This is a genomic window from Stenotrophomonas sp. FR012, assembly GCF_047520565.2.
GTDB lineage: Bacteria > Pseudomonadota > Gammaproteobacteria > Xanthomonadales > Xanthomonadaceae > Stenotrophomonas > Stenotrophomonas sepilia.
In genome coordinates this window covers 86735-202077 of record NZ_JAXBQL020000001.1, presented here as the reverse complement: position 1 = coordinate 202077, position 115343 = coordinate 86735, and the positions used below count along the sequence as shown (strand labels likewise).

Annotated in this window: 100 protein-coding genes and 5 tRNA genes (1 of these 105 cut by a window edge); 29 read left to right on the top strand and 76 right to left on the bottom strand. The window is 65.8% G+C overall.

The window, feature by feature from the left end; genetic code table 11:
- From phoR to lpxH, 7 genes are all read left to right on the top strand, one after another.
- Positions 1–474: the final stretch of a phosphate regulon sensor histidine kinase PhoR gene (phoR, locus tag ACM0O9_RS00940; protein ID WP_235649462.1), read on the top strand. It extends 858 nt beyond the left edge of the window; only the last 474 of its 1332 coding nucleotides appear in the window; its start codon lies beyond the left edge, outside the window; its stop codon occupies positions 472–474.
- Positions 475–478: 4 nt separating this feature from the next.
- Positions 479–2566, top strand: a complete 2088-nt coding sequence (gene ppk1 / locus ACM0O9_RS00935; RefSeq protein WP_032953971.1) for a polyphosphate kinase 1 — start codon at positions 479–481, stop codon at positions 2564–2566.
- Positions 2567–2735: 169 nt separating this feature from the next.
- Positions 2736–4262, top strand: a complete 1527-nt coding sequence (gene ppx / locus ACM0O9_RS00930) for an exopolyphosphatase (RefSeq protein WP_005415458.1) — start codon at positions 2736–2738, stop codon at positions 4260–4262.
- Positions 4263–4579: 317 nt separating this feature from the next.
- Positions 4580–7504, top strand: a complete 2925-nt coding sequence (locus tag ACM0O9_RS00925; RefSeq protein WP_005415457.1) for a TonB-dependent receptor domain-containing protein — start codon at positions 4580–4582, stop codon at positions 7502–7504.
- A gap of 170 nt (positions 7505–7674) precedes the next feature.
- Positions 7675–8820: a glycosyltransferase family 4 protein gene (locus ACM0O9_RS00920; protein WP_235649461.1), complete on the top strand. Its 1146-nt coding sequence runs from the start codon at positions 7675–7677 to the stop codon at positions 8818–8820.
- Positions 8801–9340, top strand: a complete 540-nt coding sequence (locus ACM0O9_RS00915) for a phosphatase PAP2 family protein (protein ID WP_005415455.1) — start codon at positions 8801–8803, stop codon at positions 9338–9340. Before ACM0O9_RS00920 ends, ACM0O9_RS00915 begins: the two co-directional genes overlap by 20 nt.
- Positions 9341–9433: 93 nt before the next feature.
- Positions 9434–10180: a UDP-2,3-diacylglucosamine diphosphatase gene (lpxH, locus tag ACM0O9_RS00910; protein WP_095377045.1), complete on the top strand. Its 747-nt coding sequence runs from the start codon at positions 9434–9436 to the stop codon at positions 10178–10180.
- A gap of 88 nt (positions 10181–10268) precedes the next feature.
- On the opposite strand, the gene ACM0O9_RS00905 is transcribed toward lpxH, so the two are convergent.
- Positions 10269–11522: a M12 family metallo-peptidase gene (locus ACM0O9_RS00905; RefSeq protein ID WP_197598408.1), complete on the bottom strand. Its 1254-nt coding sequence runs from the start codon at positions 11520–11522 to the stop codon at positions 10269–10271.
- Positions 11523–11747: 225 nt separating this feature from the next.
- Between ACM0O9_RS00905 and ACM0O9_RS00900 the strand changes: the two genes are divergently transcribed.
- Entirely contained in the window at positions 11748–13205 is a 1458-nt protein-coding gene (locus ACM0O9_RS00900; protein ID WP_414604115.1) for a T6SS phospholipase effector Tle1-like catalytic domain-containing protein, read from the top strand.
- 64 nt (positions 13206–13269) lie between these two features.
- Here ACM0O9_RS00900 and ACM0O9_RS00895 read toward each other — a convergent pair whose 3' ends face one another.
- The 7 genes from ACM0O9_RS00895 to ACM0O9_RS00865 form a co-directional block, all read right to left on the bottom strand.
- Positions 13270–14094, bottom strand: a complete 825-nt coding sequence (locus ACM0O9_RS00895) for a ferritin-like domain-containing protein (protein WP_065179519.1) — start codon at positions 14092–14094, stop codon at positions 13270–13272.
- A 9-nt stretch (positions 14095–14103) separates the two neighbouring features.
- The gene (purF, locus tag ACM0O9_RS00890; protein WP_065185785.1) at positions 14104–15570 is read right to left on the bottom strand and encodes an amidophosphoribosyltransferase; all 1467 of its coding nucleotides are present in this window, start codon (positions 15568–15570) and stop codon (positions 14104–14106) included.
- A gap of 30 nt (positions 15571–15600) precedes the next feature.
- Positions 15601–16380, bottom strand: a complete 780-nt coding sequence (locus ACM0O9_RS00885) for a CvpA family protein (protein ID WP_065179521.1) — start codon at positions 16378–16380, stop codon at positions 15601–15603.
- Between the two features lie 46 nt (positions 16381–16426).
- Complete coding sequence (locus ACM0O9_RS00880) at positions 16427–17470, bottom strand: SPOR domain-containing protein (protein ID WP_414604114.1); 1044 nt, start codon at positions 17468–17470, stop codon at positions 16427–16429.
- Positions 17471–17550: 80 nt separating this feature from the next.
- Positions 17551–18822, bottom strand: coding sequence for a bifunctional tetrahydrofolate synthase/dihydrofolate synthase (folC, locus tag ACM0O9_RS00875; RefSeq protein WP_065179523.1), 1272 nt, complete (start codon positions 18820–18822; stop codon positions 17551–17553).
- A gap of 41 nt (positions 18823–18863) precedes the next feature.
- Entirely contained in the window at positions 18864–19508 is a 645-nt protein-coding gene (locus ACM0O9_RS00870) for a histidine phosphatase family protein (protein ID WP_008268389.1), read from the bottom strand.
- Positions 19509–19708: 200 nt separating this feature from the next.
- Complete coding sequence (locus ACM0O9_RS00865) at positions 19709–21871, bottom strand: S46 family peptidase (RefSeq protein ID WP_053500141.1); 2163 nt, start codon at positions 21869–21871, stop codon at positions 19709–19711.
- A gap of 398 nt (positions 21872–22269) precedes the next feature.
- Here ACM0O9_RS00865 and tdh point away from each other — a divergent pair, with 398 nt between their 5' ends.
- Complete coding sequence (gene tdh, locus ACM0O9_RS00860; protein ID WP_005415442.1) at positions 22270–23292, top strand: L-threonine 3-dehydrogenase; 1023 nt, start codon at positions 22270–22272, stop codon at positions 23290–23292.
- Between the two features lie 194 nt (positions 23293–23486).
- On the opposite strand, the gene ACM0O9_RS00855 is transcribed toward tdh, so the two are convergent.
- Positions 23487–24182 carry a TorF family putative porin gene (locus tag ACM0O9_RS00855; RefSeq protein ID WP_111176494.1) on the bottom strand — a complete coding sequence of 232 codons (696 nt, stop codon included), beginning with the start codon at positions 24180–24182 and terminating at the stop codon, positions 23487–23489.
- Between the two features lie 205 nt (positions 24183–24387).
- Between ACM0O9_RS00855 and kbl the strand changes: the two genes are divergently transcribed.
- A complete protein-coding gene (gene kbl / locus ACM0O9_RS00850) occupies positions 24388–25596 on the top strand; it encodes a glycine C-acetyltransferase (protein WP_414604113.1) in 1209 nt (402 codons plus the stop codon).
- 89 nt (positions 25597–25685) lie between these two features.
- On the opposite strand, the gene ACM0O9_RS00845 is transcribed toward kbl, so the two are convergent.
- The 4 genes from ACM0O9_RS00845 to ACM0O9_RS00830 all read right to left on the bottom strand — a co-directional run bounded on the left by ACM0O9_RS00845 (position 25686) and on the right by ACM0O9_RS00830 (position 28749).
- The gene (locus tag ACM0O9_RS00845) at positions 25686–26021 is read right to left on the bottom strand and encodes a hypothetical protein (protein WP_005415439.1); all 336 of its coding nucleotides are present in this window, start codon (positions 26019–26021) and stop codon (positions 25686–25688) included.
- An 84-nt stretch (positions 26022–26105) separates the two neighbouring features.
- Entirely contained in the window at positions 26106–26912 is an 807-nt protein-coding gene (locus ACM0O9_RS00840) for a pseudouridine synthase (protein WP_065179528.1), read from the bottom strand.
- Between the two features lie 20 nt (positions 26913–26932).
- The gene (locus ACM0O9_RS00835) at positions 26933–27439 is read right to left on the bottom strand and encodes a hypothetical protein (protein WP_005408235.1); all 507 of its coding nucleotides are present in this window, start codon (positions 27437–27439) and stop codon (positions 26933–26935) included.
- 218 nt (positions 27440–27657) lie between these two features.
- Entirely contained in the window at positions 27658–28749 is a 1092-nt protein-coding gene (locus ACM0O9_RS00830; RefSeq protein WP_049416163.1) for an OmpA family protein, read from the bottom strand.
- A 357-nt stretch (positions 28750–29106) separates the two neighbouring features.
- On the opposite strand from ACM0O9_RS00830, the gene ACM0O9_RS00825 reads away from it, so the two are divergent.
- The 5 genes from ACM0O9_RS00825 to ACM0O9_RS00805 all read left to right on the top strand — a co-directional run bounded on the left by ACM0O9_RS00825 (position 29107) and on the right by ACM0O9_RS00805 (position 34669).
- The gene (locus ACM0O9_RS00825) at positions 29107–30126 is read left to right on the top strand and encodes a zinc-binding alcohol dehydrogenase family protein (RefSeq protein WP_053501218.1); all 1020 of its coding nucleotides are present in this window, start codon (positions 29107–29109) and stop codon (positions 30124–30126) included.
- A gap of 157 nt (positions 30127–30283) precedes the next feature.
- Positions 30284–30916, top strand: coding sequence for a membrane protein YczE (gene yczE, locus ACM0O9_RS00820; RefSeq protein ID WP_005415435.1), 633 nt, complete (start codon positions 30284–30286; stop codon positions 30914–30916).
- A 270-nt stretch (positions 30917–31186) separates the two neighbouring features.
- Positions 31187–33217, top strand: coding sequence for an NADPH-dependent 2,4-dienoyl-CoA reductase (locus ACM0O9_RS00815; RefSeq protein ID WP_005415434.1), 2031 nt, complete (start codon positions 31187–31189; stop codon positions 33215–33217).
- Positions 33218–33514: 297 nt separating this feature from the next.
- On the top strand, positions 33515–33973 hold the full coding sequence (locus tag ACM0O9_RS00810) for a cell wall hydrolase (protein ID WP_004154513.1): 459 nt from the start codon (positions 33515–33517) through the stop codon (positions 33971–33973).
- 84 nt (positions 33974–34057) lie between these two features.
- The gene (locus ACM0O9_RS00805; RefSeq protein ID WP_053501065.1) at positions 34058–34669 is read left to right on the top strand and encodes a glutathione S-transferase N-terminal domain-containing protein; all 612 of its coding nucleotides are present in this window, start codon (positions 34058–34060) and stop codon (positions 34667–34669) included.
- Positions 34670–34762: 93 nt separating this feature from the next.
- On the opposite strand, the gene ACM0O9_RS00800 is transcribed toward ACM0O9_RS00805, so the two are convergent.
- The 6 genes from ACM0O9_RS00800 to ACM0O9_RS00775 all read right to left on the bottom strand — a co-directional run bounded on the left by ACM0O9_RS00800 (position 34763) and on the right by ACM0O9_RS00775 (position 41394).
- Positions 34763–35818, bottom strand: a complete 1056-nt coding sequence (locus tag ACM0O9_RS00800) for a suppressor of fused domain protein (protein ID WP_171955819.1) — start codon at positions 35816–35818, stop codon at positions 34763–34765.
- 46 nt (positions 35819–35864) lie between these two features.
- Complete coding sequence (locus ACM0O9_RS00795) at positions 35865–36368, bottom strand: hypothetical protein (RefSeq protein ID WP_005415431.1); 504 nt, start codon at positions 36366–36368, stop codon at positions 35865–35867.
- Positions 36369–36582: 214 nt separating this feature from the next.
- Entirely contained in the window at positions 36583–38463 is a 1881-nt protein-coding gene (prpE, locus tag ACM0O9_RS00790; protein WP_005415430.1) for a propionate--CoA ligase, read from the bottom strand.
- A gap of 635 nt (positions 38464–39098) precedes the next feature.
- Entirely contained in the window at positions 39099–39713 is a 615-nt protein-coding gene (locus ACM0O9_RS00785; RefSeq protein WP_065178952.1) for an RluA family pseudouridine synthase, read from the bottom strand.
- Positions 39714–39798: 85 nt separating this feature from the next.
- Positions 39799–40785 carry a malate dehydrogenase gene (locus tag ACM0O9_RS00780; protein WP_065178953.1) on the bottom strand — a complete coding sequence of 329 codons (987 nt, stop codon included), beginning with the start codon at positions 40783–40785 and terminating at the stop codon, positions 39799–39801.
- A gap of 117 nt (positions 40786–40902) precedes the next feature.
- A complete protein-coding gene (locus tag ACM0O9_RS00775) occupies positions 40903–41394 on the bottom strand; it encodes a peptidylprolyl isomerase (RefSeq protein ID WP_005408225.1) in 492 nt (163 codons plus the stop codon).
- Positions 41395–41666: 272 nt separating this feature from the next.
- Here ACM0O9_RS00775 and typA point away from each other — a divergent pair, with 272 nt between their 5' ends.
- From typA to ACM0O9_RS00760, 3 genes are read left to right on the top strand one after another with little or no spacing between them, the layout of a single operon-like run.
- Positions 41667–43514 carry a translational GTPase TypA gene (gene typA, locus ACM0O9_RS00770; RefSeq protein WP_005415427.1) on the top strand — a complete coding sequence of 616 codons (1848 nt, stop codon included), beginning with the start codon at positions 41667–41669 and terminating at the stop codon, positions 43512–43514.
- An 11-nt stretch (positions 43515–43525) separates the two neighbouring features.
- Positions 43526–43993: a DUF2127 domain-containing protein gene (locus ACM0O9_RS00765; protein WP_049414692.1), complete on the top strand. Its 468-nt coding sequence runs from the start codon at positions 43526–43528 to the stop codon at positions 43991–43993.
- Between the two features lie 41 nt (positions 43994–44034).
- Positions 44035–45657, top strand: a complete 1623-nt coding sequence (locus ACM0O9_RS00760) for an amidase (RefSeq protein WP_069138926.1) — start codon at positions 44035–44037, stop codon at positions 45655–45657.
- A gap of 27 nt (positions 45658–45684) precedes the next feature.
- Here ACM0O9_RS00760 and ACM0O9_RS00755 read toward each other — a convergent pair whose 3' ends face one another.
- Both ACM0O9_RS00755 and ACM0O9_RS00750 read right to left on the bottom strand, forming a co-directional pair.
- Complete coding sequence (locus tag ACM0O9_RS00755) at positions 45685–46872, bottom strand: mechanosensitive ion channel family protein (RefSeq protein ID WP_216653255.1); 1188 nt, start codon at positions 46870–46872, stop codon at positions 45685–45687.
- A 594-nt stretch (positions 46873–47466) separates the two neighbouring features.
- Complete coding sequence (locus tag ACM0O9_RS00750) at positions 47467–48858, bottom strand: class II 3-deoxy-7-phosphoheptulonate synthase (RefSeq protein WP_053500150.1); 1392 nt, start codon at positions 48856–48858, stop codon at positions 47467–47469.
- A gap of 221 nt (positions 48859–49079) precedes the next feature.
- On the opposite strand from ACM0O9_RS00750, the gene ACM0O9_RS00745 reads away from it, so the two are divergent.
- On the top strand, positions 49080–51206 hold the full coding sequence (locus ACM0O9_RS00745) for a TonB-dependent receptor (RefSeq protein ID WP_235649453.1): 2127 nt from the start codon (positions 49080–49082) through the stop codon (positions 51204–51206).
- Between the two features lie 96 nt (positions 51207–51302).
- Here ACM0O9_RS00745 and ACM0O9_RS00740 read toward each other — a convergent pair whose 3' ends face one another.
- From ACM0O9_RS00740 to ACM0O9_RS00510, 47 genes are all read right to left on the bottom strand, one after another.
- A complete protein-coding gene (locus ACM0O9_RS00740) occupies positions 51303–51809 on the bottom strand; it encodes a disulfide bond formation protein B (RefSeq protein ID WP_005415421.1) in 507 nt (168 codons plus the stop codon).
- A 161-nt stretch (positions 51810–51970) separates the two neighbouring features.
- A complete protein-coding gene (rplQ, locus tag ACM0O9_RS00735; RefSeq protein ID WP_005408217.1) occupies positions 51971–52354 on the bottom strand; it encodes a 50S ribosomal protein L17 in 384 nt (127 codons plus the stop codon).
- 190 nt (positions 52355–52544) lie between these two features.
- Positions 52545–53543 (bottom strand): DNA-directed RNA polymerase subunit alpha, encoded by a 999-nt coding sequence (locus tag ACM0O9_RS00730; protein ID WP_005408216.1) that lies wholly within the window; start codon positions 53541–53543, stop codon positions 52545–52547.
- Between the two features lie 55 nt (positions 53544–53598).
- A complete protein-coding gene (rpsD, locus tag ACM0O9_RS00725; protein ID WP_004145446.1) occupies positions 53599–54228 on the bottom strand; it encodes a 30S ribosomal protein S4 in 630 nt (209 codons plus the stop codon).
- A gap of 15 nt (positions 54229–54243) precedes the next feature.
- Positions 54244–54633 (bottom strand): 30S ribosomal protein S11, encoded by a 390-nt coding sequence (rpsK, locus tag ACM0O9_RS00720; RefSeq protein WP_004145443.1) that lies wholly within the window; start codon positions 54631–54633, stop codon positions 54244–54246.
- A gap of 11 nt (positions 54634–54644) precedes the next feature.
- The gene (gene rpsM, locus ACM0O9_RS00715; RefSeq protein WP_004154500.1) at positions 54645–55001 is read right to left on the bottom strand and encodes a 30S ribosomal protein S13; all 357 of its coding nucleotides are present in this window, start codon (positions 54999–55001) and stop codon (positions 54645–54647) included.
- Between the two features lie 347 nt (positions 55002–55348).
- Positions 55349–56716: a preprotein translocase subunit SecY gene (gene secY, locus ACM0O9_RS00710; protein WP_005415420.1), complete on the bottom strand. Its 1368-nt coding sequence runs from the start codon at positions 56714–56716 to the stop codon at positions 55349–55351.
- Positions 56717–56723: 7 nt separating this feature from the next.
- Positions 56724–57167, bottom strand: coding sequence for a 50S ribosomal protein L15 (rplO, locus tag ACM0O9_RS00705; protein WP_004154498.1), 444 nt, complete (start codon positions 57165–57167; stop codon positions 56724–56726).
- 6 nt (positions 57168–57173) lie between these two features.
- Positions 57174–57365, bottom strand: coding sequence for a 50S ribosomal protein L30 (gene rpmD / locus ACM0O9_RS00700; protein ID WP_005408214.1), 192 nt, complete (start codon positions 57363–57365; stop codon positions 57174–57176).
- Positions 57358–57900, bottom strand: coding sequence for a 30S ribosomal protein S5 (gene rpsE / locus ACM0O9_RS00695; RefSeq protein ID WP_005415419.1), 543 nt, complete (start codon positions 57898–57900; stop codon positions 57358–57360). Before rpsE ends, rpmD begins: the two co-directional genes overlap by 8 nt.
- Before the next feature lie 161 nt (positions 57901–58061).
- The gene (rplR, locus tag ACM0O9_RS00690) at positions 58062–58415 is read right to left on the bottom strand and encodes a 50S ribosomal protein L18 (protein WP_004154495.1); all 354 of its coding nucleotides are present in this window, start codon (positions 58413–58415) and stop codon (positions 58062–58064) included.
- A 32-nt stretch (positions 58416–58447) separates the two neighbouring features.
- Positions 58448–58972 (bottom strand): 50S ribosomal protein L6, encoded by a 525-nt coding sequence (gene rplF / locus ACM0O9_RS00685; RefSeq protein WP_005415418.1) that lies wholly within the window; start codon positions 58970–58972, stop codon positions 58448–58450.
- Positions 58973–58990: 18 nt separating this feature from the next.
- The gene (gene rpsH, locus ACM0O9_RS00680; RefSeq protein ID WP_005415417.1) at positions 58991–59389 is read right to left on the bottom strand and encodes a 30S ribosomal protein S8; all 399 of its coding nucleotides are present in this window, start codon (positions 59387–59389) and stop codon (positions 58991–58993) included.
- A 258-nt stretch (positions 59390–59647) separates the two neighbouring features.
- Positions 59648–59953: a 30S ribosomal protein S14 gene (rpsN, locus tag ACM0O9_RS00675; RefSeq protein ID WP_005408209.1), complete on the bottom strand. Its 306-nt coding sequence runs from the start codon at positions 59951–59953 to the stop codon at positions 59648–59650.
- An 18-nt stretch (positions 59954–59971) separates the two neighbouring features.
- Positions 59972–60514, bottom strand: a complete 543-nt coding sequence (gene rplE, locus ACM0O9_RS00670; RefSeq protein ID WP_005415416.1) for a 50S ribosomal protein L5 — start codon at positions 60512–60514, stop codon at positions 59972–59974.
- An 11-nt stretch (positions 60515–60525) separates the two neighbouring features.
- Positions 60526–60843 (bottom strand): 50S ribosomal protein L24, encoded by a 318-nt coding sequence (gene rplX / locus ACM0O9_RS00665; RefSeq protein WP_004154490.1) that lies wholly within the window; start codon positions 60841–60843, stop codon positions 60526–60528.
- A 16-nt stretch (positions 60844–60859) separates the two neighbouring features.
- On the bottom strand, positions 60860–61228 hold the full coding sequence (rplN, locus tag ACM0O9_RS00660) for a 50S ribosomal protein L14 (RefSeq protein WP_010483978.1): 369 nt from the start codon (positions 61226–61228) through the stop codon (positions 60860–60862).
- A 12-nt stretch (positions 61229–61240) separates the two neighbouring features.
- Positions 61241–61510 carry a 30S ribosomal protein S17 gene (gene rpsQ, locus ACM0O9_RS00655; protein ID WP_004154489.1) on the bottom strand — a complete coding sequence of 90 codons (270 nt, stop codon included), beginning with the start codon at positions 61508–61510 and terminating at the stop codon, positions 61241–61243.
- An 11-nt stretch (positions 61511–61521) separates the two neighbouring features.
- Positions 61522–61707 (bottom strand): 50S ribosomal protein L29, encoded by a 186-nt coding sequence (rpmC, locus tag ACM0O9_RS00650; RefSeq protein ID WP_004154487.1) that lies wholly within the window; start codon positions 61705–61707, stop codon positions 61522–61524.
- Entirely contained in the window at positions 61707–62120 is a 414-nt protein-coding gene (gene rplP, locus ACM0O9_RS00645) for a 50S ribosomal protein L16 (RefSeq protein WP_004154486.1), read from the bottom strand. The genes rpmC and rplP overlap by 1 nt, the downstream gene beginning before the upstream one ends.
- 5 nt (positions 62121–62125) lie before the next feature.
- A complete protein-coding gene (gene rpsC / locus ACM0O9_RS00640) occupies positions 62126–62860 on the bottom strand; it encodes a 30S ribosomal protein S3 (RefSeq protein WP_414604072.1) in 735 nt (244 codons plus the stop codon).
- Positions 62861–62878: 18 nt separating this feature from the next.
- On the bottom strand, positions 62879–63214 hold the full coding sequence (rplV, locus tag ACM0O9_RS00635; RefSeq protein WP_004145348.1) for a 50S ribosomal protein L22: 336 nt from the start codon (positions 63212–63214) through the stop codon (positions 62879–62881).
- Positions 63215–63226: 12 nt separating this feature from the next.
- Positions 63227–63496, bottom strand: coding sequence for a 30S ribosomal protein S19 (rpsS, locus tag ACM0O9_RS00630; RefSeq protein WP_005415413.1), 270 nt, complete (start codon positions 63494–63496; stop codon positions 63227–63229).
- Positions 63497–63502: 6 nt separating this feature from the next.
- Positions 63503–64330: a 50S ribosomal protein L2 gene (gene rplB, locus ACM0O9_RS00625; RefSeq protein WP_004145339.1), complete on the bottom strand. Its 828-nt coding sequence runs from the start codon at positions 64328–64330 to the stop codon at positions 63503–63505.
- A gap of 10 nt (positions 64331–64340) precedes the next feature.
- On the bottom strand, positions 64341–64640 hold the full coding sequence (gene rplW, locus ACM0O9_RS00620; protein ID WP_004145338.1) for a 50S ribosomal protein L23: 300 nt from the start codon (positions 64638–64640) through the stop codon (positions 64341–64343).
- Positions 64637–65242: a 50S ribosomal protein L4 gene (rplD, locus tag ACM0O9_RS00615; protein ID WP_005415412.1), complete on the bottom strand. Its 606-nt coding sequence runs from the start codon at positions 65240–65242 to the stop codon at positions 64637–64639. The genes rplW and rplD overlap by 4 nt, the downstream gene beginning before the upstream one ends.
- Positions 65243–65254: 12 nt before the next feature.
- Positions 65255–65905: a 50S ribosomal protein L3 gene (gene rplC, locus ACM0O9_RS00610; protein ID WP_004145336.1), complete on the bottom strand. Its 651-nt coding sequence runs from the start codon at positions 65903–65905 to the stop codon at positions 65255–65257.
- An 11-nt stretch (positions 65906–65916) separates the two neighbouring features.
- Complete coding sequence (rpsJ, locus tag ACM0O9_RS00605) at positions 65917–66228, bottom strand: 30S ribosomal protein S10 (RefSeq protein ID WP_005408208.1); 312 nt, start codon at positions 66226–66228, stop codon at positions 65917–65919.
- A 332-nt stretch (positions 66229–66560) separates the two neighbouring features.
- Positions 66561–67751 carry an elongation factor Tu gene (tuf, locus tag ACM0O9_RS00600; protein ID WP_065178958.1) on the bottom strand — a complete coding sequence of 397 codons (1191 nt, stop codon included), beginning with the start codon at positions 67749–67751 and terminating at the stop codon, positions 66561–66563.
- Between the two features lie 52 nt (positions 67752–67803).
- Positions 67804–69945 carry an elongation factor G gene (gene fusA, locus ACM0O9_RS00595; protein ID WP_049414677.1) on the bottom strand — a complete coding sequence of 714 codons (2142 nt, stop codon included), beginning with the start codon at positions 69943–69945 and terminating at the stop codon, positions 67804–67806.
- Positions 69946–70086: 141 nt separating this feature from the next.
- The gene (rpsG, locus tag ACM0O9_RS00590; RefSeq protein WP_004145321.1) at positions 70087–70560 is read right to left on the bottom strand and encodes a 30S ribosomal protein S7; all 474 of its coding nucleotides are present in this window, start codon (positions 70558–70560) and stop codon (positions 70087–70089) included.
- Between the two features lie 12 nt (positions 70561–70572).
- Positions 70573–70947 (bottom strand): 30S ribosomal protein S12, encoded by a 375-nt coding sequence (rpsL, locus tag ACM0O9_RS00585; protein WP_004145320.1) that lies wholly within the window; start codon positions 70945–70947, stop codon positions 70573–70575.
- Positions 70948–71231: 284 nt separating this feature from the next.
- A complete protein-coding gene (rpoC, locus tag ACM0O9_RS00580) occupies positions 71232–75455 on the bottom strand; it encodes a DNA-directed RNA polymerase subunit beta' (RefSeq protein ID WP_061480645.1) in 4224 nt (1407 codons plus the stop codon).
- Positions 75456–75542: 87 nt separating this feature from the next.
- Complete coding sequence (gene rpoB, locus ACM0O9_RS00575) at positions 75543–79697, bottom strand: DNA-directed RNA polymerase subunit beta (RefSeq protein WP_005415409.1); 4155 nt, start codon at positions 79695–79697, stop codon at positions 75543–75545.
- A 330-nt stretch (positions 79698–80027) separates the two neighbouring features.
- Positions 80028–80396 carry a 50S ribosomal protein L7/L12 gene (rplL, locus tag ACM0O9_RS00570; protein ID WP_005415408.1) on the bottom strand — a complete coding sequence of 123 codons (369 nt, stop codon included), beginning with the start codon at positions 80394–80396 and terminating at the stop codon, positions 80028–80030.
- 63 nt (positions 80397–80459) lie between these two features.
- Positions 80460–80996 carry a 50S ribosomal protein L10 gene (gene rplJ, locus ACM0O9_RS00565; RefSeq protein WP_005408203.1) on the bottom strand — a complete coding sequence of 179 codons (537 nt, stop codon included), beginning with the start codon at positions 80994–80996 and terminating at the stop codon, positions 80460–80462.
- 386 nt (positions 80997–81382) lie between these two features.
- A complete protein-coding gene (rplA, locus tag ACM0O9_RS00560) occupies positions 81383–82081 on the bottom strand; it encodes a 50S ribosomal protein L1 (RefSeq protein WP_005415407.1) in 699 nt (232 codons plus the stop codon).
- A gap of 4 nt (positions 82082–82085) precedes the next feature.
- Positions 82086–82514: a 50S ribosomal protein L11 gene (gene rplK, locus ACM0O9_RS00555; RefSeq protein ID WP_004145248.1), complete on the bottom strand. Its 429-nt coding sequence runs from the start codon at positions 82512–82514 to the stop codon at positions 82086–82088.
- A gap of 299 nt (positions 82515–82813) precedes the next feature.
- Positions 82814–83374, bottom strand: coding sequence for a transcription termination/antitermination protein NusG (nusG, locus tag ACM0O9_RS00550; RefSeq protein ID WP_004154362.1), 561 nt, complete (start codon positions 83372–83374; stop codon positions 82814–82816).
- Between the two features lie 10 nt (positions 83375–83384).
- Positions 83385–83798 (bottom strand): preprotein translocase subunit SecE, encoded by a 414-nt coding sequence (gene secE / locus ACM0O9_RS00545; protein ID WP_004145202.1) that lies wholly within the window; start codon positions 83796–83798, stop codon positions 83385–83387.
- A gap of 49 nt (positions 83799–83847) precedes the next feature.
- Positions 83848–83923, bottom strand: a tRNA-Trp gene (locus tag ACM0O9_RS00540).
- Positions 83924–84025: 102 nt separating this feature from the next.
- Positions 84026–85216 carry an elongation factor Tu gene (gene tuf, locus ACM0O9_RS00535; protein WP_065178958.1) on the bottom strand — a complete coding sequence of 397 codons (1191 nt, stop codon included), beginning with the start codon at positions 85214–85216 and terminating at the stop codon, positions 84026–84028.
- Positions 85217–85257: 41 nt separating this feature from the next.
- Positions 85258–85333, bottom strand: a tRNA-Thr gene (locus ACM0O9_RS00530).
- A gap of 49 nt (positions 85334–85382) precedes the next feature.
- Positions 85383–85456: transfer RNA gene (locus ACM0O9_RS00525), tRNA-Gly, on the bottom strand.
- A 24-nt stretch (positions 85457–85480) separates the two neighbouring features.
- A tRNA-Tyr gene (locus ACM0O9_RS00520) sits at positions 85481–85566 on the bottom strand.
- Between the two features lie 137 nt (positions 85567–85703).
- A complete protein-coding gene (locus tag ACM0O9_RS00515) occupies positions 85704–86720 on the bottom strand; it encodes an isoaspartyl peptidase/L-asparaginase family protein (protein WP_139726761.1) in 1017 nt (338 codons plus the stop codon).
- Between the two features lie 105 nt (positions 86721–86825).
- On the bottom strand, positions 86826–87845 hold the full coding sequence (locus ACM0O9_RS00510; protein WP_095377075.1) for a cyanophycinase: 1020 nt from the start codon (positions 87843–87845) through the stop codon (positions 86826–86828).
- Positions 87846–88015: 170 nt separating this feature from the next.
- Here ACM0O9_RS00510 and ACM0O9_RS00505 point away from each other — a divergent pair, with 170 nt between their 5' ends.
- The 6 genes from ACM0O9_RS00505 (at position 88016) to ACM0O9_RS00480 (ending at position 102407) form a co-directional block, all read left to right on the top strand.
- Positions 88016–90754, top strand: a complete 2739-nt coding sequence (locus tag ACM0O9_RS00505; protein ID WP_414604071.1) for a TonB-dependent receptor plug domain-containing protein — start codon at positions 88016–88018, stop codon at positions 90752–90754.
- Positions 90755–90916: 162 nt separating this feature from the next.
- Positions 90917–93688 carry a response regulator gene (locus ACM0O9_RS00500; protein ID WP_414604070.1) on the top strand — a complete coding sequence of 924 codons (2772 nt, stop codon included), beginning with the start codon at positions 90917–90919 and terminating at the stop codon, positions 93686–93688.
- Positions 93685–94908, top strand: coding sequence for an EAL domain-containing response regulator (locus ACM0O9_RS00495; RefSeq protein ID WP_065186358.1), 1224 nt, complete (start codon positions 93685–93687; stop codon positions 94906–94908). Before ACM0O9_RS00500 ends, ACM0O9_RS00495 begins: the two co-directional genes overlap by 4 nt.
- Positions 94909–95029: 121 nt before the next feature.
- A complete protein-coding gene (locus ACM0O9_RS00490; RefSeq protein WP_065186357.1) occupies positions 95030–98257 on the top strand; it encodes a hybrid sensor histidine kinase/response regulator in 3228 nt (1075 codons plus the stop codon).
- Positions 98254–98895: a response regulator gene (locus ACM0O9_RS00485; RefSeq protein WP_049416983.1), complete on the top strand. Its 642-nt coding sequence runs from the start codon at positions 98254–98256 to the stop codon at positions 98893–98895. The genes ACM0O9_RS00490 and ACM0O9_RS00485 overlap by 4 nt, the downstream gene beginning before the upstream one ends.
- Before the next feature lie 263 nt (positions 98896–99158).
- Positions 99159–102407: an autotransporter family protein gene (locus tag ACM0O9_RS00480; protein ID WP_414604069.1), complete on the top strand. Its 3249-nt coding sequence runs from the start codon at positions 99159–99161 to the stop codon at positions 102405–102407.
- A 504-nt stretch (positions 102408–102911) separates the two neighbouring features.
- Here the strand turns inward: ACM0O9_RS00480 and ychF are convergent.
- The 8 genes from ychF to ACM0O9_RS00440 form a co-directional block, all read right to left on the bottom strand.
- Positions 102912–104003: a redox-regulated ATPase YchF gene (gene ychF, locus ACM0O9_RS00475; RefSeq protein WP_005415403.1), complete on the bottom strand. Its 1092-nt coding sequence runs from the start codon at positions 104001–104003 to the stop codon at positions 102912–102914.
- Positions 104004–104144: 141 nt separating this feature from the next.
- On the bottom strand, positions 104145–104723 hold the full coding sequence (gene pth / locus ACM0O9_RS00470) for an aminoacyl-tRNA hydrolase (RefSeq protein WP_065178965.1): 579 nt from the start codon (positions 104721–104723) through the stop codon (positions 104145–104147).
- 48 nt (positions 104724–104771) lie between these two features.
- A complete protein-coding gene (locus tag ACM0O9_RS00465; protein WP_005415401.1) occupies positions 104772–105389 on the bottom strand; it encodes a 50S ribosomal protein L25/general stress protein Ctc in 618 nt (205 codons plus the stop codon).
- 110 nt (positions 105390–105499) lie between these two features.
- Positions 105500–106459, bottom strand: coding sequence for a ribose-phosphate diphosphokinase (locus tag ACM0O9_RS00460; RefSeq protein ID WP_005415400.1), 960 nt, complete (start codon positions 106457–106459; stop codon positions 105500–105502).
- Positions 106460–106599: 140 nt separating this feature from the next.
- Positions 106600–106676, bottom strand: a tRNA-Gln gene (locus tag ACM0O9_RS00455).
- Between the two features lie 11 nt (positions 106677–106687).
- Entirely contained in the window at positions 106688–107557 is an 870-nt protein-coding gene (gene ispE, locus ACM0O9_RS00450; protein ID WP_065178967.1) for a 4-(cytidine 5'-diphospho)-2-C-methyl-D-erythritol kinase, read from the bottom strand.
- Positions 107554–108213, bottom strand: a complete 660-nt coding sequence (lolB, locus tag ACM0O9_RS00445; protein WP_414604068.1) for a lipoprotein insertase outer membrane protein LolB — start codon at positions 108211–108213, stop codon at positions 107554–107556. Before lolB ends, ispE begins: the two co-directional genes overlap by 4 nt.
- On the bottom strand, positions 108210–109895 hold the full coding sequence (locus ACM0O9_RS00440; RefSeq protein ID WP_171956431.1) for a tetratricopeptide repeat protein: 1686 nt from the start codon (positions 109893–109895) through the stop codon (positions 108210–108212). The genes lolB and ACM0O9_RS00440 overlap by 4 nt, the downstream gene beginning before the upstream one ends.
- 63 nt (positions 109896–109958) lie before the next feature.
- Here ACM0O9_RS00440 and hemA point away from each other — a divergent pair, with 63 nt between their 5' ends.
- Genes hemA through ppk2 form a run of 4 tightly spaced genes read left to right on the top strand, consistent with a single transcriptional unit; the run spans position 109959 to position 114843 of the window.
- Positions 109959–111242 carry a glutamyl-tRNA reductase gene (hemA, locus tag ACM0O9_RS00435; protein ID WP_005415395.1) on the top strand — a complete coding sequence of 428 codons (1284 nt, stop codon included), beginning with the start codon at positions 109959–109961 and terminating at the stop codon, positions 111240–111242.
- Positions 111220–112302, top strand: a complete 1083-nt coding sequence (prfA, locus tag ACM0O9_RS00430) for a peptide chain release factor 1 (protein WP_014036080.1) — start codon at positions 111220–111222, stop codon at positions 112300–112302. Before hemA ends, prfA begins: the two co-directional genes overlap by 23 nt.
- Before the next feature lie 5 nt (positions 112303–112307).
- Positions 112308–114014 carry an O-linked N-acetylglucosamine transferase, SPINDLY family protein gene (locus ACM0O9_RS00425; protein WP_235649811.1) on the top strand — a complete coding sequence of 569 codons (1707 nt, stop codon included), beginning with the start codon at positions 112308–112310 and terminating at the stop codon, positions 114012–114014.
- Between the two features lie 46 nt (positions 114015–114060).
- Entirely contained in the window at positions 114061–114843 is a 783-nt protein-coding gene (ppk2, locus tag ACM0O9_RS00420; protein ID WP_235649812.1) for a polyphosphate kinase 2, read from the top strand.
- The last annotated feature ends 500 nt before the right edge of the window (positions 114844–115343 follow it).

Sequence of the window (115343 nt, the reverse complement as noted above, 5' to 3'; positions counted from 1 at the left end):
ATGCTGGCCACCCTGCGCCGCGAAGCCGAAGCGCACAGCCAGGGCCGCCACCAGATCAGCATCGACGACCTCGCCGGCGTTGACCTTCAGGGCTCGACTAAGGAACTGCACAGCGCATTCTCCAACCTGGTCACCAATGCGGTGCGCTATACGCCGGCCGGTGGCCGCATCGCGGTGGAGTTCCGCCGCGAGGGCGACGGTGCGGTGCTGGCGGTGCGCGATTCCGGCTACGGCATCCCGGCCACCCACCTGCCGCGCCTGACCGAACGCTTCTACCGTGTCTCCAGCAGCCGCTCGCGCGAAAGCGGTGGTACCGGCCTGGGCCTGTCCATCGTCAAGCACATCCTCGGCCTGCACCACGCGCGGCTGGAGATTGAAAGCGAAGTCGGCAAGGGCTCGGTGTTCTCCTGCCATTTCGATGCCGACCACGTGCGCCCGCGCGAGTCCGCCCCCCTGACCTCCCTCGAAGAATGACGCCATGAGCAGCCTCGGATCCCTCCCCCTCCCCGTGAGCCCGGACAACGATCCGTTGCGTGACCCGGCGCTGTACATCAACCGCGAGCTGTCGCAGCTGGATTTCAACTTCCGCGTGCTGGCCCAGGCGATGGACCCGCAGGTACCGCTGCTGGAGCGCCTGCGCTTCATGTGCATCTCCTGCACCAACCTCGACGAGTTCTTCGAGATCCGTGCCGCCGCCGTGCGCCACGCGCAGGAGTACGGCCTGCCACCCGCACCGGACGGGATGAGCCCGCAGGCCATCCTGAGCGCCATCCATGACCGCGCCGCCGAACTGGTGGACCAGCAGTACCGCTGCTGGAACGAGACGCTGCGGCCGGCGCTGATGGAGGCCGGCATCGGCGTGCTCGGCCGCCACTCCTGGACCGACCGCCAGAAGCGCTGGCTGCGCGCCTACTTCCGCAACGAGATCATGCCGGTGCTGTCGCCGCTGGGCCTTGACCCGGTGCACCCGTTCCCGAAGATCCTCAACAAGTCGCTGAACATCGTGGTGGTACTGAAGGGCACCGACGCGTTCGGCCGTGCCGGCCACCTGGCCATCGTGCGTGCGCCGCGCTCGCTGCCGCGCATCATCCAGCTGCCGGAAAAGCTCGGCGGGCCCCAGAACTTCGTGTTCCTGTCGTCGGTGCTGTCGACCTTCGTCGATGAGCTGTTCCCGGGCATGGAAGTCCAGGGCGCCTACCAGTTCCGCGTCACCCGCAATTCCGAGCTGGTGGTGGACGAGGAGGAAGTGGAAAACCTGGCGCTGGCGCTGCGTGACGAGCTGGTCGACCGCGGCTACCGGCCAGCGGTGCGGCTGGAGATCGCGCACGACATGCCGCGCGAGATCGTGCGGACCCTGCTGCAGAATTTCGGCCTGACCGAGAACGCGGTGTACCGCATCGATGGCCCGGTCAACCTCAACCGCATCATCCAGCTGTACGATCTGATCGCGCAACCGGACCTGAAATACCCGCCGATGACCGCGCGCACGCTGCGCGACAGTGACGGCATCTTCGAGACGGTGGCGCGCCAGGACCTGCTGCTGCACCATCCGTTCGACGCCTTCACCGCAGTGCTGGACCTGATCCGGCAGGCGGCAATCGATCCGAACGTGCTGGCGATCAAGCAGACCCTGTACCGCACCGGCAAGGACTCACTGATCGTCGATGCGCTGATCCAGGCCGCGCGCAACGGCAAGGACGTGACCGTGGTGGTCGAACTGCGCGCCCGCTTCGACGAAGAAGCCAACCTCGGCCTGGCCGATCGCCTGCAGGAAGCCGGCGTGCAGGTGGTGTACGGCGTGGTCGGCTACAAGACCCACGCCAAGATGCTGCTGATCGTGCGCCGCGAGGGCCGCAAGCTGCGCCGCTACGTGCACCTGGGTACCGGCAACTACCACAGCGGCACCGCCCGCGCGTATACCGACATCAGCCTGATCACCGCCGATGCGGACATCGGCAATGACGTGCACCTGCTGTTCCAGCAGCTGTCCGGGCTGGCGTCGAAGATGAAGCTCAAGCGCCTGCTGCAGTCGCCCTTCACCCTGCACACCGGCATCCTCGGCCGCATCGAGCGCGAGACGCGCATCGCCGCCGCCGGCCGCCCGGCGCGGATCATCGCCAAGATGAACGCACTGAACGAACCGCAGGTGGTGCGCGCGCTGTACGCCGCGTCGCAGGCCGGCGTGCAGATCGACCTGATCATCCGCGGCGCCTGCACGCTGCGACCGGGCGTACCGGGCATCTCGGACAACATCCGCGTGCGCTCGATCGTCGGCCGCTTCCTGGAGCACAGCCGCGTCTACTGGTTCGGCAACGACGGCGCACCGGAAATGTACTGCGCCAGCGCCGACTGGCTGGAACGCAACCTGCTGCGCCGGGTCGAGACCTGCTTCCCGATCCTCGATCCGGAACTGGCCAAGCGGGTCTACCGCGAAGTCCTGCAGAACTACCTTGACGACAACCTCAACGCCTGGGAACTGGACGCGCACGGCATCTACCACAAGCGTGCCCCAGCCCACGACGAAGCCCCGCATTCGGCGCAGATGGCGTTGATGCAGGGGCTCTGACCCTGCCCCGGTAGATCCCGACCGCTGGTCGGGATTCGATCGCCACGGGGTCAGATCCCTTTCCTGCGGGAAAGGGATCTGACCCCTTGCAGTCCTGCGGCACGCCCTCTTCCAAAATGTGAAGGCCGCGCGGTGACGAGCACACCGCCCCTTCGGCTAACATTCGTCCATGCCGCATACCACCACGACTCCGCCCGCATTGCAGGATGGCGACCTGCTGGCCGCCATCGACCTTGGCTCCAACAGTTTCCACATGGTCATCGCGCGCTATACGCTCGGCCAGCTGCGGGTGATCGACCGCCTGCGCGAGACGGTGCGCATGGCCGATGGCCTGGATGGCAAGGGTGGTCTCTCTTCCGCTGCACGCCAACGTGCACTGGAATGCCTGGCCCGCTTCGGCCAGCGCATCCGCAATGTGCCGCCGCACCGGGTGCGCGCGCTGGCCACCAACACCGTGCGCCAGCTGCGCTCGCCGCAGTCGTTCCTGGTACCGGCCGAGACCGCACTGGGGCATGCCATCGAAGTGGTCAGCGGGCGCGAAGAAGCGCGCCTGATCTACCTGGGCGTGGCCCACGCGCAACCGCCCAAGCCCGGGCAGCGCCGGCTGGTGATCGACATCGGCGGTGGCTCCACCGAGTTCATCATCGGCATGGGCATGCAGACCCTGGAGCGCGAAAGCCTGCAGGCCGGCTGCATCGCCAGCACCCGGCGCTTTTTCCCCGGCGGCAAGCTGAGCAAGAAGCGCTGGAAGGACGCGCTGGCCGAGATTGGCCGCGAGTTCCAGCCTTTCGCCAGCAAGTACCGCGCGCTGGGCTGGCAGGAAGCGTTGGGCTCTTCCGGCACGCACAAGGCGATCAGCGAGATCTGCGCGACGATGAAGCTGAGCAAGGGCGCCATCACCGCCGAGGCCCTGCCGCAGCTGCGCGATGAACTGCTGAAGGCCAAGAAGATCGACGACATCCAGCTGCCGGGGCTGTCCAGCGACCGCCGCCCGATCATCGCCGGCGGCATCCTGGTGCTGGAAGCGGCCTTCCAGGCGCTGGGCCTGCAGAAGCTGCTGGTCAGCAAGGCGGCGATGCGCGAAGGCATCCTGTATGACATCGTCGGCCGCGCCGGCGAGAACGACCTGCGTGACGAATCGGTGGCTGCTCTCAGCCAGCGCTACGGTATCGATACCGTCCAGGCCGAGCGCGTGCAGGACACCGCGCTGTCCCTGCTGGAACAGGTGCAGGAGCGCTGGAGGCTCGATGCCGACGATGCGCGCATGCTCGGCTGGGCCGCGCGCCTCCACGAGCTGGGCCTGATGATCGCGCACAGCGGCTACCACGTGCATGGCAGCTATGTGCTGGAACACTCGGATATCGCCGGCTTCTCGCGCCAGGAGCAGCAGATGCTGGCGGCCCTGGTGCGTAGCCACCGCCGCAGCGTGACCAAGACCGCCTTCGACGCCTTGCCCGAGCGACTGCTGCTGACCGCACGCCGGCTGGCGGCCCTGCTGCGGCTGGCGGTGCTGCTCAATCGCGCCCACGAAGACGATCCGCTGCCGGCACTGGAACTGACCGCCGACGACAACCGGCTGTCGCTGATCGTGCCGCAGGCCTTCATCGATGCCCGCCCGCTGCTGCGCGCGGACCTGATCGGCGAGACCGATGGCATCGCCGGGCTGGGCATCCAGTTCCGTCCGTTCGTGGCCTGAATACGCTGTCCGCTGTTGTCCACAGGACAACCGGGGTGACGCATTTCCCACTCCCACTTTGCGCAGTCTGGCGGTTTTTTGTGCTGCTCCGCACCACAACGGCGCGCTGTGGGCAATCGCTGCCATCACGTAAGCGCCTGCTTTTGTTCACGTTTTGTGAAGGCTGGCGCGGCCGCGTGACATAAATGGATACGAACCCTTTACAGAGCATTAACTAACGAGACTACTATCGGGTCACCGGCTCGGTCATCGACCCTGCTGGTTCCTTCGACGCCCACTTTGGCGTCCTGTGCACGACCTGAGAGAGAGAGCTCGCCATGACTTCACGCACCACCGCACTGGGGCAGGCCATCCGCTACGCCCTGGCTACCACTGCAGCGCTGGCAGCGCTGCCCGCGTTTGCCCAGGAAGGCAGCAACGCCAACCCGACCAACCTCGACCGCATCGAGATCACCGGCTCGCGCATCCGCCAGGTGGACGTGGAGACCGCCCAGCCGGTGTTCGCGATCAGCCGCAACGACATCGAAAAGCAGGGGTTCAGCTCGGTTGCCGACATCCTGCAGAACGTCACCGCGATGGGCAGCCCGACCATCAGCCGCGCCAATGCGCTGACCGCAGGCGAAAACGCGGGCGGCACCTACATCGACATGCGCAACCTGGGCACCCAGCGCACCCTGGTGCTGGTCAACGGCAAGCGCCTGGGCATCAGCACGTCCGGCTACCAGGACATCTCCACGCTGCCGGTGTCCGCCGTGGAACGCATCGAGGTGCTGAAGGACGGCGCCTCTGCGATCTATGGCTCCGACGCCATGGCCGGTGTGGTGAACATCATCACCCGCTCCAATGTCACCGGTGTGACTGCCAACGTCTACCACGGCCAGTACAGCCAGGGCGACGGTGCACGCGACCGCTTCGACGTTGTCGCCGGCTGGAGCAATGAGCGCGTGTCGTTGACCCTCTCGGCCGAGCATGCCGAAGAGAAGGGCGTGTGGGCGCGCGATCGCGGCTTCAGCAAGTACGGCATGACCGATCGCCATCCGTACGACAGCAGCAACTGGACCACCATCAGCCAGTACGGCCAGTTCACGGGTCTGCGCGGCCCGGGCTGTACCGCCACTGCGGGTTGCGGCTATTCCCTCAACCGCGGCGCGGATCCCACCAACCCGGCCAATTACCACCTCACCGATACCACGCCTTTCACCGGTGACGTGAGCAACGCCAACGACCAGATGCATGTGATGTATCCGGTCAAGCGCGACTCGGTCTATTTCGACGGCCGCTTCAAGATCACCGACAACGTCAACTTCCGCACCGAGCTGGGCTACAACAAGCGTGAGTCCACCCGCCAGATCGCGGGCTATCCGCTGCAGTCGAGCACCGCCGGTGTCGGCTCGATGTCGATCAACAGCTACTTCAACCCGTTCGGCCGCCAGCACGGTTACGCCAACCCGACCGCCGTGGCCTGGAACCGCCGTACCTGGGAAGTGCCGCGCGTGACCACCAGCGAGCTGAAGACCTACCGCGCGGTGGCGTCGTTCGACGGTTCGTTCGAGATCGGCAGCCGCTACTTCGACTGGGAAGTGGGCTACCAGTACAACCGCAATGAACTGGAATCGGTGGCCACCGGCAACCTGCACAAGGGTCGCGTCGCCGGCGGCGTCGGCCCGTCGTTCTACAACGCCGCCACTGGCAAGGTGCAGTGCGGTACCGCAGCTGCACCGATCTCCTACGACGTGTGCAAGCCGTGGAACCCGTTGGTTCCGTACGGCACGACGGCTGCCGATGGCCTGTACGGCAACGAAGAACTGCAGGCGTGGCTGTTCCCGGAAGAGATCACCAAGGGCCGCACCACCTCCAAGAACTTCTTTGCCAACATCGCTGGCAGCATCGTCACCCTGCCGGCTGGCGATCTCGGCTTCGCCTTCGGCGTGGAAAGCCGCAAGGAAGAAGGCAAGTACACCCCGGATGCCCTGGCCCAGACCGGCGCTACCACCAACCTGGCCGCAGGCCCGACCGGCGGTGACTACACCGTCAACGAGGCCTACCTGGAAGTGAACGTTCCGGTGCTGGCCGACCTGCCGGGCGCGAAGGAACTGACCTTCAATGGCGCAACCCGCTTCTCGGACTACAACACCTTCGGCAACACGCTCAACAGCAAGTTCGGTTTCAAGTGGAAGCCGATCGACTCGCTGATGGTGCGTGGCACCTGGGCCGAAGGCTTCCGCGCACCGACCATCAGCGACCTGTTCGGTGGTGGTTCGGAGACCTTCGCGCAGTTCAGCGATCCGTGCGACACCCGTTTCGGTTCCTCGGCCTCCAGCGCCGAAGTCCGTGCACGTTGCGCACGCGACATCGCCAATGCGAATACCTTCCGCCAGCTCCGCCAGGGCGGCACCCCGGTGAACACGTCGACGGACGCGACGCCGGTGCCGTTCACCTCCGGGTCCAACCCGCTGCTGACGCCGGAAACCTCGACCAGCAAGACGCTGGGCCTGGTCTGGAGCCCGAGCTTCATCCAGGGCTTCAACGCCTCGCTGGACTGGTGGAAGATCCGCATCGACAACACCATCATCGCCGACACGCCGACCCAGATCCTGCAGGACTGCTATGAGTCGGGCATCGAAGCGCGCTGCTCGCGCTTCCAGCGTGACCCGGTGACCGGCATCGTGACCAACCTGAAGTTCGGCAACCGCAACGCGGGCTTCATGGAAACCGAAGGCTACGACCTGGACGTGAGCTACCGTCTGGACACCCGGTTCGGCAAGTTCAACGTGAACTCGGCCACCACCTACGTGTCCAGTGCGACCTACCGCACCTCCAACGACAACTCGATCGTTCCGATCGTCACCAACGGCATCGGCAGCGCCTTCCGCGTCCGTTCCAACCTGGTGCTGGGCTACGAGCGGGGCAACTTCGGCGCGAGCTGGACCGCGCGTTACTACTCGGGCGTGAAGGAAACCTGCTCGAACATCGCGCTGTACCCGGACGAATGCTCGGATCCGGGTGTGTATGCACCGTGGTACAAGGGCGCCCGCAACTACAACGAGCGTGGTGCGGTCACCTTCCACGACGTGCAGGTGCGTTACTCGCTGCCGTGGGATGCCACCGTGTCGGTCGGTGCCAACAACGTGTTCGAAAAGACCGGCCCGATCATGTACAGCAAGCCGAACTCGGCCTTCTCGTACTACGGTGGCTACGACATCGGCCGCTTCGTCTACATGAAGTACCAGCAGCGCTTCTGATCCATCGCGCTGTGACATGAAGCACCAGGACCACGGCCCTTCGGGGCCGTGGTTTTTTGTTGGCCGCAGCGCCCCTGCGGTGGCCGGCGCCCCCGTCATCTGACGGTCGCAAAGTGGTCATGTCGGCTACATCGCCAGGGCCGAGCATGCCGGAAACCGGGAGGCCCGCCATGCGCTATGCCATCGTCACCGAGACCTATCCGCCGGAAGTCAACGGCGTCGCCCTCACCGTACAGGGCCTGGAGCAGGGTCTGCGTGCAGCCGGACACGAGATCGACCTCGTCCGCCCCCGCCAGTCCACCGAAGCGCTGGATTCGGCACCCGGCACCTTGCTGGTTCCCGGCGCTGCCCTGCCCCGCTACCCCGGCCTGCGCTTCGGCCTGCCAGCCCCGATCCGGCTGGGCCGCCATTGGCAGAATCAGCGTCCGGATGCGGTCTACATCGCCACAGAAGGTCCACTCGGCTGGTCGGCACTGCGTACCGCACGTCGCCTCGGCATTCCGGTCGCCAGCGGCTTCCACACCCGCTTCGACGAGTACCTGCCCGACTATGGCGTGGCATGGCTGCAGGCCGCGGCCATGCGCTGGATGCGCCGCTTCCACAACCAGGCGGACGCTACCCTGGTGCCGACCCGCGAACTACAGCAGTTCCTCGGCGAACAGGGCTTCGAACGCGTGCGCCTGCTGGCCCGTGCGGTGGACAGCCAGCAGTTCGATCCAGGCCGGCGCGACCCTGCACTGCGCGAGGAATGGGGCGTGGATGGCAACGGCCTGGTGGCGATCTATGTCGGCCGCATTGCTGCCGAAAAGAACCTCGGCCTGGCGGTGAAGGCATTCCGCGGCCTGCAGCAGATCCGGCCCAAGGCACGCTTTGTATGGGTGGGTGACGGCCCGGCCCGCGAGAAGCTGGCACATGAAAATCCCGATTTCATCTTCTGTGGCATCCAGCGCGGCGATGCGCTGGCCCGCCACTTCGCCAGCGGCGATCTGTTCCTGTTCCCCAGCCGCAGTGAGACGTTCGGCAACGTGACTCTGGAAAGCATGGCCAGCGGTGTGGCCACCGTGGCCTTCGACTACGGCGCCGCGCGTGAGTACCTGCGCAACGGCGAGAACGGCGCAGCGGTGGACAGCGACGAGCAGTTCATCGAGGCCGCCGTGCAACTGGCCGCCGATGACGCGAAACGCCACGAACTGGGCGGCAATGCCTCACGCGCGATGAAGCGATTGCATCCACAGCAGGTGGTGGCCGAGTTCGATGCGTTGCTGGCCGAGCTTGCGCAGTCGCGGAGGAGCGGCCATGCGCACCACGCCGCTTGAACTGCTGGCAGGGCGCGAGGCGCGCTTGTGCCGGCGGGCGAACCACTACTGCCGGCGCCGCCGCGTGCGCCGCCTGTTCTCGGTCATCAGCCGTCTCGGCGATGGCGTGTTCTGGTATGTGCTGATGGCTGCGCTGGTGGTGCTGGATGGCTTCGATGGCCTGCGCGCCTCGGTGCACATGGCCGCCACCGGCCTGGCCGCATTGCTGCTGTACAAGGGCCTCAAGCGCTGGACGCGGCGTCCGCGGCCTTACGCGGCCGATCTTCGCATCCGCGCCTGGGTGGCACCGTTGGACGAATTCAGCTTCCCCTCCGGACACACCCTGCACGCAGTGTCGTTCACCATCGTCGCACTGGCCTATTACCCCTGGCTGGCACCCTTGCTGGTACCGTTCACCCTCGGTGTCGCGCTGTCGCGGGTGGTGCTGGGCCTGCACTATCCTTCCGACGTGCTCGCTGCCACGGGCATCGCCGTCCTGCTGGCTTCGGCCAGCCTGACCTGGCTGCCGCTGCCGGTGTAGCCCCGGGGTCAGATCCTTTTCCTTCGGAAAAGAGATCTGACCCCCACAATACCGGCGGCGCTACCATCATCATTGATGGCCTAGAATGCAGGCATGACCACGTTGTTCATATCCGACCTGCACCTGGACCCCAGCCGTCCGGAGATCACCGACCTGTTCCTGCGCTTCCTGCGCGAGCAGGCGCCCGGCGCCGATGCGCTGTACATTCTCGGCGACCTGTTCGAGGCCTGGATCGGCGACGACACGCCCTCTCCGGCCGCCGATGCGGTGGCCGATGCGTTGAAGGTGCTGTCCGACAGCGGCGTGCCCGTGTACTTCATCCGCGGCAACCGCGACTTCCTGCTTGGCGAGGACTATGCGCGCCGTGCCGGCCTGCGCATCCTGCCCGACCCGTGCATGATCGAGCTGTACGGCCGCCCGGTGCTGCTGCAGCATGGTGACCTGCTGTGCACCGATGACATCCCCTACCAGCAGTTCCGTGCGCAGACCCGCGACCCGGTGTTCCAGGCGCAGTTCCTGTCGCAGCCGCTGGCCGCACGCATCGCCTTCGCGCAGAAGGCGCGCGAGGCGAGCCAGGCCCGCCAGTCGGAAATGAAGCAGGGCGATCGTGCGCAGTTTGAGACCGTCACCGACGTGGCCCCGTCCGAAGTCGATGCTACCTTCGTCCGCCACGGCGTGGACACCATGATCCACGGTCACACGCACCGTCCGGCCATCCACGCACTGCAGGCCGGTGGACGCGATTGCATCCGTATCGTGCTGGGTGACTGGTACGAACAGGGTTCGGTGCTGCGTGTGGATGCCAACGGCTGGTCGCTGGATACGCTCGCCCGCGATTGATGGATCGCAGGATGCCAACCAGGGTTGGCATCTACCCGAGCCGGTGAACGCGCCCGGGTAGACGCCGCCGCTTGGTCGGCGCTTGGCCTCAGCGGAAGGCCGCGATGGTGGCCTTGGTGTTGACCAGCACGCGCTGGTTGTCAGCGGTACTGGCATTGCCCATCGGGATGCCGTTGTAGCTGATGTTCGGGTTGGACCAGTAGTTCAGGCGCGGGCAGCTGCGGGTGCAGTTATAGGCCATGATCGTGCGCCAGCCGGTGCCGCTGGACGGCTCATAGCGGTAGCCGTGGCCATAGGCGTAGGGTGATGTGCTCGGGTCGGTGGCGATGTCATGCCGCGCGCTCTGCAGGTGGCCGATCTCATGCGCGAATGAGTAGTAGCCGGTCGCGCAATCCCAGTACACCGCCGCAAACGCCGTCGACGCGGTCGAGCCAATCCCCGAGGCCAGGCCGCAGTAGGCACTGTTGTTGATCAGCAGCACGCCGACATCGGCCGCGGTGGTGTTGCGGCTGGTGTGGATGCTGTCCATGTAGCCGTCGCTGGTGCCACGGAAACGCGACAGGTCGGTGGTGAAGTTGCCAGACTCGCTGTAGCTGGTGGTCTCGTAACCGGCCAGTTGCAGCGTCAGGCCGACGTTGCTGTTGCCGTAGCCCTGGTTGGATTCGGCCACCGCCAGCTGCACCAGCGACTGCATGTTGCCGCCATAGGCGGCGACGGCGGCATTGGTCGCCACCACCAGCACACGGATGGTCGCCGGCGTACCGGACGATGCCTGCGCGATGCCGATGCGATCGTTGTTGCCCATCGGGATCTTCGGCAGCTGGTTGTAGTCGGCCGGATGGTCGGCCGGCATCCGCGATTCATCCACTTCCACCAGTACGTGGCGGTTGCCCAAAGGGCGCAGGCGATACAGCTTTCCATCCTTGCGGATCGAGCCGGTGACGGTGTCGCCCGAGCGCACCAGGATCAGCGAATTGCCGGGGTCGTCCTGGCCGTTGGAAGTGGCCGCAGTCAGCTTGTCCGAGGGCGAACGGAACTGGCCGTACCAGATGCTGCCGCCATCGGGCAGTGCTTCGACCTTGCTGCGCAACGCCTGCACCCGCTGGCCGAGCAGTTCGAATTCCAGCTGCGGTTGTGCAGTGGCTGCTGCATCGACACGCACTTCCTGTACCGTCGCCGTGGACGGGGTGGCCAGCAGCTTGCCCAGTGCGGGCTCGCTGTTTGCCGATGCGCGGCTGATGACCGTCACCGGCTCGAACAACGGTGCCGCATGCGCGGCCGCTGCCACCGACAAACCCAACACCAGGCCACCTGCCGCTTTGCCAATCGATCTGGACAACATTGCGTCGCTCCTTGAATGATGTGAACAGCGTTGATGCAGCACGACCCGGTTTGCCGGGTCTGGTCATATGGCCTGCGCGGGTCGTGTGAATTCAATAGGCGAGAGAAGTGAAAATCAGGATTTGTGATCGACCGCATCTGGATTAAGTAAGGTCAAAAGCGTTGCTACACGTCGCGAATACACCGCTTTCGCGCTACCGTGACGCGGCCACGACGGGGAATGCACATGGCACCATCGCAGGACACGGACGAAGATGTCGGCTTGCTGCGGATCGGGCTGTTCTTCGATGGCACCCGCAACAACGCACACAACCTGGCCCGTGGCAGGCCCCAGCTGCCGCAGCCGCGCCCGGCGCAGCTGCGTGCGGATGACGATTCGACCTACCAGAGCCGGTTGACCAGCAGCTACGACAATGGCCTGACCAACATCGCCCGCCTGCAGCAGCTGTACCCGGACAGCCGCAGCGGGACATCGGCGGCCCCCTCGCTGTCGATCTACGTGGAAGGTGTCGGTACCCGCGATGACGCCGACGACGACCTGATCGGACTGGCGTTCGGCATTGGCGCCAGCGGTGTGCGCGCCAAAGTGCAGCGTGCGCTGCAGGTGCTGCTGCCGGCGGCACTGGGTGCACTCGCTGCACGCTGGCAGCGACCACTGCGTGGCGTGCAGCTGGATCTGTTCGGCTTTTCACGGGGTGCGGCCGCCGCGCGCGATGTGGCCAACCAGTTGCAGGCCTGGGATCGCACCCGCTGGCGGCAGCTGTTGCAGGCCGCTGGCCTGTCCTGCACAACGGACTTCGCCCCGGCCGATCCGCCGCTGCGCTTCATCGGCCTGTTCGACACGGTGGTTGCGGTCAGCGGTGGCCGCACCGACGAACAACCTCACCTCGCGCTGCATGCAGGCGTTGCCAGGCAGGTGCTGCAACTGAGCGCGCGTGACGAGCATCGCCAGCACTATCCATTGACCAGCGTGGCGCCAGCGTTCACCGAGATCGCACTGCCCGGCGTGCACGCCAACATCGGCGGCGGCTACAACCAGCTCGAAGAAGGGCCCAAGCTGCTCAGTCGCCCGCGCCGGCAGCTGCTGCGCCGCCCGAGCGTGGCCGAGTACCAGACGCCACCGCTGGCGATCCTGCAGGCGACCACGGCCTACGCCGAGGCACAGGCCGATGCCGAGCGCTGGCGGCAGCAGCTGGGCCTGGACGAAAAGGAAGTCTGGGTGGATGTCTGGCACCAGTGGCAGCAACAGCGTCGCGCCGGCAGCCGCAGCGTAGTGCTGTCACCGGTGCTGTACGTGACGGCGGCCGTGGTGTTGCGCCGGCGCATCGACTGGCGCTACCAGCTGATCGCGCTTCAGGTGATGCAGCAGCATGCCATTGATGCCGGCGTGCGATGGACGGCCAATGCCAACGCAGTCCCCGGCTGGGAGCTGCCGTCCGCCCTGCAACCCATCGCACGACGACTGGTGGCCGGACAGCCACTGACGCAAACCCAGGAGGCGCTGTTGCGGCGGCGTTACCTGATGCAGTCGGCGCACTGGAACTTCGACGCGCTGGGCGACACCGCACTGACCTACGCCGCCGATGCCGGCGTCAGCGAGCTGCCGTACCGGCCGGGCCCCGGCCTGTTCTACATCAACCGGCCAACGGTGGATGGCAAGCGCGTGGTACTGCCGAACGCATGAAAAAGGGGACGGAGGGATCAAGTCGTTTTGGCACAAACGACTTGATCCCTCCGTCCCCTTTTCTTCAACCGGCCTGCTCGACCAGGTTGGCGAGTTCGTCCGCATCGAATCCGGCCAGCAGGCGCGCTTCCATGTTGAACGGCCCGTGCAGGTAGCCGCCGGCGTACTCCACCAGCAGCTCCTTGAAACGCGTGCGCGGCTCGGCACCGGCGCGGTCGCAGTACCAGCGATACCAGCGCGAACCGGCGGCAACATGCGCCACTTCCTCACGCAGGATCACCTCCAGCACATCGGCGGTTTCGCCATCGCCGACATTGCGCAGCTTCTCGATCATGCCCGGGGTGACGTCCAGGCCACGCGCTTCCAGCACGCGCGGCACCAGCGCCATGCGCGCCAGGCCGTCATGCGCGGTCTTTTCGCACATTTCCCACAGACCGTTGTGTGCGGGGAAATCCGCATAGTCGTGGCCATGCACCTGCAGGCGCTCGCGCAGCAGCATGAAATGCCGCGATTCGTCATCGGCACAGCTGACCCAATCAGCATGGAACGCCGACGGCAGGCCCCGGAACCGGTACACCGCGTCCCAGGCCAGGTCGATCGCGTTGAGCTCGATATGGGCGATGGCGTGGATGAAGGCAGCCCGCCCTTCCACGCCGCCCAGTCCACGCCGTGGCACCTCGCGCGGATGCACCAGCACCAGTCGTCCCGGACGACCCGGCATGCAGATCGGATCCGGCGGCGGCGCATCTGCGGCCACCTTCAGGCGACCGGCACGGAACGCGGCCGCATACGCCTGGGTCAATGCGACCTTGCGCAGCGGATCGGCTTCAGCCAGGCACTGCTGCGCAGCGCGCAGCAGGTCGCCACCAACGTCGGGCACATCCACCACGCCTGATCCTCAGGCGCGGCGCTTGTGCTTGGCATCGTCCGAACGCAACTGCTGGATGCGCTCGAAGTAGCCCGGCTCGATACCGGTCGGGTAGTGGCCGTTGAAGCAGGACGAATCGAAGCTGCGCAGCGCCGGGTTGCCTTCGCTCACCGCCGCTTCCATGTCTTCCAGGTCCTGGTAGATCAGCCAGTCGCAGCCCAGGTGGGCCTCGATCTCTTCCACCGTGCGGTTGTGCGCGACCAGCTCTTCGGCCGCCGGCATGTCGATGCCGTAGATGTTCGGGTAGCGCACCGGCGGCGCGGCGCTGGCCAGGTAGACCTTGCGCGCGCCGGCATCACGGGCCATCTGCACGATCTGCTGGCTGGTGGTGCCACGCACGATCGAATCGTCCACCAGCAGCACCACGCGGTTGCGGAACTCCAGGTGGATCGGGTTGAGCTTGCGGCGCACCGACTTCACGCGTTCCCCCTGCCCCGGCATGATGAAGGTGCGGCCGATGTAGCGGTTCTTGATGAAGCCTTCGCGGTACTTCACCCCGAGCACATTGGAGATCTCCAGCGCGGCATCGCGCGAGGTATCCGGGATCGGGATGATGGTGTCGATGTCGTGGTCCGGGCGCAGGCGCAGGATCTTCTCGCCCAGCTTGATGCCCATGCGCATGCGTGCCTTGTGCACCGAGACGTTGTCGATCATCGAATCCGGTCGCGCGAAGTACACGTATTCGAAGATGCACGGGGTGTGCTCGGCCGGCTCGGCGCAGATTTCCGAGAACAGCTCGCCGCGCGCGGTGATCACCAGCGCTTCGCCCGGCTGCACGTCACGCACGCGCTGGAAACCCAGCACGTCCAGCGCGGCCGACTCGGACGCCACGATGTACTCCTCGCCTTCTGCGTGGCTGCGCTTGCCCAGCACCAGCGGGCGGATGCCATGCGGGTCGCGGAAGGCCACCAGGCCCAGGCCCAGCACCACGCTGACCACTGCATAGCCGCCCTTGCAGCGGCGATGCACGCCGGCCACCGCGCGGATCGCGGCTTCCGGGCTGAGCTGGCGCTGCTGCTCCAGTTCGTAGGCAAACACGTTCAACAGCACTTCGCTGTCCGAATCGGTGTTGACGTTGCGCCGGTCCTGTTCGAACACCTGCTGGCGCAGCGCCTCGGTGTTGATCAGGTTGCCGTTGTGGGCCAGCGCGATGCCGTACGGTGAATTCACGTAGAACGGCTGTGCCTCGTCCATGCCTTCCGAACCTGCCGTCGGATAGCGCACGTGCGCGATGCCGACGCTGCCTTCCAGCGTGGACATGGTGCGAGCGTCGAACACATCGCGGACCAGGCCGGTGGCCTTCTGCACCCGCAGGCGGCTGCCATTGGCGGTGGCGATACCTGCCGCGTCCTGGCCGCGGTGCTGGAGAACGGTCAAGCCGTCATACAACTGCCCGGCGACGTTCTGGTTGCCGACGATTCCGACGATGCCACACATGGTGCGAGGTCTCCGCTGGGCTGTGCCCAGTTACAAGGAAGGTGGCCGTACCTGGCCGCGGTGATCGCCGCGCCTGCGGTCGACATTGGCCGGATCGTCCGGCTCGATACTGTCCGGCAGTGCTGGGGCGTCCGGGCGCACTTCGGCCGGATCGTATGCATCGCCCTGTTCCGCTTTCGCAGGCCGCAGCCATCCGCTGCCTGCCACTACCTGGTTGAGGATGCCATTATCGCCTGCCGCGCCCGGCTTTCCCAACCCGGCGCCTGCGTTCTTCCCCAATTCCATCAATGCAGATGGGGACAGCATGTCGGTCGGCAAGGCCTTGGGCAGCATATCGGCGCCCGGTACCTGCCAGCGCGGCAGCTTCCCGTTCATCCAGGTCACGGCCGGATTCAGCACCGGGCGAACCGCCGAGCGCTTCCAGGAGGGCTCGGCAGCCAGCGGGGTGAAGCCGGCCAGCAGCACCAGGATCGCCGCGATCAGGCCACCACGCACGGCACCCAGTACACCGCCCAGCAACCGGTCCAGGCTGGTCAGCATGCTGCGGTGGATCATCGCCTTGATGACCATGCCGATCACCGCGACCACGATCATCACGCCAATGCCCACGCCCAGGTAGCCGCCGACGAAATGTTCGCCGCCAGGTGCGGCGGGCGCCGCCCACCAGCGCGCGGCATCGCTGCCGAAGGCGAAGGCCGCCCACGCGGCCAGCAGCCACGACAACGTGCCGATGACGATTCCCACGAAGCCACGCAGCATCCCGAGCAGGGTCGAGGCGGCGATCACGATCAGCAGCACCACGTCGATCATGGCGCCCCGCTCCTTCGGCGGCGCTGGCAACGGGCCTGCGCGTCGGTCATGGGTGCGGTCGGACCATGCCGGCGACGCCAACCTTGGCGGCGACCTGCGCCTTCAGCTGCTCGGCGTCAGCCCGGTTGGCCACCGGTCCGACACGGACGCGATGCAGGGTGCCCTTTTCGGTACGCACCTGCTCGACGAAGGCGCTGAAGCCGGCAGCACGGGCCTTGTCACGCAGCGCATTGGCATCGCTGGCCTGACCGAACGCGCCCAGCTGCACGGCGAAGCCGACGCCGCTGGCCGCCGGTGCAGCCGGCGTGGTCGGTGCCGTCGCCGGCTTGCTGGCGGTGGCCTCCGGCTTCGGCTCGGGCTTCGGGGTTTCGGGCTTCGGCGCCGGCTTCGGCGGCTCGGGCTTGGCCGCCGGAGTGGCCGTCGCAGTCGGCGTACTCGGCGGCAGGCTTTCGCTGCGCACCGGGTTGCTGCTGGCGGACGGCGAGGTGGCTGCGGACGGGGAACTGGCGCTTGGCGTAGCCGGTGCCGGGGTAGCTGCCACCGGGGCGCTGCTGCCCGTTGCGGCATCCAGGGTGATCACTTCGGCCTTCACATCGGCGCGGATCTTCACCGCCTGCAGCCGGGCCGCCTCGGCCTGTGCACGGTCGGCATACGGCCCCACGCGCACACGCCATGCCTGACGGCCGTTGATGGTAGTCGCTTCTGCGAAGCCCGGCAGCTGCGAGCGCTGCAGGTAGGCGATCACGGCATCGGCGTCGGCCTTGCTGCCGTAGGCGCCAAAAGTGACGGCGTAGTTGCCGGCGGCAACCGCCGGGGACGTGTCCACGGTCGGCGGCGTGGCCGGCGTGGCGGCCTCCTGCAGCGGCTTGGCCTGCCCGGTCTGCAGGCCGGTAGCCCCACCGGCCGGGGCCACCAGCGGCAGTTCACGGGTTTCGAACTGGCCATCGGCCGGTGCATCCGGCGCGGCGATCGGCACCGAGGTCACGCCGCTGTCCGGTGCAGGCCCCTTGACCAGCATCGGCAGGAAAATCACGGCCAGTGCAACCAGCACGATGGCACCAATCAGACGCTGTTTCAGAGGCGTATCCACGTGAGGCGGCAACTGTCCGGAGGTTGCGGTCGATTATACGGGTGCCGGACCGGACGGCGTCGGGATTGGCTGAACGTGGCTCAGGCGCTGCCCTGCAACCACTGCAACGCGGCGGCAGCGGTATGGAAGGAGCCAAACACCAGTACGCGGTCACCGCGCTCGGCCCGGGCCAGTACCTGCGCCAGCGCCTGTTCGACCGAAGCGGCCAGCTGCGCGCTGCCAGCAGCGGTCTCGGCCAGGCGCGCCTGCAACTGGGCGGCACTCTGGCCGCGCGGGCCGTCCAGGCCGGCAAGGGTCCACTCGGCAACCACGCCCTGCAATGCCTGCACCACGCCCGCCGCGTCCTTGTCCTGCAATGCGGCATACACCGCCAAGGTGCGCCCGGCCGACGCCTCGGCCTTCAGCGCGCGCGCCAGCTGGCCCGCCGCCTGCGGGTTGTGCCCGACGTCGACGCGGATCTGCACACCGCAACGCTCGAACGCCTGCAGGCGGCCCGGAATGCGCGCCGCCGCGATACCGGCGGCCCACGCCGCGCGCGGCACCGGCTTGTCCAGCGCGCGCAGCGCGGCGATGGCCGCACCGGCATTGGCCAGCTGGATCGGGCCGGCCAGCGCCGGGGTCGGCAATTCCATGCGCAGGCCGACATCGCGCCAGCGCCAGCGCTGGGCGTCGATCGGCTCGTAGAAGTAATCGCTGCCGCCGCGGATCGCGTTGGCACCGACCAGGTAGGCACGCGCGAGCACGCTCGAGGGCGGGTCGGTCTCGCCCAGGATCACCGGCTTCCAGCCGCGGATGATGCCGGCCTTCTCGGTGCCGATCGCCTCGCGGTCCTCGCCCAGCCACTCGGCGTGGTCAATGTCCACGGTGGTGATCACCGCCACATCGGCATCGACGATGTTGACCGCATCCAGGCGGCCGCCCAGGCCCACTTCCAGCACCGCCAGGTCCAGCCCGGCGTCGGCGAACAGCTGCAGCGCAGCCAGCGTGCCGTACTCGAAATAGGTCAGCGTGGTCTCGCCACGCGCGGCCTCGACCGCACTGAACGCAGCGACCAGCGCGGCATCGTCCACGTCCTGGCCGTCGATGCGCACGCGCTCGTTGTAGCGCAGCAGGTGTGGCGAGGTGTACGCGCCCACCTTCCAGCCGGCGGCACGTGCAATGGCTTCGATGAAGGCCACGGTGGAGCCCTTGCCGTTGGTGCCACCGACCACGATGGTGCGCTTGGCCGGCGCCCCCAGGCCCATCGCCGTGGCCACGGCGCGCACGCGCTCCAGGCCCATGTCGATGCTCGCCGGGTGCTGGCGTTCAATGTAGTCCAGCCAGTCGGCCAGGGTGGTCGGGGTGTTCGTCACGGCAGCGGTTCCAGCAGAAGCAGTTGGTGCGAGGGGATCGATCAGAGTGCGCGGTGCTTGGCTTCGCCGAAGAACGGCGTGTGGTGGGCGCAGTCGTTCAGGCGCACCACTTCCAGGCTGTCAAGGTCGGCGCCTTCGAGCAGGTTGAGCGTGGTCGGTGCCTGGCGGAAGGTCCACAGGCGGGAGATCGGCAGGCCCAGCACCTTGCACAGGATCACGCGGTTCACCGCGTCATGGGCGACCACCAGCAGGGTGTCGTGCTCGCCGAGGCCCTCGGTGGCGCGGGCCAGGCCGCGCCAGCTGCGCTCCAGCACCAGGCGCAGCGATTCGCCGCCGGGCATCAGCACGGTATCCGGCTCCTCGCGCCAGGCCTGCAGGCGCGACGGATCCTTCTCGTGGATCTCGCTGGCCAGCAGCCCTTCCCATTCGCCGTGGGCGATTTCCTGCAGTTCCGGCTCGGTCAGCAGCATGTCGGCACGGGCGGCGCCAAGCGCCAGCTGCGCGGTGCGCTGCGCGCGCGACAGCGGCGAGGCGACGGCACGGGTGATGTCGACCGAGGCCAGGCGGGCACCCAGTGCCTGGGCCTGGGCTTCGCCGATCGGCGACAGCGGGATGTCGATCTGGCCCTGATAGCGGCCTTCGGCGTTCCACGGCGTTTCACCGTGGCGGGCAAGCAGGATGCGCATGCGTGCAAGGGGTCCTGGGGGGAGGAGGTTCCCGCGTTTCGTTCACATCCTGTGAAGTGCGCGGAACACGGATGATACCTGTTCGGCGCGCCGGGTCGGGGCGGGCATGAAAAAACCCCGCGACGTGGGTCGCGGGGTTTCTGAATTCCCGGCCATCGGGTCGGGTTTGCCGGCCAGCGGCCGGCACTACCGCAACCGGTTTATTTCGCCAGGTTCAGTTCCTTCAGCAGCTGCGGCGCCGGCGCCACTTCCTGCATGATCCACTGCATGTAGCGGCTGTCGACGGCGATCATGCGGGTCATCACCGGGTCGAACACCCAGTTGGAGCTGACCGATTCCCAGTTGCCATCGAATGCCAGGCCGACCAGCTTGCCGTTGGCGTCCAGCACCGGCGAACCCGAGTTGCCGCCGGTGATGTCCAGGTTGGACAGGAAGTTCACCGGCACCGAGCCGATGCGCTTGTCTTCCAGGCCGCCATAACGCTTGGCCTTGACCGCATCGAGCAGCGCCTTCGGCGAATCGAACGGATCTTCACCGGTTTCCTTCGCCGCCACGCCTTCCAGGGTGGTGAACGGGGTGTACTTCACGCCGTCCTTGCCGTAGCCCATGACGTTGCCGAAGGTGATGCGCAGCGACAGGTTGGCGTCCGGGTAGACGAACTCGCCCTGGCTCTTCTTGTAGTCGGCCACGGCCTGCAGGTACAGCGGACGTGCGGTCAGCGATTCACCTTCGCGGATCTTCTTCTGCTCTTCCTGCTTCAGCAGTGCCGGCATGACAGCCACGGCGTACTGGATGGCCGGATCGCTGCTGGCTTCGAATGCGGCACGGTCGGCCTTGAACCACTTCAGGCGTGCGTCCAGGCTGCCGAGCTCGGTGCCCGACAGCTTGCCCACCAGCGCCTTGACTGCGTTGGCATCGCTACCGGCCAGCCACTTGTTCAGCACTTCATTGTCGCGCTGCGCGGCCGGCAGGGCCACGTACTGCTCCAGCCAGTAGGCCTGCAGCTGCTGGTCCATCTTCGCCACATAGCGGCGGTCCATCTGCTTGAGGCCACCTTCGATGGTGGTCAGGTCGCGTTCCTGGTAACCGGCTTCGCGCTCGGCATCCGGCTTGCTGCGCTCGATCGACAGGCGGTACAGGGTGATTGCCGCACCAACGGCCGAGGTGTTGTTGAACTGCCCGACGAACAGGTCGCGCTCGCGGGTCGCCTTGCTGGTATCCAGGTGCTTGACCAGCTGCGCGTGCGCCGCCAGGGCCGGCTTGCCGGCGGCACCCTGCTTCTTCAGCCAGGCCAGCACGGCAGCTTCTTCAGCCTGCTTCTGGCCGGCGGCGTCGATGCGCTTGAAGCCTTCCAGCTGGCCCAGGTAGTTCTTGGCCACGTTGTTCATGCTGGCGGCGGTGGCTGCGTACTTCACCTTGACGTCGGCGTCGGCCTTGCCGGCGTCGGCGATCATCTTCAGCACGGCGTTGTAGTGCTTGGCGATGGTCGGGTAGGTGAAGCTGGCGGTTTCGTTGAACTCACCGGCCAGCGCGTAGCGGTTGGTGCGGCCCGGGTAGCCGGCCACCATCACGAAGTCGTCGGCGCCCAGCGGCTGGTCGGCGAACTTCAGGAAGTGCTTGGGCTGGTACGGCACGTTATCGGCGGCGAAGGCGGCCGGCTTGCCGTCCTTGCCGACGTAGGCGCGGTAGAACGAGAAATCGCCGGTGTGGCGCGGCCACATCCAGTTGTCGACGTCGCCGCCGAACTTGCCGACGCTGCCCGGGGGCGCGTAGACCAGGCGCACGTCCTTGATTTCCATGTTGCGGAACAGGCGATAGGTGTTGCCGCCGGAGAAGCTGTACAGGCGGCAGCGGAAGCCGGCATCGGCTTCACAGGCGGCAACCTGGGCCTTGTCGAAGGCGTCCAGCGCGCGACTGCGGGCCAGCGGGTCGTTGCCGGCGGCGGCGATGGCGGCCTTGGCCTGGGCGGTGACGTCGGTGATCTGGTCGAGCACGAACACGCGGGCGTTCGGGCCGGCGCTCAGTTCGTCCTTCAGGGTCGGCGCGTTGAAGCCGTCCTTGATCAGGTTCTTCTGCGCGGTCGAATTCAGCTGGATGGCGCCATACGCGCAGTGGTGGTTGGTGACCACCAGGCCCTGCGGCGAGACGAAGCTGGCGGTGCAGCCCCCCAGCGCAACCACCGCACCCATCGGGTCACCGGTCAGGTCGGCCAGCTGCTCCGGGGACAGCTTCAGGCCGGCCTTCTGCAGCGGCCCGGCGATTTCCGGCAGCTGCTGCGGCACCCACATGCCTTCTGCGGCGTGGGCGACCTGGACCAGCCCAAGGCTGGCGACGATGGAGAATGCAAGCAGGTTCGAGCGCATGGAGCGGCCCCTGGTAGTGGAACCCTCGATTGTAGCCCGCTGCCCTGCCCCGGCCCGAACCCCGGAAGTCATGGGCCTGCTTCTTGCTCTGCCATGCGCACGTCGGCCGCGCACATGGAATCGTCCAGAGGGGCGTGGTCACCCTGGCCGGGACCGTTGGCGCCATGGATGGCGCCATCGAGCACCATGGATGGGCTTTTGCGTGTCCCGGCCAGGGTGACCACGCCCCCTCCCCCGGAATCAAGGAGGCGCTGCTGTTTGCAGCACGTTCGAAACGCCCGCCGGCGCACGCCTTTCGTTCCGCCACTGCACCCGCAGCGCAACATGGGAAATCCGCGCGGCACCCTATAATCCGCGCTTTCCCCCTGATGAGTTCCACCCCGATGGCGCAGCAAACGATGAAGGCCCTGGTCAAGCGCGAAGCAGCCAAGGGCATCTGGATGGAAGAGGTTCCGGTGCCGACTCCGGGCCCCAACCAGGTGTTGATCAAGCTCGAGAAGACCGCGATCTGCGGTACCGACCTGCACATCTACCTGTGGGACGAGTGGAGCCAGCGCACGATCAAGCCGGGCCTGACCATCGGCCATGAATTTGTCGGCCGCATTGCCGAAATCGGCCCGGGCGTGACCGGCTACGAGATCGGCCAGCGCGTCTCGGCCGAAGGCCACATCGTCTGCGGCCACTGCCGTAACTGCCGCGGCGGCCGCCCGCACCTGTGCCCGAACACCGTCGGCATCGGCGTCAACGTCAATGGTGCCTTTGCCGAATACATGGTGATGCCGGCCAGCAACCTGTGGCCGATCCCGGACCAGATCCCGTCGGAGCTGGCCGCGTTCTTCGACCCGTACGGCAACGCAGCGCACTGCGCACTGGAATTCGACGTGATCGGTGAGGACGTGCTGATCACCGGCGCGGGCCCGATCGGCATCATCGCTGCCGGCATCTGCAAGCACATCGGTGCGCGCAACGTGGTGGTGACCGACGTCAACGACTTCCGCCTGAAGCTGGCCGCCGACATGGGCGCCACCCGGGTGGTCAACGTCGCCAACCAGTCGCTGAAGGACGTGATGAAGGAACTGCACATGGAGGGCTTCGACGTGGGCCTGGAAATGAGCGGCAACCCGCGTGCGTTCAACGACATGCTCGACTGCATGTACCACGGCGGCAAGATCGCCATGCTCGGCATCATGCCCAAGGGCGCCGGCTGCGACTGGGACAAGATCATCTTCAAGGGCCTGACCGTGCAGGGCATCTACGGCCGCAAGATGTACGAGACCTGGTACAAGATGACCCAGCTGGTGCTGTCCGGCTTCCCGCTCGGCAAGGTGATGACCCACCAGCTGCCGATCGACGACTTCCAGAAGGGTTTCGACCTGATGGAAGAAGGCAAGGCCGGCAAGGTCGTGCTCAGCTGGAACTGATTCACCGTGCCCTCGGCACGTTGAATCAGTCCGCGCATGTTTCCTTATCCCCGCGCCATTGGCGCGCCCCCTTGAACAACAAGGGGGCTCTCCCCCGGATGGGATCAAGAACACTGCGGAATTGAAAAAGGCGCCCGATGGGCGCCTTTTTCGTAAAGCATGCCAGGCAAGCCTGGCACCTACCGAAGCAAGGGTTACTTGCCGACGGCCACGGTCAGCAGCACGCGGCTGTGTGCCAGCTTGCCCGAGTTGTCACGGCCATTGCCGTCGGTACCGTAGTAGCCCAGGCCGACGTTGAACAGGCCGAACTGGCGGCTGACGCCGACGTTCCAGTCGGTGTAGTCCTTGGCCAGGCCCTTCTCGAAGCTGCTGCGGCCGACATTGGCGTTGAGGGTGAAGTCACGCGGCAGGCCCCACTGGCCGCCGACACCGTAGTACCAACCGTCGGTGCCGCTGTTCCACTGGTCATTGGTGTAGGCCACCGTCAGCTTGTAGGTCTCATCCAGCGTGGTGGTGGTCACCAGCTCGTTGTAGTTCTGGTTGCTGGCACCGATGTAGGTATAGCGGTTCAGCAGCACATCGAAGTTGACGCGCGGGGTGACGTCCACGCCGTAACCGATCTGGTAGTCGACCTCGGTGTTCGGGTCGCCCGGACCAAAGTCCACGCCCGACCCCCAGACACCGGCATACAGGCCTACCGGCGAGGTGTAGGTGAAACCGGCCTGCAGGGTCGGCTTTTCGTCGGTCTGCGAGACACCACGGAACAGGTAGTCCGACACGGCGGTGACGTTCCAGCTGTACGGCGATTCGTTTTCCTGGGCACTGGCGGCGAACGGGGCAGCCAGGGTCAAGGCAGCGGCAATGGCGAGGCAGGCACGGGCGTGCTTCATGAGCGTCTCCGGTGGGGGCGGTGGCGTGGAAGGCCGAGGGCGGGCGTATCGGCCGGAACGGGACAGCTCCGGTTCACGAATTTTTAACCACTTTGCTATTGCGATGCAACATGTGCCGGCCGTGGCGATGCCCCGCCCGGGCCGGTCGGCAAGCGGCGATGCCCGTTAGAATCAGCGGTTTCCCGTTCAGAGCCGTGCCCACGCCATGACCGACGCCTCCTCCGCCCTGACCCGCCACTACGCCGAGGAACTGGACGCCATCCGCGCCCAGGGCCTGTTCAAGTCCGAGCGGATCATCACCAGCCCGCAGTCTGCGGAGATCACCCTCGACGACGGCCGCAAGGTGCTGAATTTCTGTGCCAACAACTACCTGGGACTGGCCGACCATCCGGACCTGATCCAGGCCGCCAAGGACGCACTCGATACCCACGGCTTCGGCATGGCCTCGGTGCGCTTCATCTGCGGCACGCAGGACCTGCACAAGCAGCTGGAAAAGCAGATCGCCGACTTCTTCGGCAAGCAGGACACCATCCTGTACGCGGCCTGCTTCGACGCCAACGGCGGCCTGTTCGAGCCGCTGCTTGGCGAGAACGACGCGATCATTTCCGATGCACTGAACCATGCTTCGATCATCGACGGCGTGCGCCTGTGCAAGGCCAAGCGCTTCCGCTACGCCAACTGTGACATGGCCGATCTGGAAGCCCAGCTGCAGGCCGCCGATGCCGCCGGCTGCAAGACCAAGCTGATCACCACCGACGGCGTTTTCTCGATGGATGGCTTCATCGCGCCGCTGAACGAGATCACCGCGCTGGCAAAGAAGTACAACGCCCTGGTGCACATCGACGAATGCCACGCCACCGGCTTCCTTGGCGCCACCGGCCGCGGCTCGGCCGAAGTGAAGGGGGTGCTGGAGAAGATCGACATCATCACCGGCACTCTGGGCAAGGCCATGGGCGGCGCACTGGGCGGCTTCACCTGCGCCAGCGCCGAGGTGATCGAACTGCTGCGCCAGCGCTCGCGCCCGTACCTGTTCTCCAACTCGCTGCCGCCGCACGTGGTGGCCGCCGGCATCAAGGCGTTCGAAATGCTGGCTGCCGCTGACGACCTGCGCAGCACCCTGGCCGAGAACACCGCCTACTTCCGCGAGAAGATGACCGCCGCCGGTTTCGACGTGAAGCCGGGCGTGCATCCGATCAGCCCGGTGATGCTGTATGACGCACCGTTGGCGCAGAAGTTCGCCGAGCGCCTGCTGGAAGAAGGCATCTACGCGATCGGCTTCTTCTTCCCGGTGGTGCCCAAGGGCCAGGCCCGCATCCGTACCCAGATCAGCGCCGCGCACAGCCGCGAGCACCTGGACCGGGCGATTGATGCGTTCACCCGCATCGGTGTCGAACTGGGCGTGGTCAAGGGCTGATCACGGCCGGGGTCGGATCCCTTTCCGCAGGAAAGGGTTCTGACCCCGCACGGTCAAAGCGTGCCGACCGAGGTCGGCACCCACTGGCGTCACTTCTTTTTCTTCTTGCCCTTCGGCTCTTCCTTGCTGGCCACCACTACCGGCTTGGCGGCAGCGTCCTGGCCATTGCCCTTGGCAACGCGGATGCCGTTGGCCTTCATCCAGGCATCGAACTCATCGGCGGTCATCTTCTTGTCACCGTTACTCATCAGGAAGCGGTAACTGCCGCGACCATCCAGCTCCGGGGTCTTCACTTCCACCACCGGGGTCTCGGCAGGCGTTTCCGCCTTGGCCACCTTCTTGTGGCCGCCGCAGGCGGCCAGCAGCACCATCGGCAGCAGCAGGCCTGCACAGCGCAGGGTTTGATTGAGGGTCGGGTGGTACATGGCAGGCTCCGTTCGGGAATGTCGACAGCCAGGCGCCCCCTACGCCTGGAACGGCGGCCGGCAACTGCCGGCCACGGGCGATGATCAGCCCGGTGCAGCGGCCCCCAGCCGCTGCTGGTCGCTGACCTGCAGAACCCGCCACTGGCCCTTGCCGAGATCGCCGAGCACCAGCCCACCGATCGCGACCCGGACCAGGCGCAGCACCTGCAGGTCGAAGGCCGCCAACAGGCGGCGGATATGGCGGTTGCGGCCCTCGTCGAGGACCACCTCCAGCCATGCGGTCTTGTCGCCACTGCGCAGTACGCGCACGGCACGGGCGGCGAGGAGCTCGCCCGCGTCTTCGACACCGGCGCGCAGCGCGGCCAGGGTGTCCTCATCGGGCAGACGATCCACCTGCACGTGATAGGTTTTCTGCGGGCCGGTCTCCGGATCGGTCAGGTGCGCCGCCCACTGCGGATCATTGCTGAACAACAGCAAGCCTTCGCTGGCCTTGTCCAGGCGCCCGACCGGCGCGATCCACGGCAGGCCGGCACCATCGAAGCAGCGATACACGGTGTCGCGACCACGCTCGTCCTGCGCCGTGGTGACCACCCCGCGCGGCTTGTTGAGCATCAGGTACAGGCGCTGCGGCGCCCCCATCGGCTGGCCGTCGACCTCGATCGGCGGGGGCGGACTGGCAATCGGGAACTCGGGATCACGAACGATGCGGCCGGACACGCGTACGCGGCCCTCGGCAATCCAGCGCGCGGCCTCGCTGCGCGAGCACACACCCGCCTTGGACAGCACGCGCGCCAGGCCATGGCGCACGCCACTGGAGACATTCGGAGTCGCACGCCCACGCGGTGCGCGGGAGCGGGAGGCGGGGGCGGCAGGTGGGCGGCGCGTGCGCAAGCCTCTGCTCCCCGCGGCGCTTACTTCTTGTCGACCGGCTTGGTCTCAGCCGGTGCTTCGGCCGGGGCCGGAGTGGCGGCCGGAGCCGGACGCGCCTTGACCACGCGAACGCCGCGCGCCTTCATCCAGGCGTCGAACTCTTCGGCGGTCATGCGCTTGCCGTTCTGGCTCATGTCGAAGCGCCAGGGCGTGTTGTCGAATTCGGTCTGCGGCTTGTAGGCCGCCGGATCGTTCGGCTTCACCGCCGGTGCGCTCGGAATGGCCTTGGCGATGTTCTGGCAGCCGTCGATGCGCAGGCGCTGCAGCACCTGGTCCAGCGACTGCGACGGATCGTAGTTGCTGCTCAGCACACCGGCCGGCATGCCCAGCTGGTTGCCACGGATGTACAGCTCGTCGGCCACTGGCGCGATGGTCGTGGCCGGCAACGGCAGCGGCGAGGCGCTGGTGTTGACCGAGCAATCGACCGCAGCGTGGGCGGCGGGAACCAGGGCCAGCGCCAGGACGGCGGCCGATGCAGAGCGCAGCATGAGGGGCATCCACGGAAGGAAGTGACGCGGCGAGTTTAGCAATGCCGCGTCAGCTTTCAAGCACCACTTTCAATGAATACGACAACTTATTGGTTTTACGGACAAAAGACCGACGAACGGTTGCCTTGCCGCGTCACAGGCGAGCGTCCTGCCCGCAGAAACAACAAGACCCGGCCGAAGCCGGGTCCTGCTGTGTCCTACGGGCAGAGCGTCAGAACTTAGTTCTGGACGTTCAGCTCGGTACGACGGTTCTTGGCGCGACCTTCCGGGTTGTCCGAACCATCCGGGTTGGTGTTCGGAGCAATCGGACGGCTCTCGCCGTAGCCGATCGGGCCGACCAGGCGACCGGCGTCAACGCCGTTCTTGGTCAGGTAGTTGTACACGGCGGTAGCACGACGCTCCGACAGCTTCTGGTTGTAAGCGTCGGTACCCTTCGAGTCGGTGTGACCGGCAACTTCAACGCGCAGATCCGGGTAACGCTTCAGGATCTCGGTGGCTTCGCTCAGGATCGCCACGGCGTCCGGACGCAGGTTCGACTTGTCGAAGTCGAAGTTGACGCCCTTCAGGTCGATGGAGACCGGAACCGGGCAACCGTCCGGACCGATGGTCTGACCCGGCTGCGAGTTCGGGCACTTGTCGTCGCAGTTGTTGACGCCGTCACCGTCGTCGTCCAGGTCGGCGCAGCTCGGGGCAACCGGAGCCGGAGCCGGAGCAGCCGCGACCGGAGCCGGGCCCAGCGGGATCACGACGCCGACCGAAGCCAGCACGTCGCCGAACCAGCTTTCGTCACGTGCGGCGATGCTCTGGTCGTCGAAGTCAGCGCGGTAGGCCACTTCGGCGCGGACAGCAACACGCTTCTCGAAGGTGGTCTGCAGGCCGACGCCCAGCTTGGCAGCAACATTGCCGTCCTTACGCTGGCGCGGGCCGTTGTTGTCGAGCGCAGCGTACTCTTCTTCCGACTTCTGGTAGCCCAGGCCACCGACGATGTACGGGTTCCAGCCGCGGCCTTCCTTGATGAAGTGGCGACGCAGGTCCAGCGAGACGCCGTACTGCGACCAGTTCAGGTCCTGGTTGCTGTCGAAGTTCGGGTTCTGGTAGTTCAGCTCACCGTCCAGCGACCAGTTCGGGCTGATGAACTTACCCAGGCCCAGGGTCACGAACGGAGCGTCATTGGTCAGACGGTCGCTGTCCTGGAAGTTGAAGCCGGCCGAACCGGTCAGGTACCAGCGGTCATCGAACTCCTGCGCAGAAGCTGCCTGGGCGAAAGCCAGGCCGCCCAGCAGCGCGGCAGTAAGGATCTTCTTGTTCATTGAGTACAGCTCCTATTTCGGGGGTATGAAACCGGTAGAGGCATGGGCCAGCACTAGTGCGTCGATGTTCGACAGCCGATTCAGCACGCCACCGCCGCGAACATTATGCTCAGGCGGGTGAAGGCCATGTTAACAGTCCCGTAACATGTGAAGTGTTGCGCCCGACCGTCCACCGGTCCGACGTTGAAACCCTATACAGGATGATGAAAATCCGCAAGACCCACACGCTGCAAGGGTTTGACGGGGTTTAGGCGCGGGAAGCGACATATTGCGCAACGTGCTGCATCACACGGTTCAGCGCGTCTGAGGAAACGTGAGGAACCTTATGATGGGATCACGAACCCAGCCGGAGCCGTGATGAAAGCCGTCGCCCTGAGTCGTGAATACGCGCCCGCCCTGCGTGATGTTCTGCTGCCACCGCCGCTGCCTCCTCGCGGCCGCGATCTGCTGGTGCGGATCGAAGCGGTTTCGGTCAACCCCGTCGATGGCAAGCAGCGGGCCGCCACCGATCCAGCCACCCTTGAGGTTCCCCGGGTGCTCGGCTGGGACGCAGCCGGCGTGGTCGAAGCCATCGGTGACGAGGCCAGCCTGTTCGCCTCCGGTGACGAGGTCTACTTCGCCGGTGACGTGACCCGACCGGGCTGCAACGCCCAGTACCAGTGGGTTGATGAGCGCCTGGTCGCGCGCAAGCCGACCACGCTCGATTTCGCTGAAGCGGCCGCGCTGCCGCTGACCACTCTCACAGCCTGGGAACTGCTGTTCCAGCGCATGCCGCTGCAGCTCGATGGCCGCCGTCACGTGGGCCAGCACCTGCTGGTGATCGGCGGCGCCGGCGGCGTCGGCTCGATGGCGATCCAGCTGGCGCGCCATGCCGGTTTCGAGGTGATCGCCACCGCCTCACGCGAGGCCTCGATCGACTGGTGCCGACAGATGGGGGCCGCGCATGTGATCGACCATCGGCAGCCACTGCAGCCCCAGTTGCAGGCGCTGGGCATCGATGCGGTGCAGGTCGCGCTCAATCTGGCCGACACCGACCACTACTGGGATGAACTAGGCCAGCTGCTGGCACCGCAGGGCCACGTCGGCCTGATCGTCGAGCCGCGGGGTGCACTGCGCATCGGCGATCCCTACAAGGCCAAATGCATCGGCATCCACTGGGAATTCATGTTCGCGCGTTCGCGCTTCGCCACCGCCGACTGCATCGAACAGCACCGCATCCTCAGCCGTGCGGCCAGCATGATCGATGCCGGCCAGCTGCGCGGTACGCTCAATGAGACGCTGGGCACGATCAATGCGGCCAACCTGGACATCGCGCATCAGCGCCTGGCCAGCGGGCGCACGGTGGGCAAGCTGGCGCTGGTCGGCTGGGACGACTGACGCCGCGGTGCGGAGCCGATCAGGGGCTCGGCTCTACACCACAGCCTCTACGCGGGATCGACGCTACCTGTAGCGGCGGATTGGCCGGCATCTGTATCTATGGATGACGCAGAAACGGCGATACGGTGGAAACAGATCCCCGCCCCCCCGGACCGCCATGCCCACCGCCCTGCCCTTGCGCCTGCTGCAATTGATCACCGGCCTGTTCCTGTACGGCTTCGGCGCCTCGCTGATGATCCGCGCCGCCATCGGCGTGGCACCCTGGGATGTTCTGTCGCAGGGCATCGCCGCGCAGACGCCGCTGTCATTCGGCCTGGCAACCAATGCCATCGGTGCATTGGTGCTCCTGCTGTGGTGGCCCCTGCGGCAGAAGCCGGGCCTCGGCACCGTGCTCAACGTGATGCTGATCGGCCCCTCCGCACAGTTCGGGCTGTGGCTGCTGCCGCCGGCCGTCGGCCTTGGCTGGCAGGTGGCGATGTTCTGTGCCGGCATGCTGCTGGTGGCGCTGGCCACCGGCCTGTACATCGGTGCCCGCCTTGGCCCGGGGCCACGCGATGGCCTGATGACCGGTCTGCATGCCCGTACCGGCTGGCCGATCTGGAAGGTGCGCAGCCTGATCGAAGGCAGCGTACTGCTGCTGGGCTGGTGCCTGGGCGGCAATGTCGGCCTCGGCACCCTCGCCTTCGCCCTGCTGATCGGGCCGCTGTGCGGAGTGACGCTGGGCTGGTTCGGGATCGGTCGGCCTGCTCCGGTAGTGCCGGCCGCTGGCCGGCAACCGCAATCGCCCTGAGTTGACCGGAATGCCGGCCAGCGGCCGGCACTACCGCCCCCGGAGTTCGGGGGCAGCGCCGCAGGCGCGGGGGGTTGGAGGCCGGTGAGTGGGGCCCGCGATTCGCGCAGCGAAACGCGGGAGCGACAGCACGCATGTGCCGAGCGCACCCGGCCAGCGGCCGGCACTACCAAACCGTCAGACAGCGGCCAGCCCTCCCAAAGAAGCGGCCCTTGCCCCGGCCGCCGTTTCGCGGCACGCTTCGCGCTTCCGTACGCAAGCGTATCGACCATGTCGCCAGCCAACGAAAGCGCCTATCCCCACCTGTTCGCCCCGCTGGATCTGGGCTTCACCCAGCTGCGCAACCGCGTCCTGATGGGTTCGATGCACACCGGCCTGGAAGATCGCGCCCGCGACTTCCCACGGCTGGCGGCCTACTTCGCCGAGCGCGCCGAGGGCGGCGTCGGCCTGATCGTCACCGGCGGCTTCGCGCCCAATGTGGTCGGTTGGCTGAAGCCATTCGGTGGCAAGCTGTCCTGGCCCTGGGAAGTGCGGCCGCACCGCCAGCTCACCGCCGCCGCGCACCAGCACGGCGCGAAGATCTGCCTGCAGTTGCTGCATGCCGGCCGCTATGCCTACCACCCGTTGTCGGTGGCACCGTCGAAGCTGAAGGCACCGATCAACCCGTTCACCCCGCGCGCATTGTCGGCCAGCGGCGTAGAGCGCCATATCGCCGACTACGCTCGCAGCGCGAAGCTGGCCCGCGAGGCCGGCTACGACGGCGTGGAAGTGATGGGCTCGGAGGGCTACCTCATCAACGAGTTCATCGCCCCGCGCACCAACAAGCGCGCCGATGCCTGGGGCGGCGACGCGCGCCAGCGCATGCGCTTCGCGGTCGAGATCGTGCGCCGCATACGCGAGGCCTGTGGCCCGGACTTCATCATCATCTACCGCCTGTCACTGGTGGATCTGGTCGACGACGGCAGCGACTGGGACGAGATCGTTCAACAGGCGCAGGCGATCGAGGCGGCTGGCGCAACGATCATCAATTCCGGCATCGGCTGGCACGAAGCGCGCATTCCGACCATCGCCACCTCGGTGCCGCGCGCGGCCTTTGCCGGCGTCACCGCCAAGCTCAAGCCGCATGTGAAGGTACCGCTGGTGGCGACCAACCGCATCAACATGCCCGACGTTGCCGAACGCATCCTGGCCGGTGGCGGCGCCGACATGGTGTCGCTGGCACGCCCGCTGCTGGCCGACCCGCAGTGGCCGAACAAGGCCCGTGCCGGCCGCGCGGAGGCGATCAACACCTGCATCGCCTGCAACCAGGCCTGCCTGGACCACGTGTTCGAGAACAAGCTGGCCAGCTGCCTGGTCAATCCGCGCGCCGCCCACGAGACCGAGCTGGTCTATCGTCCCACTGCTACGCCGAAGACGGTTGCGGTGGTCGGCGCCGGCCCCGCCGGCCTGGCCTGCGCCACTGTCGCTGCCCAGCGTGGCCACCAGGTCACCCTGTTCGATGCCAATGATGAGATCGGCGGCCAGTTCAACGTGGCCAAGCGCATCCCCGGCAAGGAAGAGTTCCACGAGACCCTGCGCTACTTCCGCCACGCGCTGCAGGAGACCGGCGTACAGCTGCGCCTGGGCACCCGCGTCGACGCTTCCCAACTGGCTGGCTTCGACGAGGTGGTGCTGGCCACCGGCATCACCCCGCGCAAGGTCGATTTCCCCGGTGCCGATCACGCCAAGGTGGTGAGCTACCTGGACGTGCTGCTGGGACGGGTCGAAGTGGGCGCCAATGCGGCGATCATCGGCGCCGGCGGCATCGGCTTCGATGTCGGCGAATTCCTCAGCCACGCCGGTGAATCCCCCTCGCTGGATCCGCAGCGCTGGATGGCCGAATGGGGCGTGGACCCCAGCTTCGAGGCACGCGGCTCGCTGGGTCGGCCCGAGGTCGAGCCGTCACCGCGACGCTTGTGGCTGCTGCAGCGCAGCCCGGGCAAGCCGGGCGCGCGGCTGGGCAAGACCACCGGCTGGATCCATCGCGCCACGCTGAAGGCCAAGGGCGTGCGCATGCTCGGTGGCGTCGAGTACCTAGGGGTGGACGACGAGGGCCTGCGCATCCGCGTGGACGGCAGCGAACAGCTGCTGCCGGTCGACCATGTGGTGATCTGCGCCGGGCAGGAACCGAACCGCACGCTGCAGGCCGAACTGCAGGCGGCCGGCATCAACGCGCAGCTGATCGGCGGTGCCGACGTGGCCGCCGAACTCGATGCGAAACGCGCCATCGACCAGGGCAGCCGGGTCGCCGCCGCGCTCTGATGAGCGCCTGAATGGGGGACGGAATGTGATTTCCGTCACCCCGGTTGAACCTGAATGTCAAGCCGAGCGGTTCACGATGCGTTCGGCTATGCCCCCCTACCTTGCGCCATCTTTCCGCTCACCAGCCAGTTTCCGGTGAGCCGGCGCAGTCCCCACGATCGGTACTGATCGTTTCTTTTGGGGCTGCCCACGGGGCGGCCCCGATGGCCGCCTCCCCATGACGCCAAGTCGTCCCCCACCTCCTGTCGCCCCGCGGCCGGAACCGGAGGGTGCGGCCCATACGGAGCAAGGAGTTATATGAAACTGGCCTGGATTCTCTGGCTGTCGCAGTTGTTGCCTCAGCCGGCCGCTGATTCACTGTGTTTGAGCACCACCGTCTACCTGGAAGCCCGCGACCAGACCCTGCGCGGCCAGCAGGCTGTTGCCGAGGTCGCCCTGCGCCGTCTCGACAGTGGCCTGTGGGGCGACTCGATGTGCCAGGTGGTCACCGCGCGCAAGCAGTTCGCACCGACCATCGTCTCCCCCGGCACCCAGCTGGGCAATGACGCGGCGTGGAGCGAAGCGATGAACGTGGCCTTCGACGCCGAGCGCAACTGGGCGCTGCCGGCCGGCGAACGCCGCGAGATCGTGCCCGGTGCCAGCCACTTCGCCGCGCTGTCCATCGCCAGCCCGAACTGGCGCAACGCCTACCAGGTGGCGACCATCGGCGATCACACCTTCTACAAGGTGCAGAACCTCAAGCCACGGCAATCGTAACGATCCGTGCTGGCGGCAGCGTTGCCGGCCGCCGCCGGGCTCTGGGATAGTGGGCGTTTCCCGCCCGCATCACCTGGAGTTCCCATGAAGCTGTACAGCAAGCCCGGTGCCTGTTCCACCGCCGACCACATCGCCCTGCAGTGGACCGGCCAGCCGTTCGAGGTTGAACTGCTGAACAAGGACACCCTGAAGGGTCCGGAATTCCTGAAGATCAATCCGGCCGGTGCCGTTCCCGCACTGGTCGACGGCGACTTCGTGCTGCTGCAGAACGCCGCGATCATGGGCTACATCGCCGACAGCTTCCCGCAGGCCGGCCTCGCCGGTGATGGCAGCCCGCGCCAGCGCGCCGAAGCCACCCGCTGGCTGGCCTTCGTCAATTCCGACGTGCACCCGGCCTTCTCGCCGCTGTTCGCGCCGGGCAAGTTCATCGCCGACGAGAGCCAGTACGACGCGATCCGCGCCGCCGCGCACAAGCGCCTGCGTGGCCTGTTCGAGACCGCTGACAAGCAGCTGGCCGACAAGCCCTGGCTGGCCGGCTTCCGCAGCTTCGCCGACCCGTACTTCTACATCACCCTGCGCTGGGCCGCCGGTACCAAGGTTGATCTGTCCGGCCTGGACAACCTGGCCGCCTACAAGGCACGCATGGACGCCGATGCCGGCGTGCAGGCCGCGCTGAAGGCCGAAGGCCTGGCCTGACCTTGGTCAGGGGTCAGATCCGTTCGCGTGGCGAACGGATCTGACCCCATCGGCTACCAGGCGGCTCCGCCCCACTCGATTTCATTGGCGCGATCAGCCGATCTGGCGGATCACTTCCCCCTTGGCATCGCGCAGGTAGGTCGGCACCACCTCGATACGCAACCTTCCTGCCAGCGGGTAGACCCCGCGCTCGGCGTGCACCCCTGCCAGGGCCTGCAGGCCCGCCTCGTCCAGTGACCAGCGCGCGCTGTCGGCGGATACGTCCGCCACTTCACCGCCCCCGTCGGCGATGAACTCCCACTGCCGCTCGCGGCTGACCAGTTCCAGCGATCTGCCGTGGCGCAGGCGCAGCGGCAGCAGTTCGCACACGCTCGCCACCTGGCCGGCGCCAAGCACCAGCGTGATCATGCCCGCCTCCTGGCGCCAGTCCAGTGTCTCGATGAACAACATGCCGGTGCTGGAGCCTTCGCGCTCGCTGCCGGCCCGCACCTCTGCCGCCAGCGCAGGGTCCTCCAGCAGGTTGCCGCGGTGCAGGTCGCTGATCCACAGCGGCATTGCCGGCTGCAGCGCCTGCAGCACGCCGCGCGTAGACCAGCGCTTGACTGCCTCCATTTCCTCATCGGTCAATCCGACCAGCTGCAGGAACTGCAGGTGGCCATTGGCGGTGTCGCGTGCCGGCAACTGCGGGTCGGCAATGAAGGCCAGGTGGCACAACCGCGTGTCGGTCTCCAGTGCGATCGGGCCGTTGGCATTCAGATGGTGGCCATCCTCGAACACGTTGCCGCTGCCGAACACATAGCGCGCCAGGTTCTGCAGCAGGTTCATCGGCCACACCGGCGGCGTGCTGTCGGCGTTCTCAGCGGCTTCGGCAGCGAGACGGAACGTCAGCTCGAAACCATAGCCGCTGGCGGCAGCATCACTGCTCTCCTTGGCATACAGCTCGGAGAAACCGTAGGTGATGTAGTGCCAATGCGGAACCGGCGCATCCGCCCAGTACACGCTGATGCCATCCAGCGGATCCTGGCCGCCGAGCGTGTAGGGAAGCGCGGTGCCGTAGTGTCGCGGCTCCTGCCCGGCATACAGCGGCGAAAGCGCCGCATTGATCGCGTCCCAGCCGGGGGTGTCGGTGTCATCGTGGTCGTCCTGCACGCGGAACTCCTTGTGGGGAAGTGAACCGATCACTTTACGCGGTGGCTCAGGCCTGCACGACCTCTTTGCCAGCGTTTACTACGGCGGACTGGGTTTCCTGCCACCAGCGCTGGGCCAGCGCCGGGCTGCGCGCCTTGCCCACCGCCGCCAGCAGTTCCGGGCAAAGGCGTTCCAACGCCAGCGCATCGGTGCAGCGTTCGATCTTCAACTGCATGAAGTAGCCCTTCAGCCCCAGATGGCGCCGCACCGCCTCGCTCATCGCGTCGTACAACTGCTGGTACAGCGCCGGGTCCTGTTCGCGGCCGGTGCTGATGCCACGCGCCGGAGCGGCCTCTACGCTCCCGCCGATCACCTCGATCAGTCCCTGTGCGGCCAGCTGCTCCAGTGCATCCGGAGGTGCGCGCAGGCCATCGAACAAGCCGCGCAGCTCGGTGTCATCGCGATGGCCATCGACCATCAGCAGGATTGAACGCAGTGCCGCCGGCAGGCGCCGGCCACGGTCTTCGATTTCCTGACGGCCAGCAGCCGTCTTGGCGTGCAGCAATGCCATTGCATCCCCCTCCCTTGATGCGCCATGCCGGCGCACCCTCACGGGCACGCCCCCCTGTGTGCCACCCCTGGGCGGCGCGCGCATTCCCCGGCGCGCACCGCGTGTTGCAGGTCGATGACAGGGCGAGCGTAGCGCAAGTGCAGCGGGTAGTGCCGGCCGCTGGCCGGCAACCTCGGGATTGATGGGGGGCCGGCCAGCGGCCGGCACCACCGGATCAACGGCCCAGCGCGCGGCGGATCTCCTCCAGCGCGCTGGGGTCGTCCAGCGTCGACAGGTCGCCCGGGTCACGCTGCTCGGCCAACGCCTGCAATGAGCGCCGCAGCAGCTTGCCCGAACGGGTCTTGGGCAGCGCGTTGACCACGTGCACATGCGCCGGGCGCGCGACCGCACCAAGCGAAGTCGTCACCGTCGCCATCATCTCGGCCACCACCGGCGCCGGATCCTCGCCTTCAAGCCCCTGCTTGAGGGTGACGAACACCAGCGGCACCTGCCCCTTCAGCTCGTCCTTGACCCCGATCACGGCAGCCTCGGCCACGCGCGGATGGCTGGAGATGGCCTCCTCGATCTCGCGCGTGCCCAGACGATGCCCGGCCACGTTGATCACATCGTCGGTACGGCCGAGGATGAAGGTATAGCCATCGTCATCGCGGATCGCCCAGTCCAGCGAGCTGTACAGCAGTTCCTTGAAGTGGCTGAAGTAGCTCTGCAGGAAACGGCTGTCGTCGTTCCACACCGTGCTCATGCAACCCGGCGGCAAGGGCGGCGACACCACCAGCACGCCCTTCTGCCCCGGTGCCACTTCCTCGCCGGTGTTCTCGTCGATCACCTTCATCCGGTAGCCGAGATTGGGGAAGCCCGGTGAACCGAAGCGCACCGGCTTCATCTCCAGGCCCGGCAGCAGGGTCAGTGCCGGCCAGCCGGTTTCGGTCTGCCAGTAGTTGTCGATGATCGGCTTCCCCAGCGCTTCGCTGATCCAGTGCGCGGTGGGCTCGTCCAGCGGCTCTCCGGCCAGGAACAGATACTTCAGGGCGCGCAGGTCGTGGCGATGGATGAAGTCCGCGTCATGCTTCTTCAGCACGCGGATGGCGGTGGGTGAGGAGAACATGGTGCGCACGTTGTACTGTTCGCACAGCGCCCACCAGATACCCGGGTCCGGATTCGTCGGCAGCCCCTCGTACAGCAACGAGGTGCAGCCACCGATCAGCGGGCCGTACACGTTGTACGAGTGGCCTACCGCCCAGCCGACGTCGGAAGTGGAGAACATCACCTGGCCCGGCTTGCAGTCGAACACGGTCTCCATCGACTGCGCCATCGCCACCGCGTAACCACCGACATCGCGCTGCACGCCCTTCGGCTTGCCGGTAGTACCGGAGGTGTACAGCAGGTAGCTCGGCTCGCTCGCTTCCAGCCACTGTACCGGCACATCGACCTCACCAACCTGTGCACGCAGCGCGGCGTAGTCCACGTCGCGACCCGGCACGCGGGGTTCGGCGGCATCCAGCCCGCGCGACACGATCAGCACGTGCGGTGGCGGCGACGCCGCTTCGGCGCAGGCCGCGTCGACCATCGGCTTGTACGGAATCAGCTTGCCACCGCGCATGCCGGCGTCCGCTGCGATCAGCAACTTCGGCTTCGCATCGTCGATGCGCAGCGCCAGGTTGTGCGCGGCGAAGCCACCGAACACCACCGAGTGCACCGCACCGATGCGCGCGCAGGCCAGCATCGCGAACACGGCTTCGGCCATGTTCGGCATGTAGATCACCACGCGGTCACCGTGGCCGACGCCGAGATGCTTGAGCACGGCGGCGAAGTCGTTCACTTCGCGATACAGCTGGCGATAGGTGATCTCGCGGGTGCTGTTGGTTTCGGTGGAAATCGCAACCAGCGCGAGCTGGTCGGCGCGCGTTGCCAGGTGGCGGTCGACGGCGTTGTAGCAGAGATTGGTTTCGCCGCCGACGAACCAGCGCCGGAACGGCGGGTTGCTGTAGTCGAGCACCTGCTGCGGCGGTTTGTGCCAATGGATGCGCTTGGCTTCCTCGCCCCAGAAGGCCTCCGGCTCGTCGATCGAGCGACGGTAGGTTTCCTCGTAGTTCATGACGCAGCCCTCCCAGACAAAGTCATGGGTTCGAGGATAGTCCGGCGCTGGCGCGCGGGCCGCCCTACCTTGGTAGGGGGTGGGTTTTTCATGCAGGGCTGCGCCCTGCACCTGCAGAAGCCGAAGCCGAAGCAACAGCAGAAGCTGGCTTACTTGGGGATGGCGGGGTGGGTCCGGTGGCGGGAGACGCCGTAAACCCGTCCATGGGGGCTTGGCCGCGGCATCCATGCCGCGGACACTCCCGCCACCGGACCCACCCCGCCTTCGACAGATTCCGCGATCTGTCGGAACGGCATATTGTTCTGGTAGGTGTCGACCTTGGTCGACACGATAGATCCACGCCATGCGTGAATGATTCATTCGATATCTGACAGAAAAAGCGTGTCGACCAAGGTCGACACCTACCAACAGCTGCGCGGAACAACGGCCACCGTTACCAACAGCCGAGTGAACCTGTCGAAGGTGGGGCGGTGTCGGAGTGCGGGGTGTCAGCCGCATGGATGCGGCTGCCAAGCCTACACGGACGTACTTGCGGCGGCCCCGCACTCCGACACCGTCCCGCCAACCCACGTATAGCCGGCTTTTGACATTGACGTTGATTCTGCGGGTGCAGGGCTGCAAGCCCTGCCGAATCCCTAGAACGGAGTCGCGGACTCGAACGCGAGCGCCTCGCCCGTCAGCGGATGCGTGAACCGCAGGCTGCGTGCATGCAGATGCACGCGGTGCGCCGGTGCCGCGTCATACAGCACGTCGCCAACAATCGGATGGCCAATACTGGCCATGTGCAACCGCAACTGATGGCTGCGGCCGGTGATCGGTTCCAACGCCACGCGCGTGCGCCGCGCTTCAACATCGCGCACCAGCACGCGCCAACGCGTCAGCGCCGGCTTGCCGCGCTCATGGTCGATCATCTGCTTCGGCCGGTTCGGCCAGTCCACGATCAGCGGCAGATCCACGTCGCCGGCATCGCCTTCAAGCAGCCCCTCGACGACCGCTTCATAGCGCTTGCCAACCCGGCGCTGCTCGAACTGCATCGACAACGCCGCCTGCATGTCCTTGCCACGCGCATGCAGCAGCAGCCCGGAAGTCACCTGGTCCAGGCGGTGCACGGTCAACGCATCCGGGTACAGCGCCTGCAGGCGCGCGACGACGCAGTCCTGGTTCTCGGCGCTGCGGCCGGGCACGGACAGCAGGCCGGGGGGCTTTTCAGCCACCAGCAGCGCGTCGTCGATGTAGTGCAGATGGATCATCCGGCTCTGTATCCGTCCAAACAGAAACGGGGAAGCCGAAGCTTCCCCGCTTTCTGCGTACCGACCGGAGCCGGTACCGCCTGCATCAGCCCAGCAGGTGGGCGACGCCGGCGCGCTCTTCTTCCAGCTCGGCCAGGGTCTTGTCGATGTACTTCTGGCTGAAGTCGTCGATCGGCAGATCCTTGACCAGGGTGTACTTGCCGTTCTCGGTGGTCACCGCGAAACCGAAGATCACGCCTTCCGGAATGCCGTAGGAACCGTCGGACGGCACGCCCATCGTGACCCACTTGCCGTTGCTGCCCAGCACCCAGTCACGCACGTGGTCGATGGCGGCATTGGCGGCCGAAGCGGCCGAGGACGAGCCACGGGCTTCGATGATCGCCGCGCCGCGCTTGCCGACGGTCGGGATGAACGTGTTGGCGTTCCACTCCTGGTCGTTGATCGCATCGGCGATCGAGGCGCCGTCGACGGTGGCGAAACGGTAGTCCGGGTACATGGTCGGGCTGTGGTTGCCCCACACGACCAGCTTCTCCATGCCACCGACCGGCTTGCCGAGCTTGGCCGACAGCTGGCTCAGCGCGCGGTTGTGGTCCAGGCGCAGCATGGCGGTGAAGTTTTCCGGCTTCAGGTCCGGGGCCGACTTCATCGCGATGTAGGCGTTGGTGTTGGCCGGGTTGCCGACCACCAGCACCTTCACGTCGCGGCTGGCGACCTTGTTCAGCGCCGCGCCCTGGGCGGTGAAGATCTTGGCGTTTTCCAGCAGCAGGTCCTTGCGCTCCATGCCCGGGCCACGCGGACGTGCGCCGACCAGCAGAGCGATGTCGGCGTCCTTGAACGCGACTTCGGCGTCATCGGTGCCAACCATGCCGGCCAGCAGCGGGAACGCGCAGTCTTCCAGCTCCATCATCACGCCCTTCAGGGCGGCCTGGGCCTTGTCGACCGGCAGTTCCAGCAGCTGCAGGATGACCGGCTGGTCCTTGCCCAGCATTTCGCCGGAGGCGATGCGGAACAGCAGGGCATAACCGATCTGGCCGGCGGCGCCGGTCACGGCAACACGAACGGGTGCTTTCATGGGGGTTTCCTCTTGCTTGCAAGCGTTTGATGGGACGCCGCGGGCATGGCCACGCAGGCCGGGCAGGCGGCGGGGAACAGGGAAACGGCCACCCGTGGGTGGCCGTTTCGAAGGGGGTCAGGCGGCGAGGTGCTTGTTCCACTCCGCGACGCGGTCGGCCTGGGCGGCCAGCACAGCGTCGACGTCGCCTTCAAGGGTGATCGAATGGATCACGTCGCCCTGCTTGACCGAATCGACGATGGCCTGGCCTTCCAGGACCTTGCCGAAGACGGTGTGGCGGCCGTCCAGCCAATCGGTCTTGATGTGGGTGATGAAGAACTGGCTGCCGTTGGTGTTCGGGCCGGCGTTGGCCATCGACAGCGAGCCGACCTCGTGCTTCACGCCATTCTTCTCGTCTTCGAACTTGTAGCCCGGGCCGCCGGTGCCACGACCCTGCGGGCAGCCGCCCTGGATCATGAAGTCGGCGATCACGCGGTGGAAGATCAGGCCGTCATAGAAGCCGTGCTTGACCAGGTTCACGAAGTTGGCCACGGTCAGCGGCGCCTTGTCGGCGAACAGCTCGACCTTGATCGGGCCCTGGGTGGTGTCGAAAGTGGCGATGAGGGACATGAAGATCCTTGGTGCAAAGGGGAATGCGTCTAGCCACCTAGTTTACACCTGCCTCGTGGCGGCGGTGCCTTCGACCATCGGTGGAGCCCCCGCCTTCAGCCAGCGGCAGGTGAGCCGGGGGCCCCGTCCTGGCGACCTCGGTCGAAGCGGCGGACAGCCAGCTGAATGGGCCGCTGGGCCGGTGTGAAATCCACCTTTTCGCGAATCGTCAAGTTCGACGTATAATGTTGGACTTCTTTTTCCAAATCCGGCGCCGACTGGCCCCCTTTCGTATGTCCATCGAAAATCTTCGCAACATCGCCATCGTCGCCCACGTCGACCATGGCAAGACCACCCTGGTCGACCAGCTGCTGAAGCAGTCCGGCACCCTGTCCGAGCGCACCGTCCTCGCCGAGCGCGTGATGGACAGCAACGACCAGGAAAAGGAACGCGGCATCACCATCCTGGCCAAGAACACCGCCATCACCTGGGAAGACAAGAAGACCGGCATCAAGAACCGGATTAACATCGTCGATACCCCCGGCCACGCCGACTTCGGCGGTGAGGTCGAGCGCGTGCTGTCGATGGTCGACACCGTGCTGATCCTGGTTGATGCGATGGACGGCCCGATGCCGCAGACCCGCTTCGTGACCCAGAAGGCCTTCGCGATGGGCTTCAAGCCGATCGTCGTGGTCAACAAGGTCGACCGTCCGGGCGCCCGTCCGGAGTGGGTGATCGACCAGGTCTTCGACCTGTTCGACAAGCTCGGTGCCACCAACGAGCAGCTGGATTTCCCGATCGTCTACGCCTCGGGCCTGAACGGCTACGCGGGCCTGGAAGACACCGTGCGCGACGGCGACATGACCCCGCTGTACGAAGCGATCATGCAGCACGCGCCGAAGCCGGAAGTGGACCCGGAAGGCCCGTTCCAGATGCGCATCAGCCAGCTGGACTACAACAACTTCGTGGGCGTGATCGGCATCGGCCGCATCCAGCGCGGCACCCTGAAGAAGAACATGCAGGTCGCGGTCATTGACCGTGAAGGCAAGAAGCGCAACGGCAAGGTGCTGCAGGTGCTGGGCTTCATGGGCCTGGAGCGCATCGAGCAGGATTCGGCCGAGGCCGGCGACATCGTGGCCATCTCCGGCATCCAGGAGCTGACCATCTCCGACACCATCTGCGCACCGGACTTCCCGGAAGCTCTGCCTGCGCTGACCGTCGACGAGCCGACCATCTCGATGACCTTCCAGGTGAACAATTCGCCGTTCGCCGGCAACAAGGACCTGTCCGGTGGCAAGTTCCTGACCAGCCGCCAGATCAAGGACCGCCTGGACCGTGAAAAGGTCCACAACGTGGCCCTGAAGGTCGAGCAGCTGGAAGACGCCGACAAGTTCCTGGTCTCCGGCCGTGGCGAACTGCACCTGTCGGTGCTGATCGAGAACATGCGCCGTGAAGGCTACGAGCTGGCTGTGTCGCGCCCGGAAGTGATCATCAAGGAAATCGACGGCCAGCTGATGGAGCCGATCGAGCAGCTGGTGGTGGACATCGAAGAAATCCACCAGGGCGGCGTGATGGAAAAGCTGGGCACCCGCAAGGGCCAGTTGAAGAACATGGAATCGGACGGCAAGGGCCGCGTGCGCCTGGAGTACCAGATCCCGGCCCGTGGCCTGATCGGCTTCCAGAACGAGTTCAAGACCCTGACCCAGGGTTCGGGCCTGCTGTTCCACGTGTTCGACCACTACGGCCCGAAGGAACAGGGCGCCATCGCCAAGCGCATCAACGGCGTGATGATCGCCAATGCGCCGGGCGTCACCCCGGCCTACTCGCTGGGTCCGCTGCAGGAACGCGGCAAGCTCTTCGCTGCCGAAGGCGACAACGTGTATGAAGGTCAGCTGGTCGGCATCCACTCCAAGGACAACGACCTGACCGTCAACGCGATCAAGACCAAGCCGCTGACCAACATGCGCGCTTCGGGCAAGGACGATGCGATCCAGCTGACCCCGGCGATCAAGTACTCGCTGGAACAGGCCCTGGACTTCATCGAAGACGATGAGCTGGTCGAGATCACCCCGAAGGAGATCCGCCTGCGCAAGAAGTTCCTGACCGAAAGCGATCGCAAGAAGGCTTCGCGCGGCGGCTGAGCCTGCACCCCGTGAACCAGAGCGGCTACAACCCGGATCCACACCGGCATCCGGGCCTGCACGTCATCGCCCTGCTCGAAGCGAGCAAGGCGTTACTGGCGCTGTTGGCCGCCACCGGGCTGGAAGTGCTCGGACCGCAGCCGCTTCGGCACGGCATCATGGTCCTGATCCGGCGTTTCAGCCTGGATCCGGACCATGGCACCCTGCCCTCGCTGCTGCATATGATCAGCCCCGACGCGGTCCACCTGGCCGCGGCGGGGATGATCGGCTACGGCCTGCTGCACCTGGTCGAAGCCTGGGGCCTGTGGCGGGCCAAGGCCTGGGCCTCCTGGCTGGGCTGCCTGACTGCCTCGCTGTACCTGCCCTTCGACATCTTTGCGATCATCCGCCACCCCGGCTGGCCGTCGTGGACGATCCTGGCGATCAACCTGATCGTGGTCTACGTCCTCGCCCGCGATCTGCGCAAGCGCCACCGCTGAGCAGCGGCTACACTGGGGATTGGAGCCGACCAAGCCGCCCCATGCGCCCGTCCTTGCCGCCTCTGCTGACCTGCCTGCTTGCCACGCTGCCTGTGCTGCTTTCGGCTGGCTGCAGCCCGGCCACGCCCAGCGCGCATGCGGCCGAACCCGCGAGCCGCAACGTGCCCTTCCCGTACGCCGAAACCGATGTCACCGACCTGCAGGCGCAGATGACCGCCGGCGAGCTGGACAGCGCCACCCTGGTCCAGGCCTACCTGCAGCGGATCGCCGCCCTGGATCGGGCCGGCCCCCGCCTGCGCGCGGTGATCGAGCTCAACCCCGATGCCCTGAAGGAAGCCGCCGAACGTGACCGCGAGCGCCGCGATGGGCACCTGCGCGGACCGCTCCATGGCATCCCGGTACTGCTGAAGGACAACATCAACGCCGCACCGATGGCCACCAGTGCCGGCTCGCTGGCCCTGCAGGGGTTCCGCCCTGACGATGCGTATCTGGTGCGGCGCCTGCGCGAGGCCGGGGCCGTGGTGCTGGGCAAGACCAATCTCAGCGAATGGGCCAATTTCCGCGGCAACGATTCGGTGTCCGGCTGGAGCGCGCGCGGTGGCCAGACCCGCAATCCCTATCGCCTCAGCCACTCGCCTTGCGGCTCCAGCAGCGGCAGCGCGGTAGCGGTGGCCGCCAACCTGGCCAGCGTGGCGATCGGCACCGAAACCGACGGCAGCATCGTCTGCCCTGCGGCGATCAATGGCATCGTCGGCCTCAAGCCGACCGTCGGCCTGGTCAGCCGCGATGGCATCATCCCGATTTCCTTCAGCCAGGACACTGCGGGACCGATGACACGCAGCGTCGCCGACGCTGCGGCCGTACTGACCGCAATTGCCGGCCGCGATGATGCCGACCCGGCCACCGCAACCATGCCCGGCCGTGCGGTGTACGACTACACCGCGCGGCTGGATCCGCAGGGACTGCGTGGCAAGCGCATCGGCCTGCTGCAGACGCCGCTGCTGAAGTACCGCGGCATGCCGCCACTGATCGAACACGCCGCCACCGAGCTGCGTCGGGCCGGTGCCGTCGTGGTGCCGGTGGAGCTGCCCAACCAGGGCGCCTGGGCCGACGCCGAACGCAAGGTACTGTTGTACGAGTTCAAGGCCGGGCTGGAGCGTTACTTCAGCACCCACCGCGCTCCCCTGCACAGCCTGGCCGAATTGATCGCCTTCAACCAGGCGCACAGCAAGCAGGAGCTTGGCCTGTTCGGCCAGGAACTGCTGGTAGAGGCCGACGCCACCGCCGGCCTGGCTGACCCCGCCTACATCCGCGCACGCAGCGATGCGCGCCGGTTGGCGGGCCCGGAAGGCATCGATGCGGCCCTCGCCGCCCACCAGCTCGACGCCCTGGTCGCGCCGACCACCGGCGTTGCGTGGCCGATCCGCAGCGAAGGCGACGACTTCCCCGGCGAGAGCTACAGTGCCGCCGCCGTCGCCGGCTATCCCAGCCTCAGCGTGCCGATGGGCCAGATCGATGGCCTGCCGGTCGGCCTGCTGTTCATGGGCACCGCCTGGAGCGAACCGAAGCTGATCGAAATGGCGTACGCCTACGAACAGCGCACCCGCGCGCGGCGGCCACCGCACTTCGGCACCGACACGCTGATCGACGCCGGCGAGCCTTGATCCGGTAGTGCCGGCCGCTGGCCGGCGCTACCGTTCGGGTTCCGGCTCCATCGGCACGATTGCCGCCTCACCGTCTTCAGCCCCCGGCGAACGCACATCTGCAGTACGTGCGCGTGGACCACGCGGCATGTCCAGCTCGTCAGCATGCTGCAGCCGCGCACGCAGCTGCGGCAGCGAGTGCGGATGCTCACGCGCGAGGAAATCGAGCATGCGCTCGCGTACCAGGCAACGCAGGTCGAACGCGTCGCCGGAGCTGCGCGCACTCACCAGCAGGCGCACCTGGATCGCGCGCTCGCTGGTTTCGGTCACCTGGGTCACGCAGACCCGGCCATCCCACAACGCTTCGCCCCGGCAGATGCGCTCCAGTTCAGCACGGATCGCCGCAATCGGGGCACGATAATCCAGCCACAGGAAGGCTGTGCCGAGCAGGTCAGCGCTACGCCGCGTCCAGTTCTGGAAGGGGTTCTCGATGAACCAGGTCAACGGCACCACCATCCTCCGCTCGTCCCAGATGCGTACCACCACGTAGCTGCTGCCGATCTCCTCGATGCGTCCCCACTCGCCCTCGACGATCACCACATCGTCCAGCCGGATCGGCTGGGTCACTGCAATCTGCAGGCCAGCGATCAGGTTGCCGAACACTGGCTTTGCGGCGATACCGGCCACCAGGCCGATGAGGCCCGCCGAGGCCAGCAGCGCGGTGCCGATCTTCTGCACCATGGGGAAGGTCAGCAGCACCAGCGAAGTGCCCAGCACGATGATGCCGCCCATCAGCACGCGGCTGAGTACCCGCGTCTGGGTCTGGATGCGGCGCGCTTCCAGATTATCGGAGACATCGATGGGATGGCTGCGCAGGATGGCCCGCTCACCCGCTGCCACTGCGCGTACCAGCAACCAGATGAAGCAGGCGGTCAGTGCGATATGCAGCACCCGTTGCAGGTTGCCCAGAAGGGGATCCTGCAGCGGCGTGGCCTGCAATGCAGGGATCAACAGCAGCAGCGGCCATGCGGTGGCCATTGGCAGCCCGAGCACACGCCCGATGCGCGCGCGCCGCCGATCACGCCCTTTCAGCCGATGATAGATCCACAGGATCAGCCACGCGCCGATACCGCCCACCACCACGGCCAATCCCAACGGCCATGCGTAGGCCTGTGCGCTCTGCCAGTGCACCCTTGTCACCTCCAGTCGAACCGCCAAGTGGACAGCCTCGCGCATGGCACATGAGCGTCACGTCAGCCGTTCGTAAGAAGGGTGTTGGTCGGCAGGGCTTGCAGCCTGCACCTGCGGTAGTGCCGGCCGCTGGCCGGCAACCTCAACAGCAACAGCCGAAGCAGAAGCGGGTTTGCTGTGGGATGGCGGGGTGGGTCCGGTTGCGGGGGGCGCTGCAAGTACGTCCATGTAAGCTCGGTCGCCGCATCCATGCGGCTCACGCCCCCGCAACCGGACCCACCCCGCCTACGACAGATCTCCGCGATCTGCAGTAGATCCACGCCATGCGTGGATGAATCTCCATCGGAATCGAATATTTCGAATTGGATTCCAAAAGCATCCACGCATGGCGTGGATCTACCGTGTCGACCAAGGTCGACACCTACCAGCAGCCGAGTGAACCTGTCGAAGGTGGGGCGGTGTCGGGGTGCGGGGTGTCAGCCGCATGGATGCGGCTGCCAAGCCTACAAGGACGTACTTGCGGCGTCCCCGCACTCCGACACCGTCCCGCCAACCCACGGATAGCCCGCTTTTGACGTTGACGTTGACGTTGCTCTGGCTCGTAGCAGGTGCAGGGCTGCAAGCCCTGCCGAACAATCCTTACCGCACTTGCTCCTGCTTGCGCACGATCGCCATCGCGATCTCCAGCGACTGCTCGTAGTTCAACCGCGGGTCCACCGTCGAACGATACGCACGCTCCAGGTCGCGCTCGGTCAGTTCGCGCGCGCCGCCGATGCACTCGGTCACGTCCTCGCCGGTCAGTTCCAGGTGCACACCGCCCAGGCGCGTACCGGCGGCCGCATGCAGATCGAACGACATCTCCACCTCGCCACGCACGTTGTCGAAGCGGCGTGTCTTGAAACCGTTGGCGGTGCTTTCGGTATTGCCATGCATCGCATCGCACACCCACAGCACGCGGCGACCATCACGCTTGACCGCGTCCAGCAGCGGCGGCAGTTTCTCGGCGATCTGCGTCGCGCCCATCCGATGGATGAAGCTCAGGCGGCCCGGCTCGTCATGTGGGTTGAGCACATCGATCAGGCGCAGCAGCTGGTCCGGCGTCACCGACGGGCCCACCTTGATCGCAATCGGATTGCGCACGCCACGCAGGTACTCCACGTGCGCGCCATCGAGCGCGGCCGTGCGCATGCCGATCCACGGGTAATGCGTGCTCAGGTTCAACCAGCCCTGCTGGCGCGGCACCTGGCGGGTCAACGCCTGCTCGTAGGGCAGCAGCAGGGCTTCGTGCGAAGTGTAGAAGTCGATGCGGTTGAGGTTGTGCACGCGGGCCCCGGCCAGGGTCTCCATGAAGTGCACCGCATCGCCGATCGAGGCCACCATCTTCTGGTACTCGGCCGCCAGCGGCGAGTGGCTTACCCACTCCAGGTTCCAGTATTCGGGGTGGTGCAGGTCGGCGAAACCGCCGTCGATCAGCGCACGCACGAAGTTCATCGTCATCGCCGAATGCGCGTGGGCCTGCAGCATCCGCTTCGGGTCCGGCAGGCGTGCTGCCTCGGTGAAGGCCGGCGCGTTGATCACATCGCCGCGGTAGCTGGGCAGGGTCACGCCGTCGCGGGTCTCGGTGTCGGCCGAGCGCGGCTTGGCGTACTGGCCGGCGAAGCGGCCCACGCGGATCACCGGCTGGCGCAGGCCGTGCACCAGCACCAGGCTCATCTGCAGCAACACCTTCAATCGGTTGGAAATGGTGCCCGATTCGCAGTCGCTGAAATTCTCGGCACAGTCGCCGCCCTGCAGCAGGAAGCGCTTGCCTTCCTGGGCCTCGGCCAGCTGCTGCTTCAACGCCAGGATCTCCCACGAGGTGACCAGCGGCGGCAGCCGCTTCAGCTCGTGCAGAGCGGCGTCCAACGCCACCGGGTCCGGGTAGGTCGGCATCTGCAGCGCGGTCTTGCCACGCCAGCTCTCCGGCGACCAGGCAGCGCCAGCGGTGGTCGCGTCGGAATCGGAGGCGGGCGGAACGGCGGACAGGCTCATTGCAGACTTCCGGGGTGGGGGGCGGCCATGGTCGCAGAGCCAGCCGCTGACGCAAAGGCCCACCCCCACCGCCCCGGCCACCTGAACGGCAGGGAAAGGCCAACGCCAGCAGCCAGATCCGGCATGGCCAGCCGCACGGGACAGGCGCATGATTTGTTACGGAGTAACACTTCCACGTCATGGACCGGCCCCTTCCACGCCCAGCCGCCCCCTCTCTCACCATGAAGCCCTCACCCCTCGCTACCGGCATTGCCTTCGCCCTGGCCTTGGCCAGCCTGCCCGCCTTCGCCGCAACGACCGACGACACCTCTTCCTCCGTCAAGGATCTGGACGCAGTCACCGTCCACGCCCAGCTCGACCAGGCCCGCAACGCGCTGTCGCCGGACATCGGCAGCAGCCAGTACCAGATCACCGCCGAGGACATCCAGAAGCAGCCGCTGGGTGCCTCCGCGCCGCTCAGCCAGGTACTGCTGCAGGCCCCGGGCGTGGTCCAGGATTCCTATGGCGGCGTGCACGTGCGCGGCGACCACGCCAATCTGCAGTACCGCATCAATGGCGTGCTGTTGCCCGAATCGATCTCCGGCTTCGGCCAGACACTGGATGCCCGCACCATCAAGAGCATCCGCCTGATGGATGGCGCGCTGCCGGCGCAGTTCGGCGAGCGCACCGCTGCAGTGGTCGACATCACCACCCGCAATGGCGCCGAGCTCGGCAATGGCGGCAGCGCCGGTCTGACCGCAGGCTCGTTCGGCAAGATCAATCCGAATGCCTCGTGGTGGGGCAACCAGGGGCGATGGAGCTGGTTCCTGACTGGCAACTACGACCAGAACGAGGTTGGCCTGGAGAACCCGACCCGCTCGCGCAAGCCGCTGCACGACGACACCCACCAGGGCAAAGCGTTCGCTGACCTCACCTACCTGGTCAACGAGAACACGCGCCTGAGCGTGTTCGCCGGCTTCGCCAACAATCGCTTCCAGATCCCGGTCAACCCCGGGCAGACCCCGCAGTTCGGTTACCTGGACACCACCACCTTCGACTCCAGCCAGCTGGATGAAACCCAGCGCGAGACCACCCGCTTCGGCATGCTGGTGCTGCAGGGCGCGCTGGGCAGCACCGCCTACCAGCTGTCAGCCGGGCAGCGCTACAGCGATGTGGCGTTCAACCCGGATGTCATCGGCGATCTGGTATTCAGTGGCGTCGCCTCGCAGGTGCAGCGCAGCAACCGCTCCAACACGCTGCAGGCCGATTTCTCCACCCCGCTGGGCAGCGACCACACGCTGCGCTATGGCCTGTACGGCAATTACGAGAACGCGCGTGCGAACAACAGCAGCTGGGTGTTTCCGGTCGATGACGCCGGCCAGCAATCCAGCACAACGCCGCTGCTGATACCTGACCACAGTGCCTTCCATGCCAGCACGCAGGCGTTGTACGTGCAGGATGAATGGAAGATCGGCGACGACTGGACCGTCAACTACGGCCTGCGCGGAGATCGCTACAAGGCCTTTGGCCACACCGAGGGCCAGCTCAGCCCCCGCGTGGGCGTGGCCTGGAATGCCAGCGACAGCACCACCGTGCATGCCGGCTATTCGCGTTACTTCACGCCACCGGCCAGTGAGCTGATCGCCAGCAGCGACATCGCGCTGTACGACGGCACCACCAACCAGCAACCCAGCGGCGGCAACAACACGCCACTGGCCGAGCGCAGCGACTACTACGACATCGGCGTGTCGCAGCAGGTGGGCGAACACCTGACCCTGGGCCTGGATGCCTATGACCGACGCGTCGCGCGCCTGCAGGACGAAGGCCAGTTTGGTGCCGCCTACATCTATTCGACGTTCAACTACCGCCGCGGCCATATCCGTGGCCTGGAGTTCAGTGCCGACTACAGCAACGGTCCGTTCAGCGCTTACGTCAACGCGGCGTACAACAAGGCCATCGGCACCCAGGTCATCACCAGCCAGTACAACCTCGATCCAGAAGCGCTGGCCTATGTGGCCAACCACTGGATCCACCTCGACCACGACCAGAAGCTGACCTCATCGGGCGGCTTCAGCTACGCCTTCGCCGGCCACAACCGGGTCGGCGCCAACTACGTGTTCGGTAGCGGCCTGCGTTCGGACATCGAGGGTGTGCCCAACGGCGGCGAGCTGCCATCCTACCTGCAGGTGAACCTCAGCGCCGGGCATGACTTCAATGCCGACAGTGGCCATCCGCTGCATGTGCAGCTGGCCGTGATCAACGCATTGGATCGCAGCTACCAGCTGCGCGATGGCGGCGGTGTTGGCGTGTTCGCGCCGCAGTGGGGGCCGCGCCGTGGCGCCTACCTGAGCCTGCAGCAGGATTTCTGAGAACGGACCGTGGTAGTGCCGGCCGCTGGCCGGCATCTACGGGAACGCTGCCATCGTTCATGCGGTTGCCGGCCAGCGGCCGGCACTACCCTGCGTTCAGCGCTTGACCTTGCGCAGCGACACCACCAGCGCCCACAGCGCCAGCAGCACGAACCACACGCCCGACCACATCGGCATTGTCAGGCCCAGGAACGTCCAGTCGATATTGCCGCAGTTGCCGGTACCGGTCAGCACCGTGCGGAACACTTCCAGCGGCCCCATGGTCTCGCGCAGGAAGCTCAGCGGCGGGCCGCAGGTCGCCCCCATCTCCGGTGGCAGCATCTGCACGTAGACGTGGCGCGCAGCGATGCCTACGCCGACCGCGGCGGCAATGAAGGCGAGCACGCCGTAGGTTGCCCGGCCAGGACGGTTGGAGGGCCCGTGCAGTGCACCGATCAGGAACAGCAGGCCCAGCGCGGCGAACGCCAGCCGCTGGAAGATGCACAGCGGGCACGGCTCCAGGCCCATCTTCAGCTGCAGGAAGATCGCGTAGCCCAGCAGGCCGGCGCAGATCAGGAAGCCCAGGAAGAACTGGGCGCGGAAGGGCCAGCGCAGTGGATTCATCGTCAACGCTCGAATGGATCAGGCGCCAAGCGTAACCGAGAGTGCATGCCATTCGAACCGCCACAGGTGACGCCTGTCGGAACGGTGCGGGTCAAATCCCGCAGAAACGCAAAAGCCCGGCAGAGGCCGGGCTTTCGCTGTGTCGCATTGGAGCGGTCCGATTACTCGGCCACTTCCTCGGCCACGACCGGACGGTCAACCAGCTCGACGTAGGCCATCGGCGCGTTGTCGCCAGCGCGGAAGCCGCACTTCAGCAGGCGCAGGTAGCCGCCCGGACGGTTCGCGTAGCGCGGGCCCAGGATGGTGAACAGGTTGCCCACGGCTTCGTTGTCGCGCAGGCGGGCGAAAGCCAGACGGCGGTTGGCGACGGAGTCGACCTTGGCCAGGGTGATCAGCGGCTCGGCAACGCGGCGCAGTTCCTTGGCCTTCGGCAGGGTGGTCTTGATCAGCTCGTGCTTGAACAGCGAGGCGGCCATGTTCTTGAACATCGCTTCGCGGTGGGCGCTGGTACGGCTGAACTTACGGCCAGACTTCTGGTGACGCATGGTGATATTCCTTGGTTAATGATGAGGCTGTGCGGATCGTTGTCGCCATCCTGGCGTTGCTGCGCGGACTGCGGATGGTCCTGGCCGCCCGTCCTGGACGACCTGCCCGCGAACCTGCGGTTCGTCGTGGCATGGTGTGGTGCGTTGAAGGCCCCACCGCGAACGGTGGAGCCTTCAGGTATTACCGATATCAGCCCAGCATGCCGTGGCTGGCGACGCCGGCCGGCGGCCAGTTCTCCAGCTTCATGCCGAGCGACAGGCCGCGCTGAGCCAGCACTTCCTTGATCTCGGTGAGCGACTTCTTGCCCAGGTTCGGGGTCTTCAGCAGCTCCACTTCGGTCTTCTGGATCAGATCGCCGATGTAGTAGATGCTTTCAGCCTTCAGGCAGTTGGCCGAACGCACGGTCAGCTCCAGATCGTCGATCGGGCGCAGCAGCACCGGATCCACGCCGTTGTTGGCCGGCTTGGCCGCACCGCGGTCGCGGTGGGTGAAGTCACCGAACACCGACAGCTGGTCGCTGAGGATGTCGGCGGCGGTGCGGACGGCTTCCTCGGCATCGATGGTGCCGTTGGTCTCGATATCGATGACCAGCTTGTCCAGGTCGGTGCGCTGTTCGACACGCGCCGCTTCCACGGCATAGGCGACACGGCGGACCGGCGAGAACGAGGCATCCAGGACCAGGCGGCCGATGGCACGGGTTTCTTCGTCCGGACGACGACGCGCGGCAGCCGGCTGGTAGCCGAAACCACGTTCGATCTTCAGACGCATGTTGATTGCCGTGTCCTTGGTCAGGTGGCAGATCACATGGTCGCCGTTCAGGATCTCCACATTGTGGTCGACCTTGATGTCGGCAGCGGTGACAACGCCCGGGCCCTGCTTGGACAGGGACAGGGTGGCGCTGTCGCCGGAGTGCATACGGATGGCCACATCCTTCAGGTTGAGCAGGACTTCGAGCACGTCCTCCTGCAGACCTTCGACCGTGGTGTACTCATGCAACACGCCGTCGATTTCGACTTCCGTGATGGCGAAGCCCGGGATGGACGACAGCAGCACGCGACGCAGGGCGTTGCCCAGCGTATGCCCGTAACCCCGCTCCAAAGGTTCGATAACGACCTTTGCACGGGTGTCGGTAAGGCGTTCGATCTGCGGACCGCGAGGACGCAGAACCTGGTTGGCGGTAACCGTCATGTTGCGGGTTCTCCTAGTGAACCCCCGGCCGTCGCCGGGGGCTCTCCAATGTGAATTACTTCGAATACAGCTCGACGATCAGCGCTTCGTTGATGTCCGCAGGCAGATCCGAACGATCCGGAACAGCCTTGAAGATGCCGGTGAACTTGCCGGAATCCACTTCAACCCACGACGGGCTCAGGTCATGCTGGGCGGCGACGGTCAGGGCTTCCTGGACGCGCAGCTGCTTGGCAGCCTTTTCGGACAGAGCGATGGCGTCGCCAGCCTTGACCTGGTACGAAGCCAGGTTGACCGACTTGCCATTCACGGTGACGCCGCGGTGCGACACCAGCTGACGGGCAGCCGGACGGGTCACGGCGAAGCCCATGCGGTAGACGACGTTGTCCAGGCGGGTTTCCAGCAGCTGCAGCAGGTTCTCGCCGGTGTTGCCCTTCTTGGTCGAGGCCTTCTTGTAGTAGTTGCGGAACTGACGCTCCAGCAGGCCGTAGATACGCTTGACCTTCTGCTTTTCACGCAGCTGGGTGGCGTAGTCGGACAGCTTGCCCTTGCGGGCAGTGGCGCCGTGCTGGCCGGGCTTCTGCTCCAGCTTGCACTTGGAGTCCAGCGCACGCGCCGGGCTCTTCAGGGACAGGTCGGCGCCTTCGCGGCGGGCGAGCTTACAGGTAGGACCGATATAACGAGCCATTTCTTATCGCTCCCTTTAGACGCGACGCTTCTTCGGCGGACGGCACCCGTTGTGCGGGATGGGCGTCACGTCGATGATGTTGGTGATCTTGTAGCCGACGTTGTTCAGCGAACGCACGGCCGACTCACGGCCCGGACCCGGGCCCTTGATGCGGACTTCCAGCGACTTCACGCCGTAGTCCAGCGCAGCACGACCGGCCTTTTCAGCAGCCACCTGGGCAGCGAACGGGGTCGACTTGCGCGAACCGCGGAAGCCAGCGCCACCGGAGGTCGCCCACGACAGAGCGTTGCCCTGGCGGTCGGTGATGGTGACGATGGTGTTGTTGAACGAAGCGTGGACGTGGGCAACGCCGTCGGTGACGACGCGCTTGATCTTCTTCTTGGTCTTAGCAGCGGGCTTAGCCATTTCTCAGTCCCTTACTTCTTGATCGCCTTGCGCGGACCCTTGCGGGTGCGGGCGTTGGTACGGGTGCGCTGGCCACGCAGCGGGAGGCCACGACGGTGACGCAGGCCGCGGTAGCAGCCCAGGTCCATCAGGCGCTTGATCGCGATGCCGATCTCACGGCGCAGATCGCCTTCCACGATGTACTTGCCGACTTCGGCGCGCAGGCGCTCGATTTCCGGCTCCGACAGATCGCGGATCTTGGTGGTCGAAGCAACGCCTGCGACTTCGCAGACCTTCTTCGAACGGGTACGGCCGATGCCGTAAATGCTTTGCAACCCGACCCAGACGTGCTTCTGGGCTGGCAGGTTGACGCCTGCAATACGCGCCATGACGCGGTTCTCCAGCTGAGTGATGGCCGACAGCGCGCCTCGGGCACGCCAATCCGGCAGGATGGATCAAAAAAGTGAACTAGCGATACTAACAAGGTTCCGGTTTACATGGAAGCCCGTGAAACCATTGGTTTCATGAACCCGGCCTGGGGAGTGTGCCCAGGCTCCGGCGCCGGATGGGGTTGGACCTGGGGTTTCCCCCGGGGCCGCCCGCGCTACTCCAGCGCGGGACCACCTCATCACACCCCCACCCGGAACCGCTGCGGGGGCCGCCCTTCGTTTGTGTGGCCGGAGTCCGCGAAGCGGAGGGACCATCACGTCAGGAAGACGAAAGTATAACAGGCCTATCAGCCGCGGGCAAAACCGCCGCGGTTGCCGCCCTTCAGGTTGGCCTTCTTCAGCAGGCTCTCGTACTGGTGGGACATCAGGTGTGCCTGCACCTGGGCGATGAAGTCCATCACCACCACCACCACGATCAGCAGCGACGTGCCACCGAAGTAGAACGAGGCATTCAGCTGCGTGCGCATCAGTTCCGGCAGCAGGCAGACGATCACCAGGTAGGCCGAGCCGGCCGCGGTCAGGCGGGTCAGCACGCCGTCGATGTAGTCGGCGGTGGCCTTGCCCGGACGGATGCCCGGAATCAAAGCGCCCGACTTCTTCAGGTTGTCGGCGGTTTCCTGCGAATTGAACACCAGCGCGGTATAGAAGAACGCGAAACCGGTGATCAGCGCAGCGAACACGATCATGTGCAGCGGCTCGCCCGGGCCCAGGGCATTGGCGACCTTCTGCAGGACCTGGCCGAAGCTGCTCTGGTTGGCAGCCTGGCCGGACCACATGGCCAGGGTGGCCGGGAAGGCCAGCAGGCTCGAGGCGAAGATCGCCGGGATGACGCCGGCCATGTTGAGCTTCAGCGGCAGGAACGAGGTCTGGTTCATGTACGCGTTGCGACCGCCCTGGCGGCGCGCGTAATTGACCGTGATCCGGCGCTGGCCACGCTCCACGAACACCACGAAGAAGGTGAAGGCGAGTACGACGATGGCGATCAGCAGGAGCTGGATGAACTGGATGTTGCCGTCGCGGTAGGCGTCGAAGGTGTGGATGACCGCACCCGGCAGACCGGCGACGATACCGGCGAAGATGATCAGCGACACGCCGTTGCCGATACCGCGTTCGGTGACCTGCTCACCGACCCACATCAGGAACATGGTGCCGGCAGTCAGTGCGACCACCGCGGTGAGCACGAAGCCCATGCCGGGGGCGTACACGACCGGAGCGCCCGACGGCGAAACCTGGCCCTGCAGGGCCAGCGCGATCGAACCGCCCTGCACCACTGCCAGCAGCACGGCGCCGATGCGCGAATACTGGGTGATCTTGCGGCGGCCGGACTCACCTTCCTTCTGCATCGCCTTCAGGGCGGGGAAGATGTGCACGGCCAGCTGCATCACGATCGATGCCGAGATGTACGGCATCACGTTCAGCGCAAAGATGCTGAAACGGTGCAGGGCGCCGCCCGAGAACATGTTGAACATGTCCACGATGCCGCCGCCCTGCTGTTGCATCATGGCAAGCATGGCATCGGGATTGACGCCCGGCACCGGCACGTAGCAGCCGATGCGATAGACGATCAAAGCCCCGACGACGAACAGCAAACGTTGGCGAAGTTCAGTGAACTTGCCCATTCCGCCCGCGAGGTTACCGATGCCAGCTTGCGCCATGATTTTCTTACTCCGTTACGCTGCCGCCGGCAGCTTCGATCGCAGCCTTGGCACCAGCCGTGGCAGCAATACCCTTCAGGGTGAACGCCTTGGTCACTTCGCCCTTGACGACGACCTTGGCCTTCTTGGCAGTGCTCGGGACCAGCTTGGCAGCACGCAGGGCGGCGAAGTCGATCTCACCGGCCGGCAGCTTGTCCAGCGCGTACAGCAGCACTTCAGCGGTGTCCTTGGCGATCGGCGAACGGAAGCCGATCTTCGGCAGACGACGCTGCATGGGGGTCTGGCCGCCTTCGAAGCCAGCCTTGATCTTGCCGCCACCCTTGCGGGCGAACGAACCCTTGTGGCCGCGGCCGGCAGTCTTGCCCAGGCCCGAGCCGATACCGCGGCCGACGCGGGTGCGCTCGGTGCGGGCGCCCGGTGCCGGGCTCAGTTCATTGAGACGCAGAGTCATGGTCGATTACTCCTCAACCTGGACGAGGTACTGAACCTTGTTGATCAGGCCGCGCACCTGCGGGCTGTCCTTCAGTTCACGCACATCGTTGAGCTTGTTCAGGCCCAGGGCACGCACCGACAGGCGGTGACGCGACTGGGTGCCACGCAGGCCACGCACCAGGCGGACCTTCACAGTCTTGTTGGACTCATTAGCCATGGTTGAGTTCCTCCACCTTCTTGCCACGCTTGGCCGCGATGCGGGCCGGCGACTGCGCAGCAGTCAGGCCCTTCACGGTGGCGCGCACCAGATTGATCGGGTTGCGCGAACCGGTGGCCTTGGCCAGCACGTTCTTCACGCCAACGGCTTCCAGCACGGCGCGCATCGCACCGCCGGCGATGACGCCAGTACCTTCCGAAGCCGGCTGCATGAACACGCGGGCTGCGCCGTGACCATCCTTGATGGTGTGCCACAGGGTGCCGTTGTTCAGGTCAACGCTGACCAGGTTCTTGCGGGCCTGTTCCATCGACTTCTGGATGGCGACCGGCACTTCGCGGGCCTTGCCATAACCGAAACCGACCTTGCCTTCGCCGTCGCCGACCACGGTCAGGGCGGTGAAGGTGAACTGGCGGCCACCCTTGACGGTCTTGCTGACGCGGTTGACCGCGACCAGCTTTTCGATCATGCCGTCGTCGATCTTCTCTTCGCGGTTACGGTCGCGATCGCGACCCCGCTGCTGACGCTCTTCTGCCATGTTGATTCCTTGGTTGTTTGGGTATGTACGGCTCGAGGCCGCTTATGGTTGTGGAGTGACGCGTTGTTCCGGTGGACCGCTGCAGAAGAGCGGCGCCGTCCAGCCTCACTCAGGCTGGCGAGCAGGCAGGCAGGAGGCCATCGGCCCCCTGCCCTTGTCCCTTAGAACTGCAGGCCGGCTTCGCGGGCGGCTTCTGCCAGGGCCTTGATGCGGCCGTGGTAGCGGTAGCCCGAACGATCGAAGGCAACCTTCTCGATGCCGGCGGCCTTGGCGCGCTCGGCAACGATGCGGCCGACCTTGGCAGCGGCATCGGCGTTCTTGCCGTTCTTCAGGCCTTCCTTGACGTCGGTCTGGGTGGTGTTGGCGGCAGCCAGCACCTTCGAACCGTCAGCGGTGAAGACCTGGGCGTACAGGTGCTGGCCGGTGCGCAGCACCGACAGGCGGGCGACGCCGAGCTCACGGATGTGGGCGCGGGTCGACTTGGCGCGACGCAGGCGGGCGATGTTCTTGTTCATGATGTTTTTTCCTTGAAAGCGGAAGCGCCTAATTAGGCCTTCTTGGCTTCCTTACGGATGATGACTTCGTCGGAGTACTTCACGCCCTTGCCCTTGTACGGCTCCGGCTTGCGGAACGCACGGATCTTGGCGGCGACTTCACCGACGACCTGCTTGTCAGCGCCCTGGACCAGGATCTCGGTCTGGGTCGGGGTGGAAATGGTGATGCCTTCCGGCGCCACGAACACGACCGGATGCGAGAAACCGAGCGACAGGCTCAGATCCTTGCCCTGCATGGCAGCACGGTAACCCACGCCGACCAGCTCCAGCTTGCGCTCGAAGCCTTCGGACACGCCCTTGACCATGTTGGCCAGGATCGCGCGCACGGTACCGGTCAGCGCGACCAGGTCGGCGCTCTCGGTGCTCAGGGTGGCAACGCCGCTGTCGACGTTGATGGCAATACCGGCCGGCTTGACCAGCGACAGGGTGCCCTTCGGGCCCTTGACGGTGACACTTTCCGACTGGACGTTCAGTTCGACCTTACCCAGGGTGACGGGCTTCTTGGCTACGCGGGACATAGTTCTACTCCTTTCGCCTTAGGCCACGAAGCACAGGACTTCGCCGCCGACGCCCAGCTGGCGCGCCTGCGCATCAGTCATGATGCCCTTGGAGGTGGAAATGATGGAGATGCCCAGGCCATTCATGACCTTCGGCAGCTCGCTCTTGCCGCGGTACTGGCGCAGGCCCGAACGCGAGAAGCGCTTCAGGGTCGCGATGACCGGCTTGCCTTCGAAATACTTCAGCACGATTTCCAGCTCGGCCTTGTTGTTTTCCAGCTGGGTCACGCGCAGGTCGGTGATGTAACCCTCGTCCTTCAGGACCTGGGCGATCGCAACCTTGATCTTGGACGACGGGGCTTTCACCGTCTGCTTGCCAACCGCAGCCGCATTCTTGATGCGGACCAGCAGGTCGGCGATGGGATCAGTCATGCTCATATGAGTACCTTTGAGTGCACCGATATCCGCTTTCGCGAAAATCTGTTGTCTCCTGGAAACGGGCCAGGTCCCTTGATGCAGCGGGCCGGGGCCCACTCCTACAACCCCGTTTGCGCAGGGCAAGACGCGGGAGTATACGCCAAAAGAGCCCGACTTGCGCCGGGCTCTTCGGGTTTTTTCGCAGAAAGGAAGCTGAACGCCTCCCTCCCCCGGTTCAGAAGCCCCCGAGGGGGCTCCTGATCGCAGGTCCGGCTGGGATTACCAGCTGGCCTTGCGCAGGCCCGGGACGTCGCCACGCATGGTGGCTTCGCGCAGCTTGTTGCGGCCGAGGCCGAACTTGCTGTACACGCCACGCGGACGACCCGACAGCTCGCAACGGTTGCGCTGGCGGCTCGGCGACGAATCGCGCGGCAGCTTGGCCAGCTTGGTTGCGGCGTCGATTTTCTCTTCGTAGGTCGCGTCCACGGAGGACACGATCTTCTTCAGAGCCGCACGCTTCTCAGCGTACTTCTTGGCCAGCTTTTCCCGCTTGATGTCGCGGTTGACCATGGAGGTCTTTGCCATTTCGGTTTCCTCGACAGATCAGTTACGGAACGGGAACTTGAACGCTGCCAGCAGCGCCTTCGCTTCCGCGTCGGTCTTCGCAGTGGTGGTGATGGCGATATCCATACCGCGGATCGCGTCGACGGCGTCGAAGTCGATTTCCGGGAAGATGATCTGTTCCTTCACACCCATGTTGAAGTTGCCGCGGCCGTCGAAGGAACGACCGGAAACACCACGGAAGTCGCGCACGCGCGGCAGCGAGATGTTGATCAGGCGGTCCAGGAACTCGTACATCTTGTGGCGACGCAGCGTGGTCTTGCAGCCGATCGGCCAACCATCACGGATCTTGAACGACGCAACCGAGATACGCGACTTGGTGACAACCGGCTTCTGGCCGGAAATCTTGGTCATGTCCGCGACGGCGTTTTCCAGGATCTTCTTGTTGGTGGCAGCTTCGCCGACACCCATGTTCAGGGTGACCTTGACGAGCTTCGGTACTTCCATCGGATTGGTGTAGCCGAACTGCTTCATCAGCGCCGGCACCACTTCTTCCTTGTAGATCTTTTCGAGACGGGAAGTCATCTTCACATTCCTCAGGCGTCGAGCGCCTCACCGCTGGAGCGGAACACACGCAGTTTGCGTCCATCCTCCAGCACCTTGAAGCCAACGCGTTCGCCCTTGCCCGAAGCCGGGTTCAGCACGTTCACGTTGGAGATATGGATCGAAGCTTCGCGCTCGACCACGCCGCCGGCAACACCTGCCTGCGGGTTCGGCTTGGTGTGGCGCTTGACGATGTTCACGTTGGCGACGACCACGCGGTCGCCGTCGACGCGGACGACTTCGCCCTGCTTGCCCTTGTCCTTGCCAGCGTTGACGACAACCTGGTCGCCCTTCTTGATACGGTTAGCCATGATTATCTCCTGTCGCTCACAGCACTTCGGGAGCGAGCGAGACGATCTTCATGAACTTCTCCGAACGAAGTTCACGGGTCACCGGCCCGAAGATACGGGTACCGATCGGCTCCTGCTTGTTGTTCAGCAGGACGGCAGCGTTGCCGTCGAAGCGGATCAGCGAACCGTCGGCGCGACGCACACCCTTGCGGGTACGCACCACGACGGCGTCATACACTTCACCCTTCTTGACCTTGCCGCGCGGAATCGCATCCTTCACGGTGACCTTGATGATGTCGCCGATACCGGCGTAACGGCGCTTGGAACCACCCAGCACCTTGAAGCACATCACCTGCTTGGCACCCGAATTGTCCGCGACGTCAAGGTAGCTCTGCATCTGGATCATGATTCAGACTCCTTATTCAGCCGCACGCGTGATGACTTCCACCACGCGCCAGTTCTTGGTCTTGGACATCGGAGCAATCTCGGTCACGCGGACGACGTCGCCTTCCTTGCAGGCGTTGTCGGCATCGTGGGCGTGCAGCTTGGTCGAGCGCTTGATGTACTTGCCGTACAGCGCGTGCTTGACCTGACGCTCAACCAGGACGGTAACCGTCTTGTCCATCTTGTTGCTGACGACACGGCCTTCGACCGTGCGCAGCGTCTTCTTTTCAGTATTGTCGCTCATAGCGGCCATCCTTACTTCGTGCTGCCGAGCAGGGTCTTGACGCGAGCAATCTCGCGACGGACCCGGCGAATGTCGTGGGTCTTCGGCAGCTGGCCGGTGACCTGCTGCATACGGACAGAGAACTGTTCCTTACGCAGGTCGATCAGGTGGGCCTTGAGTTCGTCAGCCGACTTTTCACGGAGAGTTTTGATATCCATCAGCGCACCGTACGGGTCACGAAAGTGGTGGTGACCGAGAGCTTGGCGGCGGCCAGGCGGAACGCCTCGCGAGCCACTTCCTCGGAAACACCCTCGATTTCATAGATCATGCGGCCGGGCTGGATCTGGGCCACCCAGTATTCCACGTTACCCTTACCCGAACCCATTCGGACTTCGATGGGCTTCTTGGTGATGGGCTTGTCGGGGAACACGCGGATCCACATCTTGCCGCCGCGCTTGACGTAGCGGCTGATCGAGCGGCGGGCCGCTTCGATCTGGCGCGCGGTCAGCTGACCGTGTGCGGTTGCCTTCAGGCCGTATTCGCCGAAGCTGACAGCGTTGGCGCTCCAGCTCAGGCCATCGTTACGGCCCTTGTGTACCTTGCGGTACTTGGTTCGCTTGGGTTGCAACATTGTCGTTACCTCGCTTCACGGGCCGGGCGCTGACGGTCACCGCGGTCGCCGCGATCGTGACGATCGTTGCGCGACGGGGTGTCGTCCTGCTTTTCCTGGCCAACCTGGGAGAAATCGAAGACCTCGCCCTTGTAGATCCAGACCTTGATGCCGATGATGCCGTAGGTCGTCTTGGCTTCAGCGAAGCCATAGTCGATGTCGGCACGCAGGGTGTGCAGCGGCACGCGGCCCTCGCGGTACCACTCCGAACGGGCGATTTCTGCACCGTTGAGGCGGCCACCGACGTTGACCTTGATGCCCAGGGCACCCAGGCGCATCGCGTTGCCGACCGAGCGCTTCATTGCACGGCGGAACATGATGCGACGCTCCAGCTGCTGGGCGATCGACTCGGCAACGAGCTGCGCGTCCAGTTCCGGCTTGCGCACTTCGGTGACGTTGATGTGCGCCGGGACGCCTATCATCTCGCTCACTTCCTTGCGCAGCTTCTCGATGTCCTCACCGCGCTTGCCGATCACCACGCCCGGACGGGCGGTGTGGATCGTCACGCGAGCGGTCTTGGCCGGACGCTCGATCAGGATCTTGCTGATGCCGGCCTGAGCCAGCTTCTTGCGCAGCATGTCGCGCACTTTCAGGTCGGCTGCCAGGTAACCGGCGAACTCGGCCTTGTTGGCGTACCACTTGGAGTTCCAGTCCTTGGAAATGCCGAGGCGGATACCAATCGGATGAACTTTATGACCCATGGTCTTTTCCTTATCCGCTTACTTGGCGGCGCCCACAACCACAGTGATGTGGCTGGTGCGCTTGAGGATGCGGGTACCGCGGCCTTTCGCCCGCGCCATGAAACGCTTCAGGGTCGGACCTTCATCAACCATGATGGTCTGAACCTTCAGCTCGTCGACGTCGGCGCCCTGGTTGTTCTCGGCGTTGGCAATTGCCGACTCCACCACCTTCTTGATCAGGTGGGCAGCCTTCTTGTCCGAGAACTTCAGCAGGTTGACCGCACGTTCGGCCGGCAGACCGCGCACCTGGTCAGCGACCAGACGAGCCTTCTGCGGGGAGATGCGCGCAGTGCGCAGGATGGCTTTCGCTTCCATTGTCATCTCTCCTTACTTGCCCGACTTCTTGTCACCACCGTGACCCTTGAAGGTCCGGGTGATGGCAAATTCGCCGAGCTTGTGGCCGACCATGTTCTCGTTGACGAGAACCGGGATGTGGTTCTTGCCGTTATGCACGGCAATGGTGATGCCTACCATGTCAGGCAGGATCATCGAACGGCGCGACCAGGTCTTGATCGGCTTCTTGCTGCCCGCAGCGGCCTCCACCTTCTTGACGAGGTGGTGATCGACGAACGGGCCCTTCTTGAGTGAACGTGCCATGGTCGATTAGCCCCTACGATCGCGGACGATGAACTGCTGAGTGCGCTTGTTATGGCGCGTCTTGTAACCCTTGGTCGGGACACCCCACGGGGTGACCGGATGCGGGTTACCCTGGCCGGCCTTGGCCTCACCACCACCGTGCGGGTGGTCAACCGGGTTCATGGCAGCACCACGAACGGTCGGGCGGACGCCGCGCCAACGCTTGGCACCGGCCTTGCCCAGCTTTTCCAGGCTGTGCTCGTCGTTGCCGACTTCGCCAATGGTGGCGCAGCACTCGACCGGAACCTTGCGCATTTCACCCGAGCGCAGGCGCAGGGTGGCGTAGATGCCCTCACGAGCCACCAGCTGCACGGCCGCACCAGCGGCGCGAGCGATCTGAGCGCCCTTGCCCGGCTTCAGCTCGATGCAGTGGATGGTGGTACCGACCGGGATGTTGCGCAGCGGCAGGGTGTTGCCGGCCTTGATCGGGGCGTCCGAACCAGCGATCACCTGATCACCAGCCTTCAGGCCCTTCGGGGCGATGATGTAGCGACGCTCACCGTCGACGTAGCACAGCAGAGCGATGTGGGCGGTGCGGTTCGGATCGTATTCGATGCGTTCCACGCGCGCCGGGATGCCCAGCTTGTTGCGCTTGAAGTCGATGATGCGGTAGTGCTGCTTGGCACCACCACCGACGTGACGCACGGTGATGCGACCGTGGTGGTTACGACCACCCGAGCGGCTCTGCGACTCGACCAGCGCGGCGTGCGGAGCACCCTTGTGCAGGTCGGGGGTGACCACGCGCACGGCCGAACGGCGGCCGGGGGAGGTGGGCTTGAATTTCATCAATGGCATGGGATGTACCTCAGGCCTTGGCCGTTACATCGATCGACTGGCCGTCGGCCAGGCGAACGTACGCCTTGCGCCAATCGCCGCGGCGGCCAGCACGGTTACGGAAGGACTTGTTCTTGCCCTTGACGTTGACCACGTTGACGGCTTCGACCTTGACGTCGAACAGCTGCTCAACCGCGGCCTTTACATCGGCCTTGGTGGCTTCGTTCGAAACTTCGAAGACATACTGATTGGAGAGTTCCTGCAGGCGCGCGGTCTTTTCCGAGACACGCGGGGCACGCAGCACGCTGAAGATTTTTTCGTTGCTGTTCATGCCAGCCACTCCTCGACCTTCTTGACCGCGTCAGCGGTGATGACGACCGTGTCGGCACCCACCAGCGAGACCGGGTCCAGACCCTGCACATCACGCACCTGCACGTACGGCAGATTGCGGGCGGACAGGTACAGGTGCTCGGACGCTTCCTCGGTGACGATCAGCGGGCGCTTGCCCACTTCCAGGCCGGCCAGCTTGGCGATCAGACCCTTCGTGCTGGTGGCTTCGACGTCGAAGGCCTCCACGATGGTCAGACGGCCCTGACGGTTCAGCTCGGACAGGATCGCGCACATGGCGGCACGGTACTGCTTGCGATTGACCTTCTGCTCGAAGCTGCGCGGCTTGGCCGCGAAGGTGACACCGCCGCCGACGAAGATCGGAGCCGTCAGTGCGCCATGACGCGCGCCGCCGCCCTTCTGCTTCTTCGACTTCTTGGTGGTACCAGCCACTTCGGAGCGAGTCTTCTGTGCCTTGGTGCCGGCGCGACCGGCGTTGCGGTAAGCAACGACGACCTGGTGGACCAGATCTTCGCTGAAATCGCGACCGAACACGGCTTCGGAGACCGAGACCTTGTTGTTGCTACCCGTGATAACGAGTTCCATCGTCATCTCTCCTTATGCCTTGCTCGCCGGACGGACGATCACATCGCCACCCGCCGCGCCCGGAACGGCGCCGCGAACCGCGATCAGACCGCGCTCGACGTCGACCTTGACCACTTCCAGGTTCTGGGTGCTCTGCTGCACCGCGCCCATGTGGCCCGACATCTTCTTGCCCGGGAAAACGCGACCCGGGGTCTGGCGCTGACCCAGCGAACCCGGCGCGCGATGCGACAGCGAGTTACCGTGGGTTGCATCGCCCATACGGAAGTTGTGGCGCTTGATGGTGCCCTGGAAGCCCTTACCCTTGGTGACACCCTGGACGTCGACGATCTGGCCGACTTCGAAGATGTCCGCCTTGACTTCGCCGCCAACGGCGAAATCGCCGAGCTGCGCGTCTTCAACGCGGAATTCCCACAGGCCACGACCCGCTTCCACCTTCGCCTTGGCGAAGTGGCCGGCTTCCGGCTTGTTGACCAGGGCAGCGCGACGCGCGCCGACGGTCACCTGCACGGCGCTGTAGCCGTCGGTTTCGACGGTCTTGATCTGCGCGATGCGGTTCGGGGTTGCTTCGATCAGGGTCACCGGGATGGAGCGGCCATCTTCAGTGAACACGCGGCTCATGCCGGCCTTGCGGCCCACGAAGCCCAACGAATACTTCTTCGTCATGGTCGTAGTCCTCAGGTCAGCTTGATCTGAACGTCGACGCCGGCAGCCAGTTCGAGCTTCATCAGCGCGTCCACGGTCTTGTCATTCGGGTCAACGATATCGAGCACGCGCTTGTGCGTGCGGGTCTCGTACTGGTCACGCGCGTCCTTGTCGACGTGCGGGGAAACGAGAACGGTGTAACGCTCGATCTTGGTCGGCAGCGGGATCGGGCCACGCACTTGCGCGCCGGTCCGCTTTGCCGTTTCAACGATCTCGCTGGCCGAACGGTCGATCAGACGATGATCGAACGCTTTCAGCCGGATCCGGATCTTTTGGTCCGCCATGGCGGTAGGTTCCTTCGTTAAAAGAGCGACAGACAAAGCCTCTGGGTTGCTTTGTCCCATGAAATTCCTGAATACGGACGGCCCGCAGTCCTGCAGGCCGCCAAGGTCAATCCATGGACCTCAAAAACGTAGGCAGACCAGTTACCCGGCCTGCCCAGACGTAGAAGCATAATGGCACGCAAGGCAGCTGTCAACAGTCGCCTGTTGACGCCGCCTGAATGGCATTGACCCTTCCTGGTCCGGGGAACACAAGGCACATCCTGTGCCTGCTTTCCCATTTGATACGCCCCGATGCCCTACCCAGGCAACATCGGGGCGCTGATACTACCAGATTACTCGATGATCTTCGAGACCACGCCGGCGCCGACGGTACGGCCGCCTTCGCGGATGGCGAAGCGCAGACCTTCGTCCATGGCCACCGGGTTGATCAGGGTGACTTCCATCTTGACGTTGTCACCCGGCATCACCATTTCGACGCCTTCCGGCAGCTTGGCGGCGCCGGTGATGTCGGTGGTGCGGAAGTAGAACTGCGGACGGTAGCCGTTGAAGAACGGGGTGTGGCGGCCGCCCTCGTCCTTCGACAGGACGTACACTTCGCCTTCGAACTTGGTGTGCGGCTTGATCGTGCCCGGCTTGGCCAGCACCTGGCCACGCTCGACGTCGTCACGCTTGGTGCCGCGCAGCAGCAGGCCAGCGTTGTCGCCTGCCTGACCCTGGTCCAGCAGCTTGCGGAACATTTCAACGCCGGTCACGGTGGTCTTCTGCACCGGACGGATGCCGACGATTTCGATTTCGTCGCCAACCTTGATCACGCCGCGCTCGATACGACCGGTCACCACGGTGCCGCGGCCCGAGATCGAGAACACGTCTTCCACCGGCATCAGGAACGGCTTGTCGATCGCACGCTCCGGCTCCGGAATCCAGCTGTCCAGCGCGTCGACCAGCTTCAGGATGGCCGGCACGCCGATGTCGCTCTGGTCGCCTTCCAGCGCCAGACGGGCCGAACCGGCGATGATCGGGGTGTCGTCGCCCGGGAACTCGTACTTGCTCAGCAGCTCGCGCACTTCCATCTCGACCAGCTCGAGCAGCTCGGCGTCGTCCACCATGTCGGCCTTGTTCAGGAACACGACGATGTACGGCACGCCGACCTGGCGCGACAGCAGGATGTGCTCACGGGTCTGCGGCATCGGGCCGTCAGCGGCCGAGCACACCAGGATCGCGCCGTCCATCTGGGCGGCACCGGTGATCATGTTCTTGACGTAGTCAGCGTGGCCCGGGCAGTCAACGTGGGCGTAGTGACGGGTCGGGGATTCGTATTCGACGTGCGCGGTCGAGATCGTGATGCCACGCGCCTTTTCTTCCGGCGCGGCGTCGATCGAGGAGTAGTCCTTGAACTCGCCACCGAAGCGCTCGGCACCGATCTTGGTCAGTGCGGCGGTCAGCGTGGTCTTGCCGTGGTCGACGTGACCGATGGTGCCGACGTTGACGTGCGGCTTGGTGCGTTCGAACTTACCCTTTGCCATTGTTCTATACCTTGATTGTTCGTAAGTGGTTTCAAGAGAGGCTGAGCGAGGCTCAGCCCTTCTTCATGACGGCTTCGGCGATGTTGGTCGGAGCCGGCTCGTAGTGATCGAATTCCATGGTGAAGGTGGCGCGGCCCTGGGTCTGCGAACGCAGTGCAGTGGCGTAGCCGAACATTTCACCCAGCGGGATCATCGCGTTGATGATGCTGGCCGAACCGTCACCGGTGGTGTCGGAGCCCTGCAGCACGCCGCGACGACGGCTGACGTCGCCCATCACGTCACCCTGGTAATCCTCCGGGGTCACGATCTCGACCTTCATGATCGGCTCCAGCAGCACCGGCTTGGCCTTGGCGAAGCCCTGCTTGAAGGCCATCGACGAAGCCAGCTTGAACGCCATTTCCGAGGAGTCGACGTCGTGGTACGAACCGAACACCAGCTTCACCTTGACGTCCACGACCGGGAAGCCAGCCAGCGGGCCGCTGGTGATGGTTTCGCGCAGGCCCTTCTCGACCGACGGGATGAATTCCTTCGGGATCACGCCGCCGGTGATGTCGTTGATGAACAGGAAGTCGTCCTTGATCATCGGAGCGATCTTCGGATCGGCACGGTCGGCAGCAGTGATCGGCGACAGTTCGATCACGACGTGACCGTACTGACCCTTACCACCGGACTGCTTGGCGTGCTTGTAGTCCGACTTGACGTCAGCCAGGGTGATGGTTTCGCGGTAGGCCACCTGCGGCGCACCGACGTTGGCTTCAACGTTGAACTCGCGCTTCAGGCGGTCAACGATGATGTCCAGGTGCAGCTCGCCCATGCCCGAGATGATGGTCTGGCCGGATTCTTCGTCGGTCTTGACGCGGAACGACGGATCTTCCTGCGCCAGGCGGCCCAGGGCCAGGCCCATCTTTTCCTGGTCCGACTTGGTCTTCGGCTCGACGGCCATCGAGATCACCGGCTCCGGGAACGTCATGCGCTCCAGGATGATCGGGGCGTCCACGGCGCACAGGGTGTCACCGGTGGTGGTGTCCTTCAGACCCACGGCAGCGGCGATGTCACCAGCCAGAACTTCCTTGATTTCCTCGCGGTTGTTCGAGTGCATCTGCAGGATGCGGCCGATGCGCTCCTTCTTGCCCTTCACCGAGTTCAGCACGGTGTCGCCACCGTTCAGGGTGCCCGAGTAGACACGGAAGAAGGTCAGCGCGCCGACGAACGGGTCGGTGATGATCTTGAAGGCCAGCGACGAGAACGGAGCCTTGTCGTCCGACTTGCGGGTCATTTCGACGGTGTCGTCGTCAACGTCCACGCCCTTCACGTCCGGCACGTCGACCGGCGACGGCAGCAGCTGGATCACGCCGTCCAGCATGGCCTGCACGCCCTTGTTCTTGAAGGCCGAGCCGCAGTACATCGGCACGATCTCGGTGGCCAGGGTGCGGGTACGCAGGGCGTTGATGATTTCAGCCTCGGCCAGCTCTTCGCCGCCCAGGTACTTTTCCATCAGCTCTTCACTGGCTTCGGCAGCGGTCTCGACCATGAACTGGCGAGCCTCTTCAGCCGGGCCCTGCAGTTCGGCCGGGATGTCGCTGTATTCGAACTTCATGCCCTGCGAAGCTTCATCCCAGTGGATGGCCTTCATCTTCAGCAGGTCGACGACGCCCTTGAAGTTGTCTTCAGCGCCGATCGGCAGCTGCATCGGCACGGCAACCGCACCCAGCTTGGCCTTCAGCTGGCCGACGACCTTCTGGAAGTTGGCACCGGTGCGGTCCATCTTGTTGACGAACGCGATGCGCGGCACGTGGTACTTGTTGGCCTGGCGCCACACGGTTTCCGACTGCGGCTGCACGCCACCGACGGCGCACAGGACGAAGACGGCACCGTCGAGCACGCGCAGCGAACGCTCCACTTCGATGGTGAAGTCGACGTGCCCGGGGGTGTCGATGATGTTGAAGCGGTGCTCCGGCAGGGACTTGTCCATGCCCTTCCAGAACGCGGTGGTGGCAGCGGACTGGATCGTGATGCCACGCTCCTGCTCCTGCTCCATCCAGTCCATGGTGGCGGCGCCGTCGTGCACTTCACCGATCTTGTGGCTCTTGCCGGTGTAGAACAGGATGCGCTCGGACGTGGTGGTCTTGCCGGCATCGATGTGAGCCATGATGCCGAAGTTACGGTAACGCTCGATGGGAGTGGAACGGGCCACGGGAGCCTCTCAGATTTCTTGGATTTCGGATGGCCGAACGCCGCCTTTCGGCGGCCTTCGGATTGGCGCAGTCCTTCTGGGACCGCGAGGCAGCACGCACCGAAGTGGTGCTGCCCTGCCTGTTTTACAAGGCCGTCAAACTCACCAGCGGTAGTGGGCGAATGCCTTGTTGGCTTCGGCCATGCGGTGGGTTTCTTCGCGCTTCTTGATGGCGCCGCCGCGGTTTTCCGAGGCGTCGATCAGTTCAGCAGCCAGCTTCTTCGGCATGGTGTTCTCACCACGCTTGCGCGCGGAGTCGATCAACCAGCGCATGGCCAGGGCCATCTTGCGCGACGAACGCACTTCGACCGGCACCTGGTAGGTGGCACCACCGACGCGGCGCGACTTGACTTCGACCGCCGGAGCGACGTTGTCCAGAGCCTTCTGCACCAGTTCAATGGCGTTGGCGCTGCTGTTCTTCTCGGTGATCACGTCCATGGCGCCGTACACGATCTTTTCGGCGACGGACTTCTTGCCGCTCTGCATGACCATGTTGATGAAACGGGCGATGGTTTCGCTTCCGTGCTTCGGATCGGGCAGGACGGAACGCTGCGGAGTATTACCCTTACGCGACATAGTGCTCTCTCCTTATGCCTTCGGACGCTTGGCGCCGTACTTGGAACGGGCCTGGCGACGCTTGGCAACGCCGGCGGCGTCGAGCGAGCCACGAACGGTGTGGTAACGCACACCCGGCAGGTCCTTGACGCGACCGCCGCGGATCAGGACCACGGAGTGCTCCTGCAGGTTGTGGCCTTCACCACCGATGTAGGAAATCACTTCTTCCTGGTTGGTCAGGCGGACCTTGGCAACCTTGCGCAGAGCCGAGTTCGGCTTCTTCGGAGTGGTGGTGTAGACACGGGTGCAGACGCCACGGCGCTGCGGGCACTTGTCGAGCGCCGGCGAGGCACTCTTGTAGGTGGTCGCTTGCCGCGGCTTGCGGACCAGCTGGTTGATCGTCGCCATCAGTAGGTTCTTCTGATTGGTGGCCGGAAAATCCGGCCAGAGATGCGGAAATGTTAAAGCAGGCCGAAATTTTGGCCTGCTGAGACAGACGATTGTAGCAACCTGCAAGGAAAGCAGTCAAACGCCTCCTGTCAAGCCCGTCCCTGATCCCGGGACGTTACTGGGGGGCCTCCATGTACCCCGTTCAGGTTGGCTGGGTCGATCGCGGACGATCTCCCCTGCCCTTTCCCAATCCCATCGATGGACCGACGGGGTGGTCCGGCCTTGCGGCCGGACCGGATACCTCATTCTTCGCCCGAGGCCTGTTCAGCTTCGGCTTCAACCACCGGGGACTCGACCGCAGCCGGGGTGCCGGCCAGGGTCTGCATTTCCGAGTCGGTGAGACCGGAAGCGCCGCGACGGCGGCTGCTGTGGTAGGACAGGCCGGTACCGGCCGGAATCAGGCGGCCGACGATGACGTTTTCCTTCAGGCCACGCAGGTTGTCCTTGGTACCGCGGACGGCAGCCTCGGTCAGCACTCGGGTGGTCTCCTGGAAGGAGGCCGCCGAGATGAACGATTCGGTCGCCAGCGAGGCCTTGGTGATACCCAGCAGAACCGGATCGAAGCGCGCCGGCAGTTCGTTGCGGGTCGACAGGCGCGCATTCTCCTCGATAACGCGCTGGCGCTCCACCTGTTCGCCGTTCAGGAACTTGCTGCTGCCCTGGTCGGTGATCTCGACCTTGCGCAGCATCTGGCGGGTGATCACCTCGATGTGCTTGTCGTTGATCTTCACGCCCTGCAGGCGGTACACGTCCTGGATTTCCTTGACCAGGTAGGCAGCCAGCGGCTCGACACCCAGCAGGCGCAGGATGTCCTGCGGGCTCGGCTCGCCGTCCACGATGGTTTCACCCTTGGTGACATGCTCGCCTTCGAACACGATGACCTGGCGGTACTTCGGGATCAGCTCTTCGTGCTCCGAACCATCAGTGTCCTTGATGATCAGGCGCTGCTTGCCCTTGGTGTCCTTGCCGAAGCTGATGATGCCCGAACGCTCGGCCAGCACCGCCGGATCCTTCGGCTTGCGCGCTTCGAACAGGTCGGCCACGCGCGGCAGACCACCGGTGATGTCGCGGGTCTTCGACGCTTCCTGCGGGATCTTGGCGACGACGTCGCCCACGCCCACCGGGGCGCCGTCCTGCAGGTTGACGATCGAACGCGGCGGCAGCAGGTACTGCGCCGGCAGGTCGGTGCCCGGGATCGACAGGTCGTTGCCCTTGGCGTCGACGATGCGCACGATCGGGCGCAGGTCCTTGGCCTGGGTACCACGACGCTTCGGATCGGTGATTTCGCGCGAGGCCAGGCCGGTCAGCTCGTCGGTCTTCTCGATGACGGTGACGCCGTCGACGAAGTCGATGAAGCGGATGAAGCCGGCCACTTCCGACACGATCGGGTGGTTATGCGGATCCCAGTTGGCCACGGTCTGGCCAGCTTTGATCGCATCACCGTCCTTGGACGTGATGGTTGCACCGTACGGCAGCTTGTAACGCTCACGCTCACGGCCGTGCGCATCGAGCACCGAGATTTCGCCCGAGCGCGACACCGCCACCAGCGAGCCGTTGGCGTGCTCCACGGACTTGAGGTTGCTGAACTTGACCGAGCCGGTGGTCTTGACGGTGATGTTGTCGACCGCAGCAGCTCGCGACGCCGCACCACCGATGTGGAACGTACGCATGGTCAGCTGGGTACCCGGCTCACCGATGGACTGGGCGGCGATGACGCCGACCGCTTCACCGATGTTGACCAGGTGGCCACGCGCCAGGTCGCGGCCGTAGCAGCGCGAGCAGACACCGAAGGCCGATTCACAGGAGATGGTCGAGCGGACCTTGATGGTCTGCACGCCGGCATCTTCCAGCTTGGCAACCCAGGCTTCGTCCAGCAGGGTGTTGCGGGTGACGATCGGATCTTCGTCGTTGCCCGGCAGGAACACGTCCTCGGCAACCACGCGGCCCAGCACGCGATCCTTCAGCGGCTCGACCACGTCGCCGCCTTCCACGATCGGGGTCATGATCAGGCCTTCGGTGGTACCGCAATCCACTTCGGTGATCACCACGTCCTGCGCCACGTCGACCAGGCGACGGGTCAGGTAACCCGAGTTCGCGGTCTTCAGCGCGGTATCGGCCAGACCCTTACGGGCACCGTGGGTGGAGTTGAAGTACTCCTGCACGTTCAGGCCTTCGCGGAAGTTCGCCTTGATGGGCGTCTCGATGATCGAGCCGTCCGGGCGGGCCATCAGGCCACGCATGCCGGCCAGCTGACGGATCTGCGCCTGCGAACCACGCGCACCGGAGTCGGCCATGATGTACAGCGAGTTCATCGACTTCTGGTCGATGGTCTCGCCCTTGGCATTGACGACCTTCTCGGTACCGATGGTGTCCATCATCGCCTTGGCGATGCGCTCGTTGGTGCGCGACCAGATGTCGACCACCTTGTTGTAGCGCTCGCCGGCGGTGACCAGGCCCGACTGGTACTGCTCCTGGATTTCCAGCACTTCGGCTTCGGCCTCGGTGAGGATGCCCTTCTTCTCGTCCGGGATCAGCATGTCGTCGATGCCGATCGAGACGCCGGCGCGGGTCGCATAGGCGAAGCCGGTGTACATCAGCTTGTCGGCGAACACGACCGTGTCCTTCAGGCCGAGCTGGCGGTAGCTGGAGTTGATCAGGCGGCTGATGTTCTTCTTGGTCAGCTCGACATTGGCCAGCGCGAACGGCAGGCCTTCCGGCAGGATTTCAGCCAGCAGGGCGCGACCGATCGTGGTGTCCACGATCGAGGTCTTGTTCTGCTTGTTGCCGTCTTCGTCGGTCACCACCTCGGTGATGCGGACCTTGACCTTGGCGTGCAGTTCCACCACGCGGTTGTCGTAGGCGCGCTTGACTTCGGCGATGTTGGCGAAGGCCATGCCCTCGCCCTTCTTGTTCTCCAGCGAGCGGGTCATGTAGTACAGACCCAGCACGACGTCCTGCGACGGCACGATGATCGGCTCGCCGTTGGCCGGCGACAGGATGTTGTTGGTCGACATCATCAGCGCACGCGCTTCCAGCTGGGCTTCCAGCGAGAGCGGCACGTGGACGGCCATCTGGTCACCGTCGAAGTCGGCGTTGAACGCGGTGCAGACCAGCGGGTGCAGCTGGATGGCCTTGCCCTCGATCAGTACCGGCTCGAACGCCTGGATGCCCAGGCGGTGCAGGGTCGGCGCACGGTTCAGCATCACCGGATGCTCGCGGATGACCTCTTCCAGGATGTCCCAGACTTCGGCTTCTTCGCGCTCGACCAGCTTCTTGGCAGCCTTGATGGTGGTGGCCAGGCCACGACGCTGCAGCTTGGCGAAGACGAACGGCTTGAACAGCTCAAGCGCCATCTTCTTCGGCAGGCCGCACTGGTGCAGGCGCAGGTACGGGCCGACCACGATGACCGAACGGCCCGAGTAGTCGACGCGCTTGCCGAGCAGGTTCTGGCGGAAGCGGCCCTGCTTGCCCTTGATCATGTCGGCCAGCGACTTCAGCGGGCGCTTGTTGGTGCCGGTGATGGCACGACCGCGGCGGCCGTTGTCCAGCAGTGCATCGACCGATTCCTGCAGCATGCGCTTTTCATTGCGCACGATGATGTCCGGCGCGCTCAGTTCGAGCAGGCGGCGCAGGCGGTTGTTGCGGTTGATGACGCGGCGGTACAGGTCGTTCAGGTCGGAGGTCGCGAAGCGGCCGCCATCCAGCGGGACCAGCGGACGCAGGTCCGGCGGCAGCACCGGCAGCACGGTCATGACCATCCATTCCGGACGGTTGCCCGATTCCAGGAAGGCTTCGATCAGCTTGATGCGCTTGGTGAGGCGCTTGAGCTTGGTTTCCGAACCGGTAGCGGCGATTTCCTCGCGCAGGCGGGTCATCTCGGACTGCAGGTCGATCGTGCGCAGCAGTTCGTAGACGGCCTCGGCGCCCATGGCGGCGTCGAAGTCGTCACCGTGTTCCTGGCGCGCCTGCAGGTACTGTTCCTCGGTCAGCAGCTGGCGGCGCTCCAGGGCGGTCAGGCCCGGCTCGGTCACCACGTACGCTTCGAAGTACAGCACGCGCTCGATGTCGCGCAGGGTCATGTCCAGCATCAGGCCGATGCGCGACGGCAGCGACTTGAGGAACCAGATGTGCGCGACCGGCGAGGCCAGGTCGATGTGGCCCATGCGCTCGCGGCGCACCTTGGCCAGGGTCACTTCGGTACCGCACTTTTCGCAGACCACGCCGCGGTGCTTCATGCGCTTGTACTTGCCGCACAGGCACTCGTAGTCCTTCACCGGGCCGAAGATGGCGGCGCAGAACAGGCCGTCGCGTTCCGGCTTGAAGGTACGGTAGTTGATGGTTTCCGGCTTCTTCACTTCGCCGAAGGACCACGAACGGATCAGGTCCGGCGAGGCCAGCGCGATCTTGATCGCGTCGAAGTCCAGCGTCTGGCGCTGCTGGTTGAAGAGGTTGAGCAGGTCTTTCATGGTGTTCTCCAGAAGGAGGAATGCTGTGTCGATGGGCTTTCAGTTCACTGCCAGCGGCGCGGCGGCGGACCGCCGCGCCGGCATGGATCAGTTGTCTTCCAGTTCCATGTTGATGGCCAGCGAGCGGATTTCCTTCACGAGCACGTTGAAGGATTCCGGCATGCCCGCGACCATCTCGTGCTCGCCGTCGACGATGTTCTTGTACATCTGGTTGCGGCCCTGCACGTCATCGGACTTCACCGTCAGCATTTCCTGCAGGGTGTAGGCCGCGCCGTAGGCTTCCAGCGCCCAGACTTCCATTTCACCGAAGCGCTGGCCGCCGAACTGCGCCTTGCCGCCCAGCGGCTGCTGGGTGACGAGCGAGTACGGACCGGTCGAACGGGCGTGCATCTTGTCGTCGACCAGGTGGTTCAGCTTCAGGTAGTGCATGTAACCGACGGTGGTATGGCGGTCGAAGGCTTCACCGGTGCGGCCGTCGTACAGCTGGGTCTGGCCACTGCTCGGCAGGTCGGCCAGTTCCAGCATGCGCTTGATTTCCGCTTCGGTGGCGCCGTCGAACACCGGGGTGGCCATCGGCACGCCGTCGGTCAGGTTGCGGGCCAGGCGCAGCAGCTCCTCGTCGCTGAACTGCGACAGGTCGACACGGTTGGCCACGTTGGTGTCGTCGTGGTTGTAGATGTCGTCCAGGAACTTGCGCAGGTCGGCGACCGCCGCCTGGGCTTCCAGCATCGCCTGGATCTTGCGACCCAGACCCTTGGCGGCCCAGCCCAGGTGCACTTCCAGGATCTGGCCGATGTTCATACGCGACGGCACGCCCAGCGGGTTCAGCACGATGTCCACGGTCTCGCCCGAGGCCATGTACGGCATGTCCTCGACCGGCACCACGTTGGACACCACACCCTTGTTGCCGTGGCGGCCTGCCATCTTGTCACCCGGCTGGATGCGGCGCTTCACCGCCAGGAACACCTTGACCATCTTCAGCACGCCTGGGGCGAGGTCGTCGCCCGCGGTGATCTTGCCGCGCTTGTCGGCGAAGCGACGCTCGAATTCCTTCTCGTGCGCCTGGATCTGCTTCTGGGCGCGCTCGATGGCTTCCGAGGCGTCCTCGTCCTTCATGCGCAGGGCGAACCAGTCAGACTTCTTCAGGCCGTCGAGGAAGGCGTCGGTGATCACGTCACCCTTCTTCAGGCCAGCACCACCATTGACCACCTTGCCCACGATCTGCGAACGCAGACGCATGTAGATGGCCGCTTCCAGGATGCGGAACTGGTCATCGAAGTCCTTCTTGACGCGCTTGATTTCGGACTCTTCGATCTGGCGCGCGCGCTTGTCCTTCTCGATGCCGTCGCGGGTGAAGACCTGCACGTCGATGACGGTGCCGTCCATGCCCGGCGGAACGCGCAGCGAGCTGTCCTTAACGTCCGAAGCCTTCTCGCCGAAGATCGCGCGCAGCAGCTTCTCTTCCGGGGTCAGCTGGCTTTCGCCCTTCGGGGTGACCTTGCCGACCAGGATGTCGCCAGCGCGCACTTCTGCACCGATGTACACCACGCCGCTCTCGTCCAGGCGGTTCAGCGCCTGCTCGGAGACGTTCGGGATGTCGGCGGAGATTTCCTCCGGCCCCAGCTTGGTGTCACGCGCGACGCAGGTCAGCTCTTCGATGTGGATCGTGGTGTAGCGATCCTCTTCCACCACGCGCTCGGAGAGCAGGATGGAGTCTTCGAAGTTGTAGCCGTTCCACGGCATGAACGCGATCAGCATGTTCTGGCCCAGGGCCAGCTCGCCGATGTCGGTGGACGGACCGTCGGCCAGCACGTCGCCGCGGGCGATGACGTCACCCACCTGGACCAGCGGACGCTGGTTGATGCAGGTGTTCTGGTTCGACCGGGTGTACTTGACCAGGTTGTAGATGTCCACGCCGGCGTCGGTGGCGCCAACGATCTCTTCCTCGTTGACCTTGACCACGATGCGGGCCGCGTCGATCTGCACGATCTCACCACCACGACGGGCGTTCACGGTCACACCCGAGTCACGCGCCACGGCGCGCTCGATGCCGGTGCCGACCAGCGGCTTCTGCGAACGCAGGGTCGGCACGGCCTGACGCTGCATGTTGGCGCCCATCAGTGCGCGGTTCGCGTCATCGTGCTCCAGGAACGGAACCAGCGCGGCCGCGATAGAGACGGTCTGCATCGGCGAAACGTCCATGAAGTGGACTTCCGCCGGCGGCTTCAGCAGCGATTCGCCCTGGAAGCGGCACGGAACGAACTGCTCGGTCAGGGTGCCCTTGGCGTCGGTCAGCGCGTTGGCCTGCGCAATGACGTACTCGTTCTCTTCAATGGCCGACAGGAACTCGACTTCGTCATAGACCTTGCCGTCCACGACCTTGCGGTACGGGGTCTCGAGGAAACCGTACTTGTTGGTGCGGGCGTACACGGCCAGCGAGTTGATCAGGCCGATGTTCGGGCCTTCCGGGGTTTCGATGGTGCAGACGCGGCCGTAATGGGTCGGGTGCACGTCGCGCACTTCGAAGCCGGCGCGCTCACGGGTCAGGCCGCCCGGGCCCAGGGCCGAGACGCGACGCTTGTGGGTCACTTCCGACAGCGGGTTGTTCTGGTCCATGAACTGCGACAGCTGCGAGGAGCCGAAGAACTCCTTGATGGCAGCGGCGACCGGCTTGGCGTTGATCAGTTCCTGCGGGGTCAGGCCTTCCGACTCGGCCATCGACAGGCGCTCCTTGACCGCACGCTCGACGCGGACCAGGCCGACGCGGAACACGTTCTCGGCCATTTCGCCGACCGAACGCACGCGACGGTTGCCCAGGTGATCGATGTCGTCGACCACGCCGCGACCGTTGCGGATCTCGGTCAGGACCTTGATCACGTCCAGGATGTCGGAGCTTTCGCCGTGGGCAGCGACCAGGCGCTTGGACTCTTCGTCGTTGCGCTCGCCGAAGTACTTGCTGTCGTACAGCACGGCTTCGCCGGTGGTTTCCTTGCGGCCCACGCGACGGTTGAACTTCATGCGGCCGACCGCGGACAGGTCGTAGCGCTCGAAGGTGAAGAACAGGTTGTGGAACAGGTTCTGCGCGGCATCCTTGGTCGGCGGCTCGCCCGGACGCATCATGCGGTAGATCTCGACCAGGGCTTCCAGCTGGGTCTTGGTCGGGTCGATACGCAGGGTGTTGGACAGGTACGGGCCACGATCCAGGTCGTTCACCCACAGGGTGCCCACGGCATCCACACCGGCCTTGCGGAAGGCCTGCAGCTGCTCGTCCGTGATCTCGTCGTTGGCCTGGGCCAGCAGTTCGCCGGTCGAGGCATCGACCACGTCGTGCGACAGGATGCGGCCGACGATGTAGTCGTCCGGCACGGCCAGGGCGGCAATGCCCGAGGCTTCCAGCTGCTTGATGTGACGCGCGGTGATGCGCTTGCCGGCTTCCACGATGACCTTGTCGCCGTCGGCGAGGTCGAAGCCCAGGGTCTCGCCACGCAGGCGCTCCGGCACCAGCTCCAGCTGGACGCCTTCATCCGGGTTGATGTGGAAGGTGTTGATCTCGAAGAACTCGGCCAGCATCTCTTCGTTGCTGTAGCCGAGCGCGCGCAGCAGGATCGACACCGGCAGCTTGCGGCGGCGGTCGATACGGGTGAACAGCGCGTCCTTCGGGTCGAACTCGAAGTCCAGCCAGGAGCCGCGGTAGGGAATGATGCGGGCGCTGTACAGCAGCTTGCCCGAGCTGTGGGTCTTGCCACGGTCGTGGTCGAAGAACACGCCCGGCGAGCGGTGCAGCTGGGAGACGATGACGCGCTCGGTGCCGTTGACGATGAAGGTGCCGTTCTCGGTCATCAGCGGGATTTCGCCCAGATAGACCTCCTGCTCCTTCACGTACTTGATGGCCTTGGTCGACGACTCACGGTCGTAGATCACCAGGCGCACGGTCACGCGCAGCGGGGCGCCGTAGCTCATGCCGCGCTGGCGGCACTCACGCTCGTCGAAGACCGGTTCGCCCAGCTTGTAGCCGACGTATTCCAGGGCAGCGTTGCCGCTGTAGCTGGCGATCGGGAAGACCGACTTCAGCGCAGCGTGCAGGCCGTGGTCCGTGCGCTTGGCCGGATCGACGTTTTCCTGCAGGAATTCACGATAGGAATCCACCTGGATGGCGAGCAGGAACGGCACTTCGAGAATCGAGCGCTGCTTGCCGAAATCCTTGCGGATACGCTTTTTTTCGGTGAACGAATAGGACGTCATGAGGTCTTCCACCTTGTTGTGCGGATCGTGCGCCCACGATCCGAAGGGAACTTGAAATTGTCAGTTGGAAGTCGCTGGTATTGCCGGCACCAGCACGCCTTCTCCCGCTACTTCCAACTGCCAACTCGTCTGCTACCACTCCCCCGCTGCCGCGCTCGGCGCTGGCCTGCCGGGGTTTGACTGCAGCCCGTGTTGGGCTTTTTCCTGCTTTTTTTTCACATCCACGCATGGCGCGGATCTACAACACCGCAACAACGACCAAAGGCCGGGGGCTTACGCCCCCAGCCTTGGCTGCATCGCCGCGAATCGGTGACGATGCAAGGTAACTGCTTACTTGACTTCGACAGTCGCGCCAGCAGCTTCCAGGTCCTTCTTCATCTTCTCGGCTTCTTCCTTCGAAGCGTTGTCCTTCAGGACGCCGCCGGCTTCGGCCAGGTCCTTCGCTTCCTTCAGGCCCAGGCCGGTGATGGCGCGGACGGCCTTGATGACTTCGACCTTCTTCTCGCCGGCAGTCTTCAGGGTGACGACGAATTCGGTCTGCTCTTCAACAGCAGCAGCCGGGCCAGCGGCAGCAGCCACGGCAACCGGAGCAGCGGCGGAGACGCCGAACTTCTCTTCGATGGCCTTGACCAGCTCCATCACTTCCATCAGGGACTTCTCGGCGATGGCGTCGACGATCTGTTCGTTGGTAAGGGACATGATTAATACCTTTGGATGATTTTCTGGATTGAGGTTCCGTCAGGAACCACGGTAAGTCGAAACTCAGGCGGTCTCGGCGGCCGGCTCGGCAGCGTCAGCGGCGACATCGCCACCCCCCTGCTTCTCGCCAACGGCCTTGATGGCGCGGGCAAACATCGTGACCGGCTCGGTCAGGACGCGGGCCAGCATGGCCAGGGCCTGGTCGCGGGTCGGCAGCGATGCCAGCACGTCGACGTGGCTCGCCGGGAACACTTCACCACCGATGGCGACGACCTTAGCCTTCAGCTTGTCGTTGCCCTTGGCGGCTTCCTTGATCAGGCGACCGGCAGCGCCGGGCTCCTCGAGCGAGAACGCGTACAGCAGCGGACCAACCATCTGGTCCTGGGCGACTGCGAACTCGGTGCCTTCAACGGCGCGCGAAGCCAGGGTGTTCTTGACAACCTTCAAGAAAACACCGGTTTCACGAGCCTGCTTGCGCATCGCGGTCATCTGGGCGACCGTGGTGCCAGCGTATTCGGCTGCGATCAAGGAGTGGGCCTTGGCGGCGACGTCTGCCAGCTCGGCGACTACTTCTTGCTTCTGGGACAGATTGAGAGCCATTGCACTCCTCCTATTGAACTCCGCTTACGGCTCCTGCCGTGTGCGGTCCTGTGCGGCATCCATCCTGGACGCCGGGAACATCGGGATGATGTTCCGGGGGTGGGCCGTTCTAGACCTGGAGTGGGCCAACCTGGGAAACCCAGACGTGCGTGAACCAGAAAAACTCCAGAAGGGCACCATCTACGCAGGGTGATTCCGGGGAATCGATTAAGCGCTCCTGACTGCTCCGGCGGCGACTCCTTGCCAGATCGAGCTTCCATGCCCGTCGCCGGTATTGCCACGACCGCGCCTGCGGTCTTTGACGGCTACCGCGGGCGATGCACTGCCAGCGATGCCTTCAAATGTCACGGTCACGGCACCCGGGGCACCGTGACCGCTTGAAACAATTACTTCAGGGTCAGCGACGACTGGTCGACGGTGACGCCCGGGCCCATCGTCGAGCTGACCGAAACCTTCTGCAGGTAGGTGCCCTTCGAGGTGGCCGGCTTGGCCTTGATCAGGTCCAGCAGCAGCGCGGTCAGGTTCGACTTCAGCGCGTCTTCGGCGAAGTCGGCCTTGCCGATGGTGCAGTGGATGATGCCGGCCTTGTCGGTGCGGTAACGGACCTGACCCGACTTGGCGTTCTTCACGGCTTCACCCGGGTTCGGGGAAACGGTGCCGACCTTCGGGTTCGGCATCAGGCCGCGCGGGCCCAGCACGGTGCCCAGCTTACCGACGACGCGCATGGCGTCCGGGGTCGCGATGACGACATCGTAGTTCAGATCGCCGGCCTGCATCTTCTCGGCCAGGTCATCCATACCGACGGCGTCGGCGCCAGCAGCCAGGGCTTCGTCAGCCTTGGCACCGGCCGGAGCGAACACGGCGACGCGGACCGACTTGCCGGTACCGGCCGGCAGCACGGTGGAGCCACGGACCTGCTGGTCGGACTTCTTCGCATCGACGCCCAGGCGCACGGCGACGTCGATCGACTCGACGAACTTGGCCTTGGTGGCGGTCTTCAGGATGTTGATCGCGTCCTCGAAGGCGTATGCCTTGCCCGGAACGACGGCGGCCTTGATGGCCTTCTCACGCTTGGTCTGTGCCATCTTATTAACCCTCCACCACGAGGCCCATGGAACGGGCAGAGCCAGCGATGGTACGCACGGCGGCGTCCAGGTCGGCGGCAGTCAGATCCGGTTCCTTCGCCTTGGCGATCTCTTCCAGCTGCTTACGGGTGACCTTGCCGACCTTCTCGGTGTTCGGGCGCTTGGAGCCCGACGAGATGCCAGCGGCCTTCTTCAGCAGGGTGGTAGCCGGGGTGCTCTTGGTGATGAAGGTGAACGTACGGTCCGAGTAGGCCGTGATGATCACCGGAACCGGCAGACCCGGCTCGAGCTTCTGCGTGGCAGCGTTGAACGCCTTGCAGAATTCCATGATGTTCAGGCCACGCTGACCCAGCGCAGGACCGACCGGCGGCGAGGGGTTGGCCTGACCGGCCTTCACCTGCAGCTTGATGTAACCGACAACTTTCTTTGCCATGTGAGTGCTCTCCGGGTGCTAGCGCCTTTCGACAACAGGCTCCCCATCGGACCGGGAATCACGCGTCCCGGCATCGCGTTTTGAAATCATGCTGAAGGCCACCTTGCGGCGGCCTCGTCCTGCTGGCTTTCCCAGCGGGGAGCCGCGCACTATAACAGGTTTTTTCTTCACATGCCTGAAGCGGCAGGTAAACGAACGGAACCGGGCCAGGCCCGGTTCCCTTTGGAGAGTCGAGCCTTGCCCGACTACCGCACCATCCATACCCCGGAGCCGAGCATGGCTCGACTCGACAGCACAGGTCAGACGGCCTTTTCGACCTGGCCGAACTCGAGCTCGACCGGAGTGGCACGACCGAAGATCAGCACCGAGACGCGCAGACGGCTCTTCTCGTAGTTGACTTCTTCGACGACGCCATTGAAATCGTTGAACGGACCGTCGGTGACGCGGACCATCTGGCCCGGCTCGAACAGCACCTTCGGACGCGGCTTCTCGACACCCTCCTGAACGCGATTCAGGATGGCCTCGGCCTCGGAATCGGCGATCGGCAGCGGGCGATCAGCGGTGCCGCCGATGAAGCCCATGACCCGCGGGGTTTCCTTGACCAGATGCCAGCTTTCGTTGTCGATGCGCGGAATGCCGGCTTCCTCGTGGGTCTCGATCTGGACCAGCACGTAACCCGGGAAGAACTTGCGCTCGGAACGGCGCTTCTGGCCGGCGCGCATCTCGACCACTTCCTCGGTCGGGACCAGGACGTCGCCGAAGCGCTCTTCCATGCCATCACGGACGATGCGATCGCGCAGAGCCTGCGCCACCGACTTCTCGAAGCCCGAATAGGCGTGAACGACGTACCAACGCTTCATGCAATTCTCCTTAGCGGCTCAGGAACCACTGAGTCAGTTTCTGGATCAGGAAGTCGAAGCCACCCAGCAGCAGGCTGAGGATGAGCACCACGACGATCACGACCCAGGTCATGCGGACGGCTTCCTGGCGCGTCGGCCAGACCACCTTGCGCAGTTCGAAGCGCGACTCGGAGAGGAATTCGCGGGTGTCGCGCCCCTTGCCGGTCAGCATGAACACGCCGATACCGCCAACCAGACCGACCACGACCGCCAATGCACGCAACTGACCCGCCCACGCACCCAGCTGGGCGGCGCGACCGGAGTCCGCGGAGAACCAGAACCAGACGAACAGACCGGCCAGCACCAGCAGCGATGCGGCGACATACTTGACGATATCTCCACCGTTGGCGGAGTTGTCCTTGGAGTGTTCGATCTTGCTATTCATCCGGCTGTGTCTGCTTTAGCGGCCCAGGCCGCTGGATAAGGTGGGCAGATGGCACGCCAGGAGGGACTCGAACCCCCAACCTGCGGTTTTGGAGACCGCTGCTCTGCCAATTGAGCTACTGGCGTACGTTGAAAACTTGCCTTCCCTTAGACGGCGAAGGCGGACCGAGGTTCCCGGCCCGCCATTCGCGTAACCGGCGGCGCTATGCAACCACCGGTACTGCAGGCTTACTCGATGATCTTCGAGACCACGCCGGCGCCGACGGTACGGCCGCCTTCGCGGATGGCGAAGCGCAGACCTTCGTCCATGGCCACCGGGTTGATCAGGGTGACTTCCATCTTGACGTTGTCACCCGGCATCACCATTTCGACGCCTTCCGGCAGCTTGGCGGCGCCGGTGATGTCGGTGGTGCGGAAGTAGAACTGCGGACGGTAGCCGTTGAAGAACGGGGTGTGGCGGCCGCCCTCGTCCTTCGACAGGACGTACACTTCGCCTTCGAACTTGGTGTGCGGCTTGATCGTGCCCGGCTTGGCCAGCACCTGGCCACGCTCGACGTCGTCACGCTTGGTGCCGCGCAGCAGCAGGCCAGCGTTGTCGCCTGCCTGACCCTGGTCCAGCAGCTTGCGGAACATTTCAACGCCGGTCACGGTGGTCTTCTGCACCGGACGGATGCCGACGATTTCGATTTCGTCGCCAACCTTGATCACGCCGCGCTCGATACGACCGGTCACCACGGTGCCGCGGCCCGAGATCGAGAACACGTCTTCCACCGGCATCAGGAACGGCTTGTCGATCGCACGCTCCGGCTCCGGAATCCAGCTGTCCAGCGCGTCGACCAGCTTCAGGATGGCCGGCACGCCGATGTCGCTCTGGTCGCCTTCCAGCGCCAGACGGGCCGAACCGGCGATGATCGGGGTGTCGTCGCCCGGGAACTCGTACTTGCTCAGCAGCTCGCGCACTTCCATCTCGACCAGCTCGAGCAGCTCGGCGTCGTCCACCATGTCGGCCTTGTTCAGGAACACGACGATGTACGGCACGCCGACCTGGCGCGACAGCAGGATGTGCTCACGGGTCTGCGGCATCGGGCCGTCAGCGGCCGAGCACACCAGGATCGCGCCGTCCATCTGGGCGGCACCGGTGATCATGTTCTTGACGTAGTCAGCGTGGCCCGGGCAGTCAACGTGGGCGTAGTGACGGGTCGGGGATTCGTATTCGACGTGCGCGGTCGAGATCGTGATGCCACGCGCCTTTTCTTCCGGCGCGGCGTCGATCGAGGAGTAGTCCTTGAACTCGCCACCGAAGCGCTCGGCACCGATCTTGGTCAGTGCGGCGGTCAGCGTGGTCTTGCCGTGGTCGACGTGACCGATGGTGCCGACGTTGACGTGCGGCTTGGTGCGCTCGAACTTACCCTTGGCCATGGCTGCTTATCTCGAATTCGTCTGAGAGGTGATGCTTAAGATGGTGCTCACGAAAGGAATCGAACCTTCGACCTCTTCCTTACCAAGGAAGTGCTCTACCGACTGAGCTACGTGAGCCGAGTTTTGCATTATGACATGAACTCGATAATATTCAAAGTTCATTCAATGGAGCGGGAGACGGGAATCGAACCCGCACCATCAGCTTGGAAGGCTGAGGTTCTACCATTGAACTACTCCCGCGCCGGGAATGTCACAACGTGAAACTGGTGGAGGGAGGTGGATTCGAACCACCGAAGGCGTAAGCCAGCAGATTTACAGTCTGCCCCCGTTGGCCGCTTGGGTATCCCTCCTTACCACCCCAACCCGTTGCCGCCGAAGCGTTGCGGTGTGTGGTGGTGAGCCGCTTATTCTGCTGATCAGGCGGGGGGCTGTCAACGCTTTTTTCCATCTTTTTCACACGTTGTCGCAAACCCATTGATACGCAAGGTTATTGCCCAGGGACCGACAGGGTCTCGCTGGCGAAAATTGCGACATGGGGGACGCCATCGGCGCCGATCCAGCCCCGATACATGCCCCGGGTGTTGAACGGCATGGCCATTTTTCCGTCTGCGGCAAGCACGATCGCGCCGCCGTCGCCGCCCATCTTCGGAATCATCTCGTTGATCACGCCCCTGCCGGCCTGCTCCGGCGTCTGCCGCTGGTAGCGCATGCGCGCACAGATCTCGTGCGCGGCCGCAGTCCGGATGTAGTACTCGCCCCAGCCGGTGCCCGATACCGCGCAGCCCGCGTCGGCCCAGGTACCGGCGCCGATGATCGGCGAATCACCCACACGGCCATAGCGCTTGTTGGTCATGCCACCGGTGGAGGTGCCGGCGGCAAGCTGCCCCTGCGCATCCAAGGCAACCGCGCCCACCGTGCCGAAGTGCCTTGCGGTCTCCAGGTCGGCGTGCGCCTGGCCACTGGCCTCTTCCTTCAATGCGCGCTGCAGTTGCTGCCAGCGCTTGTCGGTACGGAAGTAGGATGGATCTACAAGGCCGATGCCCTGCTCCACCGCGAATGCCTCGGCACCCTGCCCGACCATCATCACGTGCCTGGACTTCTGCATCACGGCCTGGGCCAGCAGGATCGGGTTGCGCACCCGCTGCACGCCGGCCACCGCACCTGCAGCCAGGGTGGCGCCATCCATCACTGCGGCATCCAGTTCGTTGTGGCCGTCATGGGTGAACACCGCGCCCTTGCCGGCGTTGAAGGTCGGATCGTCCTCCAGCACGGTGATTGCCGCAGTGACGGCTGCAAGCGCCGGGCGACCGGCCGCCAGTTCGGCATGGCCCTTCAGCAGCGCCGCGCGCAACGCGTCGCGCGCAGCCTTCTCTTCAGCCGGCGACAGGTCCTTGCGCTCGACACCGGCACCGCCGTGGATGACCAGCAACGGCGAGGCGGCCGGGGCGGCCTGGGCAAGCAACGGCAGGGACAGCAGCGCGGACAGCACCAGGCGCAGTTTCATCGGGTACATCTCCAGCAGGTGTAGTGAATGGATTGCACCGGCAGTGCCGGCCGCTGGCCGGCACCGGTCGCATCAGGAAGGTGGGTTGCCGGCCAGCGGCCGGTACTACCGAAGCGTGAACTCAATCTCGCCGTCGCTGACGTCGGCCACGGCCTGGTAATCGGCCTCGGCCTGGAAATCATCCAGCCGCATGCGGCTGCCGCTGGCGACCACCGTCACCGGCACCGCATGGAAGCGCAGCGGCTCGCCCTCCACCAGGCGGTCGGCGTCGCGGCCGGGGCTGACCACCCAGACCTTGCCTTCGCCATCTGCGCTGTAGACCTGGGCCCGGCCATCGGGCTCAACGCACAGGGCGGTGTCCTCATCGACGCCGATGCCGACGATGTCAGGGTCGCCGCTGTCCTGGGCGGCACGTGCCACGAACACGATCAGGCGACCGAGCCGGTCACGCTTGTCGAAATGGGTGTCGGTGACCACGCGCTGCAGGTAGGGCATCTGCAGGAAGCCGCTGTCCAGGGTCACGGCACTGCCCATCGGGTCGGCCAGCGCACCGGCCGAGGTGATGCTGCCGCCATCCATGGCGCCATAGGCATAGCCGCCGAGGATGGCCAGGCCAGCGCTGGTACCGGCAATCGGCTTGCCGGCGCGCACATGGGCGTTGAGTGCACGGTTGAGTGCGGTGCCCTTCCAGAAGCGGATATAGCGGGACTGGTCGCCGCCGGCAATGAAGATGGCATCGGCCGCCGCGACCACGCGCAGCACCGCCGGATCATCGGCACCGCGGCGGCTGTCGAAGACCAGGGTCTGCACTGCGGTAGTGCCGCCGATCTCGCGGTACAGGCGGTCCTGCAGTTCGTCGCCACCGGAGGCGCGCAGAATCAGCACACGGCCATTGCCGGCCTGCTTCAGCCACCACTGGAAGGCCTCCGGCACCCACTCGCCACCGCCCATCAGCATCATGGCGGGCGCGCGCGGACCGGGACGCGGGGATTCCAGATCGCCGATTTCGTAATAGGCGAAGCCGGGGCCCTGCAGGTCCTGCGCGGGCGTGGCCAATGGCCAGGCCAGCACCAGCAGCGCCAGCCAGGCGAAGGGGCCAGGCAGGATCCGGTCGAGGCGTCGCATCTTGATCTCCCTGAACAAAATCGACTTGCAAGCGTTTTCACTCTTTGCCAGATAGGGGCCCAGTAGTCAAGGACATGAAAAAGGCGTTAAATGCGCGCGCCCATTCCGGAAGTCTGAATGGGGGACAGGGCCCCTCCTCTGCGGGCCGGCTTCATTTCCGAGAATTCCTCATGCGTAGACAGGCGATGGCGTGGTCGATCCAGCTGGCGTTGATGGGCGTGGCTGCTTCCGCGGCGGCCCAGGCACCGGCTTCCTCTTCGGTGCAACAACTGGACGCGGTGCAGGTCACCGGCTCGCGCATTCCGCGCGCCCAGGTGGAAGGCCCCGCTCCGATCACGGTGATCAATGCCGAGCAGATCCGCTCCAGTGGCTTCACCACCGTGCCGGACGTGCTGCGTGCAATGACCCAGAACGGCGGTGAGACGCAGAGCCAGCAGTCTTCCAGTGGCGCCGACTTCTCGCCGGGCGCCCAGCAGGTGGACCTGCGCGGCCTGGGCCCGAACCACACGCTGGTGCTGGTCAATGGTCGGCGTATTGCCGATTTCCCGATGCCGTTCAAGGGCCGCAGCAACTTCACCGATGTCTCCAACATCCCGCTGGGCATGATCGAGCGCATCGAAGTACTGACCGGCAGCGCCTCGGCCATCTACGGCTCGGACGCGATCGCCGGCGTGGTCAACTTCATCCTGAAGAAGAAGGCCGACGGCACCACGATCGACATGCGCATGGGCACCACCAGCGAAGGCGGCGGCGAGTCGTTCGACATGAGCCTGGCCAGCGGTTTCAGCCGTGGCAACTTCAACGCCGTGTACAGCGTCGAGCTGCAGTCGCAGACCCCGCTGTGGGCCTATGACCGTGACATCCAGGACTCGACCCAGGATGGCCCCACCGAGGGTTCGCGCATCGCGCGCCGTGCCTATCTTCGCACCGACTACAACGATGACTACCTGGACCCGGGCGCCGCCACCTGCGAAGCGCTGTCCGGCCAGAACCAGGGCAGCACCTATCGTGCCTACCGCCCGAAGTACGGCTACTACTGCGGCAGCGACAGCTCGATCGGCTACGGCACCATCCTCAGCAAGCGCCGCGGCGCCAACGGCTACGCGTCGCTGAGCTACGACTTCGACAATGGCCAGCAGTGGTTCGCCGACGTGCAGCTCGGCTACCACACGATGTCGCTGATGCGCGACGTCACCCAGTGGGGCCGCATGGATGCCAACGGTGATGAGTCGGGCTACTTCAACAACGAAGCCACTGGCGAGATCGAGTTCTGGCAGCGACAGTTCTCGCCCGAGGAAATGGGCGGCCTGCGCAACGCCATGGTGCGCAGCACTCAGAAGACCTTCAGCGTGACCACCGGCTTCAAGGGCAACCTGATTGGCAACTGGGATTACGAAGCGGCGTTGAGCCATTCGCAGTACCAGTCGCACATCAGCTGGGCACAGATCATTGCCGCCAAGGCCAATGACCTGTTCCTCGGCCCGCAGCTGGGCGTGGATGACGACGGTTTCCCGGTCTACAACGCCGATCCGTCACGCCTGTACCGTCCACTGACCCGCGCCGAGTACGACTTGATCGCCGCGCGTACCACCTACACTCCGAAGTCGCGCACGGAAACCGCCGCCTTCACCCTGACCAACGCAGCACTGTTCGCACTGCCCGGTGGCGATGCCGGGTTTGCCGCGACCGTGGAAGTGGGCCAGCAGGCCTATTCTCTGAACCCCGATCCGCTGGCGACCGGGTACTACTACTACAGCTGGAAGGATTCGGACGGCAAGGGTTCGCGCAACCGCTGGGCGACGGCTGCGGAGCTGCGCATGCCGCTGCACGACACGGTCAACCTGAGCGTGGCGGGCCGCTACGACCAGTACCGCTATTCCGGACACAGCATCGGCAAGGCGACCTGGAGCGGCGGCCTGGAATGGCGCCCGATCGATACCCTGCTGGTGCGCGGCTCCTACGGCACCGCATTCCGTGCACCGGACCTGCACTATGTGTTTGCCGGACCGGGCAACGACGAGACCAGCGCCGAGGATCTGTACACCTGCCGCCTCGAGGAGGCCAGCGACTGTTCCGATTACGAGCGCAACCTGATCCGCAGCCGCACAGGCAACCGCCAGCTCGACCCGGAAACCAGCACCTCGTGGAGCGCCGGCTTCGTCTGGTCACCGGCGATCGGCCTGGACCTGTCGGTGGACTGGTTTGACATCGATATGCGCAACCAGGTGCAGGACATGGACGTGCGCACGCTCCTGGCCAACGAAGCAAACTGCCGCCTGGGCAGCGCCGACATCAATTCGCCGACCTGCGTGGACGCGCTCGCCCGCATCACCCGCAGCAACGACGGACGCCTGTATGGCGTGCGCGTGGAGCCGATCAACGTCGCCCGCGAATCCACCTCCGGCATCGACGCCGGCCTGCGTTATCGCCTGCAGACGGGCATCGGCGATTTCATCTTCAACGGCACGCACACCTGGGTGAAGAAGCATGATTTCCAGCGCTACCCCGGCGACCGCTTCGAAGACCAGTTCGCGGTCAACAGTGGCTTCGACATTCCGCGCACCAAGACCAGCCTGAGCGTGACCTGGGAGAAGGATGCGTGGTCGGCAACGGTGTACGGCTCGCGCCTGGGCAAGCTGCCGACCTCGGACAGCTACGACCAGGTGTTCGACTGGGACAGCGGCGACAGCCCGTACGTGAGGGCGACCTATCGCTACAACGCCTCGCTGCAGTACCGCGTCGACGACCACTCGCGCCTGTCGCTGTCGGTGGTCAACGTGTTCAACAAGATGCCGCCGAAGGACCGTACCTACACCGCTTACCCGTACTACGACGTGTCCTGGTTCGACAGCGTCGGCCGCACGATCAACCTGCAGTACACCCACAAGTTCGGTGGCAGCGCACTGTAAGTGCCTGGCCAGCGCCGATACAGGAGACCCCCGCTTCGGCGGGGGTTCTCTTTTCCGCCGCCTGAACGGTACCCACGCGCAGGCTCCGGCCTGACCGGCCAGCGGGGGATTTTAGGAAACAGCTGATTCCGCGCCATCAGCGCCGCTCCCTAGCATCGTTGCATGTTCCGCTTTCCCCGCCCTTCGCTGCAGCAGGCCGTGCCATCGACCACCGCGTCGGTGTTGCTGCGCTGCCTGACCGTCTGCGTCTTCATCTGCCTGGCCGCCGCGGCCGGGTTCTACCTGCTCACGGCATTCACCGAAGACATCTCGACCCATCGCCGCGAGATGAATGCAGCGGCCTACAAGGCACAGATCTATTTCGACCAGCGCGAAGCCCTGCTGCGCTACCTGGGGGATTCGGTACTGGCCGGCAACCCGGATGCACCGGCCGCAGACAGCGAGGGCGTGCGCCAGCTGCCGCTGGATGGTCCCGGTGGCCAGCCGGGCCAGCGGCTGCTGCTGTCAGCGCGCGCCGAGCACACGCTGCAGGCACTGCAGACGCATCTGCTGCTGATCGATGCACGCGGCGCGCACTGGCTGGCCGGGGGCGAGGTCGACGTCGACCTGGTGCACCTGCCATCACTGCGTGCGCTGCAGGCACGCAGCGGCAGCCTCCAGGGTGCAGACCCGGTGTACTGGCTGCGGCCGGGTGACAGTGGCGTTGCGCTGGCGCAGCCGGTACAGGCGGGCCCCCAACCGGCGCAGTGGCTGGTGCTGCTGCTCGATGGCGCGGCGGCGGCGAGCATGATCGACGGCCAGGGCATTGGCGGTTACGCGCTGCTCGACCGTGCGGGGCAGCCTGCATTGTCCAGCCAGGCACCGCGGCTGGATGGTGCGGGCTGGAAGACCCTGCGGGAGCGCCAGGACGACAGCTTCGGCACGTTGTGGAGCGGTGGCCTGCCGCGCGGCGTAGCGCTGGTGAAAAGTGTCGGCAATGACGGCTGGCGGTTGGTCTACCACCTGCCGCCGCCGCTGCTGCTGGGCGACCTGGCCGTGCCCCTGCTGGTCTGCGTGCTGTTGCTGCTGCTGGCCGGTGTTGCGCTGCGCCTGCTACGGCATCGCGTTGACCTCCAGCTGATCCAGCCGGCCCTGCAGCAGCACCGCCGCCTGCTGGAGAACCTGGACTTCAGTTCGACGGTGATCGACATGGCGCCGGTCGGCATCTGCGTCCTGCGCCGCAGCGACCGCGCGCTGCTGCTCTCCAACCAGCTGCTGCGCGACTGGCTCGGCGAAGAAGGCGAACACAGCGACTGGCAGGCACCATGGCGCGGACATGCCGGCGAACGCGGGCGTGGACTTGAATTCACCGCCCGCGATGGGCGCCAGCTGCAAGTGCTGCACGCGGCCTGCCGCTACCAGGGCGATGACGTGCTGCTATGCGTCTTCCATGATATTTCCCGGCACCGCCAGGCACAGGCCGCACTGTCGTCGGCACGCCAGGCCGCCGATGCGGCCAACCAGGCCAAGAGCGCGTTCCTGGCCACCATGAGCCATGAGATCCGCACCCCGCTGTATGGCGTGCTGGGCACGCTGGAGCTGCTGGGGCACACCTCGCTGGACGCCCGGCAGTCGCAGTACCTGCGCACCATCGAGAGTTCCTCGTCGGTCCTGCTGCAGTTGATCAGCGATGTGCTGGATGTTTCCAAGATCGAGTCAGGACAGCTCAGCCTGGAGCCGACGGCGTTCTCGCCGCGCGAGCTGACCGAGAGCGTGCTGCGCAGCTTCGCCGCGTCGGCCACCTGCAAGGGCCTGCAGATCCTGGTCTGTACCGATCCGCGCCTGCCGACACGGGTGCTCGGTGATGCCGACCGCATCCGCCAGGTGCTGGGCAACCTGCTCAGCAACGCGATCAAGTTCACCGAGCATGGCCGGGTGGTATTGCGCGTGCGCCAGGTGCAGCGCGAAGCTGAATCGAGCGTGCTGGCATGGCAGGTGACCGATACCGGCGTGGGCATCGCTGCGGAGGAACAGGCGCGGTTGTTCGAACCGTTCCGCCAGGTCCGCGGCGCAGCCAGCGCGCAGGGCACCGGCCTGGGCCTGTCCATCAGCGACCGCCTGGTACGCCTGATGAGCGGCGAGCTGCAGGTGGTGAGCGAACCCGGGCTGGGCAGCAGCTTCAGCGTCCGCCTGCCGTTGCCGGTGCTGGCCGCTGCCGAAGATGGCCCCACACTGCTGCCGGAACCACCGATCCTGGTGCGCGGCCGCGACCGCGAGCTGGTCGACAGTGCCTGTGGCTGGCTGTGTCGCTGGGGCGCCAACGCGCAGCCCCTGCTTGGTGACCCGGCGTTGCTGGACCATGACGGCGCGATCCTGATGGATGGCGAAGCCGGGATGCCGCTGGCCTGGTCGGGCCCGCGCGTGGTGGCATCGATCGAGGGCGGTGACCAGCCGATCACTGCCGCCGACGGCAGCCTGGTGGTGACCCTGCACGGCATGACCGCGATCGGCAAGGCGCTGGCCAGCGTGCAGCAGCAGCGCGCGGCGCAGCCGGAGGCCACGCGCACGGCACCACCGATGCCTCTGGGCCTGCGCGTGCTGGCCGTCGAGGACAACCCGATCAACCGGGTGATCCTGGCCGAGCAGCTGCGCACCCTCGGCTGCGACGTGGAGCTGGCACAGGATGGCATGGAAGCGCTGCAGCGGTGCCGCGAGCAGTGCTTCGATCTGGTGGTGACCGACATCAACATGCCGCGCATGGACGGCCACGCGCTGGCCCGCCAGCTGCGCGATGACGGCAACCCGGTACCGGTGATCGGCGCCACCGCCAATGCCACCGCCGAAGAGCGCGAGCGCTGCCTGGCCAGTGGCATGCAGGGCTACCTCAGCAAACCCGTCGACATCGCCCGCCTGCGCAAGGCGCTCACCACCCTGCGCCAAGGAGACGCCGCATGACCCAGCGCGTCCTGATCCTGGAAGACCAGCCCTTCCAGCGTGGTTTCCTGGCCAATCTGTTCGGCAGCCGCGCCGGTATCCAGGTCGATGCCTGCGAAGACGTGGATGCCGCCATCGCACTGTGTGCCTGCCAGCCCTACGACCTGGTGGTCAGTGACCTGCTGATGCCCGGGCAGGACGGCATCCAGTTCATCCAGGCACTGGCGGCGCAACCACGCCCGCCGCGCCTTGCCGTGGTCAGCGCGGCCCCGCGGCGGATGATGACCTCGGCACGGCTGATGGCCGAATCGCTGGGGCTGGATGTGATCGGCCTGCTGCCCAAGCCGGTGGCGGCCGCCGACGTGGACGCGCTGTTCGAGGCGCTGGCGCAGGCGCGCCCGGCCACCGACAAGGCCCCCTCACTCGCGGCAGCGGCAGTCCCCGAACCGGATGCGTCGCAGCTGCGCCAGGCGATGGCCGATGGCAGCCTGACGGCGTGGTTCCAACCCAAGAAGTCACTGCAGTCCGGACGGGTGGTGGCGGCCGAAGCACTGGTGCGCTGGCGCCACCCGCAGCTGGGCACGCTGGCCGCCGGCAGCTTCCTGCCGGCGATCTGCCGCTACGGGCTGGAGGGCGACCTGCTGCGGATGATGCTCAAGGCCAGCATCAGCGCACAGGCGCGTTGGCGCAAGCAGGGCTTCCGGGTACCGGTGTCGATCAACCTGCCGCCTCATCTGCTGGAGCAGTCGGACCTGCCCGATGAGCTGCTGGCGCTGACCCTGGCCCACGGCGGGACGCCCGGCGAGTTGTGCTTCGAACTGATGGAGAACAGCACCACGCGGCACGTCAGCGACTTCTATGCCGGTGCCTGCCGGCTGCGCATGAAGGGCTTCGGCTTGGCCCAGGATGATTTCGGGCAGGGCCTGAGCTCGGTCCACAACCTGGTCAATACCCCCTTCACCGAGGTCAAGATCGACCGCGCGCTGGTCAGTGGCTGCGCCCGTGACCCGGCCCTGCACCTGACCCTGTCGACGGTGATCGCACTGGCCAACCAGCTGGGCCTGATCATCGTGGCTGAGGGCGTGGAAAGTGATGCCGACCTGGCCGCACTGCGGCAGTTAGGGTGCAGCCAGGTGCAGGGGTTCCTGATCTCGCAGGCGCTGCCGTCGGACGAATTCAACCGTTTGCTGGACGAGGAAGCACCGCAACTGGACGAAAGACCGCGGGCCGCCCTGCGCTGACGCGGATTCCACGACGGCTTCACAAAAACATCAAGCGGCATTGATGATCCTGTCTATGCAGTAGCGGCGGACTTCGCGCCGCCACCGGTGCCGATGTCCGCCCCATGCCCTGAGACCTGCCATGCCGGCCGAGGCCGCTCCTGTACGCCGACTCGCTCGCCGCTCGCTCCGCGTCCATGCCCTGTTGATCGGCGTGGTGGTGCTGGCGACCCTGCAGGCCGGACTGCTGCTGTCGGCCGGCTCGCAACTGTTGAACGAAGAGCGCAGCAAGATCGAGTACCACTTCCGCCGCCTGGACGGCACGTTGCGCGAGCAGGAGCGCTTCCTGCGCCAGTGGCGGCTGCATGATGTCGGCGTACGAGGCCAGCCGGTTGCCGATGCCAGCGTGGAACTGCAACGCGGTCCGTTGTATGCCAACTTCGCGGTGATCGGGAGCGAGGGGGCCGGTCGTTCGCCACCGACCGAGCTGGGCGACCGGTTCCTGCGCTTCTACGGCACGTTCTGGTCCGCTTCGCGCTACCCACCACCGCAATGCCTGCTGGTCGATGGCCAGGGCACACGCGGGCTGCTGGCACCGGTACAGACCGTCGGTACCGATGCAAGCCAGAACAGCCCGCATCACCTGCGACCGGCGATCGCCGACATCCACCGCGCACTGGGTACGCGGCCCACGCTGCAGCGCGGCGGCATCGCCTGGGTAAGCGTGCCGTGGCGCGACCGGCAGACCTGGCTGCTCGCCATCGCCCACGCTCCGCAGGATGCGCGCCTGTGGGGGGAGGACGGCAAGGATTCGCAGGCCGCGCTGGCGTGCCTGCTCGATCCGGCACGCGTCGATGACTACCGGCAGGTGCTGGGTGTTCCGGTGTTCCAACGGCTGTCGCTGTTCGATGCCGATGGCCAGCGCCTGCTGGGCGATGCTGCAGATGCCAGCAACGCTGGCACCTCCTGGCAGGCAGGCCTGGGAGGCCTGCAGTTCCGCATGCGCAGCGAGCGCGGCTGGCTGGCGGTCTACCACGTCAGCTGGCGGCAGGTATTCCAGCACCCGCAGGGGCCGCTGCTCGGTGCGACGGTGGTGGCCCTGCTGCTGGCACTGGGTGGCACGCTGGTGCTGCGCGCGTATCGGCGTTCGGTCATCGAGCCGCTGCGCAGCAACCACGCGCGGCTGCTGGAAAGCGAAGCCTTCAGCCGCACCATCCTGGACAACGCGCCGATCGGGCTGTGCCTGCTGCACCGTACCGATGGCAATGTGCTGCTGGACAACACCCTCGCCCGCCGCTGGCTGGGCGAAGACCACCACAGCGGAGGCTGGCATGGCCCTTGGCGGCGCAGCGTGCTGTCCGCTGGAGGCACCACGCTCGGCGATGGGCTGGCCTACACCACGCCCGAAGGCCGCCACCTGCTGGTGACCGCGACGCCGGCGCGCTATCGCGGCGAGCCGGCGGTGCTGTGTCTGTTCATCGATCTCAGCAGCCAGCACGAAGCCGAGCAGGTGCTGCAGCAGGCGCGCCGTGCCGCCGACCAGGCCAACCGGGCCAAGAGCCAGTTCCTGGCCACCATGAGCCACGAGATCCGCACGCCGCTGTACGGCGTGCTCGGCACCCTCGAACTGCTCGGACTCACGCCACTGGATGCGCGTCAGCGGGACTACCTGGGGACGATCCAGCGTTCGTCCTCCACGCTGATGCAACTGATCAGCGACATCCTCGATGTCAGCAAGGCCGAGGCCGGGCAACTGAGCCTGGAACCCAGCCCGTTCGATCCAGTGCATCTGACCGAGGATGCGCTCGACTCGTATGCTGCCGCGGCCGCCAGCAAAGGGCTGCAGTTCTACGCCTGCATCGATGCCGACGTGCCGTCCGTGGTGTGCGGTGATGCGGCACGGATCCGCCAGATACTCAACAACCTGATCAGCAACGCGCTGAAGTTCACTGACAGCGGACGCGTGGTGGTGCGCGTCTCGGCACGCTGGCAAGAGCAGCGCTGCTGGCTGCAGTGGCAGGTCGCCGATACCGGCATCGGCATTGCCAGCGAGCACCAGGCACACCTGTTCGAGCCGTTCTTCCAGGCCAACCCGGGCACCGATGCGATGCGCGGCACCGGCCTGGGCCTTTCCATCTGCGCGCATCTTGTGGCGTTGATGGAAGGCCAGCTGCGCGTGGTCAGCGAGAGCGGCCTGGGCAGCAGCTTCAGCGTAGAACTGCCGCTGCCCCCGGCGCCGGCCGATCCGCAGCAATCTCCTGCGCCGCAGTTGCCTGCGGGCCTGCAGGTACAGGTGCGGGGTGGTGTGCGCGAGCTGGTCCAATCACTGTGCGACCGCCTGCAGCAGCGCGGTGCACTGGCCAGCGTGTACCGCGATGAAAGCGCGGCGGGCTTGCCGTCGTCCACCGTGCTGCTCGACCTGGTCCTGGGCGACGCGTTGCCCGGGTGGGTGGATGGACCGCGTGCGGTTGCCTGCCGCGACGGCGGCGTGCGGCCACGGCAGATCGATGGCGCCTGGCAGGTTGGCCTGCACCGGTTCGACGCGATCGTGCTCGCGTTGGCTGCCGCCAGTGGCCAGCCGCTGGCGGCCAGCGCCGAAGGGCGCCTGCCGGCGACGCGCCGTTTCGGCCTGCAGGTGCTGGTGGCCGAGGACAACCCGATCAACCAGGCGATCCTGCGCGACCAGCTGGAACAGCTCGGCTGCCGCGCCGTGGTCGCCAGCGACGGCAATGAAGCGTTGGGCTACTGGCAGCAGGACGAGTTCGCGCTGGTGCTGACCGACCTGAACATGCCCGGGCTGGATGGCTATGGCCTGGCGCGCGCCTTGCGGGCGCGCGGTGTCAGCGTGCCGATCCACGGCGCCACCGCCAATGCCGACCCGGCCGAACGCCAGCGCTGCCAGGAATCGGGCATGCAGGGCGTGCTGGTCAAGCCGATCACGCTGGAAGCGCTGCAACGCCTGCTGATCGGGATAACCCGGGGCGACGCAACGGTTCCCGCGCCATCGCAAGCACCGGAATCCACCGATACGGGCGATGATGATCTCCCGCTGCAGGTTCCCGCGAGGATGCAGGCGTTGTTCGTGCAGACCATGCAGGCCGACCTGGACAGCCTGCGCCAGTCGATTGCCAGCGCCGATCCCGCGCGCGTGGTGCAGGTACTGCATCGCATCCGTGGCGCACTGGTCATCGTGGGCGCACCCGCCCTGGTGGACAGCGGCCTGCAGATCGAGCACAGCCTTGCGAGCGGCGATGACCTGACCACCCAGGCGGCGTCGCTTGCCCACTTCCAGCGACGCCTCGAACAGCTGTTGCATCCGCTGCTTGATGCGGCCTCCCCTTCCCCACCTGACGACCCGACCCTGCCATGACCACACGGATCCTCATCGCCGACGACCACCCGATCGTGCTTGCCGGCATCCGCGACGTATTGGCCGGGGAACTGGACCTGGACGTGGTGGGTGAGGCGGCCGACCCGGCGACGCTGATCGAACTGATGACCCGCACCCGCCCACAGGTCGTGATCACCGACTACAGCATGCCGGGGGGCGACCGCTTCGGTGACGGCATCAAGCTGATCTCGTTCCTGCGCCGCAGCTTCCCGGAGACGCGCCTGCTGGTGCTGACGATGGTGTCCAATCCGTCGTTGGTTGCAGCGATGTATGCCGCCGGCGCCGGCGGCGTCGTGCTCAAGAGCCATGGATTGGGCAGCCTGGTACAGGCCCTGCGCGTGGTGCTGGCCGACCGCGTCTACCGGCCACCGGGCCTGCTGCCGGTCGCGGCGAGCGAACCAGCCGATGCCGATGCGGTCCGTGCACGCCTGTCGCCGCGCGAACTGGAAGTGATCCGGCTGTTTACCGGCGGCATGAGCGTGGGCGACATCGCACGCCAGCTGCAGCGCAGCGCCAAGACGGTCAGCACGCAGAAGATCAGTGCGATGCGCAAGCTCGGCGTGGACAGTGACCAGGCACTGATCGAGTACTGCCTGCAGGCCTCGTTGTTCGCCTGAGGCCCACTCCAGGCTGAATCCTGCGGGCCCCGTACGAGGGCCTGCGACGGCTTTAGGAAACGCCTGATTCCATAGGACAGTGCCGATTTCTAGGCTGGACGCATCCCGCCATGGTGCGCCTGCCGGCAGCAACCGCGTCGCCGTGGGGGACGGAAGCCCGATGGCGCCTGCAGCTGCTATCGCGTGTGGCTTCCGCAGCGACGCGGCCCTGCCGCGCCAGTCCGCGCAGCCCTGCTGCGCCCTGCCACAGGAAGTCCAACAGCATGTACGCCTCCCCCACTCGGCGCCGCCGAGCGTCCGGGCGCGCGCGCCTCGCGCCTGCTCCCCTCCTTCCCAGCCTGCTGGCAACCGCCCTGTGGGCGGCACTGCCAGTCCACGCCGCCGATCTGACCGGGCCCCTGCAGGTCAGCGACGGCAACAACCTGCAGCTGGGTGCCGATGATGTCCTCACCCATGGCTCGGGCAGCTTCGCACTGACCGTCACCGGCGCTGGCAGCAGCGCACTGATCGATGGCAGCCGCATCAACGTGACTGGTAATGGCAGCGCCGTGTCTGCCGCCAATGGCGGCCAGGTACAACTGCGCGGGGCGACGCTGTTGATCGCACCGGCCACCGGTGTTGGCTTCTACGCACTGTATGCCAATGGTGCCGGCAGTGTGATCGATGCGCGCGATGTCGACATCGATGCCACGCGCAACGGCAGCGGATTCGGCGTCGTACAGGCCTACAACGGTGGCGTTGTCCACTACACCGGCGGCCGCATCGCGATGACCGGCGGCGTCGGCACCCTGATTGGTGCCTCCGGCAAGGGCAGTGAAGCGCACCTGGACAATCTGCAGATGAGTGCCGACAGTGGTGCCCGCCTGCGCGCCGACAGCGCCGGCCTGCTGACGATCCGCAACAGCCGCATCACTCTCGCCCCCGGCGGCATCCTCGCGGGCGTTGCCGTTGATGGCGCGGGCAGCCGTGCCGAGCTGTACGACACCTACATGGACGGCGGCTGGTTCGATATCGACAGTGGCGGCAGCGTGCTGCTGGAGAACGTGGAAGCGCACTCGGTGGGCGGCAGCATGCGCCTGCTCGGCAGCCGCATCAGCAAGACCTATTCCAGCGCGGTGATCAACGGCGGCAGCTTCTACACCGTCGGTGGCTATGGCGTGAACATCAACAGCTGGGGCCAGCTGACCGCCCGCGATGCCGCGTTCGATGTCCGCGACGGCTACTCCGGATTCTGGCTGGCCAGCGATGAGTCGCGCCTGCAGCTGACCGACAGCACCATCGACACCTGGACCGACACCTACGGCTACGGCGTTGAGATCGCTGGCGGGGTCGCCACCGTGCAGGGCGGCCGGATCACCACGCACGGCGATGCGACCTATGGCGTACGCGTGACCGGTTCCACCGGCAGCACCGCCAGCCGCATTGAAGCCACCGGAAGCGTGATCGACGTGCGCGGCAACGGGGGTGGCGGCGTGTTCATCGGTGGCTCCACCGCCACCGCGCTGCTCGACACCGTTGCGATCCGCGGCGACGGCGAGAACGTGTTCGGCATCGTGCACATGAACACCGCGCGGTTGACCCAGGCCGACCGCCTGGACATCCGCATGACCGGCAGCAACAGCGGCGGCTACCGCTCCTACCTGACTGCGTTCGGCCCGTACTGGAACCGCGCCACCTTCAATGACAGCCACATCGAGACCGCCAGCGGCGCCGCGTTCTGGCTGCAGGGCAGCAACCATGCGTTGACCGTCAATGGCAGCGATGTGACCGCAGGCGACGGCAGCGGGCGCCTGCTGCGCGTCAGCGACACGGTGTTCACCGATGGCAGCAGCGTGGCGACCAGCCGCATCGACTTCAGCGCCGACGCCAGCACGCTGCGCGGTGACGTGGTGGTCGACAGCGCAACGGCTGACGTACGCATGGTGCTGGGCAACGGCACCACGTTCAGCGGTGCTCTGCGCAACGACTCCGGCTACCAGGTCGCACAGCTTGCGCTGGATGGCAGCAGCCAGTGGAACGTGCGTGCCAGTTCCAGCGTCGGCGCGCTCGAACACGCCGGCACCATCGCCTTCGATACCCCGGGGGCAAGCGGCTTCAAGACCGTCACTGTCAGCGGCGACTATGTGGGCAACGGGGGCCAGTGGATCTTCAACCGTGCACTGGGTGACGACACTTCGCTGGGCGACCAGCTGGTCATCAATGGCAACAGCAGCGGCACTGCCAGCGTGAGCGTGCGCAATGCCGGCGGTGCCGGTGCACTGACGCAGGAGGGTATCCGCCTGATCACCGTTGGCGGCCAGTCCGATGCACAGTTCAGCCTGCAGGGACGCGCGGTCGCCGGTGCCTACGACTACTTCCTGTTCAAGGGCGGCGTGTCGACCCCGGATGATGGCAACTGGTACCTGCGTTCGGAATACGTGCCACCCGTCGATCCGCCGGAGCCGCCGGAACCGCCGATTGATCCGCCGCAGCCACCGGAACCGCCGGTCGACCCGCCGTCACCGCCGGAACCACCGGTCGACCCGCCGTTGCCGCCGGAACCGCCGATCGACCCGCCGCGCCCGCAGGTGGAACGCCCGGAACCGGCGGCTTACCTGGCCAACCGCAACGCCGCGCTGGGCATGTTCCGGCACAGCCTGCACGACCGCGCCGGTGACCCCGCCGCCGAGGCCGGCGCCAGCAGCGATGCCGTGGCCTGGATGCACCTTCGCAGCGCGCAGCCCGACAGCCACGACCGCAATCGCCAGGTCCAGGTCGATGGGCAGATCAGCAGCGTGCTGGTCGGCGTCGGCCGTCGCTTCGAGGTGGGCGGCGCGGGCGAACTGCAGGCAGGTGCGATGCTCGGCCACGGCCGCGCGCGCAGTGACAGCCGCTCGCAGGTGACCGGCTACACCGCGCGTGGCGTGGTCACCGGCACCAGTGTGGGTGCCTATGCCACCTGGCTGCAGGATGCACGCATGCAAGGCGGCGCCTATGTGGATGGTTGGCTGCAGTACGGCCGCTTCCGCAACAGCGTGCAGGGCGATGGACTGCAGAAGGAACGTTATGACGCCCGCAACTGGAGTGCATCGGCCGAAGCTGGCTATGTGCTGCCCCTGCGGCGCACCGCGCAGCGCGGCATCTACCTGCAACCGCAACTGCAGGTGGTGCACAGCCGCTATGACAGCGACCGCGTGGTCGAGGCCAACGGCACGGTGGTCGAGGACCGCGGTGGTGACGAGACCAGCACTCGCCTCGGCCTGCGCCTGTACAGCCGTGGGTTGAGCGCGGCGCAGGGCCAGGTGCATCCGTACGTGGCAGTGAACTGGTGGTCCGGCGGCAATGGCGCGGGCCTGGCGATGGACGGTGAACGGCTGCAGCGGCAGTTGCCGCGCGACATCTACGAGGCCAAGGCCGGTGTACAGGTGGATCTGTCCGGCGGCTGGCGCGGCTGGGGCGAACTGAGCCGGCAGAGCGGCGGCATGGGCTTCCGCGACGTCGGTGCCCAGCTGGGCGTGTCGTACACCTGGTGATGCGGGAAGTGCCCGGCAAGGGAGTGCCGGGCGCTTTTTCCACATGCCGCGTGGAAAGCGGTGGGAGTTTGGTGTGGACAAGTGGCGGTGAGCTCCACGCACCAAGCGTTTCAGGGAGTGGCGTTTTTTTGTCCACGCCCATGCGCGGTTTTCCACATCCGCCGTGGAGAGTGGTTGGGATTTGGTGTGGACAAGTGGGTGCGAGCATTGCACCGCAGGCGTTTCGAAGCGTGGTGAAAATTTGTCCATATTGCACAGGCAACCTGGCAGAGCCGAGCCCACGCTCTGCTGATACCCCCCTGAGCCGAGCGTAGGCTCGGCTCTACAGGGGAGCTGTGCGGTTTTCCACATGTGGCGTGGAAAGCGATGGGAGTTTGCTGTGGACAAGTGCCGGCGAAGGTCACGCCGCAAGCGTTTCGCAGTGTGGTGATTTTTTGTCCATCGCCGGAAACGCGAACGCCCCGCACAGGGCGGGGCGTCCGGGGTCGATCCGTTGCCGCCGGATCAGACGTTGAAGCGGAAGTGCAGGATATCGCCTTCCTGCACGCGGTATTCCTTGCCTTCCAGGCGCAGGCGACCTGCTTCCTTGGCGCCGGCTTCGCCCTTGTACTTGATGAAGTCGTCATACGCGATGGTTTCGGCGCGGATGAAGCCCTTCTCGAAGTCGGTGTGGATGACCGCGGCGGCCTGCGGGGCAGTGGCGCCCTTGCGCACGGTCCACGCACGGACTTCCTTCACGCCAGCGGTGAAGTAGGTCTGCAGGCCGAGCAGGCTGTAGGCCGCGTTGATCACGCGGTTCAAGCCCGGCTCGCTCAGGCCCAGGTCGGCCAGGAAGGTATCGCGGTCCTCGTCGTCGAGCTGGGACAGCTCTTCTTCGATCGCGGCCGACACCGGTACCACCTGCGCGCCTTCTGCGGCGGCATGCGCGCGCACGGCTTCCAGGTGCGGGTTGTTCTCGAAACCGTCTTCCAGCACGTTGGCGATGTACATCACCGGCTTCAGGGTGAGCAGGAACAGGTCGCGCACCAGCGCCTTCTCTTCCTCGTCCAGGCCGGCCGAGCGGCCGGCCTTGCCCTCCGACAGCGCCGCCTGCAGCTTGGCCAGTACCGGCTTGCGCGCCGCTGCATCCTTGTCGCCGCCCTTGGCCGCACGCTCGGCACGGTTCAGTGCCTTCTCGACGCTGTCCAGGTCGGCCAGCGCCAGTTCGGTATCGATGGTTTCGATGTCCGAGATCGGATCGACCTTGCCGGCCACGTGCACGATGTCGCCGTGCTCGAAGCAGCGCACCACGTGAGTGATCGCATCGACTTCGCGGATGTGTGCCAGGAACTTGTTGCCCAGGCCTTCACCGCTGGCGGCGCCGGCTACCAGGCCGGCGATGTCGACGAACTCGACCGCGGTCGGGATGACCTTCTGCGGGTTGATGATGCCCGCCAGCTCGTTCAGGCGCGGATCCGGTACCGGCACGATGCCGACGTTCGGCTCGATGGTGCAGAACGGGAAGTTCGCCGCGGCGATACCCGCCTTGGTCAGCGCATTGAACAGGGTCGACTTGCCGACGTTGGGCAGGCCGACGATGCCGCATTTGATACCCATGGGTGACAGCTCTCTGGGGTGAAAGTGATTGGGGAAACAGCGACCTGGGCGCTGCTTTTCCAATCATTCTCCGTACCGACCAACGGTCGGTACCTACCGGATTGGTTGGTTCCGTACCGACCAACGGTCGGTACCTACCGGCTATTTCGGGGTGTGCAGCCGCTTCATCGCTTCGTTGAAATCGCCCTGCACCGCCAGCGGCATCACGTCGATCGCATCATCGATGGCGCGTGCAATCAGCACGTCGTCGTCCTTCGACGGGCGCCCCAGCACCCAACCCACCACGCGGTCCTTGTGGCCGGGATGGCCGATGCCCACGCGCAGGCGATGGAACTTGCCGTGGCCGAGCAGGCGGATGGTGTCGCGCAGGCCGTTCTGGCCGCCGTGGCCACCGTCGAACTTCAGCCGTGCCGCGCCGGGCGGCAGGTCCAGTTCGTCGTGGGCCAGCAGGGTTTCCTCCGGCTCGATCTTCCAGAACCGCTGGGCGGCGGTGACCGACTTGCCGCTGAGGTTCATGAAGGTGGCGGGCTTGAGCAGCCACACCGTCTGCCCGGCGATCTCGACCTTGGCGGTCTCGCCGAACAGCTTGCTGTCCACATTCCATCGCGCACCGGCTTTTTCCGCCAGGGCCTCAACGAAATGAAACCCGGCATTGTGCCGGGTCCGGGCGTGTTCAGATCCGGGGTTGCCCAGACCGACGATCAGTCGCAGTCCTGCCATGGTTCCTTCCAGTACGGTGCCTGCCCGGAGGCAGGCACCGTAACGGTATTACTCTGCGGCAGCCGCTTCTTCGTCAGCCGCGTCGGCCTTGCCGGCCTTGGCGGTGACGATGGCGTCGTCGTGGTCCTTGCCCAGCGCCAGCGCCGGGATTTCCACGCCCTTCGGCAGCTTGATGTCGGACAGGTACACCACGTCACCGGCCTTCAGCTCGCCCAGGTCGACTTCGATCGACTCCGGCAGGTCCTTCGGCAGGCAGGTGATGGTCACTTCCTTCAGTTCGTGGGTGACCACGACGTCGGCAGCCTTGCCGGCCGGCGAGGTGTCTTCGTTGACGAAGTGCAGCGGGACCGAAGCAGTCAGGGCTTCGTTCTCGTTCACGCGCTGGAAGTCCAGGTGCATGATCAGCTGCTTGTACGGGTGGCGCTGCATGTCACGCAGCAGGACCTTCTGCACCTGGCCGTCCAGGTTCAGGTCCAGGATCGAGGCATAGAACCACTCGTTCTGCTGGGCCAGCCAGATTTCGTTGTGGTCCAGGCTGATGGCGACCGGCTCGGCGTTGCCGCCGTACACGATGGCCGGGATCACACCCGCGTGACGCAGGCGGCGGCTCGCACCCTTACGCTGCAGTTCACGCTTGGTGACCTTGATTTCATGGGTCTTCGACATTTTCGACTACTCAGGTTGTTGCCTCGCCTTTCGGCGTGGCGGTTGAAGATGCTTCCGCGACCAGAAGCACCCGGGGTATGTCCCCGCCGCTGCCGGCAGGGACGAAAAACTCAGTCCACGTACAGCGAGCTGACCGACTCGCCGAAGGCGATGCGGCGCATCGTTTCGGCCAGCATCTCCGCCACGCTCAGCTGGCGGATCTTGCTGCACACCCGCGCGGCGTCCTTCAGCGGGATGGTGTCGGTCACCACCAGTTCGTCGAGCTGGGAATTGGTGATGTTGTCCACCGCCGGGCCCGACAGCACCGCGTGGGTGCAGTAGGCGGCGACCTTGAGCGCACCGCGCGCCTTCAGGGCAGCGGCAGCGGCGCACAGGGTGCCGGCGGTATCGACGATGTCATCGACCATGACGCAGGTCTTGCCTTCGACGTCGCCGATGATGTTCATCACGGTGGAGACGTTGGCGCGCGGGCGGCGCTTGTCGATGATCGCCAGGTCGGCGTCATCCAGGCGCTTGGCCACCGCACGGGCGCGGACCACGCCGCCCACGTCCGGCGAGACGACGATCAGGTTCTCGGTGCCGTAGGCGCGCCAGATGTCGGCCAGCAGCAGCGGGGACGCATACACGTTGTCCACCGGAATATCGAAGAAGCCCTGGATCTGGTCGGCGTGCAGGTCGACGGTCAGCACGCGATCAGCGCCCGCGGTGCTGAACATCTTGGCCGCCAGCTTGGCGGTGATCGGCACGCGCGAGGAGCGCATGCGGCGATCCTGGCGCGAGTAGCCGAAGTACGGCACCACGGCGGTCACGCTGGCCACCGATGCGCGCTTGAGCGCGTCGATCAGCACCAGCAGTTCCATCAGGTTTTCCGCGCTCGGCGCGCAGGTCGGCTGGATCACGAACACGTCCTGCTTGCGGACGTTCTCTTCGATCTCCACCTGCACTTCACCATCGGAGAAGTGCGAGACCAGCGCCTTGCCCGGGCGAACCCCCAGTTCCTTGCAGATGTTCTGCGCCAGACGTTTGTTGGCGTTGCCGGAAAAGACCAGCAGGTTCGGGGACTCTTGCATCATGATTGTCTCGGGCGGGGACGAGTGGCGGGGATCCGGGGGCGGCAAGGACCCGGATGGACCCTTGCTGCTGACAACACCGCGGTTGTTTCCACGTCCCGCGCGGGCGATGCGCTGGAAGGCGCGGACACAGCCGCTATTGGCAGGGGCGGTAGGATTCGAACCTACGAATGCCAGGATCAAAACCTGGTGCCTTGGGCCTCTTGGCGACGCCCCTGCATTGATAAATCAGTGTTGCTCGAGTGCATCCAGCAGTGGCGAACGCGCAACGCCCGCTGCCACCCTTGCCCGCAACTCCTTCGGCAATTTCGACCGTCCCTGCTCTGCAGCAGACTGCGACGCGAATTCGACGAAACAACCACTTCCCGAACCGGTCAGCCGCGCCGTGCCGATGTCGCTCAACGCGGCAAGCGCTGCCTCGACGGCAGGCTCACGGCGGCGCAGCACCGGCTCGAACGCGTTCCCGACCAGGGTCCCGGAAGCGAAGTCCTCTATTTTCGCCACTGGGCTGTCGCGCGTCAAATCCGGGTCTGCAAACAGGGCCGGCGTGGGAACATGAACGCCCGGTTCAACCACCACATACCAGGCCGGCGCCAGCGTGATCGGCTGCAGGCGCTCGCCCACCCCTTCGGCCCAGGCGTTGCGGCCGCGCACGAACACCGGCACGTCGGCGCCCAGGCGCAGGCCCAGCGCGGCCAGGGCATCTTCATCCAGGCCGGCATGCCAGAGCCGGTTCAGTACCACCAGTACGGTGGCCGCGTCGGACGAACCGCCGCCAAATCCACCACCGGCAGGAACGTGCTTTTCGACGATGATGTCAGCACCTTGCGCAACCTTCGCCGCTTCCTGGAGCAGACGCGCGGCGCGCACCGCCAGATCCTCGGCCTCGGCCACGCCGGCCAGGCCCTCGCCCTGCCGGCGCACCTGGCCGTCTTCACGCAGGCGCAGGCCGATGCGGTCCCCCCAGTCCAGCAGGCGGAACACGGTCTGCAGTTCGTGGTAGCCGTCGGCCCGGCGGCCGGTAATGTGCAGGAACAGGTTCAGCTTGGCCGGGGCCGGCCACCAGGACCAGCCCGCGTCGTCGACTGCCCCGCTCATGGCGTGCCCTGCCCCCACTCGTCCACCAGCAGGCGCACCTTGGCGTCACCGTTGCTGGCCTCGATCCGGCGCGGCAGCGCCGGCCGTCCGGCGTCGGCCGGGTACCAGTCCAGGTACTGTACCTGCCAGCCCATCTGCTGCATGCGGCGCGGCCGGCCTTCACCGTCGCATTCGACCGTCTCGGGGCCGGCGGCGTCGCCGGCCACCAGGCCGCGGATCCACTCCGGCAACTGGTTGACCGGAATGTCCCAGCCGGTCGCTTCCAGCAACAGCTGCTGGGCGTCCTCGCCGTCGCGCGGACCGCCTGCCAGTCCTTCCAGGCGGCCAGCTTCGGAATGGGTGTCACCGGTCAGCTTCCAGCTCTGCCGGGTCACCGGCGCGCTCAACTCCACCACGTAGCGGCGGCCTTGCTGCTTCCAGTCGATGCGACCGCTGCCGCCGTCCTTGCCCTTGCTGACCGCGACCCGGCCCTGGAAGGCCCAGTCCGGTTGTGCATGCAGGGCGGCCACGCGCGCCGCTTCGGCCTGCGCCGCTTCGGCCGAGACCGTCTCGACCACCGCCGGTGGGGGGGTCTTCTGCGTGCCCACGCTGGTACAGGCGGTCACCGCCAGGGTCGCAGCCGCCAACAGCAGCGGCCGGATCAGGGAAACACTCATGGATTGAATTTCTCGCGGGCGCGCAGCAGCGCGCGGTTTTCAGGGTCGAGCTTGGCCGCTTCGTCGAAGAAGTGGCGGGCCTCGTCATGCTTGCCCAGCACCCACAGCACCTCGCCGACATGGGCGGCGATCTCCGGGTCCTTGGCCAGGGTCCAGGCCCGGCGCAGCTGCACCAGCGCTTCGTCCTTGCGGCCCAGGCGATACAGCACCCAGCCATAGCTGTCGACGATGGCGGCGTTGTCCGGCTCGGCGACGCGGGCGCGGTCGATCAGCTCCAGCGCCTCCTGCAGGCGCCCGGTACGGTCAGCCAGGGTGTAGCCCAAGGCATTCAGGGCCGGCACGTTTTCCGGGTCGGTCACCAGGATCTTGCGCAGGTCGGCCTCGGCGCGCGGAATATCGTCACGACGCTCCCAGGTGAGCGCGCGGGCGTACAGCAGGCCATTGTCATCCGGGTAGGCGGCCAGGCCGCGGGCCAGCGCATCCAGCTCGCCAGCACTGTCATCGCCGCGCTGGCGCAGCTCGGCCTCCAGCAGATACGCGTCACGGCGCACATCATCATCGACCACCGCGTCGGACTGGATCGCGTGCACCTCATCCAGTGCCTGCGGCAGCCGTCCGGCCAGGGCCTGGGCGTTGGCCGCACGCAGGCGCGCCTCGCTCAGCTCATCACCGCCGGGCACACTGTGGTACCACTGCACCGCCTCGGGATAGCGCTTCAGGTATTCGGCGATCTTGCCCAGCAACAGGCGCTGCGCGGGGTCCGGCTTGGCCGCCTGCCGCGACAGTTCGTTGTAGAGGTTGGACAGCGCCGCCTTGTCGCCCTGCTTGGCCAACAGTGAAGCGCGCATGCCCCAGGTCTGCACATCCTGCGGGCCGAATGCCAGTACGCGCTCGGCCGCAGCCGGTTGCCCCAGGCTGTCGTAGGCGATGGCCACCGCATTGCGCAGCTCGGGGTCCTGCCGTGTCTTCGGCTCGACGTCGTGCAGCAGCGACAAGGCCTTGTCGGTCTCGCCGGCCTGCTGCAGCTGGCTGGCACGCAGCAACGCTACGCGCGGTTCTTCGGGGAAGCGCCTGACCACTTCATCGATCATGCGCCGCGCCAGGTCGGGCTTGTCCATGCGCAGGGCGAGGCGGCCGAACTCCTGCCAGGCCTCGATCTTCGGCGGAATCGCATTGGCATCGACCAGCTCGCCGAGCACCTGCGCCGGCACCGCCGGGTCGCGGCCACCGCCGATCAGCGCGGCCAGGGCGAACTTCCAGCCGCGCTCGTCGGGGTCGGCCAGCAGCGCCTGCAATTCAGTGCGGGCGGCCTTCACATCGCCCTGGCGCATGGCCAGCGCACCGGCGGCGCTGCGCATGGTCAACGAACGCGGGGCGCGCTGCTGCCACAGGGCCAGGCCCTTGGCGGCGCTGGCGTCATCATTGGCAAGCATGGAGATACGGGTCGCGCGCTCGGCCAGGCCAGCGTCGCCGTCGGTCTGCTGCGCGGCCTGCAGGTACCAGCGCGCGGCCTCGGCCAGCTTGCCGGCCTGCAGGGCGAACTCACCGGCCATCACCGGCTCCAGCGCCAGTTCCCCGGTGGCCGCGGCCCGCACGGGGACCCTGGCCGGCACCGCCGCCAGGGCCTGGGCGCAGGCCAGGGACAGCAGCAGAACACTGGGGATGCGAATCAATGCGGGCATCGTCGGCATCGGGGCCTTAAAATGTCGTCCAATGGCCAGCAGCTTATCGCAAGCAACTGAACAATGACCCTGTGGGTGCTCGGACTGAATCACCAGACCGCACCGGTAGAGCTGCGCGAGCGCGCGGCCTTCGCCGGTGAGGCGTTGCCGCGTGCGCTGGGCTCGCTGCGCGATACCCCGCAGATCGCCGAGGCGGTCCTGTTGTCGACCTGCAACCGCACCGAGCTGTACGCCGTGGCCGAGTCGGCACAGGCGCTGGACCAGTGGCTGCGCAGCCAGGCCGGCGACCTGCAGGGCTATCTGTACCAGCATGCCGATGCCGAGGCCGTGCGCCACCTGTTCCGGGTCGCCACCGGGCTGGACTCGATGGTGCTGGGCGAACCGCAGATCCTCGGCCAGGTGAAGGACGCCTGGTCGACCGCGCGCGACCATGGCCTGCTCGGCCAGCGCCTGGACCGCCTGTTCCAGCAGACCTTCTCGGTGGCCAAGCGGGCGCGCACCGATACCCAGGTCGGTGCCAACCCGGTATCGGTGGCGTCGGCCGCGGTGCGCCTGGCGCAGAACGCGTTCGCCCGGCTGGACGACTCCACCGTGCTGCTGGTCGGGGCCGGCGAGACCATCGAGCTGGCTGCACGGCACCTGAGCGAAGGCAAGGTGCGGCGGCTGCTGATCGCCAACCGCACCCTGGCCCACGCGCAGGAACTGGCCAGCCGCCATGGCGGCGTGGCCCTGCCGCTGACCGAACTGGACCGCCACCTGGGCGAGGCCGACGTGGTGTTCTCGGCCACCGCCGCGCGCGAGCCGGTGATCCATCGCGAGATGGTGGCCAAGGCCCTGCGTGCACGCCGGCACAAGCCGATGCTGCTGTTCGACCTGGCCGTTCCGCGCGACATCGAAGCCGAGGTCGGCACGCTCAACGATGCCTTCCTCTACACCGTCGATGATCTGGAACGCGCGGTGGAAGACAACCGTCGTGGCCGCCGCGAGGCCGCCGCCGAAGCCGAGGCGATCATCGACCTGCAGGTATCGCGTTACGTCGAGACCCAGCAGGCCAGTGCCCATCAGGCGCCTTTGCGGCAGCTGCGTGCGTTCGGCGAGGCCACCCGCGCCGAGTTGCTGGAGCGCGCACGCCAGCAGCTGGCCAACGGCAAGCCCGCCGACGAAGTGCTGGAACTGCTGGCCCACGGCCTGACCAACCGCCTGCTGCACCCGCCGACCGCCGCACTGCGCGCCGCCGCGCTGAGTGGCGATGCCGACCTGACCCGCGCCGCCGAGCGCCTGTTCCCGGCCACGCCGGGCTACCGCCACCCACCCGTGAGACCCGATGACGCCGACCCTGCGCCGTAAGCTGGAAGCGCTGGCCGAGCGCCGCGAAGAACTGGAACGCCTGCTCGCCGAACCCGATGTGGTCGCCGACAACACCCGTTTCCGCGACCTTTCGCGCGAATTCGCCCAACTTGAACCGGTCGCCACTGCACTGGCCGATGAAGCCCGTGCCAAGGCCGACCTGGCGGCCGCCGAAGGCATGCGCGCCGACCCCGACCTGCGCGAGCTGGCCGACGAGGAAATCGCCGCCGCCCAGGCGCGCCTGCAGGAGCTGGAACAGGAACTGGCCCTGTTGCTGGTGCCACGCGATCCGCGCGACGAAGGCAACCTGTTCCTTGAAGTACGCGCCGGCACCGGCGGCGACGAAGCCGCGATCTTCGCCGGCGACCTGTTCCGCATGTACGCCCGCTATGCCGAACGCCAGGGCTGGAAGGTCGAGATCGAATCGGACAACCCCGGCGAGCATGGCGGCTACAAGGAAGTGGTGGCACGTGTGGTCGGCCGGGGTGCGTTCTCGCGCCTGAAGTTCGAATCGGGCACGCACCGCGTGCAGCGCGTGCCGGCCACCGAATCGCAGGGCCGCATCCATACCTCGGCGGCGACCGTGGCGATCATTCCCGAGGCCGACGAAGTCGATGACATCGTCATCAATCCGGCCGACCTGAAGGTGGATACGTTCCGCTCGTCCGGCGCCGGTGGCCAGCACGTCAACAAGACCGAGTCCGCGATCCGCATCACCCATGTGCCAACCGGCGTGGTGGTGGAGTGCCAGACCGAGCGCAGCCAGCACGCCAACCGCGACAAGGCGATGAAGCGCCTGAAGGCGCAGCTGCTCGATGCCGAGCGCCAGCGCCAGGACGCGGCACAGGCCGAATCGCGGCGCCTGCAGGTCGGCAGCGGCGATCGCAGCCAGCGCATCCGCACCTACAACTTCCCGCAGGGCCGGATCACCGACCACCGCGTGGAAGGCCTGACGTTGTACGACCTGCCCAACATCCTGGCCGGTGACCTCGACCCGCTGCTGCAGCGGCTCAGCCACGAACACCAGGTCGACGCCCTGGCCCAGCTGTCGGCGGGCTGAGCACGATGACGGCCTGGCAGCAGCGGCAGCACCTGCAGCAGGCGATCGCACGCCAGCCCGGCGACTTCGTCGCCTGGGTGATGCTGGCCGACCTGGAACTGGAAGCCGGCGACATCGCTGCCGGCGAGCAGGCCGCACGACGTGCCCTGCAACTGCGCCCGAACCACCCCGAAGCGCTGGCGCGGCTGGGCCGCGTGGCGTGGATGGCCGGCGCGCACACCGACGCGGCGAAGCTGCTCGGCCAGGCCTCGGCATTGGCCCCGCAGCACCCGGGCATCGCGCTGTGGCTGGGCCATGCGCTGGAAGATGCCGATGATGCCGAAGGCGCAGCAGCGGCCTATCGCCGAGCGCACGCGCTGATGCCGGGCGAACCCTACATCGCGGCCCAGCGCCTGGCCTGGCAGCGCCGCCTGTGTGACTGGCAGGACGTGGACACGCTGGCTGCGCAGGTACGTGCCGCGCTCGCTTCCGGGCAGGGTGCAGTGGAACCCTTCGCCTTCCTCAGTGAAGACGTAAGCGCTGCGGAGCAGTTGGCCTGTGCGCGCGCACGCGCGGCGGTCGTTGCGTCGGCGGTGCGCCCCCTTCCTGCAGTGAAGGTTCGCGAGCACGGCGCGTTGCGCGTCGGCTTCCTCTCCAATGGCTTCGGCGCGCATCCCACCGGGCTGCTGACCGTGGCCCTGCTCGAACACCTGCGCCATGACCCGGCGCTGCAGCTGCACCTGTTCGCGCTGAACCGCGCCGATGGCAGCCGCATCCGCGAACGCCTGCAGGCTGCGGCCCGCCTGCATGACGTGGCCGCACTGCGGCATGCCGATATCGCGGCCCGCATACGTGCACAGGGCATCGACCTGCTGTTCGACCTGCGCGGCTGGGGGGGCGGCGGCACGCCCGAAGTGCTGGCCATGCGCCCGGCCCCGTTGCAGCTGAACTGGCTGGCCTACCCCGGCACATCGGGTGCGCGCTGGCTGGATGCCGTGGTCGCCGACGAATTCGTGCTGCCGGCATCGCTGGAACGTCACTTCAGCGAACGCGTCCTGCGCCTGCCACGTGCCTTCCAGCCCTCGGACAACACCCGCGTACTGGAACCGGCACCGTCCCGCGCCGAGTGCGGGCTGCCCGAACACGGCGTGGTGTTCTGCTGCTTCAACAACAGCTACAAGCTCAACCCGCGCAGCATGGGCCGCGCCTTCGCAGTGCTGCAGGCCGTGCCCGGCAGCGTGCTGTGGCTGCTGTCCGGGCCCGGCAAGGCCGATGCGCGCCTGCGTGCGGCCGCGCAGGCCGCCGGCCTGGATCCGGCGCGCCTGGTGTTCATGGCCAAGCTGCCGCATCCGCAGTACCTGGCCCGCTATCACCTGGCCGACCTGTTCCTCGACACCCATCCGTACAACGCGCACACTACCGCCTCCGATGCGCTGTGGGCCGGCTGCCCGGTGCTGACCTGCCCGGGCGATACCTTCGCCGCGCGCGTGGCCGGCAGCCTCAACCATCATCTGGGTCTTTCGCGGATGAACGTTGCCGACGATGCGGCGTTCATCGCCACCGCCAGCGCGCTGGGCAACGACCCGGTGGCGCTGGCAGCGTTGCGTGCCGAACTGGCGCAGGCACGCGAAGACAGTGGTGTGTTCGACATGGCAGGTTTTGCCCATGACCTTTCCGCCCTGCTGCAGACGCTGGCGGGCGAGCAGGGCTGGCAGGGCGTCGACACCCCCTGAGCAACCCGTGCGCTACGCTCCGGCTTCCTCCCCGCGTGGTGTGACGATGGCCAAGCTCAAGCGCAAGGACTACGACGAACTGCTGCTGCCGCTGCAGCTGGAACTGACTGCAATGGCGCGCTGGGTGCAGTACAGCGGGCAACGCCTGCTGGTGCTGTTCGAAGGCCGCGATACAGCCGGCAAGGGCGGCGCGATCCAGGCCATCAGCCAGCATCTCAACCCGCGCCAATGCCGGGTGGTGGCGCTGCCCAAGCCCACCGACCGTGAAGCCACGCAGTGGTACTTCCAGCGTTACGCCGCGCATCTTCCCGCCGCCGGCGAGATCGTGCTGATGGACCGCAGCTGGTACAACCGTGCCGGTGTTGAACGGGTGATGGGTTATTGCAGCGAAACCGAATACCAGCAGTTCCTGCGCCAGGCGCCGGTGTTCGAACAGCTGCTGGTGGACGACGGCATCCTGCTGTTCAAGTACTGGTTGTGCGTGGACCAGGAGCAACAGGAAAAGCGCTTCGCCGAACGCCATCTCGATCCGCTGAAGGGCTGGAAGCTCTCACCGGTCGACCTGAAATCGCGCAGCAAGTACAGCGCGTACACCGAGGCACGCGAGGCGATGCTGCGCGCGACGCATCGCGAGGCGGCGCCGTGGACGCTGGTGGACTTCAACGACCAGCGACTGGGGCGGCTGACGCTGGTGCGCAACCTGCTGGACCGGTTGCCGGACACGCGGGTGAACGCACCGTTGCCGGAGCTGCCGAAGCTGAAGGGCAAGCTGCATCGCGAGCACTACGATGTGCTGAAGCCGATCGAGGATTTCCCGGTCGAGGGATAGGGTTGGTCGGCAGGGCTTGCGGCCCTGCACCTGCCGAAGCCAGAGCAACGGCAACAGCAACAGCAACGGCGGGCTTCCTGAGGGATGGCGGGGCGGGTCCGGGTGCGGGGGGCGCTGCAAGTACGTCCATGTAAGCTCGGTCGCCGCATCCATGCGGCTCACGCCCCCGCACCCGGACCCACCCCGCCTTCGACAGATTTCCGCGATCTGTCGTTGATCCATACCATGCGTGGATGCTCTTCGAATTCAATTCGAAATATTCGATTTGTCTGGAGAATCATCCACGCATGGCGTGGATCTACCAGACATGAGGAATCTGTCAGAGGTGGGGCGGTGTCGGAGTGCGGGGTGTCAGCCGCATGGATGCGGCTGCCAAGCCTACATGGACGTACTTGCGGCGTCCCCGCACTCCGACACCGCCCCGCCACCCCACGGATAGCCCGCTGTTGCTGTTGCTTCGGCTGTTGCTGTTGCTGCCGGCCAGCGGCCGGCACTACCGC

What these genes read in the sequence shown, in the direction of transcription:
- ppk1 (WP_032953971.1), top strand. Translation starts at nt 479, where the DNA reads ATGAGCAGCCTCGGATCCCTCCCCCTCCCCGTGAGCCCGGACAACGAT.
- ppx (WP_005415458.1), top strand. Translation starts at nt 2,736, where the DNA reads ATGCCGCATACCACCACGACTCCGCCCGCATTGCAGGATGGCGACCTG.
- ACM0O9_RS00925 (WP_005415457.1), top strand. Translation starts at nt 4,580, where the DNA reads ATGACTTCACGCACCACCGCACTGGGGCAGGCCATCCGCTACGCCCTG.
- ACM0O9_RS00920 (WP_235649461.1), top strand. Translation starts at nt 7,675, where the DNA reads ATGCGCTATGCCATCGTCACCGAGACCTATCCGCCGGAAGTCAACGGC.
- ACM0O9_RS00915 (WP_005415455.1), top strand. Translation starts at nt 8,801, where the DNA reads ATGCGCACCACGCCGCTTGAACTGCTGGCAGGGCGCGAGGCGCGCTTG.
- lpxH (WP_095377045.1), top strand. Translation starts at nt 9,434, where the DNA reads ATGACCACGTTGTTCATATCCGACCTGCACCTGGACCCCAGCCGTCCG.
- ACM0O9_RS00905 (WP_197598408.1), bottom strand. Translation starts at nt 11,522, where the DNA reads ATGTTGTCCAGATCGATTGGCAAAGCGGCAGGTGGCCTGGTGTTGGGT.
- ACM0O9_RS00900 (WP_414604115.1), top strand. Translation starts at nt 11,748, where the DNA reads ATGGCACCATCGCAGGACACGGACGAAGATGTCGGCTTGCTGCGGATC.
- purF (WP_065185785.1), bottom strand. Translation starts at nt 15,570, where the DNA reads ATGTGTGGCATCGTCGGAATCGTCGGCAACCAGAACGTCGCCGGGCAG.
- ACM0O9_RS00885 (WP_065179521.1), bottom strand. Translation starts at nt 16,380, where the DNA reads ATGATCGACGTGGTGCTGCTGATCGTGATCGCCGCCTCGACCCTGCTC.
- ACM0O9_RS00870 (WP_008268389.1), bottom strand. Translation starts at nt 19,508, where the DNA reads ATGCGCATCCTGCTTGCCCGCCACGGTGAAACGCCGTGGAACGCCGAA.
- ACM0O9_RS00865 (WP_053500141.1), bottom strand. Translation starts at nt 21,871, where the DNA reads ATGCGCTCGAACCTGCTTGCATTCTCCATCGTCGCCAGCCTTGGGCTG.
- tdh (WP_005415442.1), top strand. Translation starts at nt 22,270, where the DNA reads ATGAAGGCCCTGGTCAAGCGCGAAGCAGCCAAGGGCATCTGGATGGAA.
- ACM0O9_RS00855 (WP_111176494.1), bottom strand. Translation starts at nt 24,182, where the DNA reads ATGAAGCACGCCCGTGCCTGCCTCGCCATTGCCGCTGCCTTGACCCTG.
- kbl (WP_414604113.1), top strand. Translation starts at nt 24,388, where the DNA reads ATGACCGACGCCTCCTCCGCCCTGACCCGCCACTACGCCGAGGAACTG.
- ACM0O9_RS00845 (WP_005415439.1), bottom strand. Translation starts at nt 26,021, where the DNA reads ATGTACCACCCGACCCTCAATCAAACCCTGCGCTGTGCAGGCCTGCTG.
- ACM0O9_RS00835 (WP_005408235.1), bottom strand. Translation starts at nt 27,439, where the DNA reads ATGCTGCGCTCTGCATCGGCCGCCGTCCTGGCGCTGGCCCTGGTTCCC.
- ACM0O9_RS00830 (WP_049416163.1), bottom strand. Translation starts at nt 28,749, where the DNA reads ATGAACAAGAAGATCCTTACTGCCGCGCTGCTGGGCGGCCTGGCTTTC.
- ACM0O9_RS00825 (WP_053501218.1), top strand. Translation starts at nt 29,107, where the DNA reads ATGAAAGCCGTCGCCCTGAGTCGTGAATACGCGCCCGCCCTGCGTGAT.
- yczE (WP_005415435.1), top strand. Translation starts at nt 30,284, where the DNA reads ATGCCCACCGCCCTGCCCTTGCGCCTGCTGCAATTGATCACCGGCCTG.
- ACM0O9_RS00815 (WP_005415434.1), top strand. Translation starts at nt 31,187, where the DNA reads ATGTCGCCAGCCAACGAAAGCGCCTATCCCCACCTGTTCGCCCCGCTG.
- ACM0O9_RS00810 (WP_004154513.1), top strand. Translation starts at nt 33,515, where the DNA reads ATGAAACTGGCCTGGATTCTCTGGCTGTCGCAGTTGTTGCCTCAGCCG.
- ACM0O9_RS00805 (WP_053501065.1), top strand. Translation starts at nt 34,058, where the DNA reads ATGAAGCTGTACAGCAAGCCCGGTGCCTGTTCCACCGCCGACCACATC.
- ACM0O9_RS00795 (WP_005415431.1), bottom strand. Translation starts at nt 36,368, where the DNA reads ATGGCATTGCTGCACGCCAAGACGGCTGCTGGCCGTCAGGAAATCGAA.
- prpE (WP_005415430.1), bottom strand. Translation starts at nt 38,463, where the DNA reads ATGAACTACGAGGAAACCTACCGTCGCTCGATCGACGAGCCGGAGGCC.
- ACM0O9_RS00785 (WP_065178952.1), bottom strand. Translation starts at nt 39,713, where the DNA reads ATGATCCATCTGCACTACATCGACGACGCGCTGCTGGTGGCTGAAAAG.
- ACM0O9_RS00780 (WP_065178953.1), bottom strand. Translation starts at nt 40,785, where the DNA reads ATGAAAGCACCCGTTCGTGTTGCCGTGACCGGCGCCGCCGGCCAGATC.
- ACM0O9_RS00775 (WP_005408225.1), bottom strand. Translation starts at nt 41,394, where the DNA reads ATGTCCCTCATCGCCACTTTCGACACCACCCAGGGCCCGATCAAGGTC.
- typA (WP_005415427.1), top strand. Translation starts at nt 41,667, where the DNA reads ATGTCCATCGAAAATCTTCGCAACATCGCCATCGTCGCCCACGTCGAC.
- ACM0O9_RS00760 (WP_069138926.1), top strand. Translation starts at nt 44,035, where the DNA reads ATGCGCCCGTCCTTGCCGCCTCTGCTGACCTGCCTGCTTGCCACGCTG.
- ACM0O9_RS00755 (WP_216653255.1), bottom strand. Translation starts at nt 46,872, where the DNA reads ATGCGCGAGGCTGTCCACTTGGCGGTTCGACTGGAGGTGACAAGGGTG.
- ACM0O9_RS00750 (WP_053500150.1), bottom strand. Translation starts at nt 48,858, where the DNA reads ATGAGCCTGTCCGCCGTTCCGCCCGCCTCCGATTCCGACGCGACCACC.
- ACM0O9_RS00745 (WP_235649453.1), top strand. Translation starts at nt 49,080, where the DNA reads ATGAAGCCCTCACCCCTCGCTACCGGCATTGCCTTCGCCCTGGCCTTG.
- ACM0O9_RS00740 (WP_005415421.1), bottom strand. Translation starts at nt 51,809, where the DNA reads ATGAATCCACTGCGCTGGCCCTTCCGCGCCCAGTTCTTCCTGGGCTTC.
- rplQ (WP_005408217.1), bottom strand. Translation starts at nt 52,354, where the DNA reads ATGCGTCACCAGAAGTCTGGCCGTAAGTTCAGCCGTACCAGCGCCCAC.
- ACM0O9_RS00730 (WP_005408216.1), bottom strand. Translation starts at nt 53,543, where the DNA reads ATGACGGTTACCGCCAACCAGGTTCTGCGTCCTCGCGGTCCGCAGATC.
- rpsD (WP_004145446.1), bottom strand. Translation starts at nt 54,228, where the DNA reads ATGGCTCGTTATATCGGTCCTACCTGTAAGCTCGCCCGCCGCGAAGGC.
- rpsK (WP_004145443.1), bottom strand. Translation starts at nt 54,633, where the DNA reads ATGGCTAAGCCCGCTGCTAAGACCAAGAAGAAGATCAAGCGCGTCGTC.
- rpsM (WP_004154500.1), bottom strand. Translation starts at nt 55,001, where the DNA reads ATGGCGCGTATTGCAGGCGTCAACCTGCCAGCCCAGAAGCACGTCTGG.
- secY (WP_005415420.1), bottom strand. Translation starts at nt 56,716, where the DNA reads ATGGCGCAAGCTGGCATCGGTAACCTCGCGGGCGGAATGGGCAAGTTC.
- rplO (WP_004154498.1), bottom strand. Translation starts at nt 57,167, where the DNA reads ATGACTCTGCGTCTCAATGAACTGAGCCCGGCACCGGGCGCCCGCACC.
- rpmD (WP_005408214.1), bottom strand. Translation starts at nt 57,365, where the DNA reads ATGGCTAATGAGTCCAACAAGACTGTGAAGGTCCGCCTGGTGCGTGGC.
- rpsE (WP_005415419.1), bottom strand. Translation starts at nt 57,900, where the DNA reads ATGGCAGAAGAGCGTCAGCAGCGGGGTCGCGATCGCGACCGTAACCGC.
- rplR (WP_004154495.1), bottom strand. Translation starts at nt 58,415, where the DNA reads ATGAACAAGAACATCGCCCGCCTGCGTCGCGCCAAGTCGACCCGCGCC.
- rplF (WP_005415418.1), bottom strand. Translation starts at nt 58,972, where the DNA reads ATGTCCCGCGTAGCCAAGAAGCCCGTCACCCTGGGTAAGGTCGAACTG.
- rpsH (WP_005415417.1), bottom strand. Translation starts at nt 59,389, where the DNA reads ATGAGCATGACTGATCCCATCGCCGACCTGCTGGTCCGCATCAAGAAT.
- rpsN (WP_005408209.1), bottom strand. Translation starts at nt 59,953, where the DNA reads ATGGCAAAGACCTCCATGGTCAACCGCGACATCAAGCGGGAAAAGCTG.
- rplE (WP_005415416.1), bottom strand. Translation starts at nt 60,514, where the DNA reads ATGACTTCCCGTCTCGAAAAGATCTACAAGGAAGAAGTGGTGCCGGCG.
- rplX (WP_004154490.1), bottom strand. Translation starts at nt 60,843, where the DNA reads ATGGCTAACCGTATCAAGAAGGGCGACCAGGTTGTCGTCAACGCTGGC.
- rplN (WP_010483978.1), bottom strand. Translation starts at nt 61,228, where the DNA reads ATGATCCAGATGCAGAGCTACCTTGACGTCGCGGACAATTCGGGTGCC.
- rpsQ (WP_004154489.1), bottom strand. Translation starts at nt 61,510, where the DNA reads ATGAGCGACAATACTGAAAAGAAGACGCTGCGCACGGTCGAAGGCCGT.
- rpmC (WP_004154487.1), bottom strand. Translation starts at nt 61,707, where the DNA reads ATGGATATCAAAACTCTCCGTGAAAAGTCGGCTGACGAACTCAAGGCC.
- rplP (WP_004154486.1), bottom strand. Translation starts at nt 62,120, where the DNA reads ATGTTGCAACCCAAGCGAACCAAGTACCGCAAGGTACACAAGGGCCGT.
- rpsC (WP_414604072.1), bottom strand. Translation starts at nt 62,860, where the DNA reads ATGGGTCATAAAGTTCATCCGATTGGTATCCGCCTCGGCATTTCCAAG.
- rplV (WP_004145348.1), bottom strand. Translation starts at nt 63,214, where the DNA reads ATGGAAGCGAAAGCCATCCTGCGCACTGCGCGCATCTCCCCGCAGAAG.
- rpsS (WP_005415413.1), bottom strand. Translation starts at nt 63,496, where the DNA reads ATGGCACGTTCACTCAAGAAGGGCCCGTTCGTCGATCACCACCTCGTC.
- rplB (WP_004145339.1), bottom strand. Translation starts at nt 64,330, where the DNA reads ATGCCATTGATGAAATTCAAGCCCACCTCCCCCGGCCGCCGTTCGGCC.
- rplW (WP_004145338.1), bottom strand. Translation starts at nt 64,640, where the DNA reads ATGAACAGCAACGAAAAAATCTTCAGCGTGCTGCGTGCCCCGCGTGTC.
- rplD (WP_005415412.1), bottom strand. Translation starts at nt 65,242, where the DNA reads ATGGAACTCGTTATCACGGGTAGCAACAACAAGGTCTCGGTCTCCGAA.
- rplC (WP_004145336.1), bottom strand. Translation starts at nt 65,905, where the DNA reads ATGACGAAGAAGTATTCGTTGGGCTTCGTGGGCCGCAAGGCCGGCATG.
- rpsJ (WP_005408208.1), bottom strand. Translation starts at nt 66,228, where the DNA reads ATGGCGGACCAAAAGATCCGGATCCGGCTGAAAGCGTTCGATCATCGT.
- tuf (WP_065178958.1), bottom strand. Translation starts at nt 67,751, where the DNA reads ATGGCAAAGGGTAAGTTCGAACGCACCAAGCCGCACGTCAACGTCGGC.
- rpsG (WP_004145321.1), bottom strand. Translation starts at nt 70,560, where the DNA reads ATGTCGCGTAAGGGTAATACTCCGCAGCGTTCCGTCCTGCCCGATCCG.
- rpsL (WP_004145320.1), bottom strand. Translation starts at nt 70,947, where the DNA reads ATGGCGACGATCAACCAGCTGGTCCGCAAGCCGCGGCAAGCGACCACC.
- rpoC (WP_061480645.1), bottom strand. Translation starts at nt 75,455, where the DNA reads ATGAAAGACCTGCTCAACCTCTTCAACCAGCAGCGCCAGACGCTGGAC.
- rpoB (WP_005415409.1), bottom strand. Translation starts at nt 79,697, where the DNA reads ATGACGTCCTATTCGTTCACCGAAAAAAAGCGTATCCGCAAGGATTTC.
- rplL (WP_005415408.1), bottom strand. Translation starts at nt 80,396, where the DNA reads ATGTCCCTTACCAACGAACAGATCGTCGACGCCATCGCCGAGAAGTCC.
- rplJ (WP_005408203.1), bottom strand. Translation starts at nt 80,996, where the DNA reads ATGGCTCTCAATCTGTCCCAGAAGCAAGAAGTAGTCGCCGAGCTGGCA.
- rplA (WP_005415407.1), bottom strand. Translation starts at nt 82,081, where the DNA reads ATGGCACAGACCAAGCGTGAGAAGGCCATCAAGGCCGCCGTCGTTCCG.
- rplK (WP_004145248.1), bottom strand. Translation starts at nt 82,514, where the DNA reads ATGGCAAAGAAAGTTGTCGGTTACATCAAGCTGCAGGTGAAGGCCGGT.
- nusG (WP_004154362.1), bottom strand. Translation starts at nt 83,374, where the DNA reads ATGAAGCGTTGGTACGTCGTTCACGCCTATTCGGGCTTCGAGAAGTCG.
- secE (WP_004145202.1), bottom strand. Translation starts at nt 83,798, where the DNA reads ATGAATAGCAAGATCGAACACTCCAAGGACAACTCCGCCAACGGTGGA.
- tuf (WP_065178958.1), bottom strand. Translation starts at nt 85,216, where the DNA reads ATGGCCAAGGGTAAGTTCGAGCGCACCAAGCCGCACGTCAACGTCGGC.
- ACM0O9_RS00515 (WP_139726761.1), bottom strand. Translation starts at nt 86,720, where the DNA reads ATGAAACTGCGCCTGGTGCTGTCCGCGCTGCTGTCCCTGCCGTTGCTT.
- ACM0O9_RS00510 (WP_095377075.1), bottom strand. Translation starts at nt 87,845, where the DNA reads ATGCGACGCCTCGACCGGATCCTGCCTGGCCCCTTCGCCTGGCTGGCG.
- ACM0O9_RS00505 (WP_414604071.1), top strand. Translation starts at nt 88,016, where the DNA reads ATGCGTAGACAGGCGATGGCGTGGTCGATCCAGCTGGCGTTGATGGGC.
- ACM0O9_RS00500 (WP_414604070.1), top strand. Translation starts at nt 90,917, where the DNA reads ATGTTCCGCTTTCCCCGCCCTTCGCTGCAGCAGGCCGTGCCATCGACC.
- ACM0O9_RS00495 (WP_065186358.1), top strand. Translation starts at nt 93,685, where the DNA reads ATGACCCAGCGCGTCCTGATCCTGGAAGACCAGCCCTTCCAGCGTGGT.
- ACM0O9_RS00490 (WP_065186357.1), top strand. Translation starts at nt 95,030, where the DNA reads ATGCCGGCCGAGGCCGCTCCTGTACGCCGACTCGCTCGCCGCTCGCTC.
- ACM0O9_RS00485 (WP_049416983.1), top strand. Translation starts at nt 98,254, where the DNA reads ATGACCACACGGATCCTCATCGCCGACGACCACCCGATCGTGCTTGCC.
- ACM0O9_RS00480 (WP_414604069.1), top strand. Translation starts at nt 99,159, where the DNA reads ATGTACGCCTCCCCCACTCGGCGCCGCCGAGCGTCCGGGCGCGCGCGC.
- ychF (WP_005415403.1), bottom strand. Translation starts at nt 104,003, where the DNA reads ATGGGTATCAAATGCGGCATCGTCGGCCTGCCCAACGTCGGCAAGTCG.
- pth (WP_065178965.1), bottom strand. Translation starts at nt 104,723, where the DNA reads ATGGCAGGACTGCGACTGATCGTCGGTCTGGGCAACCCCGGATCTGAA.
- ACM0O9_RS00465 (WP_005415401.1), bottom strand. Translation starts at nt 105,389, where the DNA reads ATGTCGAAGACCCATGAAATCAAGGTCACCAAGCGTGAACTGCAGCGT.
- ACM0O9_RS00460 (WP_005415400.1), bottom strand. Translation starts at nt 106,459, where the DNA reads ATGCAAGAGTCCCCGAACCTGCTGGTCTTTTCCGGCAACGCCAACAAA.
- ispE (WP_065178967.1), bottom strand. Translation starts at nt 107,557, where the DNA reads ATGAGCGGGGCAGTCGACGACGCGGGCTGGTCCTGGTGGCCGGCCCCG.
- lolB (WP_414604068.1), bottom strand. Translation starts at nt 108,213, where the DNA reads ATGAGTGTTTCCCTGATCCGGCCGCTGCTGTTGGCGGCTGCGACCCTG.
- ACM0O9_RS00440 (WP_171956431.1), bottom strand. Translation starts at nt 109,895, where the DNA reads ATGCCCGCATTGATTCGCATCCCCAGTGTTCTGCTGCTGTCCCTGGCC.
- hemA (WP_005415395.1), top strand. Translation starts at nt 109,959, where the DNA reads ATGACCCTGTGGGTGCTCGGACTGAATCACCAGACCGCACCGGTAGAG.
- prfA (WP_014036080.1), top strand. Translation starts at nt 111,220, where the DNA reads ATGACGCCGACCCTGCGCCGTAAGCTGGAAGCGCTGGCCGAGCGCCGC.
- ACM0O9_RS00425 (WP_235649811.1), top strand. Translation starts at nt 112,308, where the DNA reads ATGACGGCCTGGCAGCAGCGGCAGCACCTGCAGCAGGCGATCGCACGC.
- ppk2 (WP_235649812.1), top strand. Translation starts at nt 114,061, where the DNA reads ATGGCCAAGCTCAAGCGCAAGGACTACGACGAACTGCTGCTGCCGCTG.